Source organism: Amycolatopsis sp. lyj-108 (genome assembly GCF_046549005.1).
In the GTDB taxonomy this organism is placed as follows: Bacteria; Actinomycetota; Actinomycetes; order Mycobacteriales; family Pseudonocardiaceae; genus Amycolatopsis.
Genome location: NZ_JAJPWQ010000001.1, coordinates 1,183,813 through 1,277,631, shown reverse-complemented (window position 1 = coordinate 1,277,631; position 93,819 = coordinate 1,183,813). Strand labels below are relative to the sequence as shown.

Here is a 93,819-nt window from a genome sequence, read left to right as displayed (position 1 = left end):
GCGGCGCCGATGGGGTTCTTGGTGTGCCTCGCGGGTCAAGACGTGTTGCGAAAGTGGCTTTCGCAACCGCCTCCTGCACCGAAGACCCCCAGGCCGCAGTACATGAAGGACCCCTTCCTTGCGCCTAAGACCTGGTCTCAAAACTCGGCGTGTCGCTAGGTGGACCAACGGCCCGCCCCTGGCTCCGCACTGCCCGACTGTGGGCCCGGCCCGACGGACCGGAGGTCTGTCAGAGAGACTGGGGGCCAGTGCCCGCCCTCTCGACCTGGAGCCTTTTATGCCGCAAGGGACCGTCCGTTGGTTCGACGCCGAACGGGGTTTCGGCTTCCTCGCGCCCGAGGACGGCTCGCCGGACGTGTTCGTGCACGCCTCCGAGATCGTCGGGGACGGCGGCGCGAAAGTGCTCCGCGAGGGTCAGGCCGTCGTGTTCGAGGTCGGCGAGAACGACCGCGGGCCCGAGGCGCTGCGCGTTCGCGTCACCGCCGATGCGGCCACCGGCAGCGCCGTGGGCCTGCTCGGCACCGTCAACTGGTACGAGCCGGGCAAGGGGTACGGCTTCGCGTCGCCGGACGGCGGCGGCGCCGACATCTTCGTGCACAGCTCCGCCATCGTGACCGGCGGCGTGGTCACCGAGGGGCAGCGGGTGGCCTTCCTGATCGTCGAAGGCGAGCGCGGCCCGCAGGCCGAGCACGTGATCCCGCTGGGAGCAGGGGCAGGCTCACCCGCTGCGGCTGGTATCGCGGACGATGCCGACGGCACGGTGGCCTGGTACGACGAGGACAAGGGCTTCGGCTTCATCAACCCCGACTCCGGCGCCGGGGACGTCTTCGTTCACGCCCGGGCCCTGGCCGAGGGGCTGACATGGCTCGCGGAGGGCGACCGCGTCGCCTACGAGGTGGCTAGTGGAGACAAGGGCCCGCAGGCCCGCGACGTGCACCTGGTCCGGGGCACCGAGCCGCAGACGGCGCCGCAGCGGTCGGCACCTGCCGCGGCCGCGGGGCCGGCGGCGCGGGACGTGCCCGTACGAGGCGGCGAGGGCGTCGTCGCGCGCTACGACGACGACCGCGGCTTCGGCTTCATCACCCCGGACGCAGGCGGCGACGATCTCTTCGCCCACGTGTCCGTGATCATGGGGTCGGAGCCGCTGCAGAAGGGTGACCGGGTCCGGTACACGGTGCGTCAGAGCGACCGAGGCCCGCAGGCCGACCGCATCGAACGCCTCTGAAGAGGCGGCCCCACCGATGGCTGATCACTTCCCGACGAGAGTGCTCGTTCATCCCCGTCGATGGTGCCGTCAGCAACGCGGCTGCAGCCTCCTCCAGGAGATCGATCTCCCTCGTGGTGACGGGGCCCCGTGCCGCCCCGAGGACCTGCTCCGCGCTCAGAAGCTCACCAGTCACCCCCCACCCAACGACACAGAGCTACCGCCCTTGTCGGCGTGCAGCTTGTCCGGTCGGCATCGTGGCCGGCCCGCCCGGCCGTGGTGGCCGCGCACGGTCGGGTTCGTGTCCAGCAGCGGCTCGAACAGCATGCTGTCGTGGGTGTTTGCCGTCGACAACATGATGTGCAGCGGTAGCCCGTTCGCGTCGCACAGAACGTGGTACTTGGAGCCGGCTTTACCCCGGTCAGTGGGGCCGCGGCCGGTCAGCTCGCCCCCCTTTTCGACCGCACCGACACCGCGTCGATGCAGCCTCTGGTCCAGTCGAGCTCGTCGATGTTGGACAGCTCGTCGAGCACGAGCTGGTGCAGCCGGCCCCACACGCCGGCGTCCTGCCACTCACGTAACCGCCGCCACGCGGTGTGCCTGGACCCGCATCCGAGCTGCTCGGGTAGGTCTCGCCAGCGGCAGCCGGTGTCGAGCACGAACAAGATCCCCTCTAGCGCGGCACGGTCATCGATCCGGGCCGCCCACCCGGACCGCGCGGCGCTGGTCGGGACGGGATCAGGGGTTCGATCAGCTCCCAGAGCCGGTCTTCGACCCGCCGCTGCTGCGTCGTCTTCGCCACGACTCCCCACGATCGACGACCAGGACCGGCAGGTTACGCAGTCACACACCCTTAAGTTTTGAGACCAGGTCTAAGTACAGGAAGGGGTCCTTCACGGACCTGCGCAAGTAGGTGACTACTTGCGAAGAGGGCCTTCACGGCGGCGCCGATGGGGTTCTTGGTGTGCCTCGCGGGTCAAGACGTGTTGCGAAAGTGGCTTTCGCAACCGCCTCCTGCACCGAAGACCCCCAGGCCGCAGTACATGAAGGACCCCTTCCTTGCGCCTAGGTACAGGAAGGGGTCCTTCACGGACCTGCGCAAGTAGGTGACTACTTGCGAAGAAGACCGCAGGCCGTCAGGGCAGGGCGTTCAGGAACGGTTCGTGGGCGTTCTGGAACTCCCAGCCGTAGTACCGGTCCCAGTTGATCGACCACGTCATCAGCCCCCGCAACGCCGGCGAAGCGCCGCCGCGCAAGGAATACGACCCGCAGCCGGAGTTCTTCACCAGGCAGTTCAGCGCCGAATGCACCGCGGCGGGCGCGGTGTGCCCGTTGCCCGCGCTCACCGCGGCCGGCAGACCGAACGCGATCTGGTCCTCACGCAGCCCCGGGAACCGGAATCCGGTCGAGGACACGGTGAAGCCCGCCTTGATCATGTCGGTCATCGCGATGTGGAAGTCCGCGCCGCCCATGAAGTGGTACTGGTTGTCCAGGCCCATCACCGGTCCGGAGTTGTAGTCCTGGACGTGCAAGACGGTCAGCGCGTCCCGCATCGCGTGGATCACCGGCAGGTACGAACCGGTCCGGTTGTCGGCGCCGCCGAGGCCGCCGTAGTACTGGTAGCCGGTCTGCACGAAGAACGTTTCAGGCGCCATCGTGAGGACGAATCCCGCTCCATACTTGGCTTTCAGCGTCTTCAGCGCCGAAATGAGGTTGACGATCACCGGCGTGGTCGGGTTGCGGAAGTCGTTGTCACCGGAGTTGAGGTACAGCGAGTGGCCCTCGAAGTCGATGTCGAGTCCGTTCAACCCATACCGGTCGATGATCGCGGAGACCGAACTGACGAAAGCGTCACGCGCCGCGGTCGTGGTCAGCTGGACCTGGCCGTTCTGGCCACCGATGGAGATCAGCACCTTCTTGCCCTGCGCCTGCTTCGCGCGGATCGCGGCGATGAAGTCCGCGTCGCTTTCCACAGTCGGGCATTCCGCCACCGGGCACCGCGTGAAGCGGATGTCGCCGGAGGTCACCGAAGTCGGCTCGCCGAAGGCCAGGTTGATGATGTCCCACGCCGCCGGGACGTCGGCCATCCGCGTGTAGCCGGAGCCGTTGGCGAAGCTCGCGTGCAGGTAGCCGATCAGCGCGTGTTTCGGCAGGCCGGTGTCGACGCAGCCGGAAGTCGTGGCGCTCGCCTCCGTCGTCTTCGGCGATTCGCCCGTGCTGTTGTACGCGGCCACCGAGTAGTTGTGCGAGGAACAGGCCGTCAGCCCCGAGATCGTCGCCGAAGTCCCGGTCACCGTCGCGACCACGGTCCCGCCCTCGTACACGCGGTAGCCGGTCACCGTGCCCGCCGAGGCACCCCACGACAGCGCGATCGACGAGTTCGTCACCGCGCCCACGGCCGGATTTCCCGGCGTCGGGGGCGCGCCGGGGGTGCCACCGCCGGGCCCGTCGAGGCTGATGTCGTCCGCGTAGAAGGTGCCCGACCCGTACCAGCCGTGGACGTACACCTCCGCCGTCGTCTGCGTGGCCGACGTCGTGAACGAGAGCGACAGCTGCGTGTACGAGGTCGCCGCCGTCCAGGTCGACGGCCCGCCCGTGACCCCGAGGTACACCGGGTTCCCGTTCACCCATGCGGAAACCGCGTAGGTCGTGTTCGGCCGGACGGACACCGTCTGTGCGCATTTCCCGGTCGTCGAGCCGGGCGTGACCGAAACGGCGTAACCGCCCGAGCGGACCGGGGTGCTCACGGCCGCGCCCGCCGCGCAGGACCAGCCGGACGTCGAGCCCGCCTCGAAGCCGGGGTTGAGGAGCAGGTTGGCCGCGTTCGCGGTGCCGCCGCCCGTGATCAGGCCGGTGAAGGTGAGCACCAAAACGGCCAGAAAGGCCAAGGATCTGGAACGCCTCATCGCGATTCCTCCCTGAAAGGGCGGCCTGCCGCCGCGCTGGGCTAATTGTCTAGACCAATCTGGCGAAAGTCCATACCCCGAGGACACCAGGGCCTAAAGACCCGACTACTCCGGGCTGCTGTACCGGTGTGACGCGCGAGCGCGCTCCGTAACGTCGGCATGGCCAAAGAAGGCTGGGGGCTTTCGAGAGGTGGGGACGATGGGAACGCACAGGCATATGCCGAGAACGGCCCATCCGGCGTGATGACCGTGACAGCCGTGCGCCCGGCATATCAGCCCCGGCCGGGAGAGCCGGACGGCGAAATGATCCGCGCGGCGATCAGTGGTGACCAGCGTGCCGTGGGAAACCTGCTGACGCTTCTCCGGCCGATCGTGTTCCGGTACTGCGCGGGCAGGCTGGGCACGACACGTGGGGTCTCCAGCGCCGAGGACTGCGCGCAGGAGGTCCTCATGGCCGTCCTCGTCGCCTTGCCGCGCTACAACTACCAGGACAGCAGCTTCCTGCCGTACGTCTTCGGGATCGCCTCGCACAAGGTCGCCGACGTCCGCCGGAGTCTCGCCCGCGACCCGTCCGCGCCGGTGCCCGATCCGGAGCCCGAACAGGACGGCCCCTGGAACCCGACGTTCGAAGAGGTCGAGAAGGCGGATCGCGGCCGCCGGTTGTCGCGGCTGTTCAAGGTCCTTTCGGCGAAGCAGCGCGACGTGCTGGTGCTGCGCGTGATCCACGGGTTCAGCGCCGAGGAGACCGCCGTCGCGCTGGGCATGGCGAGCGCGGGCGCCGTCCGCGTCACCCAGCACAGGGCGCTCAACGAACTTCGCCGGGTGCTGCGCGATGATCCCGATTTCGCCGGCGAGTTCACGATCTTCTAGACGATGGGCTTGCGACGCTGAGAGGCGTAGACGGCCGCGGCGGTACGGCGTTCGAAACCGAGCTTGTGCAGCAAGGACGACACGTAGTTCTTGACCGTCTTCTCCGCCAGGTACAGCTTTTCCGCGATCTGGCGGTTGGTCAGCCCGTCGGCGATGTGGTCGAGCACCCGCCGCTCCTGCGGGCTCAGCTGTTCGTAACGCGGGTCCGGGGCGTCGCTCTCGCCACGCAGCCGGTTCATCACCGACGCGGTCAGCGTGCTGTCCAGGAGCGATCCTCCCGCGGCGACGGTGCGGACGGCCTTGACGAGCGCACTGCCGGAGACCTGTTTGAGCATGTACCCGGCCGCGCCTGCCATGATCGCGCCGAACAACGCGTCGTCGTCCGAATAGGACGTCAGCATCAGGCAGGCGGGCGGCGGATCGATGGACCCCCGGATCTCCCGGCAGACGCTGACCCCCTCACCGTCCGGAAGCCGGACGTCGAGCACCGCGACCTGCGGTTTGACCGCGGGGATCCGCACGTAGGCCTCGGCGGCCGTGGACGCCTCGCCGACCACCGTGAGATCTTCTTCCGCTTCGAAGACGGTCTTCAGCCCGGTGCGTACGAGTTCGTGATCGTCCAGCAGGAACACCGAAATCGTCATCCCACACTCCCCTGTCGGGTCGGCAGCTCCACCGACCAGCCGAGCCTCGTCCCGCCTTCCGGCCTCGCTTCGACGGCGAAGGCGCCGTTCCAGCGGGCCGCGCGTTCGGCGAGGTTCGCCACGCCGCTGCGATGGCCGGGTTCGGCGGGCATGCCGACGCCGTCGTCCACCACCGAAAGCTCCAGCCGCCGCCCGTCGCGATCGACAGAGACGTCGACCGACACCGCCGTCGCCGCCGCGTGTCTGACCACATTGGACAGTGCTTCCCGCAGGGTCGCGATGAGGTCCGAGCGGACCGTGTCCGGCACGGCCGAGTCGAGCGGCCCGGCGAAGCCGACCCTCGGCTCGGACGCGCAGCCCGCGTCGAGCGCGACGCGCAGCAACTCCGACCGGAGGCTGCCCTGCGCCTCGGCCGGTTCCTGCAGCGAAAAGATGCTGTTGCGGATCTCGCGGATCGTGCGGTCGATCTCGTGCGCGAAACCGGCCACGCGGTCGGAGACCGCGGACTCGCCCGTCAACTTGCTGAGCCCCTCCAGGCCGAGCCCGATCGCGAACAGCCGCTGGATCACCAGGTCGTGCAGGTCGCGGGCGATCCGGTCGCGGTCCTCGAAGACGGCGAGCCGCTGCCTGTCCTGCTGCGCGCGGGCGAATTCGACCGCGAGCGCGGCGTGCGCGGCGAAGGTCTCGGCGAGCTGCACGTCGTAGGCGGAGAACGGGGCCTTGTCGCGGAACTTCGCCACCAGCAGGACGCCGAGCTTCTCCTCCCCGACGATCAGCGGGACGGCGACCGTGGAATCCAGGTCCTTGATCATCGCGGGCATCGTGACGCCGCGGCCGCCCTGGTGCTCGATCACCTTGTCGCCGTACTCCCGGACCACGACGGGTTTACCGCTCGTGTACGCCAGCCCGGTCGCGGTGCCCTCGGTCGGCACGGTGACCCCGGCGATCCGGTCGGCGTCCGGCCCCGGCGGCTCGACGATCTCGAAGACCAGCATCCCGTCACCACGCGGACGGGCGACCGCGCCCGCGGTGCCACCTGCGACGACACGCGCGCGTTCGGCGATCAGGTGCAGGGTCGCGGTCAGATCCTGGTCGGTCAGGAGCGCGCCGGTGACGTGATAGGAGGCTTCGAGCCAGCGTTCGCGCCGCTGCACCTGCTCGAACAACGCGGCGTTCTCGATCACCACACCGGCCGCCGCGGTGAGCGCGACGAGAAGGTCCTCTTCGGATTCGGTGAACTCCTCGCCGTCCGGTTTGCGGGCGAGGTACAGCATCCCGAAGATGCGGCCGCGCATGCGGATCGGCACCACCCGGGACTCGTCCTCGGACGGCGGCCGCACCCAAGCGTCGCCGAAGCGGATGAACTCGTCCGAATCGAGCACGCTCAGCGCGCCGAACGGCGCACCGGTCAGCTCGCAGGCGGATTCGACCAGGCGCCGCAGGACGTCGGAGAGACTGAGATCGTGGGCGATCCCGGCCACCGCGTCCAGAATCCTGGGCGCCTTGGCGTCACTCGCCGCACTCACCCGCCGCACTGGCGTCACCGTCCCGGAGTAACTCCCCGGGCAGTGGGGGTCAGGAATGACAAACGCGCCCGGATCGCTCATCTGGTGCGTCGATCACGGACAGTGCTTCGTTACCGCGACCGCCGAGGATCCTCCGACCGGTGACCGACTCGACCGGGATGCGGAGATAGCGCGCGTCCGTCTGACCAGTCCAGCGGCACAGCGGCAAGGTCTCGAGCTCGGCGATCACGATCGGATCACGCACCTCGGCGGCGCGGCCGAGGACGGTCACGAACCAGCCCTTCCCGAGATCCGCGGAGAACTCGTCGACCGCGAACGCCACCACACTGTCGAGTATCCCGGCGAACAACGCGCTCTGTGACGGCGTCCGGACCACGATCGCGCCGTGGTGGAGCGCGAACCGCGCGGGCTGGATCGCCGGCAGGGCGCGGGAGGTGAACACCACCCGGCCCAGCCCGGCGCCCGCGAGCAGTGACAGGCACTGCTCGCGATCGAGCACCTCGAGACCCAAGGAGTCGGACATCGGCATCCCCGCGCTCTCGTCGTGTACTACGTCGAGATCCACGGTCCCCGGCTTACCGACTCGCCGGTAGGGCCGATGGACCCGGCCCGTGCGGGGGATGCCAGCCACTCACGACCCGCTGTACCGGACGCGCACTTACGCCTTGGGCGACAGCAGCACCACGGGGATCTCCCGTTCGGTCTTGGTCTGGTACTGCGCGTAGTTCTTGTAGTCCGCGGTGATCTTGGGCCACAGGCGGGCGCGCTGCTCGGTGTCGGCGACGCTCGCGACCATCGGCCGCGGGCTTTCGCCCTTAAGGGTGACCTGAACGTCCGGGTTGTCGCGGAGGTTGAGAAACCATGCCGGGTGCTGGTCGTCGCCACCGCGGGACGCCACGATGACGTACGCGTCGCCCTCCCGCAGCGGCGAGGTCAGCAGCACGGTGCGCGGCTGACCGGATTTGCGGCCGATGGTGGTCAGTTCCAGCACGGTCATCCCGGCGACCTGCCAGCCGGCGCGGCCGCCGCTGACCTTCTGGATGACGCGATGGACGGCGTTCATGGTCTTCAAGGCGAAATCACTGGGCATGCGGAGAAGGCTACTCCGCTTTCATCGCGACTTCGATTCCGTCCAGGAGAACGGCCAGCGAGAACTCGAAGGCCTCCCTCGCCTCCTGCTCCAGATAGGACACGGTCTCGTCCTCCATCCGGAACGCCTGCTCGCTCTCCATCCAGGTCAGCGTCGGGAACCGCTCGGCGAAGTCCGGCGAAACCTCCCGCAGTTGCGCGGACCGCGCGTACCACCACTCGTCGTCGGTCTGCCCTGTCACCTTTTCGGCCAGGCGCGACTCCGATGCCGTCCTGGCGGGCTCGCGCACGCACGAGTACAGCGCGCTGACCAGCCGTCGCAGCGCCGCCGGGCGCAATCCGGTCCGGCGCAGGATCTTCACCAGCGCCTCCAGTACGACATACTCGTTCGGCCCCAGCACCGGCCGCGCCTGCGAGACCTGGAGAACCCAGGGATGCCGCAGGTAGAAGTCCCACAGGTCCTCGGCCCAGCGCGCGGCGTCGGCCCGCCAGTCTTCCCCGTCGTAGGAACCCGTCAGCTCGGCGAGCGCCTTGTCGTACATGAGGTCGAGCAGCTCGCTCTTGCTGGGGACATAGGTGTACAGCGCCATGGCCGTGCGGCCGAGCCTGTCCCCGACGGCACGCATCGAAAGGCCCGCCATGCCTTCGGCGTCCGCGATGGCGATGGCGGTTTCGACGATCAGCTCCACCGAAAGCCCCGGTTTGGGGCCTGGCCGCTCGGCGTCCGGCGACTCGGTCCGCCACAGCAGTGCCATCGACCGCCAGGGGTCTCCTTGAGCCGCGTAGACGACCACTTGCAAACTCCTTACAGCATAAACCAACCTCTGCTACCCTCACTTTACAGGCTAAAGAGTTCCAACAAGGGGAGAGCCATGCCTTCGGCCGCCGACAGCCACGACATGATCCAGGTGCGCGGAGCCAGAGAGAACAACCTCGCCGACGTCTCGGTCGACATCCCCAAACGCCGCCTCACCGTCTTCACCGGTGTCTCGGGCTCGGGGAAGTCGTCCTTGGTGTTCGGCACCATCGCCGCGGAATCACAGCGGCTGATCAACGAGACCTACACCGCGTTCATCCAGTCCTTCATGGCCCCGGTCGGACGGCCGGACGTGGACGCGCTGCGGAACCTGAGCGCCGCGATCGTCGTCGACCAGGAGCGGATGGGCGCCAACTCGCGGTCCACGGTCGGCACCGCGACCGACGCGCACACGATGCTGCGGATCGTCTTCAGCAGGCTGGGACAGCCGCACATCGGGACTTCGGGGGCGTTCAGCTTCAACCTTCCCGAGGGGATGTGCCCCGAATGCGAGGGGCTGGGGAAGGTCTCCACCATCGACATCGACCAGCTCGTCGACAAGGAGCTTTCGCTCGACGAAGGGGCGATCACCGTCCCGAACTTCGCGCCCGGCAGCTGGTACTGGAAGGGGCTGGCGGAAGCCGGCTTCGTCGACCCGGCGGTGAAGCTGAAGGACTACACGCCGCAGCAGTGGGAAGACTTCATGCACAAACCCGCCACCAAGATGAAGCTCGGCGGGATGAACACCACCTACGAAGGCCTGCTGGTGAAGGTCCAGCGGCTGTTCCTGTCGAAGGACAAGGAGTCGATGCAGGCGCACGGCCGGGCTTTCGTGGACCGCGCGTTCACCTTCGAACTGTGCCCGGCGTGCGAAGGCGCCCGGCTGAACCAGGCGGCGCTGTCGTCGAAGATCGAGGGCCTGAACATCGCCGACTGCTCGTCGATGCAGATCAGCGATCTGGCCGATTTCGTCCGCAAGATCGACGATCCGTCGGTCGGCCCGCTGATGCAGACACTGCGCGGCACCCTCGAGTCGCTCGTGGAGATCGGCCTCGGCTACCTGAGTCTCGACCGTGAATCCGGGACGCTCTCGGGCGGGGAGGCGCAGCGCGTGAAGATGGTGCGGCACCTGGGTTCCAGCCTCACGGACGTCACCTATGTCTTCGACGAACCGACCGTCGGCCTGCACCCCCACGACATCCAGCGCATGAACGGCCTGCTGCTTCTCCTGAAGGACAAGGGGAACACGGTGCTCGTCGTCGAGCACAAGCCGGAGACCATCGAGATCGCCGACCACGTCGTCGACCTCGGTCCCGGCGCCGGGCCGAACGGCGGGCAGATCTGCTTCACCGGCGACGTCGCCGGGCTGCGCGCGTCCGGCACGCTGACCGGACGGCATCTGGACCACCGGGCGCGGCTGCGCACCGACGTCCGCGTGGCACGCGGGCAGATCCCGATCCGGAACGCGACCAGGCACAACCTGCGCGGTGTCGACGTCGACATCCCGCTGGGCGTGCTGACGGTGGTCACCGGGGTCGCCGGTTCGGGCAAGAGCTCACTCATCCACGGTTCACTGTCCACAAGGGACGACGTGGTGGTGCTCGACCAGTCGGCCATCCGCGGCTCGCGGCGGAGCAACCCGGCGACCTACACCGGCCTGCTCGACCCGATCCGCACCGCGTTCGCCAAGGCCAACGGCGTCAAGGCGGCCCTCTTCAGCGCGAACTCCGAAGGCGCCTGCCCGAAGTGCAAGGGCATCGGCCTGATCTACACCGACCTGGCGATGATGGCCGGGGTGGCGACGGTCTGCGAGGAATGCGAGGGCAAGCGGTTCACCGCGGAGGTGCTGACGTACACGTTGCGGGGCAAGAACATCAGCGAGGTCCTCGCGATGCCGGTCGCCGAGGCACGCGAGTTCTTCACCTCGGGTCAGGCGCGGACGATCCTGGACCGGCTCTCCGACGTCGGCCTCGGCTATCTCGGGCTCGGACAACCGCTCACGACGCTGTCCGGCGGCGAACGGCAGCGGATCAAACTGGCCATCCGGATGGCGGAGAAGTCCGCGACCTACGTCCTCGACGAGCCGACCACCGGCCTGCACCTCGCCGACGTCGACCAGTTGCTGGGGCTGCTCGACCGGCTCGTCGACGACGGGAACACGGTGGTCGTCATCGAGCATCACCAGGCGGTGATGGCGCACGCCGATTGGATCGTCGATCTCGGGCCGGGCGCCGGTTCGGACGGGGGTCAGGTGGTGTTCACGGGGACTCCGGCCGATCTGGTCGCCTCCGGTGACACGCTCACGGCGCAGCACCTTCGCGCTTACGTGGGCCAGTAGCGCGCTATGAAAGGTCCTTTCCTTGCAAATTTTGCAAGGAAAGGACCTTTCATAGCACCCGGGACCGACGCCGAACCGCTTCACGAGCAGCCACCGCACCGATACGCCCCAGCACCACCAAAGCAAGCCCCGAAGTCACCATCTCCACAGGCGAAGCCGCCAGCGGCGAAACCCCGGTCACCGACTCCAGCCCGACGACAGCGGTCAGCACGGCGTAGGCACCGATCGCGGCCCACACCAGCCGCACACGCCGCCGTTCCGTCCAGTCCGCGAACCGCAGCAGCCACGCGAGTCCCGGCAGGATGAGGATCGCGTGCATCGCCACCGCGTGGAGTGGCTTCAGCGCGCCGGCGGTGATGTACGCGGCCTGCGGGTTCCCGCCTCGCGCCTCGACGACGCCGCTCGCGATCATCGCCGCACCCGCGCCGAGCGCCACCAGCAGCGCGACGAGCCCGGATCGCACCGCGAGCCGCATGCTCGGCGTGGTCTCCCCTTCGCCGCGCATCGCCGCGGCGGTGAACGAGATCGCCGTCAGGATGATCACGCCGCCGCCCGCCGCGAGCGTGGTCGACACCGCGTTGTCGAAGCCGGTCTCGAAGTTGAAATGCGACGGCACCCCGCGCCACGCCTGCATGCTCACCAGCACCGTCTCGACGACGCTCGCCGCGGTGAACACGCCGAGCAGCACGTTCCGCACCCGCGGCCGCACCGCGACGTACGAAGTCGCCCAGGCGACGGTGACCAGGGTCAGCCCGAACGACAGGCCGAACGTGACCGCTTTCCGCATCGACAACGGCCCGGTCCACGGACCACCGGACACGATCAGCACTCCCGCGTGCACGAGTCCGCTGAGGAACAGGAGTGCCCCGACCACGTAGGCGACGCGTTCGATCGTCCGCGATTCCTTCATGCCGAAGAGTGTCTTCCGGCTCGCGGCGAAAAGCGTCAGCCGTGAAGCGACATCGCGCGTACGCCCGCCGACGTACCTGAGAGGCCCCTCAGCGATGACGGCGGTAGAGACCATTGGTCTGTTAGTCTGGCCGACATCATGCCCCGCATCCTTGTCCGCGTCGCCGCGCTGATCGCCGTTCTCGCCCTCCTGTTCGGTGTGCCGTGGTGGACGATCGTCGGCTCACCCGAACTCCCGGCCGCGCTCGAAGTCCTCGGCACGATCGTGTTCGCCGCCGCGGCGATCGCCGTGCCCGCATGCATGGTCCTCGGCCACGGCCCTTGGCAACGCGACCTCGCGGCGAAGATCGGCGACCTCTCCCTCGGGCTGATCTGGCTGCTGTTCTCCTTGTCGGTACTCGGAAACGTGCTGCGGCTCGTGCTCGCGGTGTCCGGAGTGGACAGTGCGGCGGGAATCGTGTCCGGGGTCGTCCTGGTGGCCTTCGCGGCGCTGGCGGCGTACGGGATGGCCGAAGCCCGGCGCGTGCCGAGGCTCAAGGAGCTCGACGTCGTACTCCCCCGGCTGGGCGCGGGCCTCGACGGTCTCCGTTTCGCGATCATCACCGACACCCATTTCGGCCCGCTGAACCGGACGAAATGGTCGGAGAAGGTCGTCGAGGTGGTGAACGAACTCGACGCCGACGTCGTCGCCCACGCGGGCGACCTCGCCGACGGTTCCGTCGCCAAACGCGCACAGCAGGTCGCGCCGCTCGGGAAGGTCCGGGCGAAACTCGGCAAGTTCTACATCACCGGCAATCACGAGTACTTCGGCGAGGCGCAGGCCTGGCTCGACCACATGCGCGACCTCGGCTGGGACACGCTGCACAACCGGCACGCGAAGGTCCACCAGGGCGGGGACACGCTCGTTTTCGCCGGGATCGACGACCCGACCGGCGCCGCCTCCGGCCTGCCCGGCCACGGCCCCGACCTCCCCGCCGCGCTCGACGGCGTCGCCGCGAGCACGCCGGTCGTCCTGCTCGCCCACCAGCCGAAGCAGGTCAAGCAGGCCGCCCAGGCGGGCATCGACCTCCAGATCTCCGGGCACACCCACGGCGGCCAGATCTGGCCGTTCCATCTCCTGGTCCGGCTCGATCAGCCCGTCCTGGCCGGGCTTTCGCGCCACGGCGAGCGCACGCAGCTCTACACGAGCCGGGGCACCGGCTTCTGGGGACCGCCACTGCGCGTCTTCGCGCCGAGCGAGATCACCCTCCTGACCTTGCGAAACAGCAAGTAGTCACCTGGTTGCGACACCTCCGGCGTCGCATCCGGCGCCACCGACAATTTTTTTTGTCTTGACAACCAAGACTTTCGGAGCGAGAGTTGTGCCCAACGAACTCCCGCCCCGAAAGGCCGAAACGATGACCATCGCCGCCACCCGGACCCATGTCGCACTCCCCGCCCGCGCCCTGCTCGCCTGCGGCGCGGTCTCGGGTCCCCTGTACTTCCTGACCACGCTCACCCAGGCCGCCGTCCGCGACGGTTTCGACGTGACGAAGCACCCGGCGAGCATGCTGAGCAACGGCGACGCCGGCTGGATCCAGGTGACGAACTTCCTGGTCACCGGCGTCCTGATGATCGCGGGCGCGATCGGCCTGAGCCGGACGCTCGAACCGGGCAGAGGCAGCACGTGGGGTCCACGACTGCTGGGCGTCTTCGGCGTCAGCCTGCTCTTCGCCGCGGTCTTCAAGGCCGACCCCGGCAACGGCTTCCCCGCGGGCAGCGGCCCGGGCACCATCAGCACCGCGGGTGTCCTGCACATGGCCGCCGGCTCGGTCGGCTTCCTCTCGCTGATCGTCGCGACCTTCGTGTTCGCGAGCCGCTTCTCCCGCGAGGGCCGCCGCGGCTGGGCCGTCTACTCCCGCGCCACCGGCATCGCGTTCTTCGCCTCCTTCGCCGGGATCAGCTCCGGCAACGCGAACGCCGTCGTGATGCTCGCCTTCTGGGCCACCGTGATGCTGGCCTGGGGCTGGGTCACCGCCGTCATCGTCCACACAAGCCGCTAGACAACCCTAGGAGAATTCCCGCCATGAGCACCGTGACCTCGCAAGACGGCACCACCATCGCCTACACCCGCACCGGCTCCGGCCCCGCCGTCATCCTGGTCGACGGCGCGATGTGCCACCGCGAGTTCGGCCCGGCCAAGCCGCTGGCCGCCGAACTGGCCGCGCACTTCACCGTCTACACCTACGACCGCCGCGGTCGCGGCGAAAGCGGCGACACCGCGCCGTTCTCCATCGCCCGCGAAGTCGAGGACATCGCGGCGCTGATCAAGGAAGCGGGCGGGACGGCGCACGTCTACGGCATCTCGTCCGGCGCCGCGCTCGCCCTCGAAGCCGCGAAAGCCGGGCTCCCGATCACGAAACTGGCGGTGTACGAATTCCCGCTGGTCGTCGACGACACCCGCCCGCCGGTGCCAGCCGACTACACCGAACGGCTCGAGAAGGCCATCGCCACTGGGCGGCCCGGCACCGCGATCAAGACCTTCATGCGTGAAGGTGTCCGCGTTCCGGCGCCGTTCGTGTTCATGATGCAGCTCATGCCCGCCTGGCCGAAGATGAAGACGGTCGCGCCGACCCTGCGCTACGACGCCGCGTTGTTCGACGGCCTGCACGACGGCACCCCGCTGCCCGAGGGCCGCTGGGCGGACGTTTCGGTGCCGACGCTGGTCATGGACGGCGGCAAGAGCCCCGCGTGGATCCGCAACGGCGTCGCCGCGCTGGCGAAGGCGGTGCCCGGCGCCGAGCACCGGACGATCGCAGGCCAGACGCATATGCTCAAGCCGAAGGCGGTGGCCCCGGTACTGATCGAGTACTTCAACGACTGACGGAGCGATCATGAAGATCGAACTGGTCGAAGGCGACATCACCGAACAGCAGGTCGACGTCGTGGTCAACGCCGCGAACTCGTCACTGCTCGGCGGAGGCGGGGTGGACGGCGCGATCCACCGCCGCGGCGGGCCGGAGATCCTCGCCGAATGCCGGGCACTGCGCGCGGGGCACTACGGCAAGGGACTGAAGACCGGAGAGGCGGTCGCCACCACGGCGGGCCGCCTTCCGGCGCGCTGGGTGGTGCACACCGTCGGGCCGGTGTGGTCCGATTCCGAAGACCGCTCGGCTCTACTGGCGGCGTGCCACCGCAACTCGCTGCACGTCGCCGCCGATCTCGGCGCGCACACCGTGGCCTTCCCCGCGATCTCGACCGGGATCTACCGGTGGCCGGTCGAATCCGCGGCGGAGATCGCCCTCGAGACCGTGCTGAGCACGCTTTCGGCCGGATCGTGTTCGGTGGAGCTGGTGCGGTTCGTGCTGTTCGGGAAGGCTGCGTACGACGTGTTCCTGGAGCAGGCGGAAGCGTTGGGCGTGGCTGGGTCGTGAGTGGCCCTCACTACCCTCCGGTGACCCCTTGAGCCCCAGGTGCAACACCAGTCACACTGGCGGCGCGTGAAGGACCCCATCCTTGCGCCTAGGTACAGGAAGGGGTCCTTCATGTACCTAGGAGAGGACCCACTACACACCCGCCGGCGACGCCCCCCGCTCCACCACCAGCCGGGCCGCCCCGTTCCCGTCCGCCGGAACCGCCCAGATCCCCGAGTCCAGCCCGTACGCGACGGTCCGGTCGTCGAGCCAGGCGGCCTGGTCGTCCACGCTCCGCGTCTCGGCCAGCAGGGTCTCCTGTCCGGAGGCCAGATCGAGGACCGCGAGCCGCCATGGCGCCGCGAGATCGGCGGAAACCCGTTTCTTGAAGGCGATCCGCTTCCCGTCCGGCGAAAGGGACGGGCATTCGACGTTCTCGCGGATCATCTTCGCGACGAGCTTCTCGTAGTCCGCCTCGACCAGGTACGTCTTCCCCTTCGTCCCCACGGTCGCGTAGAACCGCTTGCCGTCGGGAGTGAAGGTGATCCCCCAGTAGTTCACGTCGGACGAGTAGTACGGCTTGCCGTCGAGCAGGAGCCCCATCTCCTCGATGCTCTTCATCAGCTTCCCGGTCCTCAGGTCGAAGATCCCGGCCCTGGTCGAAAACCCGGTCTCCGCATAGGAATCGCCGTTGACGAACAGTGTCCAGTAGGCGAGTTTCCCGTCCGGCGAGACCCGGCCGCGGCTGGGGGTGCCGGGCAGTTCGATCCGGCGGATCTCGTTGAGGTCCTTGTCCAGCACGATGACGTCGGTCATCGGCGGCAGCACACCCGGCTGCGCGGACAGGCACAGCGCGGTCCCCGCCGAAGCGGCGAAGCGGTCACAGCTGAGCCCGGACACCTTCCGGGGTTCGCCCGGCCGGTCGACGGGGACGGTGGCGAGATGGCCGAAGTCGGGGCCTTCGGCGGTGTTGCGGAACAGCAGCTGTCCCTTGGCCTGCACCGAAACCGGCTGCCCGGTGACGACGGCGACCGAGTTCACCTCCGGCCCGCGGTCGCGAGAGTGGAGCCCGTAGCCGACAGCGGCGGCGATCAGGAGGACGACCGCCCCTGCCACACCCAGGATGCGCGCCCTCATGCGTGTGTCCTCAAAGGACGGATGACGGCGGCCGCGACGACCACCACGGCCAGCGCGCCGGCGGCGACCAGAACCGCGGCGTGCAGATCCCACGTGGTCCAGGCGAGTCCGAAAAGGACTGACGCGAGCATCCGCGTCGTCGCCTGCCCGGTCTGCACCAGCGCGAGTCCGCTCGCCCGCTGGTGCTCGGGCAGCAGCGGTCCGGCGGCGGCCATCAGGACCCCGTCGGTGGCGGCGTAGAAGACACCGTGCAACACCAGCGCCAATACGGCGAGGATGCCGCCGTCCACCGGTCCCAGCAGCGCCAGCAGCGCGACGACCAGCGCGACGTGTCCGCCGAGGAACACCTTCCAGCGGCCGATCCGGTCCGAAAGCCTGCCGAACGGCACGGCGAGCAGCAGGTACACGCCCGCGGTTCCCAGCGGCAGCAACGGAAAGAAGACCGCGCCGAGATCCCAGCGGCGCTGCAGTACGAGATAGAGGAACGAGTCGCTCAGGGTGACCAGGCCCAGCAACGCCGCCCACACGCAGATCCGGCGGAACGACGCCTGCCGGATCAGGCCGGCGGTCTCCCGCAGCGAGACCTTGGGCCGTACTGCGTTCGCTTTCGGCTGGTGGTCCTTGACCAGCACCAGCAGGATGATCACGCCGATCGCGGCGATGCAGAAGCTCGTGAAGAACACCGAGTCGTAGCTGCCGAGGCTGAGCCACAACACGGCCATCGCGACCAGCGGGCCGAGGAACGCGCCGAAGGTGTCCATCGCGCGGTGCACGCCGAACGCGCGGCCGAGATGTTCGGGTTCGCTGCTCAGCGTGATCAGCGCGTCCCGCGGCGCGGTCCGGACGCCTTTACCGGTGCGGTCGGCCGCGAGGACGGCGCCGATCGCGACGGTGGACGACCCCGCCAGCATCAGGCCGATCTTGCCCAGCGCCGAAAGCCCGTAACCGAAGCAGGCGACGGCTTTGAGCCGTTGCCACCGGTCCGCGAGATGCCCGCCGACGAGCCGGACCACGGCGGTGACGCCGGAGTAGAGGCCGTCGAGCACGCCGAACTGCAGCGGGCTCAGGCCGAGACCGAGAACGAGGTAGAGCGGGAGGACCGCGGTCACCATCTCCGACGAGATGTCGGTGACGAGACTGACCAGGCCGAGCGCGACGACGTTCCCGGTGACGGCCCGTTTCACCCCGCTCTTCGGGACGTCCGCCGCGGCGTCCGCTCCCCGACTGGTGGCTATGTACATGGGAGACCTCCTTCACGCGCACCGAACGACCGCAATCAGGTGCCAGGTTGCGATGGTCCGCGACGCGAACCATCGCAACCTGGTGCCGAAACGCGAGGATCAGTGGCAGGTGTAGGTGGGAGACGAGTCGATGGTCTTGCCGTCGAGACCGACGAACTGGGTCGAGAAGGCGTTGTCCGACATGTTCAGCTTGAGCACGCCGTAGGTCGAGATCGCCTTCGCCGTGGCCGGGTGTTCCGTCTTCACCGGGTACAGGCTCGCCCCGCCACCACCGCCGATGATCTGCACCGGACCGGCGGCGTCCTTGTCCCCGTCCGCGTTCTGCGGATAGAACCGTTCGTAGTGGTGGTCGTGCCCGTTGAGCACGAGGTCGACCTTGTTCTGGACCATGGTCTCCCAGAGGGTGGCCATCTTGCTGTTGTCGCCGTGGTCACCCGAGGTGTAGCGCGGGTGGTGGTAGTACGCGGCGACGCAGGGCTTGGTGTTGTTCTTCAGGTCCTGCTTGATCCAGTTCAGCTGCTCGTCGCTGATCCCGTTCGCGGCGAGGCCGGGCGAGAACTCCGTGCTGTCGATGGCGACGAAGTGCCAGTTGCCCATTTCCCAGCTGTAGTAGGTCTTCCCGTTCGGCGTCGCGATCTTGCCGAAGTACTGCTTGTAGGCGCCCAGCGGGGTGTGGTCGTAGGTCTCGTGGTTGCCGGGGACCGGGTGCATGATGTTCTTGTACTTGCCCCAGGTCTTGTCGAAGTACTTCGTGAAGTCCTCGATGTGGGCGTCGTCGTACTGGTTGTCGCCCATGGTGATCACCGCGGCCGGGTTCATCTGGCCGACCAGCGCGGCGCTCTTCGGGTGCACGCACGAAGACGAGGAAGCGGTGCACTGTTCGGCGATGTCACCGGAGGCGGCGATGACGAACGACGAACCGCCGGCCTGCGTGGTCGCCTGGATCTGGTTGCTGGCCGCCGAGGTGTTGCCGGCGGCGTCCTTCGCGCGGACGGTGTAGGTGTACGCGGTCGACGCGCCCAGCCCGCTGTCGGTGTAGGACGCGGTCTCGGTCGTGCCGACGACCTGGCCGTTGCGCAGCACCTCGTAGCCGGTGACGCCGACGTTGTCGGTCGAACCGGTCCACGTCAGGTCCACAGTGGACGCGGTGACCGAACCGGCCTTGAGGTTGGTCGGCGCGGTGGGCGCCTGCGTGTCACCGGAGGAGTCCGATGTCCCGTATACCTGCATCTCCCACAGGGAGTAGCCGTAGCTCGTGGCGCGTTTGGTCCCGACGAGGCGGAGGTACCGGCCGCGGGCGGACAGGCCGGTGAGGTCGTCGGTCCCGCCGTTGCCGTTGGTGACGGATTTGACCGGGGTCCACGCTGAGCCGTCGTTGGAGACCTCGAGTTTGTACGCGGTGGCGTACGCCGCTTCCCAGTTCAGCTTGACCCGGTTGATGGCGGATGGACCGCCGAGGTCGATGCGGATGAACTGCGGATCGACGCCTTCGGCGCTCGCCCACCGGGTGCCGGTCTTCCCGTCGACGGCCAGCGGGCCGCCGTAGGAGGAGGACTCCACCGACGAGACGAGGACGGATTTACCTTGGGACAAAAGGACATCAGCGGCTTGGGCGTTACCGCTGAGCAGCGTCGGCAACAGGATGGCGGCCGCGCCTAGAGGCAGTAGTCGGGTTCGGGCCTTCACATCGATCTCCCCGGGAATCCGTGGCGGCGGGTTGAGAGGGACGGGTGCGCGGCGTTGTTCGTTTGGTAAGTTTCCTAACGAATGCGTACCGTAATCCGTACCACTCAGTGAGTCAAGACGTAGACTCGTCCCATGACCGGCGCCTTGATCTTCGACTTCGACGGAACGCTGGTCGACACCGAGGCGGCCGTCCTCGTGGCCTGGCAGGAGACGTTCCGCGAACGCGGCGGCGAACTCCCCCTCGACGTCTGGCACACCGTGATCGGCACGCAGAACACCGCCGTCGCGATGTTCGAACTGCTCGAGAAGAACGACGAGAACCTCGACCGGATCGCGGTCCGCACCGGCGTCCGCGCCCGGGTCATCGAACTGCTGGAATCAGTGGGGCCTCGCCCGGGCGTCCAGCAGTATCTCGACGACGCGAAGGAACAGGGCCTGCGGCTGGCCATCGCGTCCAGTTCGACCGGCGACTGGGTCACCACGCATCTGCACCGGCTCGGCCTCGCGGACGCGTTCGAGGCCGTCCTCACCGGCGACCTCCACGAGGCGAAGCCGAGCCCGGACCTCTACCTCGCCGCGCTCGCCGCGCTGGACCTGCCCGCGGCCGAGGCGATCGCGTTCGAGGATTCGCCGCACGGCGTCACCGCGGCGAAGGCCGCCGGACTCCAGTGCGTGGCGGTGCCCAATCCGATCACCGCGGTGCTGAACTTCGACCACGCCGATCTCGTACTCGGCTCGCTGGCCGACAAACCGCTCGGCGAGTTGCTCAGCCGTTGAGCAGTTCGCCGAGGCGGGCCAGGAACGGACGCTGGCCTTTGAGCAGTTTCTCCTCCGCCTCGGCCAGCCCGAACCAGGCGACCCTGTCGACCTCCGGGAACTCCTGCGTCCGGCCGGACCGTGGCGGCCATTCCATTTCGAAGGTGCCCGGCACCACCTGAGCCGGATCGAGGTCGCCCTCGACCGCCCAGACCGTCACGACCTTGCCGCCGGACTGCTTCACGACGCCGAGCGGGAGGTACTCCCCCTCCGGCGCGGGCAGCCCCAGCTCCTCGGTGAACTCGCGCCGCGCCGCGGCCTCCGGCGCCTCGTCCGGCTCGTACTCGCCCTTGGGCACCGACCAGCCGCCCGCGTCCTTCTTCGCCCAGAACGGTCCGCCCATATGCCCGAGCAGTACCTCGGTCACCTCGCCCGACCTGCGGAAGAGCAGGATCCCGGCACTCGTCTTACCCGCCATGACGTCCAGTCTGGCCTTGCGCCGATCGGGTGACGTGACCGGCCCGCGAAAAAACTTTCCGCCCGGATGTCGATTCCCGTCGAGCCCGTCCGACGCGTTGTCAGAAGCCGCCCCACAGACACTCCCACCCGGAAGGACCGGAACCATGACGCAGACCATCACCCCCGCCGAGACCACCGCCACCACCACCCCGCGTGCCGCCAAGGCCCAGGGCGCGATCCAGTCGGCCGTCCGGATCGTCGTCTCGTTCCTCTTCCTCTGCCACGGTTTGCAGGGATTCGGATTCTTCGGTGGTGTCGACGGCGCCGGCGGCTCGGTGGAACTCGGCTCCTGGCCCGGCTGGTACGGCAGCGTGATCGAGGTCGTCGGCGCCGTGCTGGTGCTGGTGGGCCTGTTCACCCGGCCGGTCGCGGTACTCCTCTCCGGCGTGATGGCCTACGCCTACTTCACCGTCCACGCGCCGGAAGGCCTGCTGCCGCTGCAGAACATGGGCGAGCTGTCGACCCTCTACTGCTGGATCTTCCTGCTGATCGCCGCGATCGGCCCCGGCACCTTCGCCCTCGACACCCTGCGTCGCCGACACTGAGGGAGAATCGCGAGGCCCCTTTCCTGGAACGATTCCAGGAAAGGGGCCTTTAACGCGTTTCGGCGTTGTTAAATTCGGACATAACATCGAATTACCCCCCGAAAGAAAGTTCCCTACCGATGGGGGTATCCGGCATCCTCTATCACATCAATGGTTTAGACCACCTTGAGCCGGAAGGATGCGTCATGACCCAGACAGCCACCGCCACGACCACCGAGATCGGTCCGACCGCCCCCAAGTGGCAGGGACTGGCCCTCTCCGTCGTCCGCGTAGTGGTCGCGTTCCTGTTCCTCTGCCACGGCCTGCAGAAGCTGGGACTCTTCGACAAGCCCGCCGTGCCGTTCGCCACCTGGCCGGGCTGGTACGCCGGGGTCATCGAAACGGTCGGCTCGCTGCTGATCCTCGTCGGCCTGTTCACCCGCCCGGTCGCGGTGCTGCTTTCGGGCACGATGGCGTACGCGTATTTCGTGGTACACCAGCCCGACGCGTTGTTACCGCTGCAGAACAAGGGCGAGACGGCGGCCCTGTACTCCTGGATCTTCCTGCTGTTCGCGGTGGTCGGCCCGGGCACCTACGCGCTCGACACCCTGCTGCGCCGGCGCCGGAGGTCCTGAGCCGCTTGCCTGCACGCGCCACTGAAGGACGCTTTCATTGCAAATTTTGCAATGAAAGCGTCCTTCAGTGGCGCTTGAGAGAAGGGAACCGTCAGCGGCCCTGTGGCAGCCCGGCCGCCAAGTCGGACAACGCCAGCACGTGCTCCATCAGCACGGTCAGCACCTGCTTCGTCGACTCGCGTTCCCGCGCGTCGCACAGCAGCAGCGGGACGTCCATGCTGACGTCGAGCGCCTGCCGGACCTCCTCGGTGCCGTAGCGGTAGGCGTTGTCGAAGCAGTTCACGGCGACGACGAACGGCAGTCCGCGGCGCTCGAAGAAGTCGACGGCGGCGAAGCAGCTGTCGAGCCGCCGGGTGTCGGCCAGCACGACGGCGCCGAGCGCGCCTTCGGCCAGTTCGTCCCACATGAACCAGAACCGGTCCTGTCCCGGCGTGCCGAACAGGTACAGGATCAGTTCGGGGTTGATGGTGATGCGGCCGAAGTCGAGGGCGACCGTGGTGGTCGTCTTCTTCTCGACACCGGTGAGGTCGTCGACGCCCTCGGACGCCGCGGTGATGACCTCCTCGGTGCGCAGCGGGGGAACCTCGCTGACCGAACCGACCATCGTGGTCTTACCGACCCCGAACCCGCCGGCGATGAGGACCTTGACCGCGTTCGCGGTCAAGGATCGCCGGGGCTCAGAGTTTCCGGATGCCATCAAGAACCGCCTGGAGTACGTGTTTGTTGGGGGTGTCGGTGACCGGGGTCGCGGTGCGGAACAGCACGAGGTTCTGTTCGATGAGGTCGCTCAGCAGCACCTTCACCACCGGCAGCGGAAGGTCTATGCGCGCGGCGACCTCCGCGACGGAGGTCGGTCTCTGGCACAGGTTGAGGATCCGCCCGTACTCCGGCTCGAAGCCCGCCACCTCGTTCGCGCTGCGCATGGCGACCACCAGGGTGATCAGGTCGAGGCCGAGCGTGTCGGAGCGGGTGCGCCCGCCCGTGACGGCGTACGACCGGACCAGCGGCCCGGCCTCGTCCTCGAACCACGACTCGTGCCGCCCGCTCATGGCGAAGTGGGAGTCGCGGCGCGGGGCGCCGAAGTGAGCACCGCGCCGACCCGTTTGACCATCAGGTTCATTTCGTAGGCGACGAGACCCATGTCCGCGTCTTCCTTCGCCAGCAGCGCGAGGCACGCTCCGCGCCCGGCGGCGGTGACGAACAGGAAGGCGTGGTCCATCTCGACCATGGTCTGGCGGACGTTGCCGCCGCCGAAGTGCCGTCCCGTTCCCCGCGCGAGGCTCTGGAACGCCGACGCGACCGCGGACAGGTGCTCGCCGTCCTGCTCCGACAGGTTCCCGGACCGCCCGATGAGCAGGCCGTCGGAGGACAGGACCACCGCCCTGTCGGCACCGCTGACCCGCTTGACCAGGTCGTCCAGCAACCAGTCGAGTTCACTGACTCCCGCGTTGGCCATCTAGTCACGATCTCCGTACATGTCGAGGTCGGTGTAGTCGTCGGTGGGTTCGGTGTCCCGCGCGCGGCGCGTGCCCTGCTGGAACGCGGCGAGCCGGTTCCTCGCCAGCTCGGGGGTGTCCTCGCGGACCTCCTCGGGCTGGGCGGCGGGCCGGTCCTCCATGAGCTGGGGGACGAGGTTCGCCTGACGGCGGCGCTGCGGCAGCGGTGGCCTGCCGGGCGCCTCGGGGCCGGGCCGCCGGGTCTGCGGCGGGCGGCCGTCCTGGGGACGGGTGTCCTGAGGCCGGTTGTCGGCGGGCGGCCACGCCGGCGGCTGCATCGGCTGCGGACGGCCCTCGGCACGCACGGGCTCGGGGCGGATCGGCTCTGGCCGAGGCGTCTCCGGCCGGGGCACCCGCGGCGGACGCGGGGGCAGCGGCGGCAACGTGCCGCCGGGCTGCTCCGGACCCTGCTGCGCATGCGGCTGCGGCTGGGGTGCCACCGGCATCGGCACGGGCAGTTCGGGCCGTTCCGCGGGGAACTCGGTGCGGTGGCGGGCACGACGGCCCGGGAGCAGCGGCGCGGCTTCCGGCACCTCGGTGCTCTCGGGGTCCACCTCGTCCTCCGGCTGATCAGACGGGACCGGCGCGAGCAGGTCGGTGCGGACGAGCACGATGGCCCTGGTGCCGCCGTACGCCGACTCGCGCAGGTGCACGGAGATCCCGTGACGCGCGGCGAGGCGCGCGACCACGAACAGGCCCAGCCGTGGCTCGGCTGACAAGGCCATGATGCCGAAGTCCGGCGGATCGGCCAACATCGCGTTCAGCTCGGCGGCCTGTTCGGGCTCGATACCGAGGCCCTGGTCCTCGACCTCGATCACGACACCCTTGCCGACCACGTTGCCCCGCAGCTCGACGCGCGACTGCGGCGGCGAGAAGGCGGTCGCGTTGTCGATCAGCTCCGCGAGCAGGTGCACGAGGTCGCCGACGACCGGGCCCTGCACCGCCATCGCGGGCATCTTCGCCGTCTTCACCCTGGCGAAGTCCTCGGTCTCGGCCGAGGCACCGCGGGTCAGCTCGGCCAGCGTCACCGGCTTGCGCCACTGACGACCGGGCTGACCCCCACCGAGGATGATCAGGTTCTCCGCGTTGCGGCGGGCGCGCGTGGAGAGGTGGTCCAGCTGGAAGAGCGTCTCCAGCTGCTCCGGGTCCTCCTGTTTGCGCTCGGCCTGGTCGAGCACCTTGAGCTGGCGGTGCACGATGACCTGGCTGCGGTGCGCGATGTTGAGGAACACCGTCTTGGTGCCCTCACGGGTCCTCGCCTCTTCCACCGCGGCCGCGATGGCGGTCTGCTGCGCCTTGTTGAAGGCCTCGGCGACCTGGCCGATCTCGTCGTCGCCGTGGTCGAGGAAGTGACCCTTGTCGTCGAGGTCGACGGGTTCACCCGCCCGCACCCGGTCCACCAGTTCCGGCAGCCGGATCTCGGCGACGTCGAGGGTGTCCTCGCGCAGCCGCGCCAGCCTTCCGATGAGCCGGTTGGACAGCCGCAGGGCGATGATGAAGACGCCGATCGCCACCAGCAGCGCGATGGCCGCGGCGATGGCCGAGGTGATCAGCGTCCGGTCGGCGTCGTCGACCGCCTGTGTCGTGGCCGTGCCACTCTGCTCGACGAAGCCGCGCATCATCGCGTCGCTGACGCCGCGCGCGGCCTGAAGCCACGTCTGCTCGGGGATGGGGAGCGTGGCCTTGCTGTTCTGCAGGAACGTGTTCTCGACCGTGTTGACGGCCTTCCACGGATCGCTCGCGACGAGCTGGTCGAACTTCGCCTTGACGTCCGGCAGCATCCGCGAGACCGAAGACTCCAGCTGCGAGCGGTAGGAGCCGACCTCGGTGACGTAGGCGCGGTAGGTCTCGTCGGTGAAGCCGCCGCCCGCGACCGCCGCGGCGGCGAGGGCGTTCGCGCGCTGCATCTGGTCGATGGCGGTGAACAGCGGCACCGCGGTGATCCGCTGGTAGGCGTTCTCGGCGTTCGGCGCGTCCTGGGCCAGCCCGGTGAGACCTTCGACGAACTGGTCGAGGATCTGGTTGTAGAAGGTGAAGGCGTCCAGCAGCGGGAGCTGACCGGAGTCGGCCGACTGCCGCATCTGCGGCATCTTCTGGAAGAGCCCGTTCACCGTGGCGATGTTGCGCTGCACGCTGTCGGGCGAGTCGCCGATGAACTTCTGAAGGTGGGCGACGACGCCCTGGGTGGCGGCGTCGGTCTTCGCGCGCTGCTCGACGAGCGTGGCGTGCTGCGACCGGTCCCCGGCGAGTTCGCGCAGCGTCAGGCGCCGCTCTTCCTGCACCTGGACGAAGAAGGGGAGAGAGGGGGCTTCCGAGTCACGGATCCGCTGCGCGTAGTCACGGCCGTTGACCGCGTCGAAGATCAGGTACCCGCCGATCGCCAGACCGACCAGCATCAGCGCGATGCTCGGAATGAGCGCGATCGTCAGAACGCGCGAACGAATCGAAGAGCCGCGGCCTCGTGGAAGGGGAATTTGCTTCACCGTGGTCCGTTTTCCTTCCGGCAGTTTCAGGTGTCGGGTCGCCGGGGATCTCATACCCGCGGGATCCGATTGCCGGATCAACACAGCGTGGTCCGCTCCGCCCGCGAAGACGCTAGGAGACCCAAACGGGTGAGTCAAGTCCAGACGCGAAGGGTAGTCGCGTATGGCCGTGACCAGGTCACGAGAGGTCGGCGGACCTCGAAAGTCCACCACGTGGACCTGGGCGCCCCGACAAGTGACTCACCAGTAGGTCACCTGGCGGTTTACCGCAGGCAGCGGCTTGATCGACAGTCTTCGGACTCGATCAAGTCACAGCTCGCGGCGCTCACTTCGCAGTGAAAAAGCCGGCGAAAACTACTCGCCGTGACGTCGCTCACGCTTTCGGACCAGCGCTCCACATACCGTTCGGTTTGCGAACGACTTCGCCGCGGAGGAACGCCGTCGTAACGCCGTTCGCGCCACGGAATCGAGAATTACGGACACTAATCACCGCCGATTCGGCGAAATGATCTTCGTCGGCGCCGCCGAGCTCGTCGTCGAGGAGCGCGTCGACCTTCCCGGAGGCGTCCCGGAGCATCCGGACGCCCGCCCAGCACAGGGTCGCCACCCCGCAGATCAGGATCGCGACGAGCACGGTCTCGACCGGGTAGCGGGAGCCGAATTCGTTGAGCAGAAAACCGGAGGCGACACCGGACACGGCGACGGCGGTATAGGTGAACGACACGATCCCCTCCTTCTCCAGGCGCCGGGCCCGCGCCTCGCCGATAAGACGCGCGACGCGGGTTTCCCTTACGCCACAGGGGAAGGATCTACGTCACACTCGCGGCGAGAGCGAATATCGAGATTAACAGCGGATTCGCGAAAGATCGCGCGTTCTCCCCCGCGGGGGCGAGGGGATCACCTATTTGCCACCGATTCCCGAATGAGATTCATCGTTTCAGTGTCGGAGCTCCCGAAGTGTCGTAACGGCGCGGAGCACCTCGCCGTAGGTGGTGTAGAGCGGAGCCAGCCCGAACCTCAGCACGTTGGGCGGGCGGAAGTCGCCGATCACCCCGCGTTCGATCAGGGCCGCCATCGTCTTGGCCGCGTCTTCGTCGATGACCGAGATCTGATGCCCGCGGTCTTCGCCGCGCGGGGTCGCGATCGTCGCGCCGTCGAGGAGTTCGTCCGCGCACCGGAAGAAGAACTCGCCGAGCGCGAGCCCCTTCGCCCGCAGCAGCCCGCGATCCACGCCGTCCCAGACGTCGAGGGCCGCGTCGAGCGCGAGCAGCGAAAGGATGTCGGGAGTGCCCGCGCGGCCGCGCGCGATGCCGGCGTTCGCCTCATACGCGCCGCGCATCGCGAACGGGTCGCTGTCACCGGCCCAGCCCGCCAGCGGTTGCTCGAACTTGTCCAGCCATTTCGTTGCCACGTAAAGGAAAGCCGGTGCGCCGGGGCCGCCGTTGAGGAACTTGTACGTGCAGCCGACGGCGAGGTCCACGCCCGCCGCGTCCAATTCGACCGGGAGCGCGCCGACGCTGTGGCAGAGGTCCCAGAGCACCAGCGCGCCCGTGCGGTGCAGCGCCCCGGTCAGCGTGGCCATGTCGTGGGCGCGTCCGGTCACGTAGTCGACGTGGTTGATCAGCGCGACGGCCGTCCGCTCGCCCGCCTCGCGCGGCATGTCCTCGGCGACGACGCGGCGCACCGTGCGCCCGGTCAACCTGGCGACCTCGTCGGCGATGTAGCCGTCGGTCGGGAACGTGTCCGCGTCGACGAGGATCTCGTCGCGGCCCGGCCTGAGGCGGGTCGCGGCGACCAGCGCCTTGAACAGGTTCACGCTGGTCGAGTCCGCCACGACGAGCTGTCCCGGCGCGGCACCCACCAGCGGCGCGATCCGCTCGCCGACCCGTACCGGCGCCTCCCACCAGCCCTCCGACCAGGACCGGATGAGCCGTCCGCCCCATTGCTCGCGGACGACCGCGGCGACCCTGTCCGCCACGTGTTTCGGCGGGGCGCCCAGCGAGTTGCCGTCGAAATAGGCGACGCCGTCGTCGAGGTCGAATTCGTTCCGCTTGTGCGCCAAGGGATCGGCCGCGTCCAGTGCCGCGGCCTCCGCTACGAGATCAGTCACGGTGGTCATCGTCGGCGAGAGTGTTCCAGAAGTCCAGCTCGTACGCCTGGAACAACCGCGCGTGGGTTCGAGCGTCCTTTTCGGACAGTTCGCCGGCGTCGAGCGCGGCCTGCACGGCGCGTACGGCGAGCTCCTCGAGCTCCGGCGACGGCGCACCGAAGAAGTCGAAGAAGGCACATGCCTCGTCGTCGAAGCCGTAGCGCTCACGCATCGCGGCGGCGATCGCGGCGCAGTACCGGCCGAAGGCGGCGAAGTTGGCGACGATCGCCACGATGACGTCCGCGGGTTCGCCGTTGAGCGCCAGCCAGGCTACGAAAGCCGGGTACGCCTGACAGCCCGCGCGCGGCTCGAAGCCGGGCGATTCCTCGGCGAGCGCCGGCAGTTTGCCGAGCGCCAGCCCCTCACCGGAGGCCAAGGCCGCGAAGAACTCCCGCGCGTTCCGCTCCCGCGAACGGGACGCGAGATGCAGGAAACCACGCCAGTCGCTTCGGACGATCCGGTACTCCTCCGCGGCGATCGCGGCGAAGATCCCCCGTGCCGCCTCGCCCGCCGCGACCGACGGAACGAGCCGGTTTTCGTCGTCGCGGGGTACGAGTTCCGCCTGCACCGCGTCGATCAACTCGCGTGCCGAACCGGTCATCGTCGAAGCTCCTCCCGTTCGGTACTGACGCGGTGAAAACGGAAAAGGTGGACATTTCGCGAGCCGCGACCGTGGCCGCGATTCTCTATCCAGCACTGCCGACAGCCCTTACAGTGTGCCTGATCAGGCAGCATCGAGGAGGCCAGCGTTGACCACCCAGCCGACCGTCGCCGAGCAGATCGAAGGCCAGACCATCCCCGCCCTGCTTCACCGCAACGCCCAGGAGTTCGGTGAGCTGCCGGCGGTCACGTCACTCGACAAAGAGGGCAAGCCGACCCTGACCTGGGCCGGATTCCGCACCGCCATCGCGGAGGTGTCGCGCGGGCTCGCGGGCCTCGGGCTCGGCGTCCGCGACCGGATGCTGATCATGGCGCCGAGCAGCCCCGAACACCTGATCGCCGACCTCGCCGCGGCTCATCTCGGCGCGATCCCTTGCACCGCGTACGCGACGCTCAGTCCGGAGCAGATCGGGTTCGTCGCCCGGCACAGCGCCGCCGGTGTCGTCGTCCTCGCCGGTGCCGACGAACTCGGCCGCTGGTCGCAGGTGCTCGACGACCTGCCCGCGCTGCGGCACATCGTCCTGCTCGACGGGTCCGTGATCCCCCCGGACGACAAGCGTTTCCTGTCGTTCGCCGATCTGCGCGCGGCGGGCGCGGAGGCGCACGCGGCCGATCCTCAGGCGTTCGAGACGGCGTGGTCCTCGATCACCCCGGACGACCCGCTGTCGATGATCTACACCTCCGGCACCACCGGCGACCCCAAGGGTGTCGTGCTGTCGCACCGCAACGCGATCTACCAGGCCGTCGCCGTCCAGCGGATGCACGACTCCCCGATGCACGCGACGAACATCGCGTACCTGCCGCTCGCGCATATCGCCGAACGCGAACTGTCGATCTACATGCCGATCGTGTGGGCCGGGCACGTGCACACCGTCGGCGACCCGACCGGCGTCGTCGGCGCGCTGGGCCAAGTGCACCCGAAGAGCTTCTTCGGCGTCCCGCGAGTGTGGGAAAAGATGGTGGCAGGGCTGAAGAACCTGCTCGGCTCGCTGCCGGAGGAGAAGCGGAACGGCCTGCTCGGCGCGAACGAACTGCTGCAGCAGGGCTACAAACTGCGCAGCGACGGCAAGGAGGTGCCGCCGGAACTCGCGGAGAAGATCGCGCAGACCGACGCCGCCGCGCTCGCGCCGGTGCGGGCGATGCTGGGTCTCGACCAGATCGAGGTCGCCTCCAGCGGTGCCGCCGCGCTGCCGGTGGAGATCCTGTACTTCATCGCCGGGCTCGGCGTCGAGATCCAGGAGGTCTGGGGACTGTCCGAGACCACCGGCGCGGTCACCTCGAACACGCCGTCGGCGTTCAAGGCCGGTTCGGTCGGCCGCCCGCTGGAGGGCATCGAGGTGAAGGTCGCCGAAGACGGCGAACTCCTCGTCCGCGGCGCCATCGTCTTCCTCGGGTACCTGCAGGAAGACGGCACGATCAAGCCGGACGTCGACGCCGACGGCTGGCTCGCCACCGGGGACATCGGGACGATCGACGAACGCGGCTTCGTCACGATCACCGACCGCAAGAAGGAACTGATCATCACCTCGAGCGGCAAGAACATCGCCCCGACGAAGATCGAAGGGCTGCTCAAGGAACACCCGCTGATCGGACAGGCCGTCGCGATCGGCGAGAAACGGCCGTACGTCACCGCGCTGATCGTCATCGACGACGAGATCGCGCCGGGCTGGGCGACCGCGAACGGCATCCAGCTCGCCGAGGGCGAATCGCTCGCCGACAACGCGGAGGTCCGCGCGGAGATCGAGAAGGCCGTCGAGGCGGCGAACGCGCGGCTGGCCAGGATCGAGCAGATCAAGCGGTACCACGTGATCCCCAAGGCGTGGACGCCCGAAAGCGGCGAGGTGACCCCGACCTTGAAACTGAAGCGGCGGATCATCAACGACCGCTACGCACCCACGATCGCGGACCTGTACCCGGCCTCCGCTCCGGAACCCGCTCCCACCGCCGGTTCCTGACGCGCGTGAAGTCGTAAGACGCGTGATTGAAGGCGTATCTCGCGTGTCTGGAGCCGTAACTCGCGAGTTACGTCTCCAATCACGCGAATTACGTCTTCAATCACGCGAATTACGTCTCCGAGCACGGGACGAAAGGAGTCGCGACCGGGAAGCGACCGCTGCTAACTTGCCGCCGTGGATCTCTTCTCCCGCTCCTGGGCGGCGCTTCTCGCCGCCGTCGCCGAAACCCCCGACGAAGACTTCGCCAAACCGTCCGGCTGTGCCGGCTGGCTGGTGCGGGACCTGGTGTGTCACCTGGTGATCGACGCGCAGGACGTCCTGATCACCCTCGCGACTCCCGCCGAAACCGAACCCACGCGCGACGCGGTCTCCTACTGGGAGCTCGCCGACAAGCCGCCGACCGGCGAGGACGACCTCGACGCGCTGATCGTGCGGCTCGCCGCCGCCTACCGGGAACCCCGGCTGCTCAAGTTCCATCTCGACGACGTCGGTTCCGCCGCGGGCCGGGCCGCCGACCTCGCCGACCCGGGGATGCGGGTCGCCACCCGCGACATCGTCCTGTCCGCCGGTGACTTCCTGTCCGCGTACGTCCTGGAATGGACGCTGCACCACCTCGATCTGGTCGCGCATCTGCCGCAGGTCGACGGACCCGCCGCCGACAGTCTCGCCAGGACGCGGCAGATCCTGGAGTTGCGCACCGGCGAGACGTTCCCGGCGTCGTTCTCCGACACGGACGCGCTGCTGGTCGGCACCGGCCGCCGCGAGCCGACCGACGCGGAGAAGGCCGAACTCGGCGACCTGGCCGCGAAGCTGCCCTTCGTAGTGGGCTAAGCCGTCCGGGTCGACTCCGTCCACTTCCGCAGCCGGGGCGGGACACGCTTTTCGAGGCCGTAGTTCTCCAGGTGCGCGCTGAAGACCTCGTCGAAGGCGCGCTGCACGGTCTCGGTGTCCCACACCGGCCGCTCGAGGATGGGCTGCTTCAGGTACGGCTGCCCCATGACGTGCAGTTGCGGTCCGTTGCAGCGGATCATCTGCCCGGTGATGCCGTCGGACCCGGCGCCGAGCAGGAAGAGCACGATCGGCGCGATCCGCGACGGCGTCCGGTCCGGCGGGCAGGCCCGCAGCGACCGTTCGGATTTCCACACCATCCGGGTGTGCGCGAGCGGGCAGACCGCGTTCACCCGGATCCCGCTCTCCTCCAGGTCCAGCGCCCAGGAGTAGGTCAGCGAAGCGACGGCGCCCTTGCTGGCGGCGTACACGCCCAGCTTGCGCTGCCCGAGCGAGGCGCCGGACGAGATGTTGACGATCGACCCCGGCCTGCCGCTTTCGACCATCGCCTTGATCGCGGCGAGCCCGGTGTACATGACGCCGAGGACGTTCACCTCGACCAGCTCGCGCGCCTGCTCGACGTCGTCCTCCCACGGCAGCGCCTCGTAGTTCAGGCCCGCGTTGTTGACCAGCCCGTCGATCGCGCCGAACTCGGCGAGGCACAGGTCGACGATCTCCTGCGCCTGCTTCGGATCAGCGACGCTGTGCCCGCTGGCGACCGCCCTGCCGCCGAACCGGCGGATGTTCTCCGTCGTCCGTTCGGCCAGTTCGGCGTCGATGTCGTTGACCACGACGGCGCCGCCCGCCCTCGCCACGTGCACCGCGAACGCCTCACCGAGTCCCCGCCCCGCCCCGGTCACGACGACGGCCTTGTCGTCGAGCAAACCGTTCATCGCCTTCACCCCTTTGAACCCAGCCGGCCTCCACCTCCAGACCGGTCTCTACTCAGTGTTGGCCCATTCGGCCCAGCCGGGTCTCAGGCGGCGGCGAACGGCGGCCCGGCTGCGCCGAGCGAGGGCACGGCGATAGCCGCGCAGATACCCGCGGGCGAGTCAGGCCGACGTCACCCACCGGTCGGACGGCGTAGCCCGATCAGCTCAACAGGCGCGGGATTCACCGGTCTTCTGTTCGTCTCCCTGTAGCCGGAGGCATACTGAACGTTGTCCGGCGGGACATCGACTGTGACTCCCTCGTCGACCACGTAACACGGCAGGCAAGAATGCGAGGGAAGCAAGTTCACCCGATCGGGGGGAGGTGGTCACGCAGTGAAGACGAACGCGGCGCCGCGGATGACCGCCGCCCTGGCGAACCGCGAGTTCCGCGCACTCTGGCTCGCCGAGGTGCAGTCCCTCATCGGGGATCAGCTCACCATCGTCGCGCTGGCGATCCTCGTCTACGACCGGACAGGCTCCGCGTTGCTCTCCGCGGTGGTCTACTCCCTGACCTTCCTGCCCGCGCTGGCCGGCGGCCTCGGCCTCTCCCAGCTGGCCGACCGCTACCCGCGGCGCACCGTTCTCGTCGTCTCGTCCCTGATCCAGGGGCTGCTGATCGCGATCATGGCGATCCCCGGCACCCCGCTCGCCCTGTTGTGCGGGCTGGTGGTGCTGGCGCGGCTCGTGAACGCGCCGGGCAACGCGGCGCAGAACGCGCTGACGCGCGAGGTGTTCACCGACGACGACCTCTATCTCAAGAGCCAGGACATCCGCGGCATCTCGACCAACACCGCCATGCTGCTCGGTCTGGCGGGCGGCGGTCTGCTGGTTTCGCAGGTCGGGGTGAGCTGGGCGCTGGCGCTGGACGCCGCGACCTTCCTGTTGAGCGCGGCCGTGGTCCGCTTCTCCGTGTCCCGGCGGGCGGCCGCGTCCGACGGCAACGGCAGCTGGTTCGGCGCGGTCAAGCAGGTCTTCGGCAACCGTCACCTGCGGGTACTGGTCTGGTTCTCGTGGCTGGTTGGCCTCGCCGTCATCCCCGAGGGGCTCGCGGCACCGCTCGCCGCGGAGATGGGCGTCGGGAAACAGGCCGTCGGCTGGCTGCTGGCCGCCGATCCGCTGGGCTTCGTGATCGGGGCGTTCCTGCTGTCCCGGTTCGTCTCCGCGGAACAACGGCGGAGGCTGCTCGGCGTTCTGGCGGCACTACCGATGCTCGCCCTGATCGCCTTCGCGCTCAAACCGGGGCTGATCCCGGCGTTGCTGCTGCTGGCGGCGGCGGGTGCCGCGGGGGCGTACCTGATCACGGTGAGCGCCACGTTCATCACCTGGGTCCCGAACGAACTCCGGGGCGGTGCGGGTGGGGTGTACCGCACGGGGTTGCGGGTGGCTCAAGGAATAGGGGCGGGACTCGGCGGGCTCGCCGCCGATCGGCTCGGAGCGGCGACCTCGGCCATCGCGCTGGCAGGCGTGGTCGGCCTGCTGCTGGCCGTACTGGTCGCGCTCAGCTGGTGGCACATCAACGGAACCAGCCCGGAACCGTTGCTGTCATGACGAATCCACACTGGACGGCCCCTGGGGCGGCGGCTCGGCCGCCCGGTGGGTTCGTACTCGGAAATCTCGACGACGGAACACTGGCACAGGACCTTGGTCTTCGGCACGGGGACGAAAAGAAACGACTCTCGATCAGAAGTCACGGCTCGACATGGTCGGACACCTCCTGGGAACCTCGCAGCGAACTAATACCTTGTCCGGGCTCAGAAGTCACGACTGGACACTATCCGTCACCCCTTCCGCGTCGCGTCTCGAAAAACATTCAGTCACCAAGATCAGAAATCACGGGACACGATTGCCACCTCCGGTCCGTGTTCGCGGGCACCCTTGCCGCTGTCGGACAACTGATGCGATGGGATGATACCGGCCGTGGAATACGAACGGTGTATCAGTCGGTACCGGTGAGATTACTCAGCCGTGCCGTCCGCGCGGAAAAGAGGTAGCAATTGCCAGCCGAGACCGGTGACCGCCGCCAGCACGGTGACGGCACCGGCGACCTTGACGACACGGCACCGCCGTCCGCGGCGCGGAGCGAGGTACCGGTGACCGAACGCGGGCAGGTGAGCCCGGAAGGTGACCGGGCCGGACCGCGGGAGCGCCATCCCTACGATCCCAGGGCGTGGGCTCTCTGGCAGCGGCCGAAACGGTTCATCGCGTTCCTTTTCGCCATGGAGGCGATCGGAATCGCGATCATGGTCGTCGCGACGATGGATTCCACGAATCCAGGAAGAACGGACTGGGTTCGTTTCGCGATTCTCGCCGTCGGCGCCACCGCGCATATTCAGCTGACCCAGCGGCAAGAGGAAAGACGGCGTGATCGCAGTCGTACCGTACTCATCGACCTCACCGCGGTATGGACATTTCCGGCCGCGGTCATCCTGCCGCTTTCACTGACGCTTTCCATCATCGCGATCGTCCGGATCCAGCATTGGTTCATCGCCCGGCGGCCCGCGCACAACTTCGTGTTCTCTTCGGTCACGCACGGCGTTTCGGTGACGCTGGCGTCGCTCACCTTCGCCGCGTTCGGCCCACATGAATGGGGACGGATTTCCGGCTGGGACACCCTCGGCGAATTCGGGGTCCTGATCATCACCGGGATGGTCTTCGAAGCGGTGCAGATCGCCTACATCGGCGGCATCCTCACGATCGGCTCGCCGAAGCGGCCCTCGCTGTCGACCGTGCTCGGCAATACGGCCGACAACCTGCTGGAGGCCATCACGATCGGCCTCGGCGCGGTCACCGCGGTACTGCTGTTGATCATGCCACCGATGGTGATCGTGATGGCCGTGGTGACGGTGGTGTTCAATCGCCTCGCCGAGATCGACCAACTGCAAAACGACGCCAGGACGGACCCGAAAACCGGTGTTCTGAACATGCGCGGATGGTCGGAGTCGGCCGATCGGGCGCTCGGAAGGACTGCCCGATCGGACGACGGCCTTGCGCTTCTGATGATTGATCTCGACCACTTCAAGTGGATTAACGACACTTATGGACACCCGGCGGGTGACGACGTCCTCCGCGATGTGGCACGGAAATTGGACGAGGTCACCAGGCCCGCCGACGTCATCGGCCGGTTCGGCGGCGAGGAATTCCTCGTACTTTTGCCGGATATCGACGAAACCGCGGCGAAACTCGCCGCCGAGCGAGTGCGCAGTGCTATCGCGGAACTGCATATAGTGACTACCGACAAAAGGGGCAGCCGGGTGACGATCTCGGGCCGCACCGCCTCGATCGGGGCGGCACTGTTCCCTCGTCACGGTGAATCCCTGGAAGAACTCCTGCACGCCTCCGACGCCGCCGTCTACGTGGCCAAGGAGAACGGCCGGAACCAGGTGCGGTTCGCCCAGGACGTGGACCGGCCCGCTCCGCCGCCACCCACCGAAGAGGGCTGAAGGGGCCCTTCGCCGCATGCGACGCGATGAAAGGGCCCTTCACCTCGTCGCATGCGGGGAAAGCGTCCTTCAGCCCCTGGTCACCCATCCGGGCGGAACCCGGGGGTTATCCGGATGTCGGCCTTGATCGGCGGATGGCACCCTGGACGCCATGCCAGCGACAGCCCAAGCCGCCGCTCGTCCTACCCGGATCCGGCGGCCCTGGTCGACTTCGGGCTGGTTGTTGCTGGTCACGGTACTGGTGTTCGGTTTCGGCCTGATCGCGTCGCGGCCCGCGTCGCCGCCGGACCAGGGCCCACCGACGGGTGACCTCCTCGCCGCGCAGCACGCGGTCGACGCGCTGGTGCGGCCGGGTCCGGTCGAGAACGTGCTCGCCGAACTGCCAGCCGACTTCACCGCGGTCAGCGGGATCACCCCGAGCGTGATGACCGCACGCGACGGCACCGTGCGCGCCGTCCACACCGACGGGGGTTGCTCGGCGCCCTGGGGCGACGACAACACCAAATGGGACTACGCGGTCCCCTGCAAGGCCCACGACCTGGGCTACGACATCCTCCGCTACGCCGAACGCAAGGGGCACCCGCTCGGCCAGGAGGCCAGAGCCTCGCTGGACGACCGGCTCTCGGCGGACATGCACAACGCCTGCGTCGTCAACCCGATGGACTCGCGCGGCACTTGCGACGTCGTCGCCTCCCTCTATACCGCCGGTCTGGTGCTCAACTCCTGGCATCAGCGCTGGGGACCGCCGGTCGGTGACCCGCTCGGCCCGATGATCGTCGGCGTGCTGGTGATCGGCGCGCTGCTGGTGTTCCGCCTCCGCGGCTGGGCCCGCGCCCGCCGGACCGTCGTCACGCTTCCCCGCGAGCCGCGGCCGGTGGTCCCGGTCGGCCGGTGGGCGTTGCTCGGGGTCGCCGGTGTCGTGCTGATGCTGCTCGGTGAATCCGCCGTCGCGCTCGCGCATTGGGCGGGAGCACCCGAGCGGTCGTTGTGGCCGTTCACCTGGCTCGCCCAGCTCTGCCCGGTCATCTTCTTCGCGGTGGGCAGGATCAACGAAGCGGGCTGGCGGTCGATCCGCGCGACCGGCGGCCGCTACCCGCAGTACCTCGCCGACCGCGCGAGCCCGCTGCTGCGCCCGGCGCTGATCTTCGCCGTCGTCGCGCTGGTCGTCCCGCTCGCGCTGGAGGTGCTGGGCATCCCCACGGGGACGAACGCCACCGTCATGCGGATCGCGCTGCATCCGCTCTGGCTGCTCGGCGTCTTCCTCTTGACCGTCGTGCTCGCGCCGGCGCTGCTGACGCTGTATCGCCGGACGCGGACCGCCTCCGTCGCCGGGCTGCTGGCCTTGACCTTGGCGAGCGAGGCCGCCGCGCACTGGTCCGGCTCGGCCGTCCCGCGCTACGCGGAGACGTTGTTCCTCGCCCTGTTCGTCCAGCAGCTGGCGTTCGCCCACGCCGACGGCGTCCGCCTGCGGCGCGGCGCCCTCCTGGCGACGGCGTTCACCGGCGCCGCCGGGCTGGGCCTCGCGGTCGCCGTCCGCGGCGAAGGACCGATGCTGCTCGGCGGCCCCGGCGCCCCGGCCGCGTTGTCGGGCCCGCCGTGGGGAGTGCTCCTGCTCGGCCTGGTCCAGCTCGCGCTCCTCGGTCTGCTCGCGCGGCCGCTGGCCCGGCTCGGCGAACGTGCCGCGGTCGCCGCGACCGCCCGCCTCGTCCTCCGCGCCCCGATGAGCCTCTACCTCGGCTTCCTGGCCGCGATGCTGCTGCTCGTCGCGGTCGTCTACCTGCCGGGACCGTTCGTGGACGGGCTCAGCTGGCTGGCCCGCCCGCGGGTCCTGCTCGCGATGGCCCTGCTGGCCGTGCCCGCCGTGCTCGTCTTCTGGTGGTTCGAACGCCATGCGGGACCGCAACAGCGAGCGGTCGACGAGCCGGGGCTGCGCGCGGCGGTCTTCTGCCGGGCGGCGGCGACGGTCGGGATGGCGTACGCGATGCTCGGCGTGTTCGGCTTCGCGCTGACCCGCTTCGGGGGCGCGTCGGCCGACGCCGACCTCCTCGGGCTCCGGTTCGGCCCGGTCCAGAGCCTGGTCAACCTGTTGCTCGGGGTGTACCTGCTGCACACCGTGCGGAACGGCACCAGCCGGATGACCGGCACCTGGCTGGTCTGTGCGGTCGCGTGCGCGCCGCCGCTGATGAGCGCACTCGACGGCAAGCACGTGAGCGCCGCTTCGGTCGCGCTGCCGGTCGCGACGATCGTCGTCGCGATGCTCGCCGCGGCCGCCACGCTGGTCCCCGCCCGCGCCGCCCGGCGTGTCCTGCCCTGAGCCGGACAGCACTGACCAGGCGTTCTTCGTACCATGGTGAGGAAACCGGTGGTGCGTGCCACATCTTCGGGGGGATGTGTAATCCTGCGACAACCCTCAACAGGCACCATGCGTCCCTTGAGAAGACCGTCGACCGGTAGCGACCAGAAGGAGCAGACCGCGTGGAGTATCCGCCTCGGAATGGGTATGGGGATCGACGTCCCGCCCGGCCTAGGCAGGACGCGCCCGGACGCGTTCCTTCCCGCCCGGCCCCGCCCCGTGGAGACCGGCAGGCGCCCGCCCGCCAGGCCGCCGGTGGCCCGCCCCGGCGCCCGGCCACGCGACGACGGTCGTTCCGCGGCCCCAAGATCGCGCTGGGCCTGGTATCGCTGCTGGTGATGGGCCTGACCGGGTACGCGTGGGCCGCGATGGACGGCCTGACGTTCGCGAACGTCGGCATCGGCGCCGACGAGGGCGACAAACCCGCCGACGGCGCCCGCGACATCCTGCTCGTCGGCCTCGACAGCCGCACGGACGCGCAGGGCAACCCGCTGTCGAAGGAAGTCCTGGCCCAGCTGCGTGCCGGACAGGCCGACGGCGAGCTGAACACCGACTCGCTGATCTTCGTGCACATCCCCAACGACGGTTCCAAGGCCGTCGCGATCTCGCTGCCGCGCGACTCCTACGTCGACATTCCCGGCGGCTACGGCAAGCACAAGATCAACTCGGCGTACGCCCGTGCGATGCTCGACGAGCGCAAGAAGCAGCAGGAGAACGGCGTCTCCGACCCGAAGGAACTCGACCAGAAGGCCAACGAGGCCGGGGCGAAGACCCTGATCAAGACCGTCGAGCAGCTGACCGGCTCGACCATCGACAACTACGCCGCCATCAACCTGCTGGGCTTCAGCGAGATCACGCAGGCCATCGGCGGGGTCGACGTCTGCCTCAACGACGACGTCAACGACCAGTTCTCCGGCGCGAAGTTCACCAAGGGCCCGCACACCATCTCCGGGGTGGAGGCGCTCGGCTTCGTCCGGCAGCGCCACGGGCTGCCGCGCGGCGACCTCGACCGGGTCGTCCGGCAGCAGGTGTTCATGGCCGGGATGGCGCGGAAGGTGCTCTCGGCGGGCACGCTCGCGAACCCGGGCAAGCTCAACGACCTGATCACGGCCATCAAGAAGTCGGTCGTGCTCAACCAGAACTGGGACGTCTTCGGCTTCGCGCAGCAGATGAAGAGCCTGACCGGCGGTCAGCTCGAGTTCCGGACGATCCCGATCGTCAACATCGAGTACAAGACCCCGAACGACGGCGTCGCGATCCAGGTCGACCCGAAACAGGTCAAGAACTTCGTCCAGGGGCTCGCAGGCCCGCAGCCCGGCGAGCAGCAGCAGGCGCCGCCCGCCGAGTCGCCCAACAAGGCGACCACGGTCGACGTCCGCAACTCCACGAACCGGGACGGCCTCGCCTCGACGGTGCTGAAGCAGCTCGTCGACAAGGGCTTCACCGCCGGCGACACGGCCACCGCGAGCGCGCGCAAGAAGACGGTCGTCTGGGTCGCCAAGGGCCAGAAGGCGGCGGGACAGGCCGTCGCCGACGAACTCGGCGGCAACCCGACCGTCCAAGAGGACAAGAGTGTCGAAGCCGGGCACGTGATGGTCTTCCTCGGCTCGGACTTCAAGTCGCCGAGTGGCGCCGAAGGCTCCGGCTCCTCGCAGAACGCCGCCGGTTCGTCGGCCGCGGCACCCCCGCCCGAGCAGTCCGACGAGAAGCCGATCACGGCCGAAGGCGTGCCCTGCGTCAACTGACGCACCCTCCTTCTCCGCGCAGAGCTGGCGTTGCGAAAGCCACCGAAACGCACCCTCCGAGCCGGTTTTGTTCACCCATTCGGCCCAGCCGGCCAAAATCGGTAGGAAAAGCACCCCCGAAACCGCGTAAGAGCGGCGGCCCTGCCGACTTTCATACACGTGAGCGCGCTCGTCCCGGGTTTTGTCACACCGGCGGGCGGTGGAGAAGGTTGGCAAGGCAGGGGATGGGGAGTGCTGATCGACGCTGAGAGCTATCAGCGGATACTCGGAGACGAGCTCCGCAAGCTCCGCCGTAAACGTGGCTGGACACGCAAGGAACTGAACCAGCATCTGCAGAGCGAGATCTCGCTCCAGACGCTGGCCACCTACGAGCTGGGCACCCGGCACTGTTCCGTGGTGCGGCTGGTCGAACTGTGCGTCGCGATGGACGAGCTGCCACAGGATCTGCTGGCCAAGGTGCACCGCCGGGTGTTCGTGGACGAACCGGGCCGCGTCCGGGTCGATCTGCGCCTGGTGATCAAGGACGACCAGGAGGAACTGTTCCCACTGAGACGGTGGGCGGACGACCGGCTCAAACGGTCGGGTGACGCCGGAAGCGCCGAGGTCCACCTCGACTTCGCGGCGCTGGAACGGATGGCCGAGCTCTGCGGCATCCCCACCGTCGATCTCATCGGAAGGCTTCGCCGGCTCAACCCCTCATGAGCGCGGCGTTCCCCGGTCCGTGAAGGCCATGCCCCCCATCTTGGCTTTCACGGACCCTCCCCCTCTTCGCGAGGTCAGCCGAGGATTTCGTAGTCCTCGCGCCGCACCTTGCGGGTGTCGAGCCAGTACCGCCAGGTGAAGCCGGGCCAGATCGTGCGGTTGACGCCCTTCGCGTCCAGGTACCAGCTCTTGCAGCCGCCCTGGGTCCAGATGCCCTTGGCGAGTTTGCGCTGGATCTCGCCGTTGAACCGCTCCTGCGCCTCCGGCCGCGGGTCGAGCGCCTTGCCGCGCGCGAGCCGCAGCGCCTGCGCGACGTAGGAGATCTGCGCTTCGATCATGAACACCACGGAGTTGTGGCCCAGTCCGGTGTTCGGGCCGAGCAGGAAGAACAGGTTCGGGAACCCGGACACGGTGATGCCCTGATACGTCCGCATCCCCTCGGTCGCCCACTCCTTGCCGAGGTTGCGCCCGTCGCGGCCGATGATCTCCAGGTCGTCGAAGGCGTCGGTGACGTGGAATCCGGTGCCGTAGATGATCGCGTCGACCTCGTGCTCGACGCCGGCGCCGTCGACGACGCTGTGCTCGCGGACCTCTTTCACGCCCTCGGTGACGACGTCGACGTTGTCCCGCGCGAGCGCCGGGTAGTAGTCGTTGGAGACCAGGACGCGTTTGCAGCCCATGGTGTAGTCCGGCGTCAGCTTCCGGCGCAGTTCCGGGTCCTTGACGCTCTTGAAGATGTTGCGCTTCGCGATGCGCTGGCCGATCTTCATCACCCACGGCTGCCCGTTGAAGCCGATCGCGCGGGCCTCGAGCCCCCAGTAGAGGACGTCGCGGAAGGCACGCTGCAGCAGCGGAACCGAGCTGAACGCCTTCCGCAGCGCTTCGGGCATTTCGCGGTCCGGTTTCGGCATGATCCACGGCGGCGTGCGCTGGAAGAGGGTCAGTTCGGCGACGTCCTTCGCGATCTGCGGCACGAACTGGATCGCGCTCGCACCGGTGCCGACCACGGCGACCCGCTTGCCCTTGAGGTCGTAGTCGTGCTCCCACTGGGCGGAGTGGAACGCCCGGCCCTGGAAGCGCTCGATGCCGGGCAGCTTCGGGATCTGCGGGAGGTGCAGCGCGCCGACCCCGGCGACCAGCGCGGGCGCGACGAACTCGTCGCCCGACTTCGACGCGACGTGCCAGCGGTTCTCGTCGGCGTCCCAGCGGGCGCCGGTCATCTCCTGGCCGAAGCGGATGAAGCGGTGCAGGTCGTACTTCGCGGCGACGTCGCGCATGTACTGCCAGATCTCCGGCTGCGGCGAGTACGCGCGAGACCAGCCGGGGTTCTGTTCGAACGAGAACGAGTACATATGCGAGGGGATGTCGCAGGCGCAGCCGGGGTAGGTGTTGTCCCGCCACGTGCCGCCCACGTCGTCGGCCTTCTCCAGGATGACGAAGTCCTCGCGGCCCTCTTTCCGCAGCTGGATGGCCATGCCCAGCCCGGAGAAGCCGGTTCCGACGATGACGACCCCGGTCTCGGTGCGGTTGCCCATGCCCGGCCTCTCGTTCGAATTACCTGTTACCGGGAGTACACCTTACTCGAAGTAGGTTACCTTCGGTAGAGTGCTGTGGTGACGACGGCGAAGCGCAAACGCATGCCACGAGCAGAGCGAATGCGGCAGATGATCGAAATCGCGGAGGAAGTCTTCGCCGAACGCGGCTACAGCGCGGCGTCGATGGACGACATCGCGGAGCGCGTCGGGGTCTCCAAGCCGATGCTCTACGAGTACTTCAACTCGAAAGAGGGACTGCTGCTGGCCTGCATCCAGCAGTCGCGGACGGCGTTGCGCGAGGTCACCGAACGGGCGATCGTCGGCGCGACCTCCGCCGAGGACGCGCTGCGGCGCGGACTGCTGGCCTTCTTCGTCTTCATCCGGGAACGACGGCAGGCCTGGTCACTGCTGCGCCACGAGATGGCACTGATCGGGACCGGCGCCGCCGACGAGATCGAGCGGACCCGCCGCCAGCAGACCGACCTGATCGCCGCGCTGATGGGCGACTACTTCGACGCGGGCGACGACCTGCGTGCCGAGGCGTCCGCGGAGTTCGTCGTCGGCGCGTGCGAACGGCTCGCGATCTGGTGCGAGCGGCACGAGGACGTCAGTCCCGAAACGGCGACCGGATACGCGATGGACGTCCTCTGGTCGGGCCTGTCCGCGAGGGCGCGCTGAAGCGACTGTGAAGATGCGCGTGCATTAGGCCATTCGGTCGTCACTCAGAGCACATTGCCGCCAGTGTCTTGTGACACAGAGTTGTCCTACTGTATCGATGACACTGTAGAAACTCTGATGGACAGTCTCGGCCTCCGTCAGGAGGGGGCGCCACCACCCGAAAGTGGCGTCATGACGACGGCGTGGCGAAGTCCACTGAGTGACGCATGCTCGCGAGGAGAGGGGTGAGGCGGATGACCGAACCGATCACCGCGTCGTACGTCCAGGAGGACGACGACTGGAAGATCACGGTCAGCGGCTCCGGCAAGGAACTGACCGGTCGCGCACCGGGCATCATCGCGGCACGGGACCGGGCCGACCAGCTGGTGGAGAAACTGTCCCCGCCCGAACGGTCGACCGTGGTGCACCTGCTCAACGGCAGTGCGCTCGAGTTCACCGCCGCCTACATGACGGCGAGGCTCACGCTTCCGGAGATCGAGCCACTCGAGGTCCCTCCGCCGTCGAACGGCAAGGCCAAGGAGAAGACCGGCGGCAAGCCTCCGGTGCCCCAGGGCAAGGAGCTCCCGAAGGCCGTCGACGAGGCGAAGGCCCCGAAGAAGGCTGAGCCGGCCAAGACACCCGCCAAGGCGGCCCAGACCTCCTGAGACCTACTTCAGGAGTTTGCGGATCAGCAGCACGCCGATCAGCACAGCCCCGCCGATGAGCGGGTACTTCACCTTGGGCTCGTCCAGCTTCGCGCGCAGACCGGTCTTCGCGGAATCCACCAGCTTCGCGGGGTTCGCCTTCGTGCCCAGCTGGTCGAGTGTGGCGACCAGCGCGTTCCTGGCCTGTTCGATCTCACGCTCGATGGTCTCGGGATCGCGAGCCACGTGTCCTCCTCGCCGCGACGGACTTGCTGAACGCCCACGTTAGAGGACGCCACCCCCCACGGTGGCACCGGCCACGCCGAGAAACGCCGATCGTGTCGCACGCTACGATTTCGGGGCAGCACTGGGGCCCGTAGCCCAATTGGCAGAGGCACACGGTTTAGGTCCGTGCCAGTGAGAGTTCGAGTCTCTCCGGGCCCACCCCACCGGCCCGCGCGAGCATGGCGGCGTGCTCGCGCGGAAGCCGCCCGCCACGCCCCCGCGGCCGGTTCGCCGCCGACATTCGGAAAGCCGGTCCGATTCAGCGGATTCCGCCGATTCGACGAAGTCTTTCTCCTGTTGGACGGTCGGCGAATCGGCACCACCGAAAGAATTCGTAAAAGACCTTTCAGCCAATTGATCTCCACGCACGCGTTCTCGGCGGAGCCGGTTGAGCCGGACGCCGATCTGCGTATACTCGGCCTCAAGCGCCGATAGCAGTCATATCGCCGCGGCGCGATGGGGTTTCGCGGCATACCACACATTCCGGGGGGATACGTGTACCCGCTCGACGGTTGACACGTCGGCGCATTGTCCATTGTGGAATTCATGCGCCGGTTCGCCTGCACCTCTCCACTCAAGAGTTCACCGTGCTCACCAAATGCGCGCGCGGAATCGATCCTGCTCGCGTTTCGCTGCCCGTCGGCGCCTTTATAGGAGAGCCATGCCCAGAATTCGACTCACCTATTGGTGGGACGGCCACGCCCCCGGTGACGTGGTCGATGTCGACGACCAGGTCGCGGTCACGTTGGTCGGCCGGATCGCGGTGCGAGCCGAGGACGACGACGGCGAGCCCGCGGCCGAACGGTCCGAGACGAGCGAGGCGTGACCGCCCCGATCGTCTTCCCCGACGTCGAGCGGCTGGTCGTCGACTCGATCAAGAACCGCGCGGAACTCGCCGGGATCGTCGTGGACAACAAACCGCCGCCCGGCTTCAACGGCACCCAGAAGACCGTGCTGGTCTCGCGCGTGGGCGGGGCGTGGATCGACGACCAGTACCTCGACCAGCCGTTGATCGACCTGGAGTGCTACGGCCCCGACAAGACGGCCGCGCACGGCGTGTCGTTGCTCGCGAGGGCCGCGGTCCTCACGCTGCGCGAAATCGGCTACGGCGGCGCGCGGGTGGTCGACGTCGCCGAGATGGACGGCCCGCGCTGGCTGCCCGACTACCACCACGCGGCGGCCAGCCGCTACCTGGCCACGGTGCGGCTGCTCGTCCGGCCTGCCTGACCGTTCACGATTCCCCGAGCAAGGAGTAAGCGCTGATGGCTGGTTCCAACGCCAAGGAGATCCGGGTCGCCGGCAGCGGCCGCATCCTCGTCGCCCCGCTGGGCACCGCGGCACCCGCGGACACCACCGCGGCCTGGGGGGCCGACTGGAAGGACCTCGGCTACACCACGACCGACGGTGTCAAGGTCGCCAAGAAGGACAAGATCGACCCGATCGACACGTGGCAGAGCGTCAGCCCCGCCCGGTTCGTCTACTCCGACCGCGACCTGACCTTCAAGTTCCAGATGCTGCAGCTCAACGAGGACACGATGCCGTTCTTCTTCGGGGGCGGCGCGGTCGCGCAGGTCGGGACGTCCGGGGTCTACAAGTACGAGATGGCCGCCGAACCGAAGTTCGACGAGCGCATGCTCGGCGTGGAGTTCACCGACGGCAACGACGTGCGGTACCGCCTCGTCGTCGCGCGTGGACAGGTCACCGAGACCGAGGAGATGGCGCTGGTGCGCACCGCTCCGCTGAAGCTCGGCGTCACCTACACGGCACTGGCCGTCGACGAGAAGGCCCCGCTGGTCACCTTCCTGATGAAGGACCCGTCGTACGCCGCCGTCTGACCACCCCCCTGCCCGGCATCGAGAGGACATCGCCATGGGCCGTTTCAACGTCAACGCCGCTCGAGCCCAACGCCTCGAGGTGGACGGCACGGACTGGGAGTTCGAGCTGGACGACGAGGTCTTCCGGCTGCCCCGCGAGTTCCCGCGTGCCATGGCCAAGCAGCTGAGCCAGATCGACGACAACGACATCGACGGCCTGCTCGAGGTGCTGCTCGGTGAGGAGCAGTACGCGCGCTTCGACAAGCACACGGTGACCGTGCAGGACGTCGCCGCGCTGCTGGAGGCTTACGGCAAGGAGACAGGTCTGCCGCTGGGGGAAGGCTGAGCCTCGGCACGCTCGTCGAAGAGCATGCCGAGGCCCTCGAGGCCGACCTGCTGCGGTACTACAACGTGGATTTGCTCGACTGGTACCGGGAGAAGCTGTCGTCCCGGCGGTTGAAGGTGCTCATCGAACACCTGCCGCGGGATTCGTCGTTCGCGAAAGCGTTGCACGGCGAGGAAGCGGAATGGCACCTGAGCGACCACCTGCTGGCCGCGGTGGTGGATCACCTCGCGGTGTCGAACTGGATGTTCGCCACGGTCAACCGGGATGAGAACGCCGAGGAGATCCCGTACCCGCAAGCCATTCCCCGTCCAGGGCCCGAAGCGGTCGACGACGAAGCAACCAAGGCGGAACCCGAGAGCACGGACGCGAGCGAAATCCTCGCCTTCTTCCGCAGCGCTGGTTAGGAGACTGACGTGGTCGACTTGACTCCACCTGGGATGCTGATCCCCTCCGGCGGTGGCGCCCCTCCGATCACGCCGGAACAGGCCTTGGCGATGGGCAAACTGGTCAAGGAAGCGGTCACGACCGCTTTCAACACCGTCTACCCGCCCGAGACCCGCGAGGCCCTTAAGCGGGAGTTGACCGGAGTCAAGGCCGAGGTCAACGGCGTCGCGAGCGCGCTCAACCTGGTCAAGGTCGAGTGGACCGCGTTCAAGCTGGAGCCGCCGTCGATCTGGGAGATCATCCAGCAGCGCCGGGCCAAAGCGCGGGGCGAGGCGCCCGAACAGCTCAAGGATCTCGGGGACAGCGCGAAGAAGCGCGCCAACGACGCACATCGGCTTGCCCAAAGCGCCAACCAGAACGCCGGAACCGCGCTACGGAAAGCGAACCAGGTCGGCACCGGGGTACAGCAGGGCATCACCGCGCGACTCAACCCGATCTCTCAGAGCATCTCGACGTTGCGCGGCCAGGTCACCCGGCTCGACCGGCGCGCGGCGGCCATCGGCCGGGAGACAACGGCGGCCCTGCAAGGGGTTCGGCGGGTCGGCACCGGCCAGAACCAGCTCACCCGGCGTATCACCACGTTGGAGCGCAGGCAGCAGACCGGCCAAGGCGGCCGCGGCCAGGACGCCACCGCACTCAGGCGTGAGGGCGACCGGACCCGCCAGGCCGTACGCGAACTCACCGCCGCGATGCGCGGCGCGGGCCCCGGATCCCAGCAGTTCAAACGGCAGCTCGACGCGATCGAGCAGTCCCTCCGCTGATCCTCACCACGCAGACGAAGGAAGCCAGCCAGCATGAGAAATGCCTTGGTACAGGCCACGGGCGCGGTCGGCCGGTTCCGCGCGGCGCTGACGCAGGCCAGTGGGGCGGGCGGCCGGTTCCGGACGGCCACGAGCCAGAGCACCACGCAGGTCCGTCAGCTCAAGACCGCGGCCGACCAGGCGGCGAGGTCCGTGCAGCAGGCCGGGCGGCAGGCGGCGTCCGGCGGCGGGTTCTTCTCCCGGTTCAGCCAGGGGCTGCGCACCGCGACGACCGCCCAAAGAGGACTCAACACCGCGATGAAGGCCAACGTCCTCGGCTTCCTGCTCAGCCTGTTGCTGCCGCTGATCGCCAAGATCGTCGACATGGCCATGCAGTCGCAACGCGTGCGACAAGTCGTGTCCGCGGCCTTCCGGATCATCGGACAGGTCGTCGGCGCGGTGATGGACTTCGTCCGCAAGATCATCAGCGCGGTCTGGCCATGGATCGAAACCTACGTCCGGACGTACATCACCATCGTCATGACGGTGATCCGGACCGTCATGAATGTCATCCAGACGGTCATCTCCACCGTGTGGAACGTGATCTCCACGATCTTCCGCACGGCCATGAACGTGATCAGCACGGTGGTCTCCGGTGCCTGGAACGGCATCAAGAACGTGATCATGCCGGTCATCAACTGGATCGGCGAGGCGATCCCGGCCGTGTGGAACCGGGTGACCGGAGCGTTGCGCGCGGCGTGGGACGGGCTGGCGGGCTTCGCGCGCGCCGCGTTCGAAGCGGTGCTCGGCGCGGTCAAGGCCCCGATCAACGCCATCATCGGCCTGGTCAACATGGCGATCCGCGGCCTCAACGGCATCAGCGTCACCATCCCGGACTGGGTGCCGTTCGTCGGCGGCAAGACGTTCGGTCTCAACCTGCCGCAGATCCCGCAGCTGGCCTCGGGCGGTATCGCCACGCCGGTGCCGGGCGGGCGGCTGGTGAACGTCGCCGAGGCCGGGCACGCCGAGGCGATCATCCCGCTGTCGAAGCTGCCGCAACTGCTCGACCTGACGAACAAACGCCGCGACGTCAAACCGGTCACGGTGAACATCCACCCGAGGGCACGGCAGTCCGAGTACGAAATCGGCCGGATCGCCGCCCGCGAGCTGGCCTGGGCGGGGAAGCGATGACCGCGACGCGGCCCCCGGGAACCGTTCTGCAGCAACCGGTTTTCTCGGTCGACGGCTGGGCGGGCAACACCGTCGACGCCGAGGGCGTGGAGTGGTGGGTGACGAAGGAGGAAGGCTGGGCGTCCTCCCCCGCCGTCCGGCTCACGATGACCGACCGTCCGGAGCGGGACGGCGCGTTCGACGCGCCGTCCTACCGCTCGCCGAGGGTGATCACCTTGGAGGGCACCGCGATCGCGCCGGATCGGATCAGCAAGGAACGCGCCAAGGACGGCTTCGCCGCCGTGCTCAACGACGGCTCACAGCTGTTCCCGCTCGTGGTGACCGAGCCGCACGCGGTGCGCCGGGCGATGGTGCGGCTGTCCGGCGAGTCGAAGATCATGGACAAGAAGGCGGGCGCGTTCGAGTTCTCGGTGCAGGTCACCGCGCCGGACCCGTTGCGCTACTCCGCCGAACTGCGCGTCGCGACCTGCCCGCTCCCCAGTTCCGCCGGTGGGTTGAGCTTCCCGCTGGCCTTCCCCCTGGACTTCGGGACCGGCGCCACCGGCGGCAGGCTGTCGCTGGAGAACAACGGCACCGTGGCGGCCTGGCCGACGTGGAAGATCAGCGGCCCGTGCGCCGACCCGGTGCTCATCAACACCCAGACCGGCGAGGAGCTGGCCTTCCAGATCCAGCTGGCCGCCGGCGAGGTGCTCGTCGTGGACACCGACGCGAGAACCGTTCTGCTGCAAGGCCTCGCGTCGCGCCGCTCGGTGATGCTGCCCCATTCACGCTGGTTCCCGCTCGTCCGTGGCGGGATCGACGTCGCGTTCCGGGCAGGCGCCTACAACCCGGCCGCGCGGCTCACCGCCGAATGGCGTGACGCATGGAGCTGAACATCTCGAGACTAGGAGCCCGCTGATGCCCGAGCGCGATTCCGCCTGGCTGTCCGGTGGCGTCGTCGACGCCGAGGACGCCCGGCTCGCCACCGGATCTCTCGTGGCCGCCGGGAGCTCCCCGGTGCAGAGCCGGACCGGGCTGCGGCCGGCGGCGAGCGCCGGCCGGGTCGGGCCGACCAGTCCACCGTCCGGCAAGGTCCAGGTCGCCCCGTTCCAGGCGGTCATCCAGGGCACCCGTTCACCCAGCGCGGGCTCGTACCTGGTGACACTCGATCAGGCCAAGACCATCGACGTGCTCGGCGCCGTGCCCGCCCACGCGACCTTCGCCCGGTACGACCTCATCGTGGCGCGCCAGACCGACACCCAGTACGGCGACACGACGTCGGCGATGACGGTGAGCCTGGTCGCGGGAACGCCCGCGCAAACGCCGGTGGAACCCACGGTCTCCGGTGACGTCATCGTGCTGGCCCGGATCACGGTCCCCGCCAACGCGACCACGATCGGCTTGACGCAGCTTCAGGACCGGCGCGTCTTCACCAGCTCCATCGGCGGTGTCGTACCGGTCCACGGCGAAGTGAACCGGCCGGCCGTGCCGTACGCCGGTCAGCTGGTGTACCGACAGGACCTTCGGGTGCTCGAAGCCTACGAGGGCACGGCGTGGAAGCCCGCGGTCGCCAACTCGCTGGCCATCTACGGGCCCAACGACCCGGGCTGGCCGCTGGGCGGGGCCACCGTCGGCGGCGACCGCCGGGTGTTCAACCGGCTGACCGTGCCGGCCGTGTACTTCCCCCGCAGGCTGTTGATCACCGCGATCGCCTTCTACGACACGTCCGGGGCGGCCGACCGGTACGACATCACCCTGCAGGCCAACGGCACCACGGTCGGCCTGACCGTGGTGAACACCCCGATCGGTGCCGGGATGGCCACCGGCTCGGTGACCGGGATCGCCAGCCAGCCCGCCGACACGGTCGTCACCGTCGAACTGGGCATCCAGCGGTTCGCCGGCGACGGGACGGTCCAAGTCGGGTGGGGCCATCCCTACGACTCCATCAACGTTCTCGCGATCCCCAGCTAGGAGAAGAAAACCATGCCAGAACGCGACTCCGGCTGGGTCGGCGGCGCCGTGGTCGACGCCGAGGACGCCCGGCTGGCCACCGCTGCCCTCGCCGCGCCGGGCAGGTCCCCCGCCCAGTCCCGCACCGGCCTGCGGCCTGCTCCCGGCGACCCGGGACTGGTCCGCGCGACCCCCACGCCGTCGGGAAACGTGACCGTGCAACCGTTCCAGGCCGTCATTCAGGGCACACGGCACGCCGCCGCGGGCGCTTATCTGGCGACACTGGACGAGCAGAAAACGCTCGAAGTGCTGAAGGTGCCCGCCCACGGCTCGTACAACAGGCACGATCTCGTCGTCGCCAGGCAGACCGACGCGCAGTACGGCGACCCGGCCTCGAAGTTCACCGTCGAGGTCGTCGCGGGGACCGCCGCGTCGCAGCCGAGCGACCCGACGGTGACCGGCGACGTGCTCAAGCTCGCCCGGATCACGGTGCGCGCCAACACTTCGACCGTGACCGGGGGCGACATCACCGACCTGCGCCCGTACACCTGCGCGGTGGGCGGGATCCTGCCGGTGCGCACCGCGAGCGAGCGTCCCGTCGACGCCTACCCCGGCCTGTACGTGCATCGCGCCGACACCGGCAAGCTCGAATTCTGGAGCGGCAGCGCGTGGAAGTCGCTGGTGGTGGACGACGACACGGGCTGGCAGGTCGTACCCGTGGCCGCCGGCTGGACGGCGGGAAGGCCGAATGACACCGAGGAAGCGACCGTGGTCCACGTGCGCAGGATCGGCCCCGAGGTGTACGTGCGGGGCGCGGTCACCCGCCAGAACACCCCGGCTGGCCACGGCACGGTGATCCTGACGCTGCCGCAGGCCTATCACCCGCAGTTCGGGCACCACTGGGCCGGGAACACCTGGAGCGGCCAGGCCATCGGCTCGCATCAGTTCCTCGACCTCGGGATCCAGCGAAACGGTGTCCTGGCCATGTGGACCGACAACAACGTCGGTGTGCCCGTCGGCGAGACCATCCTGCTGAACACGTCCTACCTGCTGGGCTGACCGGACGATGACGAACCAGAACACCGCCCGCTACCGGTACATCGTGGCCGATCTGCGGACCGGGCAGGTACACGCGGAACTGCCGCTGCGCGACGTCTCGTTCAGCTCGGTGCTCAACGACGCGGGCGAATTCCAGGGCAGACTCGTGCTCGGTGATCCCCGCATCGCCGTGGGCGAACCCGAATTCGTGACGAGACCCGCGCACACTGCGCTGTACGTCGAACGCGACGGTGTGCTGGTGTGGGGCGGGATCGTCTGGACGAGCAAGTACTCGTCGGCGGGCCGCGCGATCGAGATCGGCGCGGCGGGCTTCCTGTCCTACTTCGACCATCGCCGGGTGCTGCCGAAGGACTTCGACCCCGCGAGCGGCACCCTGGCGGGGATCGCGGTCACGTACACGGGTGTCGACCAGACCGAGATCGCCCGCAACCTGGTCGCCACCGCGCAGGGGCATCCGCGCGGCAACATCCGGGTGCAGTCCGATCCGTCGGTGACGTCCGGGATCCGGCGCACGATCAGCTATCCGGGCCGTGAGCTCAAGTCCGTCGGCGACGCGCTGCGCGAGCTGTCCGATCTGGAGAACGGACCGGACTTCGCGTTCGACGTCGGCTACGGCGAGGGTGGCCACGCGGTGCGCAGGTTGCGGATCGGCACGCCGGAACTGGGCCAGCAGGGCACGCCGCATGTGTGGGAGTTCGGCGGCAACCTCATCGAATACTCGTGGCCACGCGACGGGTCGTCGATGGCGACCCGGGTGTTCGCCCTCGGCGACGAGAACGAAGCGGGCCAGCAGGTCGGCATCGCACAGGACAACTCGGCAGCCCGGCTGTTGCTGGAAACCGAGGTGTCGCTCGTGAACCTGAGTGATCCGGGGCTGCTTCGTTCGCAGGCACGCTCGGCGCTGGCCGCCGCGGTCGATCCGGTCGTGCTGCCCGAGTTGGTCGTCCGGGGTGATCTGGACCCGGTGCTCGGCTCGTACGCCGTCGGCGACCATGCGCTCATCGTGGTGCGCGACGACTTCTTCCCGCTCGGCACCCAGTTCCGGGTCCGGATCGTCGCGCTCGAAGTGACCCCGGGCGATGACGCGGGCGAGGAACAGGTGCAGCTCACCGTGTCACCGATCAGTGGAGGACCGTCATGACCCGCGTGAACCAGCCCGACTCGCTGCTCACCGAACTGCGCGACATCAAACGGCGGCTTCGTGCGCTGGAGACCAGGAGTGCCGCGCTCGCCCCGGCACCCGCGGCCGCCTCGGCTGCCGACGTGCCGGAGACCGAGGAGCCGCGCGCCGACAAAGCCGAGTAAGCGATCGTGACTACGTACTGCTGTGATCCGATGGACGACTCACGGCGGGACCCGGCCGCACGCGTGTCGTCCATCGGATCACGCGTGTCGTCCGTTCGGTGCAGGTGGTCGTGAGTGGCGTTTCGGGTCCTTGCCCGCCTGAGTACATGAAGGCCTTCACGGACCGAGCCTGGCACCAACCCGCAGCCGGAATCCCCGTAGATACCTAAGGCCCGAATCGTCACTCACCGCGCGCGGTCGTAAACGAGCGCCATCTCCCCCAGCTCCCCGACCTCCTGATACGCCAGTGTCCACTTCGACGCGGGCAGCCCGTCGACGAACAGGCGCTGCCCGCCGCCGGTGATCTCGGGGCAGATCATCAGGTACAGCCGGTCGATCAGGTCGTCCGCGAGCAGGTCCTTGATGACGCTGGCGCTGCTGTTGACCAGGATGTCGCCTTCGCCGCTCGCCTTCAGATCGGCGATGACGTCGGCGGCGGGGGCGTTCACGACGCGGGCGCGATCCCAGGGCGCCTCGGTCAGGGTTGCGGAGAAGACCACCTTTTCGGCGTCCATGAGCCACTTCGCGTACGCGCGGTCGCGGGGGTCGGCGTTCTCGTCTGCCGCGATGGTCGGCCAGAAGCCGAGGAAGCCCTCGGCGTTCAGTCTGCCGAGCACAGCGGTGGTCGCCTTTTCGTGGATGCGGGCAAGGTGGGCGCGGGCGACGTCGGTGGTGGCGTACGAGACGATCGCGCCCATGTCTCCGGGGCCGCCGGGGCCGCTGTAGTGGCCGTCGAGGGTGAGGCTGATGTTCGCGGTGACGCGGCGGCCGGTCGGGTTCGTCATGGTGTTCGGTCCTTTTCCTGGGTGATTCGAGCCGCGAGGTTGTCGAGCACCTGGCCCCAGCCGGTTTCGATGCCGGCGATGAAGGGGACGGCCTCGACGGTGGTTTCGGTGATGCGCAGGTCGAGGCGGAGCCGGGTTCCGCCCGGCGCCTCGGTGAACTTCAGGTCGTAGTGACCGGTGAAGAAGGTGTCCCCCTTGGCGTCCAGCACCGACAGGTCGAACTCGAGGTGTTCGGGTTCGGCCGCGGCGCGGACCTCGCCCGCGGAGCGGTATCGCCCTTCCGCGTCGCGGTAGTCGAGCACGGCTCGGCCGCCCGTCCACGGCTCGATGACGCAGTCGGTGACGGTCATCGAGGGCGGCGCCCACCAGGAGGCGAGCAGCGCGGGGTCGGTCCAGTGCCGCCAGACGTCGTCGCGCGGCGCGGCGAGCAGGCGGTCGAACGCGAACGCCCGTCCGTCCGCCCACCGGTCCCGGCTCGCGGCCGCGGTGTCCGCGGAGATCGCGGCCTGATAGCGCGTGAGGACATCGCGCTCGCCCTCGTTCGCTTCGATGGTCTCGATCAGCGCCCGCACCCGGCTTCCGAAGTCCTTCAGCGGGCCCGCTTCGACCGCGTAGACGCGACGCTGCCCGAGCGGGAAGACCGTCACGAGACCGACGCGGGCAAGGGTCTGCAGGTGCTTGGTGGTCTGCGGCTGCCGCAGGCCGGTCAGCTCGGCGAGCTCACCGACGGACCGGGGCCGCTCGGCGAGAAGCTCGACGATGCGCCACCTCGCTCCGTCTCCCAGTGCTGCTGCGATCTGCTCCATGCCGAGAAGTATTCACTTGGCAGAATATTCTTGTCAAGGAATATCTTCGCGATGGAACTCCAGCAGGCTGCGCTGCTCGGTCAGCGTGGAGAGGGAGTCGAAGACCAGGCCGTGTGCGGCGGCGAGTTCGCGAAGTTCGTCGAGGCGCCGCTCGCGGCCGCCGTAGAGGACGAGCATGACCAGGTCCCACTCGGTCTGCGCCCCGATCCCGCCGACCGCCTCGATGACGAGGACACGCCCACCCGGGCGGGCGGCCTCGGCGCAGCGGGCCAGGATGCGATGGGCGTGCTCGTCGTCCCAGTCGTGGAGGATGTCGGACAGCAGATAGGCGTCCGCTCCGGCCGGGAGCGGGTCGAAGAAGCTGCCCGCGGTCACCTCGGTCCGGTCTTCGAGCCCCTGCTCACGTAGTTCCTTTTCGGCGACGGCCGCGGTGGGCGCGAGGTCGACGAGATGGCCGCGTACCGAGGGGTTGGCCTTCAGGATCGCGGCCAGCAGGCTGCCATGACCTCCGCCGACGTCGACGATCGTGCCGAAGCGGGACCAGTCGAAACCGGCGACGAGCCCCGGCACCTGCGTCAGGAACCGCTGGGTCATCTGCCGGTCGAACGTCTCCCGCAGATGCGGATGCTCGGCGAGATCGGCCCAGAAGTCCTGGCCGTAGCGGCGGATGTAACCCGCCTGACCGGTGGCGACGCTGTGCGCGAGTTCGACGAACGCCAGTTCGCCCCGCCCGCCGGCGGCGTTCATGTCCAGGAGCCCGGCGAGACCGTTTCCCGCGTCGGCACGCAGGTTCGCCCCGTAGTCGGTGGTGCGATAACCGGTCGATGTCCGTTCGAGGACGCCGAGGGTGGTCAGGTGCCCTAGCAGCAGATCGAGCGCGAGCGGCACTTGGCCGAGTTCCGCCGCCAGGTCACCGGCGGTCGCGCCGTCGCCGGACAGCCGGTCCGGCAACCCGAGGGTGACCGCGACCCGCAGTGCCATCGGAGTCGCCAGCCCGGCCAGCCGGAGGAGATCGTTTCTGTCCTCGTGGTTCGTCACGAAGATCCACTGTGGCAGCGCGGTCAAGTCCGTTTACGGGGTCAGCGTCCGCCCGGTGAGGCCCGCGGTCTCGACCGCCTCGACGTAGCTCCGCGCGACTTCCGCCGCCGGGGTGCCGCCGTCCGGTTCGCCGAGCGCGGCGAGCGTTTCGCTCACCCAGCCGGGGCTGACCGCGTTGACGCGCAGCCCGCGTGGCAGTTCGCGGGCCGCGGCGGCGACGAACGCTTCGAGACCGGCGTTGGTCAGGACCCCGAAAGCGCTGCCGCGCAACGTCTCCGGGATCCGGCCCGCGGTCACCGTGACCGAACCGCCGTCCGGCAGATACGGGACGGCGTGCCGCAGCAGGAGCACCTGGCCGAGCAGTTTCCCTTGCAGGCCTTGGGCGAACTCTTCATCGGTGCCGCCGTCGACCGGCACCAGCGAGCCACTCCCCGCGCAGCACACGACGTGCTCGATCCCCGGCTCGGCGGCGAAGAGCGCGTCGAAGGTGGCGGGCTGCTCGACGTCCACCTTGACTTCGCCGGAGCGGGACGCGGCGAGCACGGTGTGCCCGCGTGCGGTGAGCGCTTCGGAGACCGCGGCCCCGATCGTCCCGGTGGCACCGACCACGAGGATCTTCATCGACGTCTTCCTTTCAAGGGCGAGTGAGAGGTTCCGTTTCATAGGCCCGGTGCAGCGTCGCGACGAACGACGGCGCTTCCGGCAACGGCGTCGCGCCGATCCGGCGCACCGCGACCCCGGGCGTCCACGAGTTCATGACCACCGCGCCGCCGAGCCCCGGCAGGCCGGCGAGCGTGACCTCCTGGACCCGTTGCGGCACACCGAGCCCCTCCAGCCGCCGCTGGACGATGCCCATCGTCGTTCCCCGCAGCAGACCGGCTTCGGGCCACACCACCGTATCGCGATCCCAAAAGGCGAGGTTCCAGATCGTCGCCTCGCTCAACCGGCCCTGCCGGTCGACGAACGCCGCGTCGTCGAACCCTTCATCGACGGCCTGACGCCGGAAGTACGTCTTCGCCATCTCGCCGGTGTGTTTGATGCCGGGGATGACGCGCTCGTGTTCGACGGCCGTCAGCTTCAGCGGACCCGCCGGGCCGGACGCCGGAGGCCGGGTGCGCACGAGGACTTCGAGTTCACCCGGCAGGTGGACGGTCACGGTCAGGGAGACGTCGGATGGGCCGGACTCGATCGCCTTGCGCAGGTACGAGCGGATCAGGTCGTCGGGCAGGGCGTCGCCGAACAGCTCCAGCGAGGCGGTCCGGAGCCGGTCCAGATGCAGATCGAGGCCGCGGACCAGGCCGTCGCGCACCTGCATGGCCGTGAAGTGGGCGAAGCCGGCGAAAGCGAGTGGCGCCAGGTCTTCGGCGGTCGCGGTCTCGCCGTTCCGCTGCGCGACATAGGAACTCATATCCGCACCGTAATCCGGTTGCGGCCGCGGTGCCCCGGCGGCAGGATCCCGCTGGTGTCCGCTTCGCGTTCTGAACTGCCGCGCTGGCAGTTCGACCTGACCTGGTCGTTGTTCGAGTACCACCTCGCCGCCCTCGAACCGGCGGACTTCCGTTGGGAGCCCTCGGCCCTCTGCTGGACGGTGCGCCCGGACGGCACTCCCGACTGGGCGGACACCGAACCCGATCCGATCCCGGTCCCCACGATCGCCTGGCTCACCTGGCATATCGGCTGGTGGTGGAGCGTCGCGCTGGACCACGCGAACGATCGGACTCCGCGCGAGCGCGAGGAAATCACCTGGCCCGGCGAAGAATCCGCCATCGAATGGCTGCGCGGACTTCGCGAGGAATGGCTGGCCGTCTTGGATCGCTTGACCGACGCCGACCTGGACGCGCCCTCCGCCTATCCGTGGGGCGAGGACGCCGGGCTGACCTTCGCCCACACCGTCGCCTGGGTGAACTCCGAACTGATGAAGAACGTGTCCGAGATCGGCCAGCTCAGGTTGCTGCGGCTCAGCGCGGCGTGATGCCGGGGATGGACTTCAGCTCGCCAAGGAGCATCGAACTGACGGCCACCGGATAGTCGTCGAGCGCGTACACCGTCCCGGCGAGCTCCACCCGGACCGGAGTCTTTCCTTGATGTGCCAGCAAAGCCTGCCTTAGTTCGAGAACGGCGTCCTCGGTCAGCCGCTCGGCGGTCGCGTGCAGGGTCAGTGGCGGCTCTCCGTCTTCCGCCGCCGAAAGATCGAGCGGCACGAGGCCGCCACCGAATACGGACATCTTGTCCTCCCGCCAGTTCACCCGGCCGCTGACGCGGACGGCGTTGTCCTCGGCGAGATCCGCCGCGAACAGCGCGTACGCCTTGGGAAAGAAGAGAACTTCGAGCGCCGCATCGAGATCCTCGATCGTGCAGATCGCCCACGGCTCGCCCTTCTTGTTCACCCGCCGCTCCAGCGACGTGATGAGCCCGGCGACGACGACCTCGCCCTCCCGCGGCGGATTGTCGAGGATCGCCGCGATCGGGCGGGGCGCGTGCCCGCGCAGGACGCGTTCCGCCCCGTCGAGCGGATGCGCGGACACGTACAACCCGAGCATTTCCCGTTCGTGGGCGAGCAGTTCCTTGCGCGGCCACTCTTCGACACCCAACTTGAGATGCGCGAGCGGTGAGGTGCCTTCTTCGCTCCCCTCGCCCGTGCCGAAGAGGTCGAACTGGCCCATCGCCTGCTTGCGTTTCAACGGCACCACGGCGTCCACCGCGTCCTCGTGCACCCGCAGGATCGACAGCCGTGTATGCCCGAGCGAGTCGAACGCGCCCGCTTTGGCCAAGGACTCGATGACCCGTTTGTTGCAGGCCACCAGCGCCGACTTGTCGAGGAAGTCGCCGAACGACGCGTATTTCCCCTTCTCCCGCCGTGTCGCGATGATCGATTCGACGACGTTCGCGCCGACGTTGCGCACCGCGCCCAGCCCGAACCGGATCGCGTCCCCTACCGCCGAGAACCGGAGCCCCGACTCGTTGACGTCCGGCGGCAGCACCTTGATCCCCAGCCGACGGCATTCCGAGAGGTAGACCGCCGACTTGTCCTTGTTGTCCCCCACCGAAGTCAGCAGGCCCGCCATGTACTCGGCGGGGTAATTCGCCTTCAGGTACGCGGTCCAATAGCCGACCAGGCCGTAGCCCGCGGCGTGGGACTTGTTGAACGCGTACCCGGCGAACGGCAGGATCGCGTCCCAGAGTGCCTGCACGGCCTCGAGCGAGAATCCGTTGGCGAGCATGCCGTCCCGGAAGCCCTCGAACTCCTTTTCCAGTACCTCTTTCTTCTTCTTGCCCATCGCCTTGCGCAATACGTCGGCGCGACCCATGGAATAGCCGGCGACGTCGCGCGCGATCCGCATGATCTGTTCCTGGTACACGATCAGGCCGTGCGTCTCGGCCAGGATCTCGCGCAGCGGTCCGGCCAGTTCGGGATGGATCGACTCGATCGGCTGCCTGCCGTTCTTGCGGTCCGCGTAGTTGTTGTGCGTGTTCATCGCGATGGGGCCGGGCCGGTACAACGCGTTCACCGCGATGATGTCGCCGAATCCGGTCGGCCTCAGGCGACGCAGCAGATCCCGCATCGCGCCGCCGTCGAGCTGGAAGACGCCGAGACTGTCACCGCGGGCGAGCAGTTCGTAGGTCGCCGGATCCTCGACACCGAGCGTGTCGAGGTCGATCTCCTCGCCGCGGTTGGCCTTGATGTTGTCGAGCGCGTCACCGATGACGGTGAGGTTGCGCAGGCCGAGGAAGTCCATCTTCAGCAGGCCGATGGCCTCGCACGACGGGTAGTCCCAGCCGGTGATGACCGCGCCGTCGTCCCGCCGCCACAACGGGATCGCGTCGAGCAGCGGTTCACTCGACATGATGACGGCGCAGGCGTGCACCCCCGCGTTGCGGATCAGTCCTTCGAGCCCGCGCGCGGTGTCGAAGATCTTGGCCGCCTCGCCGTCTCCCTCCAGCAACGCGCGGACCTCCGCCGCTTCGGCGTAACGCTCGTGCCCTGGCTCCACGATCCCCGCGAGCGGAATGTCCTTCGCCGCGACGGGTGGCGGGAGCGCCTTGGAGATCCGGTCCGCGATCGCGTAGCCGCTCTGTCCATAGTGGACGCGGGCGGAATCCTTGATGGCCGCCTTCGTCTTGATGGTGCCGAAGGTGATCACCTGAGCGACGTGCTCGGCGCCGTACTTGTCGGTGGCGTACCGGATCATCTCGCCGCGGCGCCGGTCGTCGAAGTCCATGTCGATGTCCGGCATGGAGACCCGCTCGGGATTGAGGAACCGTTCGAAGAGCAGGCCGAGGTCGATCGGGTCCAGATTGGTGATGCCGAGCGCGTACGCCACGAGCGAGCCCGCCGCCGAACCGCGGCCGGGCCCGACCCGGATGCCGACGCGGCGGGCGTGGTTCATCAGGTCCGCGGTGATCAGGAAGTACGCGGGGAAGCCCTTTTCGGCGATCACGCCGATCTCGAAGTCGGCACGGGCGAGGTACGCGCCGGGGACGCCGTCCGGCAGGCGGCGGCGGAGCCCGGCCGCGACCTCCTCACGCAGCCAGGATTCCTCGTCGTGTCCCTCGGGGACCTCGAAGACCGGCATGCGGTCGACGTGCCGGTAGACGTCGTCGTAAGGCTCGATCCGTTCGGCGATGAGCAGCGTGGAATCCGCCGCGCCCGGCACTTCCGTGTCCCAGTACCGGCGCATCTCCTCCGCGGACTTGAGGTAATAGCCGTCGCCGTCGAATTTGAACCGCCCGGGGTCGTCGAGGGTCTTGCCGGACTGGACGCACAGCAGCGCCGAATGCGCCGCAGCCTGATCCTGGGTGACGTAATGTGAATCGTTGGTGGCCAAGGGTTTCAAGCTGAGCCGCCGCCCGATGTCGAGGAGTCCGTCCCGCACGGACCGCTCGATCGGGAGGCCGTGGTCCATCAGTTCCAGGAAGAAGTCGTCCGCGCCGAAGATGTCGCGATAGTCCGAGGCCGCCTGGATCGCCTCCTCCGGCTGGCCGAGCCGGAGCCTGGTCTGCACCTCGCCGGACGGGCATCCGGTGGTGGCGATGATGCCTTCGTGGTGCCGCGAGAGGAGTTCGCGATCCATCCGGGGTTTGCGGTAGTAGCCCTCCAGGCTGGCCAGCGAGGACAGTTTGAACAGGTTCCGCAGCCCTGTCGCGTTCTCCGCGAGCATGGTCATATGCGTGTAGGCGCCGCCGCCGGAGACGTCACCGCCGCCGCCACGCCGCCCCCAGAACACCGGTTTCCTGTGGAAGCGGGACTCAGGCGCCAGGTAGGCCTCGATACCGATGACCGGTTTGAGCCCGGCCCGGACGGACTGCCGGTAGAACTCGTCGGCGCCGTACATGTTCCCGTGGTCGGTCATGCCCACCGCGGGCATGCCGAGCCGCTGGGCCTCCTCGAACAGCGGCGCGATCTTGGCCGCGCCGTCGAGCATCGAGTATTCGGTATGAACGTGCAGGTGCACGAAGGAGTCCACCGGCCACTCCCCATGGTTGTACGATTCCGATCCGACGCTGCGGATTGGACCCAAGGGGCACAGGCGTTGTCCAACAAGCGACACGCGGCGACCGACAACCAGAAGTTGTAGGGGGAGACAGTGGAGCTGGACCTGGGCGCGGTGCGCGCGTTCGTCGCGGTGGCGGAGGACCGGTACTTCGGCGAGGCGGCGATCCGGCTTGAGGTGAGCCAGCAGGCGATCTCGAAGCGCGTCGCGAAGCTCGAAGCCGATCTCGGCGTACGTCTGCTGTCGCGGACACGCGGCGGCGCCGAGCCGACCGAAGACGGCGAGGAGTTCCTCAAACACGCTCGCGCGCTGATCAACCTCGCGGACCAGGCCGTCGAGCGGCTTCACGGCAGACGCCGTCCCCTGCGCGTCGACGTCCTCGGCACGCGGCTGGCGACCATGGAGGTGATCCGGGCGTTCCACGCCGACCACGACGACGAACTGGAACTGGTCACGCCCGGGCTGGGCACGGTGCGCCGATCGATGCTGCCCGAGACGGTCGATGCCGCCTTCGCGCGCGTCAGCACCGCGCCGGAGCCGGGCATCGGCCGCACACCCGCCTACCTGGAGCCGGCGAACCTGCTGGTCGGGCGGCGGCATCCGCTCGCGCGGCGGCGGCGGGTCGCGATGGCGGAACTCGACGGCATGACGGCGTGGATGCCCTACAACGCGCGGGCCAGCGAATGGGCGGAGTTCTGGCAGGAGCTGTGCCCAGAGTTCGGCATCCTGGTCGACACCGACGGCCCGAACTTCGGGCTCGAACACCACATCGAGGTGCTCGGCACGTCGAAGGACCGGCTCGGTTTCGTCGGCGCGAAGATGCACGTGCCCTGGCATCCGGACGTCGTCCAGATCCCGCTCGTCGACCCGACGCCGGTGTACCCGTTCTCCCTGCTGTGGCGGCACGAGAACCGGCATCCCACGCTGCCGCTGCTGATCGAACACGTCCGGTCCGGGTATCGGCCGTTCGACCCGGAGCGGCAATGGCTCCCGGTGTCGGACCGGGAGGCGATGAGCTCGGGTCAGTGAGGACGTTCCGCGCCAAGTGTCCTTTGTGGCCGGACAGGGCACCGTCTTGACGGGCCACGGATCGGGATCTACTCTTCTCCCTTCAGACAGGCACAGACGAAGAGCCACTGTCAGCGGTCTTCGTCGTGTCTGTTTTTTTGTGTCGGATCGCTGACAGCCAGCGCAGAAAGTTGGCGGTCCATGAGTTCATCGACGCTCAGCCCGACAGGCTCGATCTCGAACGTTTCCCAGGTAGCCGCGCTGATCAACAGTCTTTCGAAGTTGCCGCGCAAGGCGAATCTGCTGTGGTATCTCGTGCTGGGCGGCCTTTTCCTGGACGCCTATTCCAACGCCGCGCTCGGCGCGGGCCTGTCGCCGATGATCAAGGAACTCGGCCTCAGCTCCACCCAGGTCGGCGTGCTCACCGCGACCGCGCCCGCGGTCGCCATCCTGTTCAACCCGATCGGCGGCTGGCTGGCCGCGCGGATCGGGCGGGTCAAACCGCTCATCGCCGCCAAGGCGATCGCGGCGATCGGCGCCGTGCTGACGGCGACGGCGGGCGGCTTCGGCGAGGTGTGGTTCGGCCGCGGCCTGGTCGGCGTCGCATACGGCATCGACTTCGCGGTGGCGATGGCCATGCTGGCCGAGTACACCCCCGCGAAACTGCGCGGACGGCTCAACCTCTGGCAGTCCGTCTGGTACGTCGCCACCACCGTGAATCTGGGGCTGACGCTGGTGTTCTTCCACCTCGACGCCGGGGTGGGGATCTGGCGCTGGTCCGTCGGTTCGGCGGGCGTCTTCGCCATCGCGCTGCTGGTGTTGCAGCTGATGTTCCTCGTCGAGAGCCCGTCGTGGCTCGCGGCCAAGGGAAAGCTCGCCGAGGCCGCGGTCAGCCTCCGCCGGATTTACGGTTTCCAGGTGACCCCGGGGACCAGGAGCGGGCCGGATCCCGCCACGGAGCAGAAGATCGGGTTCCGGCACGCGGGTGTGCTGTTCCGCAAGCCGTATCTGCCGCGGACCTTCCTGTCCACGGCGATCTCGCTGACCCAGTCGATGCAGTACTTCGCCGTCGGGTGGTACCTGCCGGTGATCAGCCTGGCGATCTTCGGCCAGGCGTTCCAGACCGCGACCCTCGGTTCGATGGTCTTCAACATCGCCGGGATCATCGGCGGCGCGCTCTCGGCGTACGTCGGCAGGAAGATCGGGCTTCGGACGAGTTCCGCCATCGGCTACGCGTTCGCGTTCGCCATCCTGCTGGTGATGGGGCTGGGCTTCGGGAAACTGCCGATCGCCGTCGGTTTCCTGCTCCCGTTCCTGTTCATCTTCTTCCACTCGGCCGGACCGGGCGCGAACGGCAAGTCGATCGCGGCGCTGTCCTACCGCAGCGACATCCGCACGCTCGGCACCGGGGTGACCGGGATGCTCGGCAGCTTCGGCAGTGTGATCGGGCTGTACGTGTTCCCGCAGATCAAGGAGGCGATGGGGCTGGGGCCGACGATCGCCCTGCTCGCGGTGGTGCCGTTCCTCGGTCTGGTCTCGTGCCTGATCGTCCGCTGGGACCCGACCCGCAGCGGAATCGATCCCGACGACGAGACGATCGACCTCGAACTCGGGCGCGCCTGATGCGGCGCGGGATCCTGGCGGTCGACGAGGGTTCCACCGGCACCAGGGCGGCGGTCGTCGGCGAGGACGGCCGGTGCGGGCCCTCCTTCTACACCTCCATCGACGTGAGCCACCCCGAACCGGCGCAGGTCGAACAAGACGCCATGCAGCTCCTGGACCGGACCGTCGACGTCGCCCGGCAAGCGGTGGCGTGGGCCGCCGAGAACGGCGTGGAGATCGCGGGGATGTCGATCTGCACCCAGCGCGCGACGGCCGTCCTGTGGGACCGGGAGACCGGCCGCCCGCTGGCCCCCGCCGTGGTGTGGCAGGACAGCCGCTACGCCGCGGAACTGGCGCAGCTCGCTCCGGAGTGGGACCGGCACTTGTGGCAGGCGACCGGCCGTCCGGTGGGGACTCGTGCCCCGTTCCTGTGGGCGGCACGGCAACTCGAACGGCTCGACGTCCCGGCGGAGCGGGTGCTGTTCGGTTCCGTCGACACCTGGCTGGTGTGGCATCTCAGCGGTCGCGAGCGCTTCACGATCTCGGCGACCAACGCCGTCGCGTTCGGCGGATATCGGTTGCGTGAGCACGCGTGGGACGCGGAGTGGCTGGCAGCACTGGGTTTTCCCGTCGAGCTGGCGCCGTCGCCGCAGGACGACGACGGCGATTACGGTTACACGGACCCGGAACTGCTCGGCATCCGTGTGCCGATCGCGGCGGTCATGGGCGATCAGCACGCGTCACTGATCGCGCTGGGCGCGCTTTCGCCCGGCCAGGGCACCTGCGTCCACGGCACCGGCACCTTCGTCGGCGCGCTGGCCGGCGACGAGCCACCCGAGGCGGTGGGCGGGCTCGACGGCGTGCTGTGCCTGGTCGCCTGGCGCGGCGGCGGCCACAGCCGGTTCAGCCTTGAGGCCTACACCTCGACCACCGGCTCCGCCCTGCGCTGGCTCACCGAAGATCTCGGACTGTTCGCCTCGGCGGCCGAGATCAGCGCGCTGGCCGCGACACAGCCTAGCGGCGAGGCGACCTGGTTCGTGCCGACGCTCGCCGGGCTGCGCACGCCGGTACTGCGGCCCGAAGCGCGTGGTCTGATCGCCGGGCTGAACCTGGCGACCACGCGGGAAGTCCTTGCCCGCGCGGTGATCGACGGCATCGCCCACGCGGTGAGTGACACGGTCGACGCCTTGCGGACGACCATGGACCGGCCCATGACACATCTGCGGGTGGGCGGCGGTCTGGCGGCGAGCGACGCGTTGCTCCAGAGCCAGGCCGATTTCACCGGTCTCGCCATCGAGCGGGTGGCGGATTCGGCGACCGCCAGCCTGCGCGGCGCCGCCTATCTCGCCGGCACGCGGCTCGGGCTGTGGCCGTCGCTGGCCGACGCGGTGGCCCACCGCCCACCGGACCGGATCTTCGAACCCGGCCTCGCCGAAACCGACCGGCTGAAGCTGCGGGCGCGCTGGCAAGACGTGCTCGCCGTCTCGCTGTCGTGAATCCCTTGTTCTGATCGGAAAGGCTCCTCAATGTTCACACTGCCGTCCCGGCGGCCGAACGCCGTCGCCGCGGGAGCGACCCTTTCGGCCCCCTTGCGGCTGGACCGTCGCACCGCGCTGACCGGACTCGAAACCGATGAATTCGACCTGCTCGTGATCGGAGGCGGGATCACCGGCGCCTATACCGCGCTGGACGCCGTCTCCCGCGGCCTTTCGGTCGCGCTGGTCGAACGGGACGACTTCGCCTCGGGGACGTCGTCCAAATCGTCCAAGATGGTGCACGGCGGCCTGCGCTACATCGAGCAGGGCAACCTGGACCTGGTCCGGCATTCCCTGCTGGAGCGTCAGCGGTTCCGCCGCAACGCCCCGCATCTGGTGCAGCGCCTGCCCTTCCTGTTCCCGATCCTGGCGAAGGACGGCGTTTTCGACGCCAGGATCGCCCGTGCCTTCGAGAGTCTCTTGTGGACATACGATCTCGCGGGCGGCTGGCGGATCGGCAAGCTGCACCAGCGGCTCACGGTCGACGAGGTGCTGACGCACGCCCCCACGCTGCGCGCGGACCATCTGCGCGGCGGCCTGATGTACTACGACAGCCGCGCCGACGACGCCCGGCTGACCCTCGCGATCGTGCGCAGCGCGGCCCGGCTCGGCGCGGTCGTCGTCAACGGCGCCGAGGTGACCGGCCTCCGCACCACAGGCGGACGCGTGACCGGCGCGACGGTCGAAGCCGACGGCGAGCGGATCGACGTCCGGGCACGCGTGGTCGTCAACGCGACCGGGGTGTGGGCCGACAACGTCGACGGCATGGCGTCCGCGGGACACCGCCCCCAGGTGCGCCCGGCGAAGGGCGTCCACATCGTGCTGCCGTGGTCGAAGATCCGCAACGACTGCACGGTGACGGTGCCGATCCCGGGCCGGGCGAGGCGGGCGACGTGCACCCGCTGGGGTGACGTGGTCGTCGTCGGCACCACCGACACCGACTACGACGGCCCGACCGACGACGTGCACTGCACGCGCGACGAGATGGAGTTCCTGCTCGAAGGCGCCACGATCGCCTTCGACACCAAGCTCGGCCCCGAGGACGTGCTGGGCAGCTACGCGGGTCTGCGGCCGCTCGTCGGCGGCTCCGAGGGGACCACGCTCGACATGCGGCGCGATCACCACATCACCGTCGCCTCGGGCATGGTCACCGTGACCGGCGGCAAACTCACCACCAGCAGGCATATGGGCGAGCTCGTCGTGGACAAGGCGCTCGGCCTGCTGGGGCGCAAAGCCCGCTGCCGCACCAAGAGCCTGCCCCTGCTCGGCGGCGCCGGATACGACGCCGAGGCCACCGCCGCGACCGGCGGGATCGCCGCGCACCTCGGCGGCCGCTACGGCACCGAAGCCCGTTTCGTGAGCGCGCTCGTCGACGAGGATCCGACGCTCGGCGAGCCGCTCATTCCCGGCCAGCCGCATCTCAAGGCCGAGGTCGTGTTCGCGGCCAGGTCGGAGATGGCGCGTTCGGTGGACGACGTGCTGTCCCGGCGCACGCGGCTGAGGTTGTTCGCCAGGGACGCCTCCGCCGAGGCGGCTCCGCTCGTCGGCGAACTGCTCGGCGCCGAACTCGGGCTGTCGCCGGACACCGTGGCCGCGCAAGTGGAGGACTATCGGGCGGAAGTCGCCCGGGAGAAGTCGATTCTGTTGGGAGACAACGCATGATCAGCAGTCAGGCCATCGCCCACCCGTTCAACCGGGGCAAGTACGTGGTCGGCGCGCCGACGCCGCCGCGCTGGGGCGACCGCACCCCGCCCGGCCAGGGCGCGGCATCGTTGCAGACGGCCACCGTCGCCGTGCCCGCCGCGCTGACCGAGTCGCTGCGGGGCGTCGCGGACGCGGTGCACACCGACCACGACGAGGTCGTGCTGCGCACCCGTGACTGGTGGGCCGGTTCGATGATCGGTGAGACCGCGGGAAACCCGGCGACCCCGGACGCGGTGATCGCCGAAGTGAGCACGGTCGAGCAGGTACAGGCCGTGGTCCGGCTGTGCGGTGAGCACGGGGTGCCGCTGACCGTGTCCGCCGGGCGCAGCAACGTCACCGGTGCCGCGCTGCCGGTGTTCGGCGGGGTGGTGCTGGACGTCTGCGGGTTGAACCGGATCCTGTCCTTCGACGCGGACTCCCAGGTCGTCGACGTCCAGGCAGGCATGTTCGGCGATCTGTTCGAAACCGAACTGCAGAAGACGCACGGCGCCACCACGGGGCATTGGCCGTCCGCCTTCGCACTGTCCACTGTGGGCGGTTGGGTGGCCTGCCGCGGCGCTGGTCAGCTCTCCACCCGCTACGGGAAGATCGAGGACATGGTGGTCGGCCTCGACGTCGTGCTGGCCGACGGCACGCTCGCCCGTTTCGGCGATTACCCGCGGGCGGCCACCGGTCCTGACCTGCGCCAGTTGTTCGTCGGCTCGGAAGGCACGCTCGGCGTGATCACCTCCGTGCGGCTGCGCACCCATCCGCTGCCCGAATACGCCAAAGCTGTCGCCTACGGTTTCGAAACCTTCGCCGAAGGGCTGGAGGCGTGCCGTCTGATCATGCAGCGCGGCGCGACCCCGGCCGCGATGCGGCTCTACGACAAGCTGGAGAGCGGAACGCACTTCGGCCTGCCCGACACCAACCTGCTGCTGATCGCCGACGAAGGCGACCCGGTGCTGGTCGACGCGATGCTCCGGGTCAGCTCCGAGGTCTGCGCGGCGACCGGGTCCGAACTGGACGGTCCGGCCTTCTTCGAGCGTTGGCTGGACGAGCGGATGCTGGTCGGCAAGTCCGCCCACGGGTTCACGCCCGGCCCGGGTTTCGTCGCCGACACCCTCGAAATGGCCGGGGCGTGGTCGGCGCTGCCCGCGATCTACGACGAGGTCGTGGCCGCGATCCAGGCCGTTCCGGGCACCGTGGCCGCCTCCGCGCACCAGTCGCACGCCTACACCGACGGCGCGTGCCTGTACTTCTCGCTACGCGGCGACGTCGAGCCGGAGAAGCGGCGGCACTGGTACCGCTCGGCGTGGGACGCGGCCAACGCCGTACTCGTGCGCCACGGCGCCGCGCTGAGCCACCACCACGGTTCCGGTCTGCTTCGCGGGCCGTACCTCGCGGACACGCTCGGCACCGGCTTCGCCACCTTCGTCGCCGTGAAGCGGACCCTCGATCCGCAGGGCCTGCTCAACCCGGGCAAGCTCGGGCTGCCCAGTGACTTCGGGCCGAACCCTCTTGACTCCACGAGCTGATCGACCACTGTGGACCGTATGAACGAGAGGATCACGGCGGCGTTCGCGGACGTCCCGGTCTGCGCGTCGGTGGTCGGCACCGCCAAGGTGGGCGACTTCGCGAACTCGGCGTCCCGCGTCGGCATCCTCGCGGCGGTCCCGGTCGGGCAGCTGGCCAAGATCGTGCCGGTGCTGACGGGACTGGAGAAGGTCCTTTTCGTCAACATCGACTCCTGTCCCGGCCTCGCCACCGATCGCGGCGGCGTGGACTTCCTCCAGGAGATCGGGGCGACCGGGGTGGTCAGCACCAGGGTCGCCCCGATCGAACGGGCACGCACGTTGTCGATGCTGACGATGCACAAGGTGTTCGTCACCGACCGGTCGAATCTGAACCGCAGCCTGGAAGCGGTGAAACGCAGCCGCCCCGACCTGGTGGAGCTCATGCCCGCGCCGATCATCCCCTGGATGTCGTCGCAGGCCCGCGAAACCATGTCGCCGTTCGTGGCGGCCGGTTTCGTCACCGACCGGTCCGGGGTGGCCCATTCCCTCGCGATGGGCGCACTGGGCGCCGCGTCGTCCGATTCGGGACTTTGGTCGCTGACCAGGTCCCAGCTGAGCGCAGGAGAAAAATGAGCTTCGTCGTGGTGGCCCGGTACGTGACCGCGGACCGGGACCGCGTCCTCGAACTGCTGGAGCCGATGGCCGCCGCCTCACGGCGTGAGCCCGGCTGTCTCCGGTACACCGTCCACTCCGGAACCGAGGACGGAGTGGTGGTGATCGTCGAGGAGTACGAGTCCGAACAGGACTTCACCGGCCACTGCGAATCGGAGCACTTCCGGCGGATCGTGCTCGGCGAGGTGGTCCCGTTGTTGTCCGAACGCCAGGTCACCACCTGCGTCCCGGCCGGGAGCGCGCGATGATGCGGGTCCGGGGCGCGGTCCTCCGCGAAGTCGGCCGCCCGCTGGAGATCGAGACGATGACGCTGGAACCGCCCGGGCCGGGTGAGCTGCTCATCCGGGTGCGGGCCGCCGGGCTGTGCCACTCGGATCTGTCGGTGATCGAGGGCACCCGGCCCCGGCCACTGCCGATGGTCCTGGGACACGAGGCCGCGGGCGAGGTGGTCGATGCGGGGCAGGGCACCGGCTTCACGGCGGGTCAGCATGTCGTGCTGTCGTTCGTGCCCTCCTGCGGCGACTGCCGCCCCTGCCTCACCGGGCGGCCCGCCCTGTGCGCCCCGGCGGCCGAGTCGAACCGGAACGGCACCCTGCTCGGCGGCGGCACCCGCTGGTCCTCCCCCGACGGCCGCCCAGGACACCACCTGGGCGTATCCGCGTTCGCCGAACACATCGTCGTCTCGGCACGCTCGGTGGTCGCCGTCGACGACGCCCTGCCGTTCGACGTCGCGGCCCTGTTCGGCTGCGCGGTGCTCACCGGCGCCGGCGCCGTCTTCAACGCGACCGACGTACGACCGGGAGACAGCGTCGCCGTCTTCGGCCTCGGCGGCGTCGGCCTCGCCGCACTCCTCGCCGCGAAAGCCGCCGGCGCGGCCACACTGGTGGCCGTCGACCTCGTCGCCGAAAAGCGCGAGCTGGCACTGTCCCTCGGCGCGACCCACGCACTCGAGGGCGACGTCGACGCGATCAAGGACCTCACCGACGGTGGTGCCGACCACGCCGTCGACACCACCGGCGTGGTCGCCGCCCTGCACCAGGCGTACCGGGCGACCCGGCCGGGCGGCACCACCGTCACCGTCGGCCTTCCCGACCCGTCGGCCGAGCTCGCGCTGCCCGCGCAAAGCCTGGTGGCCGAGGAGAAGACGCTGCGCGGCAGCTACCTCGGCTCGTGCGTCCCCCGACGCGACATTCCCCGGTTCATCGCTCTTTACCGGGCCGGGCTGCTGCCCGTGGAGGCGTTGCTGACGCACCGGATCGGGCTGGAGGAGATCAACACGGGCTTCGACCGGCTGCGGCGGGGCGCCGCGGTGCGGCAGGTCGTCACCTTCTCTTGAGGTGGGGAGGGGCGCGCCATCGTCAACCGTCGCGCGAACCATCACTCCTCGCCGACGTGCCTCCGCAACTCCTTGGCGGCTCGCGCCGGGAGGGCGAGCAGCACCCCTTCGAGCATTTCCCTCGCTTGCCGGGGATCACCGCAACACTCCCAGACACCACAGCCCTCGGTGTCGACCCGAAGCCGTCGGTACGGGTCCACGGTGAACTCTCGCCAGAGGCGGAGCGCGGTCCGGGTCGCACCGGGGCCGAGATAGTTCCGGGAACGTTCGAGCCGGGCGATCCCGGCGGCGAGCGCGGGCGAAAAATCCCACGGGTCACGGAGTTCGGCCGGTCGCCGAAGTCGAAGCCCTCGCCGGACTCGTGCGGGGGCTCTACGCGGCATTGCCCTTTCGGAAATCCATCACCCGATCATCGTGCCACACCCCGAAGTCCGTGAGGGCCTCCTTCCCTACCTTGAGAGTAGGGAAGGAGGCCCTCACGGACTTCCAGGCTCAGCCGACGATGTCGATCTCGAAGTCCACGTTCGAGCTGTACTCGAAGTCGGCCCACACCGCGCCCGGCAGGTGGTACCGCCGGTGCGAAACCGTCTTCGGGTTGAATCCGGGCGTCTGCATGGGATTCCCGCCGACACCCACCTTGTCGCTGCCCCAGGCGTAGATGTTGCCCTGCCATACGGGCGCGTCGGTGATGCCGTCCCCGTCGACACGAGGGCGGACGATGATCGCGGACGTCTCGCTGCCGGAGAGGAACAGCCGCACGGACGTGACGGACGGGCTGGCCGGAATGGTCCTGCGTTCCATGAGTTCTGTCGTCGCCTTCCGCTTCGGGGCGGCGCCGCCGCCGGTCAAGTGGGCGTTCGTGTAGGACTCGTTGAGGTCGACACTGCTCGCGCGGATGCCGGGCACCTGGCCGGCGTCGGAGTACTGGTGCACGTCGTAGTGGCCCGCGGCGGCATCGGGTTTGGCGCCGTAGCGCGCGATCCAGATGACGAGGTCCGGCACGCCGAATCGGTCCGGGCGCAGCATCTTGGCGAGCGAGTTGTTCAGGTAGATGCCCGGCCGGAACCCGTGTCCGGCCACGCGGTTGCAGAACCTGATCGAGAAGTCGCGCTTGCGCGCGTCGGGGATGTTCGGCGTCCCCGAACCGGGCGGGTTGTCCTCGAGGTCGAGCATCGGGACACATCCGGTCGCCCCGAGCCGCCGGACCTCCGCGATGAACACGTCGGCCTGCGCCTCCGGCGACGGACTCGCCTGAGCGAAGTGGTAGCCGCCCACCGGAATTTTCACGGATCTGGCTCCGGCCACCAAGGCATCGCCGGTGTTGCGGCCGCCGTTCGGCAATCCACCACCGTCGGTGAGCTTGACGAAGACGAACGTCACGCCATGATCCTTGACGGCCTGCCAATTGGTAACGGACTGAAAGCGGCTGTAGACATCTATTCCCAGCGCCATCGTTACAGCCTGGCGGGTGAACCGGTTGGACAAAAGGGCCTAGTGGGCGATAACTAGTACGTCCGATTCGCCCTTTTGGGCGGCCACTCCTCGGCTGACGCGGCTCACCCATACCCGTACTGTGACGACATGGCGTCTCGAAGCCCCTTTCGCTGGATGAGCCGGTGGGCGGACTGGTTCGAAGAGCGCGGCGTCTACGTCCCCGGCGAGGAGAGCCGAGCGGTCGATCCGATGCGCGATTTCGGCTGGCTGATCGTGGCCTGGGTGTCCGGTCTGGCGATCTTCATCCTGTTCTTCGCCTTCGCCGTCTGATCGTCGCCGGTGTGCCACCGAGGTGACGACTGTCACTAGCCGTACCCTTCCGATCACGGATCGGCCACGGCTGTACACCAGGTGCGCCTCAACCCGGCCATGCCGCTCCTCTCGGCTGCGGAAGACCGTCACTCTGGACTCTTCGGCACTAATACCTACCTCGAACGGCCCACTCGCACCTCCGACTGGAGTAACCGCACATGGCGCCCCCGCGCACCCCGAAGCTCTTGATCGCCGCCTGCTCCCTGATGCTGGCGGCCGCCTGCGGGGTTCCGGCACCGGAAAAAGGGGCCGCCGCGCTCGGCGCGGACGCCCCGAAGCAGGGAGTGGCCGCCACCCACACGGAAGGCGACCTCGCGTTCGGCGCCCCGCACCGGTTCGCCACCGGGGTCACGATCTCCGTGTCCGCGCCGAATTCGTTCCGCCCCAGCGCGTCGGCGTACCCGCAGAGCCCCCGCGCGGTGGCCTTCGGCATCGACGTGACGAACGCGGGCGACGGCACGTACCGGCTCTCCGGCCTGTCCGTCGCGGGCGAGATCGACGGGGAAACCGCGGCGGTCAAACAGGTCGTCGACCCGGTGCAGGGCTACAACGGCGTCGCGGACGCCGGCAAGGACGTGGCGCCGGGCCGGTCGGTCCGGCTGAATCTGGCGTTCGCCGTTCCGGACAAGCCGGTGAGGCTGCGCCTCCAGGTGCGGCCGAGCCCCTCGGAGCCCGTCGCCGCGAAGTACTGCGGGAGGGTCTGACGCCGCCGGTTCGCTACCGTGTGCGTCATGACCGAGCAGCGACTCTCCCCCGGCGACAAAGCGCCCGACTTCACCCTCCCCGACAGTGAGGGCAACGACGTCAAGCTCAGCGACTTCCGCGGCGAATCGGTCGTCGTGTACTTCTACCCGAGCGCCGGCACGCCGGGCTGCACGAAGCAGGCGTGCGACTTCCGGGACAGCCTCGCGCAGCTCAACGACGCCGGTTACCGCGTGCTCGGCATCTCGCCGGACAAGCCCGCGAAGCTCGCGAAGTTCGTCGAGGCGGAAGGGCTGACCTTCCCGCTGCTGTCCGACACGGAGAAGACCGTCCTCAAGGCGTACAGCGCCTTCGGCGAGAAGAAGAACTACGGCAAGGTTTACGAAGGCGTCATCCGCTCGACGTTCGTCGTCGACCCCGAGGGCAAGATCGCCGTGGCGCAGTACAACGTGCGCGCGACGGGGCACGTCGCGAAGCTGTTGCGGGATCTCTCTCTGGCGTAATCTCCTTGGGATGACGGGGCTGGAGGGGCCCGCTCTCAAACTGGGCGGCAGTATCGCCACGCACGCGGCAAAATCGTGGCTGCAACGACGACGGAAGAAGACCGAGCGCGAGTCGAGCCTCGCCGAACTGGCGACCGACGAACTCAAAGGGCCGCTGGAGAAACGCAAGCTCGAGAACCTGGTGGAGACGATCGGCCTGCAGGTGGCCGAGGAGCTGAAGCCGGTTCTCGCCGCACGGTTCTCGGCGCTGCCCGAGAACGAGATCACCGCGGCGTTCCTCGCTGTCGAGGACACGCTCGGCAAGGTCGATCTCTCCGATGAAGCCCTGCTGGCGGACGATGCCGACGCGGAGCAACTGGCCAGGCGCGTCCGCGAACAGTTCCCCGCCCGCTCGGCGATGCTCGCCGAGCGGGCGGCGGATCTGTACGAACTGGCGCTGGATCAGGCGTGCCGCCACCTCGTGGTGGTGGTGAGGCATCTGCCGTCGTTCCAGCCCACGACGCTCGCCGAAGTGCTCAAACGACTGAGCCAGCAATCAGCTCAGTTCGTAGAAATTCTCACCAGGATCCCCAAGACCAGCCTCGCCGCTCCGACCGGCACCGACCACGACGTCGAGTTCCAGGCGGAGTACCTGCGACTGATCGCCCGCAAGCTGGACAAACTCGAACTACTCGGGCTGACCATGGACGACCAGCCGACTCTGCCGCTGACAGTCGCCTACCTCAGTCTTTCCGTGTCGTCGGAGCGCACCCGCAAAAGCGACCACCATCCGACAGAGTGGTTCGAGAAACATCCCGGCCACCGCACGGGAGCGACCATGCGGGTCGAAGACGCGATCGGCGACTCTCTCCGGACACTCGTCCGCGGCGAGGCCGGTTCGGGAAAGACCACCCTTCTCAACTGGCTCGCGGTCAAAGCCGCGACGGGCGGTTTCAGCGGGAAACTCTCCCAATGGAACGGATTCGTGCCGTTCGTGATCCGGCTCCGGAGATTCACGACCGGCGACCTACCGAACGCCGACCAATTCGTCCAGTGCACGACACCCACCTTGGCCGGACGCGCACCGGCCAACTGGGCGGACCGCGTACTGCTCACCGGCAAGACGATCGTCCTCGTGGACGGCGTCGACGAGGTCGACGCGGCGCGCCGCCGGAAAGTCAAAGAGTGGCTGCAGGAACTCGGACTGACCTACCCCAACGCGCGTTTCGTCGTCACCTCACGAGCGGCCGCGGCCGACCAGGGCTGGCTCTCACAAGAAGAGTTCGGTTCGGTGCTCTTGGAGTCGATGAGCGCCGACGACATCCATGCGCTGGTGGGTCGCTGGCACAATGCGGCGGCTTCGGTTCGCCCGGACGAGGATCTCGACGCCGCGCAGCGGCGGCTGCTGAATCAGTTCACGAACAGGCCGCAACTACGGACATTGGCCTCCAACCCTTTGCTGTGCGCGATGCTCTGCGCTCTCAATCTGGCGCACCGATCGGAACTACCGCGCGACCGGATGGACCTGTATCGCAAGGCCCTGTCGATGCTGCTGCACATGCGTGACGCCGAACGTGGCATCACTGTGTTGCTGAACGAGCAGCAAAAACAGATTCTGCTCGGCCATCTCGCGTGGCGGCTCACCTCGGGCGGCAAAGTCGAACTGCCGAAAGACGAAGTGCTCGAGCACATCGCCTACCGTTTGAAGTGGATCCCGCACGTTGACCACAGTCCGCAGGAAGTGCTGAACCACCTCCTCGAACGCAGCGGAGTGCTGCGAGAGCCGGTGAACGGCCGGATCGATTTCGTCCACCGCACGTTCCAAGAGTTCCTCGCGGCCTATGAGGCCACCGACGCGAGCTACCTCGACATGTTGGTCGCCCAGGCACATCGTGACACTTGGCGGGAAACCATCGTCATGGCGTGTGGCCACGCCAAGCGTCATCAGACCAACAAGTTGCTGAACGGCATCCTCGTTCGCGCCGACGCGGAACCGCGGTACAGCCGGCGATTGCGGCTGCTCGCGGCGGCATGCCTGGAGACCGTCAGCAACGTCGATCCCAAGGTCATCACCCGGGTCGAACGGGTCATCCGGGAGCACCTCGTGCCGCCACGAGACCTCCGTGAGACCCGTTCTCTCGCTTCGGTCGGAGTCCGGCTCCTGCGCTATCTTCCCGAAACCCTTGACGGATTGAGTAATTCCGCCGCCTCCGCGACCGTTCGAGCGACCGCCCTCACGGCGGGGAACGACGCACTGCCACTGCTGCGAAACTACGCACAGGACAGCCGGTGGAAGGTTCAGGAACAGCTCTGCGAGGCTTGGCAATACTTCGATCCGGAACGCTTCGCCAAAGAGGTTCTCGCCGATTCGCCTCTTCGCGATGGAAGACTTGAAGTTCACGCGAGCAGGCTGATCCCGCAGGCCAGATTACTTCGCAATCTTACCGAATTCCGGATCGATCTACCTCTCTCGGAAAGGCACGTGGACCTGACACTGCTCTCCGGTGCGCGCTGTTTACGGGAAGCGGAGATCTGTTTCGACAATGACGCGGTCGTGGATCTGACTCACCTGGCCGACCATCCGGATCTGGAAAAGGTCGGCCTTCTCTTCGCCAAGCGTTACACCGGTCTCAAAGCATTGAGGACTCTTGAAAAACTCGTGAACTTGACGATTTTCCGATACACGCCATGGCGAGGTCTCGACGCGATCAGCCGCCTGGATCAGGTGGCTCACCTGTCGCTCGATCGACTGCAGTCGATCGACAACCTCAACGCCCTCGCGTCGTTGTCGTCCTTGGAAAGCTTGAGCATTTGGGAATGCCCCTCGCGGACCCTGAAGGCGACACGGCCGATTCCCGACGTCGGCCGTCTGTCCTGTCACAGCGAGGAAGCGATGGAGGTTTCGACACGAAACCTCGCCAAAACCTTTCCTGGCATCAAACACCTCACGGTCTCATCTGTTGACATGACAGATCTCAAGCCATTGGTGGATCTACCACTGACGTCCCTTAACCTGTCGTTCTGCAAACTGGATGATCTCGGCGCACTCGCTTCGCACCCTACCCTGGAAATGCTCTGGATAAGCGGCACACAGAAGCCCGTGGACGTCAGCCCTTTGGCGGATCTGGAGATCACCTTGACTCTGGGCCGCTCGTGCCAAGTGACAGGACTCGAGACTCTCGGACCCGGCGTGAAAGTGAGCGACCCGTCGGGCCAGTCGTGAGTGGCGTTTCGGGTTCCAACCCGAAACGCCACTCACGACCACCTCAGCCAGCCAGCTTCCGCAGCTCCCCCACCAACGCCCGCAACGCCTTCCCCCGATGCGACAAACCGTCCTTTTCGGACGGTTCCAGCTCCGCCGAAGTCCGCGTCTCACCCTCGGGCACGAAGATCGGGTCGTAGCCGAATCCGTTGGCGCCACGGCGTTCCCGGATCAGCGAGCCTCGCCATTCCCCGCGCACCACGGTTTCGTCGCCACCGGGGACGACGAGCGCGGCTGCACAGACGAAAGCGGCGCCCATGCGCTCGTCGGGTGTGTCGGACAGCTGCGCCAGCACGAGATCCAGGTTCGCCTCGTCGTCACCGTGTTTGCCCGACCAGCGGGCCGAGAGCACGCCCGGCATGCCGTTGAGCGCGTCCACGGAGATGCCGGAGTCGTCGGCGATGGCCGGGAGACCGGTCGCGGCGGCCGCGTCCTGCGCCTTCGCGAGCGCGTTGCCTTCGAAGTCTGGAGCGGTTTCGGGCGCTTCCGGGAATTCGGGGACGTCGGCGAGTCCGATGACCTCGATGCCCTCGATCCCCTCCGCCACCAGGATGCGCCGGAGTTCGCCGAGCTTCTTCGCGTTGCGGGTGGCGAGAAGCAGCCTGGTCACTTCGCGCCCTTCTTCTTGTCCGGGCGCGGCTCGGGAAGCTCGCCGGGATACGGCAACGCGAGGGCTTCGGTCTGGAGGCGGGTCAGCTCTTCGCAGCCCGCGAGCGCCATGTCCAGCATCGTGTCCAAAGTGGACCGCGCGAAGGTGGCGCCCTCACCGGTGCCCTGCACCTCGATCATGGTGCCCGCGTCGGTGGCGACGACGTTCATGTCGACCTCCGCGCGCGAGTCCTCTTCGTACGGCAGGTCGAGACGCACGCGGCCGTCGACGACGCCCACGCTCACCGCCGCGACCGAAGCCGAAAGCGGCTGCGGGTCGGCGAGGCGGCCAGCAGCGCCGAGCCAGGTGACGGCGTCGGCGAGCGCGACGTAGCCGCCGGTCACCGCGGCCGTGCGGGTGCCGCCGTCGGCCTGGATGACGTCGCAGTCGATGACGATCGTGTTCTCCCCCAGTGCCGCCAGGTCGATGCAGGCGCGCAGGGACCGGCCGATCAGCCGGGAGATCTCGTGCGTGCGGCCGCCGACGCGGCCCTTGATGGATTCGCGATCGCTGCGGGTGTTGGTCGCCGACGGCAGCATCGCGTACTCGGCGGTGACCCAGCCGAGGCCGGAGCCTGCCCGCCAGCGCGGGACGCCTTCGGTGACGCTCGCCGCGCACAGCACCCGGGTGTCGCCGAACTCGATCATCACCGAGCCCGCGGGCCACCGCTGGAAGCCGCGGGTGATCTTGATGTCGCGAAGCTGGTCGTCGTTCCTGCCGTCTTTTCTCGCCACGGCCGCCACTCTAGAACCCCGTGTCAGAGGTCGTAGACGGCGCCCTGCTCGACCAGCTCGGCCGTGGGGAACGCGACGGCCGCCTCGGCGAGGACGGCGTCGCGGTCGGTCCAGGGCGCGACGTGGGTGAGCAGCAGCCGCCCCACCCCCGCCTTGCGGCCCAGCTCTCCCGCTTCCTTGCCGGACAGGTGGACGCCGGGAGGCCGGTCGGGCGAGTCGGTCCAAGATGCTTCGGACAGCAGGACGTCGGCGCCGCCGGCGAGGTCGGTCAGGGTGTCGCAGACGCCGGTGTCACCGGTGTAGGCGAGGGTTCTGCCGCCGTGCGAAACGCGCAGGCCGAACGCCGGGGTCGGGTGGTCGACCGGGACCGCGGTGACCTCGAACGGCCCGATCTCCATGGTGTCTTCCCTCAGGATGTCGAAGGCGAAGACGTCGGAGAGATCGGTGGTCGCCCGCTCCGCCTCGTTCGCCGCGTAGGCGTGGGCGAGCCGCTCGTGCACGTCCGAGGGCCCGTACACCGGCAGCCGTCGCGGCCTCGCCGGATACGGCAGCTCAGGGTGGTAGCGCCGCAGCACGGTGAGCGCGCTGACGTCGGCGCAGTGATCGGGGTGAAGGTGCGAAAGGATCAGCGCGTCCAGGTCGAACGGGTCGCGCAGGGCCTGCAACCTGGCGAGCGTCCCGTTGCCGAGTTCGAGCCCCAGGACGAACCCGTCCGCCTCGATCAGATAGCCGGACGCGGCGGCGTTGGGCCCGGGGATGCTGCCGGAGCAGCCGAGGATCGTGAGACGCACTGTGACACCTTAAGCACGGAATCGGCGTTTTTATGCGCTGGTGGGAGCCAGCACACCCGGAGCGAAACCCATGAACCGCTGAGCGAGCCTCGTGAACGGCTCGGCGGATCCGGTGGCAACGAACTCGTGCCGCGGCGGGGTGTCGCGCTCGGCCAGGAGGTCGGCCTCGGTGAGGACTCGCACGAGGTCACGCGCGGTCTCCTCGGCGCTGGACACCAGCGTGACTTCCTGGCCCATGACGATCTGCAGCACCCCGGACAGCAACGGGTAGTGCGTGCAGCCCATGACCAGTGTGTCGACCTGCGCGTCCAGCAGTGGTTCCAGATAGCCCTGCGCGAGCCCCAGCACCTGGCGCCCGGTGGTGATCCCGCGTTCGACGAAGTCCACGAACCGCGGGCACGCGACGCTGGTGATCTCGACGTCCTGTGCGGCGTTGAAGGCGTCGTCGTAGGCGCGGGACCGGACGGTGCCCTCGGTCCCGATCACGCCGATGCGGCCGGAGCGCGTGGCGGAAACGGCCCGCCGCGCGGCCGGGAGGACGACCTCGATCACGGGGACGTCGTAGCGCTCCCTCGCGTCGCGAAGGCAGGCGGCGGAGGCCGTGTTGCAGGCGATGACCAGCGCCTTCACCCCGCCGTCGACGATGTCGTCCAGCGCTTCCAGCGCGTACTGGCGAGCCGTCGCGATGGGAAGCGGACCGTACGGGTTGCGGGCGGTGTCGCCGACGTAGCGCAACTGCTCACCGGGCAGCTGCTCCAGGATCGCCCTGGCGACGGTGAGCCCGCCCACTCCGGAATCGAAGACGCCGATCGGGGCGTCGGCGCTCGGCTTGGTCACCCGGCGAGGCTACCGGGACCGGTCGCCTTCCTGGCTTGGGACCTGTCCATCCGCGCCATCACCCAGGCCGCGAAGACCCCGGACAGTGCGCCGAACAGGTGGCCCTGCCAGGAGACGTTCGGCGTACCCGGAAGGAGGCCCCAGAGCATCCCGCTCCAGATACCCAGCAGCACCACGGCCACCAGGACCTGCCCGACAGCACGATTGAAAATGCCCCGGACCAGCAGGAACGCGAGCCAGCCGAAGGCGACGCCCGAGGCGCCGACGGTCACCGTGCCACTCGGCGCGATCAGCCAGACGCCGACGCCGGAGAGCACCCAGATGATCGCGGTGACCAGCACCCACCGGCCGATGCCCGCAGACATCGCGAGGAAGGCGAACACCAGCACCGGGACGGTGTTGGAGAACAGATGCCCCCAGCCCGCGTGCAGCAACGGCGCCCAGATCACGCCGTCGAGATCGGAGACCTCACGGGCGACGATGCCGCCGCTCTGGTCGAGGTCTGCGGGCAGCACGACGTCGACCAGTTCGACCAGGTAGAGGAGCGCGGTGAAGGCCAGCGCGACGATCGCGGCGGCCTTCGGGTTCGGCGGCAGGACGCGTTTGGCCGGGTCCGTACCGGGCTCGCTCGCCGGGACCGGCTGGGGAGGCAAAGGGGTCACCTCCCCAGGCTACGACGGCGACCGGCGGGATCGCCTCCGTGAGAACCCTGAATTGTCGGTGGGGGCCGCTACCGTCGATCACATGGGGACTTCTTCTTCCGAGCACGTCGACGTGCCCGCCTACCTCACGCGACTCGGCCTCGAGCACGAGCCGCCGAGCCTCGACGCGCTTTTCCGGCTCCACGCGGCGCATGTGGAGCGGGTGCCGTACGAGGATTTCGAGGTCCAGCTCGGCCGGGTGACCTCGCTGGATCCCGCGGTGTCGTTCAGCCGGATCGTCGCCGGTCGAGGCGGCTACTGCTATCACCTCAACGGCGCGTTCTCGGCGCTGCTGCGGGCGCTCGGTTACCAGGTCACCCGGCATCCGAGCGGCGCGCAGCTCCCTGGCGATCCCGCCGGGATCCACCTCAACCACCTGGCCCTGACGGTGACCGGGCTGCCGGAGACTCCCGAGGTCGGCTGGCTGGTCGACGTGGGGCTCGGGGACGGCATCCACGAGCCGCTCCCGCTGCGTGAGGGCGAGTACAAACAGGGCTCGCTGGTGTTCCGCATACGGGCTTCGGACGTCACGCCCGGCGGCTGGCGCTTCGACCACGATCCGCAGGGCAGTTTCGTCGGGATGGATTTCGCGCCGGAGGCGGCCGTGATGGCGGACTTCGCCGAAAAGCACGTCGAGCTGTCCACGTCCGCGGAGTCCGGCTTCGTCCGCACGCTGGTGCTGCAGCGGCGCGACGCCGAGGGCGTGGATTCGCTGCGTGCGCTGACTTTGAGCGGTCTGCCGGGCGGCAAGACGGTGCTGGAGTCACCGGCCGAGTGGTGGACGGCCATCGAGGACGTCTTCGGCGTGCCTCGCGCCGGTTTCACCGGTGAAGAACAGGACAGGCTGTGGCGGCAGGCCGTCTCCCAGCACCAGCGTCACACCGCGGGAGGGAGTGAGGCCTTGCCCAGCGCGTAATCCACGGCCGCTTCGGCGTGCAGCCTCGTGGTCGGGAAGGTGGGCACCGGGCTGTCTTCCGGGCCGACGAGCAGCTCGATCTCGGTGCACCCGTAGATGACGCCTTCCGCACCCGCCTCGACGAGCCTCGCGATGACCTCGCGGTACCGCTCGCGGGAGCCCTCGGTGACGACGCCGTGGACGAGTTCGTCGTAGATGACCCGGTGTACCGTCTCGCGGTCTTTCTCGTCCGGGACGAGCACGTCGAGGCCGTGCGCGGCGAGACGTTCGCGGTAGAACGGCTGGGCCATGGTGAAACCGGTGCCCAGGAGCCCGGCCCTTTTGATGTCGCCTGCCTTGATCGCGGCGGCCGTGGTGTCGGCGAGGTGCAGGAGTGGGATACCCAGGCCGTCCGTGAGCCGGTCGGCGACCTTGTGCATCGTGTTGGTGCAGAGGACGACGAAGTCCGCTCCGGCGGCTTCGAGGCCGCGCGCGGCCGTGTTCAGTTCCCGTCCGGCGTCGTCCCAGCGGCCTTCGGCCTGCATCGCTTCGATCTCGGCGAAGTCCACGGAGTACAGCACGGTGCGCGCGGAGTGGTAGCCGCCGCGCAGCTCACGGACGCGCTCGTTGACCAGCCGGTAGTACTCGGCCGACGATTCCCAGCTCATCCCGCCCAGCAGCCCGATGACCTTCATGCCCGCCATCGTGCCAGCGCCCCGCGCGCTGGGTCCCATGCCGACTCCGTACCTGCGCCCCTTGCTCGCGTGAAGTACATGAAGGACCCCTTCCTTGCGCCTAGGTACAGGAAGGGGGCCTTCATGTACTCAGCCGCCGTGACAGCTGGTACTTGTGGGACGAACGGGGCGATCGTTGCGTCCGTGCGTCAGGCCCAGAGCTGCCCGTCGAGCCTTTCGGCCGCTTCATCGAGCGAGCCGGCGTACGCGCCCGTCGAGAGGTACTTCCATCCCGCATCAGCGACCACGAAGGCCACGTCGGCGGGCTTCCCCGAAGCGGCGGCCTTCTCGGCGACGGCCAGCGCCGCGTGCAGGACGGCGCCGGTCGAGATCCCCGCGAAGATGCCTTCGTGCTCCAGCAGCTCGCGCGTCCGGCGAAGCGCGTCGTACGCGCCGACGGAGAACCGGCCATTGAGCACGCTCGCGTCGTAGAGCTCAGGGACGAAGCCCTCGTCGAGGTTCCGCAGGCCGTAAACCAGCTCGCCGTAGCGCGGTTCGGCGGCGATGATCTGCACGTCCGGCTTCGCCTCGTGGAGGTAACGCCCCACGCCGACCAGGGTGCCGGTGGTGCCGAGGCCGCCGACGAAATGCGTCAGCGTCGGCAGGTCCTTGAGCAGTTCGGGCCCGGTGCCGCGGTAGTGCGCGTCGGCGTTGGCCGGGTTGCCGTACTGGTAGAGCATGACCCATTCCGGGTTCGCCTCGGCGAGTTCCTTCGCGCGGCGCACGGCCTCGTTGGACCCGCCGGCGGCCGGGGAGAAGACGATCCGCGCGCCGTACGCCTGCAGCAGCTGCTTGCGTTCGGTGGAGGTGTTCTCCGGCATCACGCACACCAGGCCGTAGCCCTTGAGCTTCGCGGCCATGGCGAGCGAGATCCCGGTGTTGCCGGAGGTCGGCTCCAGGATCGTGGAGCCGCGCCGGAGGATGCCTTCACGCTCGGCGGCCTCGATCATCGCCAGTGCGGGGCGATCCTTGATCGAGCCGGTCGGGTTGCGGTCCTCCAGTTTCGCCCACAACCGCACGTCGTGGGTGGGCGAAAGCCGGGGAAGACCGACCAGCGGGGTGCCGCCGAGCGTGTCGAGCAGCGACTCGTAGCGAGCCATCGATCAGCCACCGGCCACGGCGGGCAGGATGGTCAGGGTGTCGCCGTCCTTGACCTCGGCCTCGAGACCGCCGGAGAAACGGACGTCCTCGTCGTTGACGTAGACGTTGACGAAGCGGTGCAGCTTCTCTTCCTTGACCAGGCGGGCCTTGAGGCCGCCGTGGCGGGACTCGATGTCGTCGATCACCTCGAGCACGGTCTTGCCGGTCGCCTCGACGGACTTCTCGCCGCCGGTGTGCGTACGCAGGATGGTCGGGATGGACACGGTCACGGCCATGGTTTTCTACCTCCGGTGGGTTCTCTGCTACGCAGACGTTCGGTCCGGGCCGGGTTATTCCCGGGGCCGGGTTCAGCCGATGATCTCGACGGGCTCCTCGGTGATCTCCCCGTCCACGATCCGGTACGACCGGAACTGGTGCGAATCGGGGTCCTTGGTGGAAACGAGCACGTAGTGCGCGTCGGGTTCCGAGGCGTACGAGACATCGGTGCGGGACGGGTAGGCGTCGGTCGCGGTGTGCGAGTGGTAGATGACCACCGGCACCTCGTCGTTGGCGTCCATCTCGCGGTAGAGCTTGAGCAGATCACCCGAGTCGAACTCGTAGAACGTGGGCGAGCGCGCCGCGTTCAGCATCGGGATGTACCGCTCGGGGCTGTCCGATCCCTCGGGACCGGCGATCACCCCGCACGCCTCATCGGGATGGTCACGACGGGCATGGGCGACGATCTCGTCGACGAGTTCACGGCGGATCCGGAGCACGTCGCCCATCTTAGGTGCTGGACGGGGCGGGTCCATACTCTGAGATTGCCGCCACTCGGACCACGCCCGGTCAGGAGAAGGCTTCGGGCCAGACGTCGCGGTACGCGCGCATATCCCCGGCGGAAGTGGCGTTGAGCACGCCGTGCACCATCGCCCGCCCGAACACCCGGGCGGCCGCCGAGCAGAGCGTGTCCAGCACCATCGCGCGCCGGGTCGCCGCGACGGGCCCGGCGCCACCGGGCAGCTCCCGGTCACCGGTCGCCAGCGCGAACACCGTGTCGCCGTCGAACATCGTGTGCGCCGGGCGGACAGCCCTGGCGAGACCGTCTTGCGCGGCCACCGCGAGCCGCCGCGCCTCCGCCTTGGACAGCGCCGCGTCGACCGCGACCACGCCGATGGTCGTGTTGAGCCCCGACGCCTTCGCCTCGACGTCGCCGGGCCGGTCGGGCCAGCGGACGCCGAATTCGCCGTCGACCTCGTGATCCGCCGCGAACGCGCGGCCGGTCGAGAGGTCGACGGCCTCGCCGGCGGCGTTCACGGCGGCGACGACGCCGACGGTGAACTCCCCGACCTTCTCCGAGGCGGTCCCGATCCCACCCTTGAGTGATCCCGCCTTCGCCCCGGCGCCCGCACCGACGGTCCCCAGCCCGACTGGGCCGGCGACAGCCGCTTCACAGGCCGCATAACCGAAAGAGGCGTCCGGCCGGTTTCCCCAGTCACCGCGGGGCAGGTCGAACAGGACCGCGGCGGGCACGATCGGCACCACCTCGTGCGGTTCGGTCCCGACCGGGATGCCCAGGTTCCGCTCGGCGAGCCAGCGCATGACGCCGTCCGCCGCGGCCAGGCCGTACGCGCTCCCGCCGGACAGGCAGATCGCGTTGACGTGCTGGACCAGGTTCTCCGGCTCCAGCAGGTTGGTCTCGCGGGTGCCGGGCGCGCCGCCGCGCTGGTCGACGGCTCCGACGGCGCCGCCGGGCACCAGCACGACCGTCGTCCCGGTCGCCCAGCCGTCGCCGACCCGCTCGTGATGCCCGACCAGCACCCCCGGCACGTCGGTGATCATGACGTCAGCGACTGGATGAGGGTCTCCTGCACCCAGGTCAGCCAGTGGTAGACGCCCAGATGCGGCGCACGCGGATCGTCCTCGGGCAGCTCGTCGGGCATGTCGTCGGTGACGTCGAGCGCCGTGCCCAGCGCGAGCCGGACATCGTTGAGCGCGCCGAGCCAAGCGTCGGCCTGCTCGAAGGTCAGCCGCACGTTCCCGCCGTCACGCGGCAGCGTGTCCAGCACGATCTTGGCGACGCCGACCTTCTTGTCCAGCAGTTCGGGCTCGTGGATCGACCGCATCGCGGCGGCCGAGTCGATGTCCTCGCGGGTCGGGTTGTCCGGGTCGAGCTTGTGGAAGTCCGGCAGCAACCGGGAAAGCACCGGATCGTCCGGCGATTCGGTCGGGCCCATCCGGATGCCGGTCAGCTCGGCCAGCTCGTCCTGCGGCGCCTCCTCGGCACGCGCGGTGAGCATGTCCTCCAGCTGGCTGACCAGACCGCGCAGAACCGCGGCCTCCTGCTGCTCGAACCCGGCGACGATGGTCTCGCCCTTACGGCGCCATCCGTTCATGAAGGCTGCTCCATCGTCGCCCAGAGACCGGCGGCGTGGAGTTTCGCGACGTCGGTCTCCACCTTCTCCTTGGAACCGGAGGACACGATCGCCTTGCCCTTCTGGTGTACGTCGAGCATCAGCTTCGTCGCGTGGTCCCGGCTGTAACCGAACAGCTTCTGGAACACGTACGTCACGTACGACATGAGGTTCACCGGATCGTTCCAGACGACCGTCCGCCAGGGTTTGTCCTCAGAGACGACCTCTACTCCCTGTGGATCAACCTGCGTCTGCTCGGATGCGACAGGCGTGGACATGCACTCCATGGTGTCACGGGCCCGTTCCGGTATGGGCTGGCAGGTCCGGCCATGTGGGTGAATAGGCTGGTGCCATGGGTTTCCCCGAGGCGGCCACTGGCGCCAGCACCGCGCTGCTCACCGACCACTACGAGCTGACCATGCTGGCCAGCGCCCTGTCCGACGGGACCGCGGACCGGCCGTGCGTCTTCGAGGTCTTCGCACGTCGTCTGCCGGACGGTCGCCGCTACGGCGTCGTCGCGGGCACCGGGCGGGTCCTCGACTCGATCGCGGACTTCCGGTTCACCGATGCCGAGCTGAGTCAGCTGGAAGCGACGGCCGTCGTCGACGACGCCACACTTTCGTGGCTAGCGGACTACTCCTTCTCGGGGAACATCACCGGTTACCCCGAGGGCGAGCTCTACTTCCCCGGCTCCCCGATCCTGACCGTCACCGGCTCCTTCGGCGAGGCCGTCGTGCTGGAGACGCTGATCCTCTCGATCCTCAACCACGACAGCGCGATCGCGTCCGCGGCGGCACGGATGTCGGGTGCCGCGCACGGCAGGCCGATCATCGAGATGGGCGGGCGCCGCACGCACGAGTACGCCGCCGTCGCCGCCGCGCGGGCCTCGTACCTCGCCGGCTTCGCCACGACCTCCAACCTCGAAGCGGGCCGCCGTTACGGCATCCCGACCCGGGGCACCGTCGCGCACGCGTTCATGTTGCTGCACGACAGCGAAGAGGCGGCGTTCCGCGCGCAGGTGGACAAGATGGGCGCCGACACCACCCTCCTGGTGGACACCTACGACATCACCAAGGGCATCGAAACGGCCGTCCGGGTGGCCGGGACCGAACTGGGCGCGATCCGCATCGACTCCGGCGACGTGGGCCCGCTGGCGCGCAAGGCCCGCGAGCAACTGGACGCCCTCGGCGCCAAGGACACCCGCATCGTCGTGTCCGGCGACCTCGACGAACACGCCATCGCGGCGCTCCGCGCGGAACCCGTCGACGCGTACGGCGTCGGGACCTCGGTCGTCACCGGTTCCGGCGCGCCGACCGCCGGGATGGTCTACAAGCTCGTCGAGGTCGACGGCAGGCCGGTCGCCAAGCGCAGCGCGCACAAGGAGTCGCGCGGCGGCAGGAAATCCGCGCTGCGACGGCACCGCGAAACCGGCACCGCCGTCGAAGAGGTGATCTGGACAGCCGCCTCGGCGATACCAGAACGGGGACCGAACGACCACGAATTGCAGATTCCGCTGGTCCGGGACGGCCGGACGGTGGATGATCTGCCCACGCTGGACGACGCGCGCCAGCGGCTTCGGCGGGCGTTGGTGAGCCTTCCGTGGGAAGGCCTCAAGCTCTCGCACGGGGAGCCCGCCATCCCGACCGTATTCGTCTAAAGAGAACTCAGGAGCATCACATGGGGACCGCCTTGATCGTGGTCGACGTGCAGAACGACTTCTGCGAAGGCGGGTCGCTCGGCCTGCCGGGTGGCGCCGCCGCCGCCGAAGCGATCTCCAAGCAGGCAGCGGAAGGCGGCTACGCGCACGTCGTCGCCACCCGCGACTACCACATCGATCCGGGCGACCACTTCAGCGAGACGCCGGACTTCAAGGACAGCTGGCCGCGTCACTGCGTCGCCGGCACCTCCGGCGCGTCGTTCCACCCCGCGCTCGACGTGGTCCCGATCCGCGAGGTCTTCTCCAAGGGCGAGTACACCGCCGCGTACTCCGGTTTCGAGGGCAACGCGCGCGACGGCAAGACGCTCGACGCGTGGCTGAAGGAGCACGACGTCACCGAGGTCGACGTCGTCGGCATCGCGACCGACTTCTGTGTCCGCGCGACGGCGCTCGACGCGGCGAAGGCGGGCTTCAAGGTCCGGGTGCTGCTGGACCTCACGGTCGGCGGCTCGCAGCCGACCGTCGACGCCGCGCTCAAGGACTTCGACGAGGCGGGCGTGACCTACACCGGGAAGGCGCCGGTCCCCGCCGCATGATCCAGCACGACCTCCAGGACACCCTGATCGAAAACCGGCTCGTCGCGATCCTGCGGGCCGCGGACGCGAGCCGGTTCGCCGACGCCGCCACGGTGCTGCACGCCGCCGGGGTGCGAGTGCTCGAAGCGGCGTTGACCACGCCGGGTGCCACCGACGCCATCAAGACCATCCGCAAGAAGCTCGGCGACGACGCGTACATCGGCGCCGGGAGCGTGCGCGAGGTGTCCGATGTGGACAAGTCGGCGGACGCGGGCGCGACCTTCCTGGTCACGCCCACGGTGAATCCGCTGGTCATGGAGCGCGCGCACGAACGCGGGCTGCCCGTGATCTGCGGCGCGCTGACGCCGACCGAGATCGACCAGGCGTGGCGTCTCGGCGCGGCGGCGGTGAAGGTGTTCCCGATCGCGGCCGTCGGCGGGATCGCCTACCTGCGGGCGATCCGGGCGCCGATGCCGGACATCCCGCTGGTGCCGACCGGTGGCGTCCACCTCGCCGACGTCGGGAAGTACCTCGATGCGGGTTCGATCGCCGTCGCCGCCGCGACGCCGCTTCTCGGTGACGCGCTCACCTCGAGCGGGTCACTGACGGACCTGGCCACCCGGGCGAGTGAGTTCGTGGCCGCGGCCGCGAAGTACGTCTCACGCCTCTAACCCACGCTTCCGCCCACGCTCCCACCCGTCCGCAATTCGTCACCTACTTGCGATCTCGATCTCCGCAAGTAGGTGACGAATTGCGGGGGGTCAGGGCTTCTTCTTGCCGTACGGGTCGCAGCGCGCGGTCCCGAGGTAGATGTCGCCCTTCGCCGGGCCGCCACCCTGCGGGAACAGCTTGATGTGCAGCATGTGCGTCACGAGGCTCCCGTCGGGCGGCGTCGGCGTGACGGTCTCGTTGACCGTCAGCGACGCCAGCGCCGTCCCGCCCTTGCCGCCGGCGATGGTCAGCCGGTAGTTCTGCGGGATGTTCTCCGGCAGCGTGAACCCGGAGACGTCGCCGAACTCGATGTAGCCAAGGCTGCCGTCCTTGGTGGTGCTGCACTTCGCCATGAACGTGCGGACCTTGATCACCGGGCCACCGAACCGTTTGAGCAGCGTGGTCTCGAATCGCCGCCCGGCCGCCTCGCCGATGGCCACCGCACCGTTCCGCCCGCAGCGCGACTCCCCGCCGCCGAACCGGGCGAAGTCGCCGGTGGCGCCGCCCTTGGTCGTCGCGGTCAAGGGACCGTCGACGTCGCACGGCGCCAGCTCGCCGGTGACCACGTGCTCGTCGCCGATCTCCACGTCGAGCGAACCGACCGACGCGGCCGCCGTCGCGGGCGCGGGCTCGGCCGACGCGATCGCCGGTCCTCCCGTCACCAGCGCCCCGGTCAGCAGCGTCACCGACAACAGCCTCGAAACGGGTTTCTTCATGTCCGGCAGCCTCCACCAACTGCCTTTCCCGTGCAGGGTCATGCCACCCGGTCGAGTGGATCGTGAGGTGCCCGACATTCGGTCCGCCGCCCGCCGTCTGGCGTTAACCTCGGTTCACATTCGTGTACTCATAGGAGGTCTGAGTGTCTTCGCTGTCCGTGGCCGGCCCCCGTCCGGTCCTCGCCGACCTCGTTCCCGGCGCCCTCGTCCGCGACGCGGTCCTGGTCGCCGGTGGTGCCGCCCTGACCGGCGCGGCCGCGCAGATCCTGCTCCCGGTGCCCGGCTCGCCGGTGCCGATGACCGGCCAGACGTTCGCCGCCCTGCTGGTCGGTGCCGCGCTCGGCTGGAAGCGCGGTGCGCTGTCGATGGCGCTGTACCTGGCCGTCGGCGCGGCCGGCTTCGGCTGGTTCCAGAACGGTTCTTCGGGCCTGTTCGGCGCCAGCGCCGGCTACATCGTCGGGTTCGTCTTCGCCGGCGCCCTGGTGGGCGCGCTCGCCGGCCGCGGCGGCGACCGCACGCCGCTGCGCATGGCCGGGACGATGGTGCTGGGCAACCTCGCCATCTACTCGGTCGGGGTGCCGTGGCTGATGGCGTCGACGGGCTTCAGCCTGTCGACCGCGCTCGAAAAGGGTGTCGTGCCGTTCCTGATCGGTGACGCGCTGAAGATCGCCGTCGCGGCCGCGCTGCTTCCGGGCACCTGGGCGTTGGTCTCGCGCTTCCGTAAGGAGTCGTGACCGGTCCTTTCACGGCCCCACGAGCTGCCATGAAAGGTCCTTTCCTTGCAAATTTTGCCAGGAAAGGACCTTTCATTGCACGGGGCGGACGATCTTGACGGTGCCCCCGGCTATCGTCTTGTCCCGTGCCTTCCCGTGCTGACTTCCCCGGTGTCCTCGAACTCCTGACCCACGCGGTCGAGTCCGTGGGCGGTGCCGAGCGCGAGGGCCAGGTGCAGATGGCGGACGCCGTCGGCCGGGCCATCCGCACCGGCGAGCACCTGGCCGTCCAGGCGGGCACGGGCACCGGGAAGTCGTTGGCCTACCTCGTTCCCGCGATCCGGCACGCGGTCGAGAAGGAGGCCACGGTCGTGGTTTCCACGGCCACCATCGCCCTGCAGCGCCAGCTGGTCGACCGAGACCTCCCCCGGCTGGCGAAGGCGCTGAAGAAGCCCCTCGGCCGCGAGCCCACCTTCGCGATCCTCAAGGGCCGCCGTAACTACCTCTGCCTCCACCGGCTCGATTCCGGCGCCCCGGACGAGCCGGAAGACCAGCAGTTGTTCGACCCGTTCGCCGTGTCCCGGCTCGGCAAGGAGGTCACGCGGCTGCGGGAATGGTCGTCCGACACCGAAACCGGCGACCGCGACGAGCTGGTCCCCGGCGTGTCGGATCAGGCGTGGCGGCAAGTGTCCGTCACGGCCAAGGAATGTTTGGGCGCCTCGCGCTGCCCCATCGGCACGGACTGCTTCGCGGAACGGTCCCGCGCCGAGGCGGGCAAGGCGGATGTCGTGGTCACCAACCACGCGCTGCTGGCGATCGACGCGCTGCAGGGCTACCAGGTGCTCCCCGAACACGATCTCGTGATCATCGACGAGGCGCACGACCTCGTGGACCGCGTGACGTCCGTGGCGACCGGCGAGCTGACCAGTGGCATGGTCTCCGCCGCCGCCCGGCGCTGCGGGAAACTGGTCGACGACGAAGTGGCCGACCAGTTGCTGGAGGCGAGCGACGGGCTGGCCCTGATCCTCGACGACCTGCCGTCGGGCCGCATGGACTCGCTGCCCCAGGCCCTCACCGGCGCGATCCCCGCGGTCCGCGACGCCGCGCACCGCTGTCTCACCGCGCTCGGCAAGGACCGGAAAGAGGACGTCGACGAGGCCACGGCCCGCAAACTGGCGCGGTCGCTGCTCGAAGAGGTCCACGACACCGCGGTCCGGCTGCTCGAGGCCTTCGACGACGACAAGGCGCATCAGCGTGACGTCGTCTGGCTGACCGGGGACCGCTTCTCCACGAACCCGCGTCCGCCCGCGCTGAAGGTCGCTCCGCTCGGTGTCGCCGGTCTGTTGCGGGAGCGTGTCTTCAACCAGCACACGACCGTCCTCACGTCGGCGACGCTGACCTTGGGCGGCACGTTCGACACCATGGCCCGCCAGTGGGGCCTCCCGCCCGGTGGCGCGAGGGTGGAGAAGGCGCCTGGCGCGGCGACGGACAAAGCCGCTCCCGCGGACAGTGACGACACCGATGGCCCGAAGTGGACCGGCCTCGACGTCGGCTCCCCGTTCGACCACAAACGCAACGGCATCCTCTACCTGGCCAAGCATCTTCCGCCGCCGGGACGGGACGGATTGCAGCCCTCGACCATGGACGAGCTGGCCGAGCTGATCGAAGCCGCGGGCGGGCGCACGCTCGGCCTGTTCTCCTCGATGCGCGCGGCGAAGCAGGCCACCGAGGAGATGCGGGAGCGGCTCGACCTGCCGATCCTCTGCCAGGGCGACGATTCCACCGGTCTGCTGGTGCAGAAGTTCTCCGAGGACGCGCGCACCTGCCTGTTCGGCACGCTGTCGTTGTGGCAGGGCGTCGACGTGCCCGGTCCGTCGCTCCAGCTCGTGGTGGTCGACAGGATCCCGTTCCCCCGCCCCGACGATCCGGTCTCGTCGGCGCGGCAGCGAGCTGTGGAAGCCAGGGGCGGCAACGGTTTCCTCACCGTCGCGGCCACGCACGCCGCGCTGCTGCTCGCACAGGGCACCGGACGGCTGCACCGTTCGGTCACCGATCGCGGCGTCGTGGCGATCCTGGACTCGCGGCTGGCCACCGCCCGCTACGGCGGATTCCTGCGTGCCTCGCTGCCGCCGTTCTGGCCGACCATGGATCCGAAGGTCGCCCGCGATGCGCTGCGCCGCCTCGACGCCGCCGCCCCGGGCTGAGTGGCCTGGAACACGGCCGAGTACCGTTAACGGAACGCCGAAGACAGGGAGAGCCGGTTGTCCCACGAGTCGCCCAACGCACAATCCCGGACCGTCAGCGTCGATGACACCGGAGTGCGGCGCCAGCTCGCGGACGGAAGCGAGGAAGCCGTCACGTGGTCCGAGCTGTCCGCGGTGGTGGTCAGAGTGATCCCTGAAGGCCCGTGGAAAGAGGACGTCTTCTTCATGCTCGCGGGCGCCGACGGGAAGGGCACCGCGATCCCCAGCGGCGACCCGGCCGCCGACGCCTTGATCGAGCGGCTCCAGACGCTGCCCGGCTTCGACAACGAGAAGTTCATCGAGGCCATGACCACCGACGCCGACGAGGCGTACGTGGTCTGGAGCGCCGAAGGTCACGCCGCCAAACACTGAGCCCAAGCGCTATGAAAGGTCCTTTCCTTGCAAATTTTGCAAGGAAAGGACCTTTCATAGCATCCGGACGACCTACTCGACCGGGAAGCTCTCCGTGACCGGGACGCCCTTCTTCAATGTCCGGCTCACCGTGCACAGCCGCTCGATGGCCCGGTCCACCGCCGCCGCGAGCGCCTCGCGCTCCGAAGCGGGCAGAGAAGACACGTCGACGTCGAAAGCCACATGGACCGCGTCGAGCTCCGAAGCGCCTTCGCGCCTGTCCGCGGTCACGCCGACCCGGAACTTCGAGTCCTCGCCGATCCGGCGCGTGATGAGGTTCTCGGCGGTGACGGCCGAGCAGCCCGCCGCCGCGATCTGCAGCAGTTCGGCGGGCGAGAAGGCGCCCTCGGCGCCCTTGCGGCCGATCACGACCTCAGCGCCGCGTTCGTTGCGGCCGATGAAGCGGTGCTCGCCGTCGCGCTGGACTTCCAAGGACACGGTTTTCCCTTTCAGAGTGGCGGCAGCCTGGGGGCGATCTCGCCGGCGAGCCGTTCCGCGGCCGGGCACATCTCCTGCGGCTTCTTGACCTTGTCCGCGACGTAGATCTCCACCGTCTCGATCATGGCACGACCGTTGCCGGTGAAGGTCCGGTGCGGGATCTCGGCCTGGCAAGCCTTCCATTCGGTCGAGATCTCGACGAAGGCCTCCCGCGATCCGAGAGCGACGCGTCTGCCGTCGTCTTCGAACGGCGCCCGCTCCCGCTCGAACCGGATCGTCACCTCCGTCTCGCGATGGTTCCAGTAGCACTCCCAGTTGCCGAAGACAGGATCCGGCTTGGCCGGGCCGCCGACGATCGCCTGCGGCAGGGTCCCGCCCAGCGCGCAGGCGTCGAGGGTCCCGAGCGAACCCGCGGGGAAGGGGGCCGGACGACGTTCGAGCGGTCCGCGGTTCAGTACCCCGGCGGCGTGCGAGGCGACCGCGTCGGCGTAGTCGCAAAGGTGCGCGTGCCAGTTCTGGATATGCCGGGAATGAACCCAGATCTGGTTGCCGTCCGGCAGTTCGATGGCCCGCTGGCACTTCTCTTCGGTGTCGCTCGGCCATTCACGCACGCGCAGTTGCCCTGGCGGGGGCTTCTCCAGCATCGGCGACCCCGGGATGGTCAATTCGAGCCGGACCTCGACGATGTCCTCTTCGTCCGGGCTCAGCCTCAGCAGGACACCGCAGGCGTTGAAATTGCCGTTGGCGGTGTCGAGCCGTGGAGTCCCGAGGTCCTTCAGCACGGACGGGTCCACCAGTGCGCAGGGGTCGGCCGTGCGCGGATCGCCGACCGAGTCCATCGGGGTGGGCCCGGCCGCGATCGACGCGGGCTCCTTCGTGGCGTAGAGCAGGCCA

General features: G+C 68.7%; 95 protein-coding genes, 1 tRNA gene and 2 pseudogenes (1 of these 98 only partly in view). 53 read left to right on the top strand and 45 right to left on the bottom strand.

The window, feature by feature from the left end; all coding sequences use genetic code 11:
- Positions 1-277 precede the first annotated feature (277 nt).
- Positions 278-475: pseudogene (locus ACLJO0_RS06285) on the top strand (cold-shock protein); the annotation flags it as partial.
- A gap of 30 nt (positions 476-505) precedes the next feature.
- Positions 506-1,225, top strand: coding sequence for a cold-shock protein (locus tag ACLJO0_RS06280; RefSeq protein ID WP_410576984.1), 720 nt, complete (start codon positions 506-508; stop codon positions 1,223-1,225).
- A 201-nt stretch (positions 1,226-1,426) separates the two neighbouring features.
- Here ACLJO0_RS06280 and ACLJO0_RS06275 read toward each other — a convergent pair.
- Both ACLJO0_RS06275 and ACLJO0_RS06270 read right to left on the bottom strand, forming a co-directional pair.
- A pseudogene (locus ACLJO0_RS06275) lies at positions 1,427-2,006 on the bottom strand (IS5 family transposase); the annotation flags it as partial.
- 334 nt (positions 2,007-2,340) lie between these two features.
- Complete coding sequence (locus tag ACLJO0_RS06270) at positions 2,341-4,110, bottom strand: chitinase (RefSeq protein ID WP_410576927.1); 1,770 nt, start codon at positions 4,108-4,110, stop codon at positions 2,341-2,343.
- 243 nt (positions 4,111-4,353) lie between these two features.
- Here ACLJO0_RS06270 and ACLJO0_RS06265 point away from each other — a divergent pair, with 243 nt between their 5' ends.
- Positions 4,354-4,980, top strand: a complete 627-nt coding sequence (locus tag ACLJO0_RS06265; protein WP_410576926.1) for a sigma-70 family RNA polymerase sigma factor — start codon at positions 4,354-4,356, stop codon at positions 4,978-4,980.
- On the opposite strand, the gene ACLJO0_RS06260 is transcribed toward ACLJO0_RS06265, so the two are convergent.
- The 5 genes from ACLJO0_RS06260 to ACLJO0_RS06240 form a co-directional block, all read right to left on the bottom strand.
- Entirely contained in the window at positions 4,977-5,624 is a 648-nt protein-coding gene (locus tag ACLJO0_RS06260) for a response regulator (RefSeq protein WP_410576925.1), read from the bottom strand. The two genes, ACLJO0_RS06265 and ACLJO0_RS06260, sit on opposite strands and share 4 nt — an antisense overlap.
- On the bottom strand, positions 5,621-7,168 hold the full coding sequence (locus ACLJO0_RS06255; protein ID WP_410576924.1) for a GAF domain-containing protein: 1,548 nt from the start codon (positions 7,166-7,168) through the stop codon (positions 5,621-5,623). The genes ACLJO0_RS06260 and ACLJO0_RS06255 overlap by 4 nt, the downstream gene beginning before the upstream one ends.
- Before the next feature lie 31 nt (positions 7,169-7,199).
- Positions 7,200-7,679 (bottom strand): pyridoxamine 5'-phosphate oxidase family protein, encoded by a 480-nt coding sequence (locus tag ACLJO0_RS06250; protein WP_410576983.1) that lies wholly within the window; start codon positions 7,677-7,679, stop codon positions 7,200-7,202.
- A 129-nt stretch (positions 7,680-7,808) separates the two neighbouring features.
- Entirely contained in the window at positions 7,809-8,240 is a 432-nt protein-coding gene (locus tag ACLJO0_RS06245) for a nitroreductase family deazaflavin-dependent oxidoreductase (RefSeq protein WP_410576923.1), read from the bottom strand.
- A 10-nt stretch (positions 8,241-8,250) separates the two neighbouring features.
- Positions 8,251-9,033 (bottom strand): TetR/AcrR family transcriptional regulator C-terminal domain-containing protein, encoded by a 783-nt coding sequence (locus ACLJO0_RS06240; RefSeq protein ID WP_410576922.1) that lies wholly within the window; start codon positions 9,031-9,033, stop codon positions 8,251-8,253.
- A 78-nt stretch (positions 9,034-9,111) separates the two neighbouring features.
- On the opposite strand from ACLJO0_RS06240, the gene ACLJO0_RS06235 reads away from it, so the two are divergent.
- Positions 9,112-11,373 (top strand): ATP-binding cassette domain-containing protein, encoded by a 2,262-nt coding sequence (locus ACLJO0_RS06235; protein ID WP_410576921.1) that lies wholly within the window; start codon positions 9,112-9,114, stop codon positions 11,371-11,373.
- Between the two features lie 49 nt (positions 11,374-11,422).
- On the opposite strand, the gene ACLJO0_RS06230 is transcribed toward ACLJO0_RS06235, so the two are convergent.
- Positions 11,423-12,283: a hypothetical protein gene (locus ACLJO0_RS06230; protein ID WP_410576920.1), complete on the bottom strand. Its 861-nt coding sequence runs from the start codon at positions 12,281-12,283 to the stop codon at positions 11,423-11,425.
- 138 nt (positions 12,284-12,421) lie between these two features.
- On the opposite strand from ACLJO0_RS06230, the gene ACLJO0_RS06225 reads away from it, so the two are divergent.
- From ACLJO0_RS06225 to ACLJO0_RS06210, 4 genes are all read left to right on the top strand, one after another.
- Entirely contained in the window at positions 12,422-13,555 is a 1,134-nt protein-coding gene (locus ACLJO0_RS06225) for a metallophosphoesterase (protein WP_410576919.1), read from the top strand.
- 124 nt (positions 13,556-13,679) lie between these two features.
- Positions 13,680-14,324, top strand: a complete 645-nt coding sequence (locus ACLJO0_RS06220; RefSeq protein WP_410576918.1) for a DUF998 domain-containing protein — start codon at positions 13,680-13,682, stop codon at positions 14,322-14,324.
- A 23-nt stretch (positions 14,325-14,347) separates the two neighbouring features.
- The gene (locus ACLJO0_RS06215; protein ID WP_410576917.1) at positions 14,348-15,145 is read left to right on the top strand and encodes an alpha/beta fold hydrolase; all 798 of its coding nucleotides are present in this window, start codon (positions 14,348-14,350) and stop codon (positions 15,143-15,145) included.
- 10 nt (positions 15,146-15,155) lie between these two features.
- Positions 15,156-15,695 (top strand): O-acetyl-ADP-ribose deacetylase, encoded by a 540-nt coding sequence (locus ACLJO0_RS06210; RefSeq protein WP_410576916.1) that lies wholly within the window; start codon positions 15,156-15,158, stop codon positions 15,693-15,695.
- A 132-nt stretch (positions 15,696-15,827) separates the two neighbouring features.
- Here the strand turns inward: ACLJO0_RS06210 and ACLJO0_RS06205 are convergent, their stop codons facing one another.
- The 3 genes from ACLJO0_RS06205 to ACLJO0_RS06195 form a co-directional block, all read right to left on the bottom strand.
- A complete protein-coding gene (locus ACLJO0_RS06205; protein ID WP_410576915.1) occupies positions 15,828-16,811 on the bottom strand; it encodes a hypothetical protein in 984 nt (327 codons plus the stop codon).
- Complete coding sequence (locus ACLJO0_RS06200; protein ID WP_410576914.1) at positions 16,808-18,052, bottom strand: MFS transporter; 1,245 nt, start codon at positions 18,050-18,052, stop codon at positions 16,808-16,810. The genes ACLJO0_RS06205 and ACLJO0_RS06200 overlap by 4 nt, the downstream gene beginning before the upstream one ends.
- A 99-nt stretch (positions 18,053-18,151) precedes the next feature.
- A complete protein-coding gene (locus ACLJO0_RS06195) occupies positions 18,152-19,738 on the bottom strand; it encodes a discoidin domain-containing protein (RefSeq protein WP_410576913.1) in 1,587 nt (528 codons plus the stop codon).
- 132 nt (positions 19,739-19,870) lie between these two features.
- On the opposite strand from ACLJO0_RS06195, the gene ACLJO0_RS06190 reads away from it, so the two are divergent.
- The gene (locus ACLJO0_RS06190) at positions 19,871-20,515 is read left to right on the top strand and encodes an HAD family hydrolase (RefSeq protein WP_410576912.1); all 645 of its coding nucleotides are present in this window, start codon (positions 19,871-19,873) and stop codon (positions 20,513-20,515) included.
- Here ACLJO0_RS06190 and ACLJO0_RS06185 read toward each other — a convergent pair.
- Positions 20,505-20,972: an NUDIX domain-containing protein gene (locus ACLJO0_RS06185; RefSeq protein WP_410576911.1), complete on the bottom strand. Its 468-nt coding sequence runs from the start codon at positions 20,970-20,972 to the stop codon at positions 20,505-20,507. The genes ACLJO0_RS06190 and ACLJO0_RS06185 overlap by 11 nt on opposite strands.
- A gap of 145 nt (positions 20,973-21,117) precedes the next feature.
- Between ACLJO0_RS06185 and ACLJO0_RS06180 the strand changes: the two genes are divergently transcribed.
- Together ACLJO0_RS06180 and ACLJO0_RS06175 are read left to right on the top strand one after the other, a co-directional pair.
- Complete coding sequence (locus tag ACLJO0_RS06180) at positions 21,118-21,558, top strand: DoxX family protein (RefSeq protein WP_410576910.1); 441 nt, start codon at positions 21,118-21,120, stop codon at positions 21,556-21,558.
- 185 nt (positions 21,559-21,743) lie between these two features.
- Positions 21,744-22,172, top strand: a complete 429-nt coding sequence (locus ACLJO0_RS06175) for a DoxX family protein (RefSeq protein WP_125785032.1) — start codon at positions 21,744-21,746, stop codon at positions 22,170-22,172.
- Positions 22,173-22,263: 91 nt separating this feature from the next.
- Here ACLJO0_RS06175 and ACLJO0_RS06170 read toward each other — a convergent pair whose 3' ends face one another.
- The 7 genes from ACLJO0_RS06170 to ACLJO0_RS06140 all read right to left on the bottom strand — a co-directional run bounded on the left by ACLJO0_RS06170 (position 22,264) and on the right by ACLJO0_RS06140 (position 28,901).
- The gene (locus ACLJO0_RS06170; protein WP_125785033.1) at positions 22,264-22,869 is read right to left on the bottom strand and encodes a GTP-binding protein; all 606 of its coding nucleotides are present in this window, start codon (positions 22,867-22,869) and stop codon (positions 22,264-22,266) included.
- Positions 22,850-23,221: a DUF742 domain-containing protein gene (locus ACLJO0_RS06165; protein ID WP_125785034.1), complete on the bottom strand. Its 372-nt coding sequence runs from the start codon at positions 23,219-23,221 to the stop codon at positions 22,850-22,852. Before ACLJO0_RS06165 ends, ACLJO0_RS06170 begins: the two co-directional genes overlap by 20 nt.
- Positions 23,218-23,628, bottom strand: coding sequence for a roadblock/LC7 domain-containing protein (locus ACLJO0_RS06160; RefSeq protein ID WP_037341577.1), 411 nt, complete (start codon positions 23,626-23,628; stop codon positions 23,218-23,220). The genes ACLJO0_RS06165 and ACLJO0_RS06160 overlap by 4 nt, the downstream gene beginning before the upstream one ends.
- Positions 23,629-26,151, bottom strand: coding sequence for a nitrate- and nitrite sensing domain-containing protein (locus ACLJO0_RS06155; RefSeq protein WP_410576909.1), 2,523 nt, complete (start codon positions 26,149-26,151; stop codon positions 23,629-23,631).
- 373 nt (positions 26,152-26,524) lie between these two features.
- A complete protein-coding gene (locus ACLJO0_RS06150) occupies positions 26,525-26,875 on the bottom strand; it encodes a hypothetical protein (protein WP_410576908.1) in 351 nt (116 codons plus the stop codon).
- A 213-nt stretch (positions 26,876-27,088) separates the two neighbouring features.
- Positions 27,089-28,270 (bottom strand): kynureninase, encoded by a 1,182-nt coding sequence (locus ACLJO0_RS06145; protein WP_410576907.1) that lies wholly within the window; start codon positions 28,268-28,270, stop codon positions 27,089-27,091.
- Positions 28,254-28,901, bottom strand: a complete 648-nt coding sequence (locus tag ACLJO0_RS06140; protein WP_410576906.1) for a transcriptional regulator — start codon at positions 28,899-28,901, stop codon at positions 28,254-28,256. The genes ACLJO0_RS06145 and ACLJO0_RS06140 overlap by 17 nt, the downstream gene beginning before the upstream one ends.
- 148 nt (positions 28,902-29,049) lie before the next feature.
- Here ACLJO0_RS06140 and ACLJO0_RS06135 point away from each other — a divergent pair, with 148 nt between their 5' ends.
- Together ACLJO0_RS06135 and ACLJO0_RS06130 are read left to right on the top strand one after the other, a co-directional pair.
- Complete coding sequence (locus ACLJO0_RS06135; protein ID WP_410576905.1) at positions 29,050-30,915, top strand: AMP-dependent synthetase/ligase; 1,866 nt, start codon at positions 29,050-29,052, stop codon at positions 30,913-30,915.
- Between the two features lie 174 nt (positions 30,916-31,089).
- The gene (locus ACLJO0_RS06130) at positions 31,090-31,746 is read left to right on the top strand and encodes a maleylpyruvate isomerase N-terminal domain-containing protein (RefSeq protein ID WP_410576904.1); all 657 of its coding nucleotides are present in this window, start codon (positions 31,090-31,092) and stop codon (positions 31,744-31,746) included.
- Here the strand turns inward: ACLJO0_RS06130 and ACLJO0_RS06125 are convergent.
- Positions 31,743-32,636 (bottom strand): SDR family NAD(P)-dependent oxidoreductase, encoded by an 894-nt coding sequence (locus ACLJO0_RS06125; RefSeq protein WP_125792279.1) that lies wholly within the window; start codon positions 32,634-32,636, stop codon positions 31,743-31,745. The genes ACLJO0_RS06130 and ACLJO0_RS06125 overlap by 4 nt on opposite strands.
- Before the next feature lie 372 nt (positions 32,637-33,008).
- Between ACLJO0_RS06125 and ACLJO0_RS06120 the strand changes: the two genes are divergently transcribed.
- From ACLJO0_RS06120 to ACLJO0_RS06100, 5 genes are all read left to right on the top strand, one after another.
- The gene (locus ACLJO0_RS06120) at positions 33,009-34,223 is read left to right on the top strand and encodes an MFS transporter (protein WP_410576903.1); all 1,215 of its coding nucleotides are present in this window, start codon (positions 33,009-33,011) and stop codon (positions 34,221-34,223) included.
- 446 nt (positions 34,224-34,669) lie between these two features.
- Positions 34,670-36,115 carry a GGDEF domain-containing protein gene (locus ACLJO0_RS06115; RefSeq protein ID WP_410576902.1) on the top strand — a complete coding sequence of 482 codons (1,446 nt, stop codon included), beginning with the start codon at positions 34,670-34,672 and terminating at the stop codon, positions 36,113-36,115.
- Between the two features lie 151 nt (positions 36,116-36,266).
- On the top strand, positions 36,267-38,429 hold the full coding sequence (locus ACLJO0_RS06110; RefSeq protein WP_410576901.1) for a phospholipase A2: 2,163 nt from the start codon (positions 36,267-36,269) through the stop codon (positions 38,427-38,429).
- 377 nt (positions 38,430-38,806) lie between these two features.
- On the top strand, positions 38,807-40,213 hold the full coding sequence (locus tag ACLJO0_RS06105) for an LCP family protein (protein ID WP_410576982.1): 1,407 nt from the start codon (positions 38,807-38,809) through the stop codon (positions 40,211-40,213).
- Positions 40,214-40,444: 231 nt separating this feature from the next.
- A complete protein-coding gene (locus tag ACLJO0_RS06100; protein WP_125785047.1) occupies positions 40,445-40,915 on the top strand; it encodes a helix-turn-helix transcriptional regulator in 471 nt (156 codons plus the stop codon).
- A 74-nt stretch (positions 40,916-40,989) separates the two neighbouring features.
- Here the strand turns inward: ACLJO0_RS06100 and ACLJO0_RS06095 are convergent, their stop codons facing one another.
- Positions 40,990-42,450: a flavin-containing monooxygenase gene (locus tag ACLJO0_RS06095; RefSeq protein WP_410576900.1), complete on the bottom strand. Its 1,461-nt coding sequence runs from the start codon at positions 42,448-42,450 to the stop codon at positions 40,990-40,992.
- 120 nt (positions 42,451-42,570) lie between these two features.
- Here ACLJO0_RS06095 and ACLJO0_RS06090 point away from each other — a divergent pair, with 120 nt between their 5' ends.
- Positions 42,571-43,128 carry a TetR/AcrR family transcriptional regulator gene (locus ACLJO0_RS06090; RefSeq protein WP_410576899.1) on the top strand — a complete coding sequence of 186 codons (558 nt, stop codon included), beginning with the start codon at positions 42,571-42,573 and terminating at the stop codon, positions 43,126-43,128.
- A 233-nt stretch (positions 43,129-43,361) separates the two neighbouring features.
- The gene (locus ACLJO0_RS06085; protein WP_410576898.1) at positions 43,362-43,772 is read left to right on the top strand and encodes a hypothetical protein; all 411 of its coding nucleotides are present in this window, start codon (positions 43,362-43,364) and stop codon (positions 43,770-43,772) included.
- A gap of 3 nt (positions 43,773-43,775) precedes the next feature.
- Here the strand turns inward: ACLJO0_RS06085 and ACLJO0_RS06080 are convergent, their stop codons facing one another.
- Positions 43,776-43,997: a DUF3618 domain-containing protein gene (locus ACLJO0_RS06080; RefSeq protein WP_005165704.1), complete on the bottom strand. Its 222-nt coding sequence runs from the start codon at positions 43,995-43,997 to the stop codon at positions 43,776-43,778.
- Positions 43,998-44,121: 124 nt separating this feature from the next.
- Here ACLJO0_RS06080 and ACLJO0_RS06075 point away from each other — a divergent pair.
- The 13 genes from ACLJO0_RS06075 to ACLJO0_RS06015 all read left to right on the top strand — a co-directional run bounded on the left by ACLJO0_RS06075 (position 44,122) and on the right by ACLJO0_RS06015 (position 52,864).
- A tRNA-Leu gene (locus tag ACLJO0_RS06075) sits at positions 44,122-44,195 on the top strand.
- 502 nt (positions 44,196-44,697) lie between these two features.
- Positions 44,698-44,862 carry a hypothetical protein gene (locus tag ACLJO0_RS06070; protein ID WP_410576897.1) on the top strand — a complete coding sequence of 55 codons (165 nt, stop codon included), beginning with the start codon at positions 44,698-44,700 and terminating at the stop codon, positions 44,860-44,862.
- Positions 44,859-45,263: a hypothetical protein gene (locus tag ACLJO0_RS06065; protein WP_410576896.1), complete on the top strand. Its 405-nt coding sequence runs from the start codon at positions 44,859-44,861 to the stop codon at positions 45,261-45,263. Before ACLJO0_RS06070 ends, ACLJO0_RS06065 begins: the two co-directional genes overlap by 4 nt.
- A 35-nt stretch (positions 45,264-45,298) precedes the next feature.
- On the top strand, positions 45,299-45,871 hold the full coding sequence (locus ACLJO0_RS06060; RefSeq protein WP_125792258.1) for a phage tail protein: 573 nt from the start codon (positions 45,299-45,301) through the stop codon (positions 45,869-45,871).
- A gap of 34 nt (positions 45,872-45,905) precedes the next feature.
- A complete protein-coding gene (locus tag ACLJO0_RS06055) occupies positions 45,906-46,196 on the top strand; it encodes a hypothetical protein (RefSeq protein WP_125792257.1) in 291 nt (96 codons plus the stop codon).
- A gap of 65 nt (positions 46,197-46,261) precedes the next feature.
- Positions 46,262-46,600 carry a hypothetical protein gene (locus tag ACLJO0_RS06050; RefSeq protein WP_410576895.1) on the top strand — a complete coding sequence of 113 codons (339 nt, stop codon included), beginning with the start codon at positions 46,262-46,264 and terminating at the stop codon, positions 46,598-46,600.
- A gap of 9 nt (positions 46,601-46,609) precedes the next feature.
- The gene (locus tag ACLJO0_RS06045; protein WP_410576894.1) at positions 46,610-47,401 is read left to right on the top strand and encodes a hypothetical protein; all 792 of its coding nucleotides are present in this window, start codon (positions 46,610-46,612) and stop codon (positions 47,399-47,401) included.
- A gap of 33 nt (positions 47,402-47,434) precedes the next feature.
- On the top strand, positions 47,435-48,571 hold the full coding sequence (locus ACLJO0_RS06040) for a hypothetical protein (protein ID WP_410576893.1): 1,137 nt from the start codon (positions 47,435-47,437) through the stop codon (positions 48,569-48,571).
- Positions 48,568-49,443 carry a phage distal tail protein gene (locus tag ACLJO0_RS06035; RefSeq protein ID WP_410576892.1) on the top strand — a complete coding sequence of 292 codons (876 nt, stop codon included), beginning with the start codon at positions 48,568-48,570 and terminating at the stop codon, positions 49,441-49,443. Before ACLJO0_RS06040 ends, ACLJO0_RS06035 begins: the two co-directional genes overlap by 4 nt.
- A gap of 25 nt (positions 49,444-49,468) precedes the next feature.
- A complete protein-coding gene (locus ACLJO0_RS06030) occupies positions 49,469-50,521 on the top strand; it encodes a hypothetical protein (RefSeq protein WP_410576891.1) in 1,053 nt (350 codons plus the stop codon).
- Positions 50,522-50,533: 12 nt separating this feature from the next.
- Positions 50,534-51,559: a hypothetical protein gene (locus ACLJO0_RS06025; protein ID WP_410576890.1), complete on the top strand. Its 1,026-nt coding sequence runs from the start codon at positions 50,534-50,536 to the stop codon at positions 51,557-51,559.
- Between the two features lie 7 nt (positions 51,560-51,566).
- Positions 51,567-52,700 carry a hypothetical protein gene (locus tag ACLJO0_RS06020; RefSeq protein WP_410576889.1) on the top strand — a complete coding sequence of 378 codons (1,134 nt, stop codon included), beginning with the start codon at positions 51,567-51,569 and terminating at the stop codon, positions 52,698-52,700.
- Positions 52,697-52,864 carry a hypothetical protein gene (locus ACLJO0_RS06015; RefSeq protein WP_158633076.1) on the top strand — a complete coding sequence of 56 codons (168 nt, stop codon included), beginning with the start codon at positions 52,697-52,699 and terminating at the stop codon, positions 52,862-52,864. The genes ACLJO0_RS06020 and ACLJO0_RS06015 overlap by 4 nt, the downstream gene beginning before the upstream one ends.
- Before the next feature lie 224 nt (positions 52,865-53,088).
- Here the strand turns inward: ACLJO0_RS06015 and ACLJO0_RS06010 are convergent, their stop codons facing one another.
- Genes ACLJO0_RS06010 through ACLJO0_RS05990 form a run of 5 tightly spaced genes read right to left on the bottom strand, consistent with a single transcriptional unit; the run spans position 53,089 to position 56,940 of the window.
- Positions 53,089-53,688, bottom strand: a complete 600-nt coding sequence (locus tag ACLJO0_RS06010; protein WP_410576888.1) for a dihydrofolate reductase family protein — start codon at positions 53,686-53,688, stop codon at positions 53,089-53,091.
- Positions 53,685-54,494 carry a metalloregulator ArsR/SmtB family transcription factor gene (locus tag ACLJO0_RS06005; protein WP_410576887.1) on the bottom strand — a complete coding sequence of 270 codons (810 nt, stop codon included), beginning with the start codon at positions 54,492-54,494 and terminating at the stop codon, positions 53,685-53,687. The genes ACLJO0_RS06010 and ACLJO0_RS06005 overlap by 4 nt, the downstream gene beginning before the upstream one ends.
- A 33-nt stretch (positions 54,495-54,527) precedes the next feature.
- Positions 54,528-55,532, bottom strand: a complete 1,005-nt coding sequence (locus ACLJO0_RS06000) for a methyltransferase (protein WP_410576886.1) — start codon at positions 55,530-55,532, stop codon at positions 54,528-54,530.
- Between the two features lie 33 nt (positions 55,533-55,565).
- Positions 55,566-56,153, bottom strand: coding sequence for a short chain dehydrogenase (locus ACLJO0_RS05995; RefSeq protein ID WP_410576885.1), 588 nt, complete (start codon positions 56,151-56,153; stop codon positions 55,566-55,568).
- A gap of 13 nt (positions 56,154-56,166) precedes the next feature.
- A complete protein-coding gene (locus ACLJO0_RS05990; protein WP_410576884.1) occupies positions 56,167-56,940 on the bottom strand; it encodes an aminotransferase class IV family protein in 774 nt (257 codons plus the stop codon).
- 54 nt (positions 56,941-56,994) lie between these two features.
- On the opposite strand from ACLJO0_RS05990, the gene ACLJO0_RS05985 reads away from it, so the two are divergent.
- Positions 56,995-57,504 (top strand): DinB family protein, encoded by a 510-nt coding sequence (locus ACLJO0_RS05985; RefSeq protein WP_410576883.1) that lies wholly within the window; start codon positions 56,995-56,997, stop codon positions 57,502-57,504.
- Here ACLJO0_RS05985 and dnaE read toward each other — a convergent pair.
- A complete protein-coding gene (gene dnaE / locus ACLJO0_RS05980) occupies positions 57,491-60,997 on the bottom strand; it encodes a DNA polymerase III subunit alpha (RefSeq protein WP_410576882.1) in 3,507 nt (1,168 codons plus the stop codon). The two genes, ACLJO0_RS05985 and dnaE, sit on opposite strands and share 14 nt — an antisense overlap.
- A 120-nt stretch (positions 60,998-61,117) precedes the next feature.
- Between dnaE and ACLJO0_RS05975 the strand changes: the two genes are divergently transcribed.
- The 8 genes from ACLJO0_RS05975 (at position 61,118) to ACLJO0_RS05940 (ending at position 70,377) form a co-directional block, all read left to right on the top strand.
- On the top strand, positions 61,118-62,053 hold the full coding sequence (locus ACLJO0_RS05975) for a LysR family transcriptional regulator (protein ID WP_410576881.1): 936 nt from the start codon (positions 61,118-61,120) through the stop codon (positions 62,051-62,053).
- A gap of 180 nt (positions 62,054-62,233) precedes the next feature.
- On the top strand, positions 62,234-63,655 hold the full coding sequence (locus tag ACLJO0_RS05970) for an MFS transporter (RefSeq protein WP_410576880.1): 1,422 nt from the start codon (positions 62,234-62,236) through the stop codon (positions 63,653-63,655).
- Complete coding sequence (locus tag ACLJO0_RS05965) at positions 63,655-65,130, top strand: FGGY family carbohydrate kinase (RefSeq protein WP_410576879.1); 1,476 nt, start codon at positions 63,655-63,657, stop codon at positions 65,128-65,130. Before ACLJO0_RS05970 ends, ACLJO0_RS05965 begins: the two co-directional genes overlap by 1 nt.
- Positions 65,131-65,160: 30 nt before the next feature.
- Entirely contained in the window at positions 65,161-66,831 is a 1,671-nt protein-coding gene (locus tag ACLJO0_RS05960) for an FAD-dependent oxidoreductase (RefSeq protein ID WP_410576878.1), read from the top strand.
- Positions 66,828-68,390 (top strand): FAD-binding oxidoreductase, encoded by a 1,563-nt coding sequence (locus ACLJO0_RS05955; protein WP_410576877.1) that lies wholly within the window; start codon positions 66,828-66,830, stop codon positions 68,388-68,390. Before ACLJO0_RS05960 ends, ACLJO0_RS05955 begins: the two co-directional genes overlap by 4 nt.
- 18 nt (positions 68,391-68,408) lie before the next feature.
- Entirely contained in the window at positions 68,409-69,002 is a 594-nt protein-coding gene (locus ACLJO0_RS05950) for a glycerol-3-phosphate responsive antiterminator (protein ID WP_410576876.1), read from the top strand.
- Positions 68,999-69,289, top strand: coding sequence for a putative quinol monooxygenase (locus ACLJO0_RS05945; protein WP_410576875.1), 291 nt, complete (start codon positions 68,999-69,001; stop codon positions 69,287-69,289). The genes ACLJO0_RS05950 and ACLJO0_RS05945 overlap by 4 nt, the downstream gene beginning before the upstream one ends.
- Positions 69,286-70,377, top strand: a complete 1,092-nt coding sequence (locus tag ACLJO0_RS05940) for a zinc-binding dehydrogenase (RefSeq protein WP_410576874.1) — start codon at positions 69,286-69,288, stop codon at positions 70,375-70,377. The genes ACLJO0_RS05945 and ACLJO0_RS05940 overlap by 4 nt, the downstream gene beginning before the upstream one ends.
- 41 nt (positions 70,378-70,418) lie before the next feature.
- On the opposite strand, the gene ACLJO0_RS05935 is transcribed toward ACLJO0_RS05940, so the two are convergent.
- Together ACLJO0_RS05935 and ACLJO0_RS05930 are read right to left on the bottom strand one after the other, a co-directional pair.
- Positions 70,419-70,760, bottom strand: a complete 342-nt coding sequence (locus ACLJO0_RS05935; RefSeq protein ID WP_410576873.1) for a hypothetical protein — start codon at positions 70,758-70,760, stop codon at positions 70,419-70,421.
- A gap of 109 nt (positions 70,761-70,869) precedes the next feature.
- Positions 70,870-71,829, bottom strand: coding sequence for a glycoside hydrolase family 25 protein (locus ACLJO0_RS05930; protein ID WP_410576872.1), 960 nt, complete (start codon positions 71,827-71,829; stop codon positions 70,870-70,872).
- Positions 71,830-71,958: 129 nt separating this feature from the next.
- Here ACLJO0_RS05930 and ACLJO0_RS05925 point away from each other — a divergent pair, with 129 nt between their 5' ends.
- The 4 genes from ACLJO0_RS05925 to ACLJO0_RS05910 all read left to right on the top strand — a co-directional run bounded on the left by ACLJO0_RS05925 (position 71,959) and on the right by ACLJO0_RS05910 (position 76,590).
- Positions 71,959-72,141 carry a hypothetical protein gene (locus ACLJO0_RS05925; protein ID WP_410576871.1) on the top strand — a complete coding sequence of 61 codons (183 nt, stop codon included), beginning with the start codon at positions 71,959-71,961 and terminating at the stop codon, positions 72,139-72,141.
- A gap of 200 nt (positions 72,142-72,341) precedes the next feature.
- Positions 72,342-72,887, top strand: coding sequence for a hypothetical protein (locus ACLJO0_RS05920; protein WP_410576870.1), 546 nt, complete (start codon positions 72,342-72,344; stop codon positions 72,885-72,887).
- Positions 72,888-72,914: 27 nt separating this feature from the next.
- Positions 72,915-73,388: a thioredoxin-dependent thiol peroxidase gene (gene bcp / locus ACLJO0_RS05915; protein WP_410576869.1), complete on the top strand. Its 474-nt coding sequence runs from the start codon at positions 72,915-72,917 to the stop codon at positions 73,386-73,388.
- A 10-nt stretch (positions 73,389-73,398) separates the two neighbouring features.
- Complete coding sequence (locus ACLJO0_RS05910; RefSeq protein WP_410576868.1) at positions 73,399-76,590, top strand: NACHT domain-containing protein; 3,192 nt, start codon at positions 73,399-73,401, stop codon at positions 76,588-76,590.
- 43 nt (positions 76,591-76,633) lie between these two features.
- Here the strand turns inward: ACLJO0_RS05910 and rdgB are convergent, their stop codons facing one another.
- The 5 genes from rdgB to ACLJO0_RS05885 are packed head-to-tail and all read right to left on the bottom strand — an operon-like array spanning position 76,634 to position 80,293.
- A complete protein-coding gene (gene rdgB / locus ACLJO0_RS05905) occupies positions 76,634-77,239 on the bottom strand; it encodes an RdgB/HAM1 family non-canonical purine NTP pyrophosphatase (protein ID WP_410576867.1) in 606 nt (201 codons plus the stop codon).
- Positions 77,236-78,012: a ribonuclease PH gene (gene rph / locus ACLJO0_RS05900; protein ID WP_125785069.1), complete on the bottom strand. Its 777-nt coding sequence runs from the start codon at positions 78,010-78,012 to the stop codon at positions 77,236-77,238. Before rph ends, rdgB begins: the two co-directional genes overlap by 4 nt.
- A 23-nt stretch (positions 78,013-78,035) precedes the next feature.
- Positions 78,036-78,803, bottom strand: coding sequence for an MBL fold metallo-hydrolase (locus ACLJO0_RS05895; protein WP_410576866.1), 768 nt, complete (start codon positions 78,801-78,803; stop codon positions 78,036-78,038).
- Between the two features lie 30 nt (positions 78,804-78,833).
- Positions 78,834-79,640, bottom strand: coding sequence for a glutamate racemase (murI, locus tag ACLJO0_RS05890; protein WP_410576865.1), 807 nt, complete (start codon positions 79,638-79,640; stop codon positions 78,834-78,836).
- Positions 79,637-80,293: a rhomboid family intramembrane serine protease gene (locus ACLJO0_RS05885; RefSeq protein WP_410576981.1), complete on the bottom strand. Its 657-nt coding sequence runs from the start codon at positions 80,291-80,293 to the stop codon at positions 79,637-79,639. The genes murI and ACLJO0_RS05885 overlap by 4 nt, the downstream gene beginning before the upstream one ends.
- Positions 80,294-80,384: 91 nt before the next feature.
- On the opposite strand from ACLJO0_RS05885, the gene ACLJO0_RS05880 reads away from it, so the two are divergent.
- Positions 80,385-81,257: an arylamine N-acetyltransferase family protein gene (locus tag ACLJO0_RS05880; protein ID WP_410576864.1), complete on the top strand. Its 873-nt coding sequence runs from the start codon at positions 80,385-80,387 to the stop codon at positions 81,255-81,257.
- Here ACLJO0_RS05880 and ACLJO0_RS05875 read toward each other — a convergent pair.
- From ACLJO0_RS05875 to clpS, 7 genes are all read right to left on the bottom strand, one after another.
- Complete coding sequence (locus ACLJO0_RS05875) at positions 81,218-81,931, bottom strand: aspartate/glutamate racemase family protein (RefSeq protein WP_410576980.1); 714 nt, start codon at positions 81,929-81,931, stop codon at positions 81,218-81,220. The two genes, ACLJO0_RS05880 and ACLJO0_RS05875, sit on opposite strands and share 40 nt — an antisense overlap.
- A 188-nt stretch (positions 81,932-82,119) precedes the next feature.
- A complete protein-coding gene (locus tag ACLJO0_RS05870; protein WP_125792229.1) occupies positions 82,120-83,070 on the bottom strand; it encodes a PLP-dependent cysteine synthase family protein in 951 nt (316 codons plus the stop codon).
- 3 nt (positions 83,071-83,073) lie between these two features.
- Positions 83,074-83,346: a MoaD/ThiS family protein gene (locus tag ACLJO0_RS05865; protein ID WP_005165659.1), complete on the bottom strand. Its 273-nt coding sequence runs from the start codon at positions 83,344-83,346 to the stop codon at positions 83,074-83,076.
- A 72-nt stretch (positions 83,347-83,418) separates the two neighbouring features.
- Positions 83,419-83,835, bottom strand: a complete 417-nt coding sequence (locus ACLJO0_RS05860; RefSeq protein WP_016336788.1) for a Mov34/MPN/PAD-1 family protein — start codon at positions 83,833-83,835, stop codon at positions 83,419-83,421.
- Between the two features lie 61 nt (positions 83,836-83,896).
- On the bottom strand, positions 83,897-84,889 hold the full coding sequence (locus ACLJO0_RS05855; protein ID WP_410576863.1) for a P1 family peptidase: 993 nt from the start codon (positions 84,887-84,889) through the stop codon (positions 83,897-83,899).
- The gene (locus ACLJO0_RS05850; protein ID WP_125799613.1) at positions 84,886-85,443 is read right to left on the bottom strand and encodes a DUF2017 domain-containing protein; all 558 of its coding nucleotides are present in this window, start codon (positions 85,441-85,443) and stop codon (positions 84,886-84,888) included. Before ACLJO0_RS05850 ends, ACLJO0_RS05855 begins: the two co-directional genes overlap by 4 nt.
- The gene (gene clpS, locus ACLJO0_RS05845; RefSeq protein WP_005165655.1) at positions 85,440-85,739 is read right to left on the bottom strand and encodes an ATP-dependent Clp protease adapter ClpS; all 300 of its coding nucleotides are present in this window, start codon (positions 85,737-85,739) and stop codon (positions 85,440-85,442) included. Before clpS ends, ACLJO0_RS05850 begins: the two co-directional genes overlap by 4 nt.
- 74 nt (positions 85,740-85,813) lie before the next feature.
- Here clpS and ACLJO0_RS05840 point away from each other — a divergent pair, with 74 nt between their 5' ends.
- From ACLJO0_RS05840 to ACLJO0_RS05830, 3 genes are read left to right on the top strand one after another with little or no spacing between them, the layout of a single operon-like run.
- Positions 85,814-87,118 (top strand): nicotinate phosphoribosyltransferase, encoded by a 1,305-nt coding sequence (locus ACLJO0_RS05840; protein WP_410576862.1) that lies wholly within the window; start codon positions 85,814-85,816, stop codon positions 87,116-87,118.
- A 20-nt stretch (positions 87,119-87,138) separates the two neighbouring features.
- Complete coding sequence (locus ACLJO0_RS05835) at positions 87,139-87,714, top strand: nicotinamidase (RefSeq protein ID WP_125673754.1); 576 nt, start codon at positions 87,139-87,141, stop codon at positions 87,712-87,714.
- Entirely contained in the window at positions 87,711-88,364 is a 654-nt protein-coding gene (locus ACLJO0_RS05830; RefSeq protein WP_410576861.1) for a bifunctional 4-hydroxy-2-oxoglutarate aldolase/2-dehydro-3-deoxy-phosphogluconate aldolase, read from the top strand. The genes ACLJO0_RS05835 and ACLJO0_RS05830 overlap by 4 nt, the downstream gene beginning before the upstream one ends.
- Before the next feature lie 90 nt (positions 88,365-88,454).
- Here ACLJO0_RS05830 and ACLJO0_RS05825 read toward each other — a convergent pair whose 3' ends face one another.
- Complete coding sequence (locus ACLJO0_RS05825) at positions 88,455-89,120, bottom strand: choice-of-anchor P family protein (protein ID WP_410576860.1); 666 nt, start codon at positions 89,118-89,120, stop codon at positions 88,455-88,457.
- A gap of 143 nt (positions 89,121-89,263) precedes the next feature.
- Between ACLJO0_RS05825 and ACLJO0_RS05820 the strand changes: the two genes are divergently transcribed.
- From ACLJO0_RS05820 to ACLJO0_RS05810, 3 genes are all read left to right on the top strand, one after another.
- Positions 89,264-89,854, top strand: coding sequence for a biotin transporter BioY (locus ACLJO0_RS05820; protein WP_410576859.1), 591 nt, complete (start codon positions 89,264-89,266; stop codon positions 89,852-89,854).
- Between the two features lie 125 nt (positions 89,855-89,979).
- Positions 89,980-92,037 carry an ATP-dependent DNA helicase gene (locus ACLJO0_RS05815; protein WP_410576858.1) on the top strand — a complete coding sequence of 686 codons (2,058 nt, stop codon included), beginning with the start codon at positions 89,980-89,982 and terminating at the stop codon, positions 92,035-92,037.
- A 57-nt stretch (positions 92,038-92,094) separates the two neighbouring features.
- The gene (locus ACLJO0_RS05810) at positions 92,095-92,448 is read left to right on the top strand and encodes a hypothetical protein (protein WP_007028272.1); all 354 of its coding nucleotides are present in this window, start codon (positions 92,095-92,097) and stop codon (positions 92,446-92,448) included.
- Between the two features lie 72 nt (positions 92,449-92,520).
- Here ACLJO0_RS05810 and ACLJO0_RS05805 read toward each other — a convergent pair whose 3' ends face one another.
- On the bottom strand, positions 92,521-92,925 hold the full coding sequence (locus tag ACLJO0_RS05805; RefSeq protein ID WP_125792220.1) for an OsmC family protein: 405 nt from the start codon (positions 92,923-92,925) through the stop codon (positions 92,521-92,523).
- Between the two features lie 11 nt (positions 92,926-92,936).
- On the bottom strand, positions 92,937-93,819 hold the 3' portion of the coding sequence (locus tag ACLJO0_RS05800; protein ID WP_410576857.1) for a serine/threonine-protein kinase. Its footprint extends 869 nt past the window's final position; 883 of the gene's 1,752 nt are visible here — the last part of the coding sequence; its start codon lies off the right edge, out of view; the stop codon is at positions 92,937-92,939.

Bases quoted from the DNA above. Each gene is read 5' to 3' on its own strand.
- ACLJO0_RS06225 (WP_410576919.1), top strand. From the start codon at position 12,422: ATGCCCCGCATCCTTGTCCGCGTCGCCGCGCTGATCGCCGTTCTCGCC.
- ACLJO0_RS06095 (WP_410576900.1), bottom strand. From the start codon at position 42,450: ATGGGCAACCGCACCGAGACCGGGGTCGTCATCGTCGGAACCGGCTTC.
- ACLJO0_RS05825 (WP_410576860.1), bottom strand. From the start codon at position 89,120: ATGAAGAAACCCGTTTCGAGGCTGTTGTCGGTGACGCTGCTGACCGGG.
- ACLJO0_RS06020 (WP_410576889.1), top strand. From the start codon at position 51,567: ATGACGAACCAGAACACCGCCCGCTACCGGTACATCGTGGCCGATCTG.
- ACLJO0_RS05960 (WP_410576878.1), top strand. From the start codon at position 65,161: ATGTTCACACTGCCGTCCCGGCGGCCGAACGCCGTCGCCGCGGGAGCG.
- ACLJO0_RS06085 (WP_410576898.1), top strand. From the start codon at position 43,362: ATGACCGAACCGATCACCGCGTCGTACGTCCAGGAGGACGACGACTGG.
- ACLJO0_RS05935 (WP_410576873.1), bottom strand. From the start codon at position 70,760: ATGCCGCGTAGAGCCCCCGCACGAGTCCGGCGAGGGCTTCGACTTCGG.
- ACLJO0_RS06145 (WP_410576907.1), bottom strand. From the start codon at position 28,270: ATGACCACCGTGACTGATCTCGTAGCGGAGGCCGCGGCACTGGACGCG.
- ACLJO0_RS06260 (WP_410576925.1), bottom strand. From the start codon at position 5,624: ATGACGATTTCGGTGTTCCTGCTGGACGATCACGAACTCGTACGCACC.
- ACLJO0_RS06205 (WP_410576915.1), bottom strand. From the start codon at position 16,811: ATGAGGGCGCGCATCCTGGGTGTGGCAGGGGCGGTCGTCCTCCTGATC.
- ACLJO0_RS05995 (WP_410576885.1), bottom strand. From the start codon at position 56,153: ATGAAGATCCTCGTGGTCGGTGCCACCGGGACGATCGGGGCCGCGGTC.
- ACLJO0_RS05925 (WP_410576871.1), top strand. From the start codon at position 71,959: ATGGCGTCTCGAAGCCCCTTTCGCTGGATGAGCCGGTGGGCGGACTGG.
- ACLJO0_RS05850 (WP_125799613.1), bottom strand. From the start codon at position 85,443: ATGAACGGATGGCGCCGTAAGGGCGAGACCATCGTCGCCGGGTTCGAG.
- ACLJO0_RS05855 (WP_410576863.1), bottom strand. From the start codon at position 84,889: ATGATCACCGACGTGCCGGGGGTGCTGGTCGGGCATCACGAGCGGGTC.
- ACLJO0_RS06070 (WP_410576897.1), top strand. From the start codon at position 44,698: ATGCCCAGAATTCGACTCACCTATTGGTGGGACGGCCACGCCCCCGGT.
- ACLJO0_RS06040 (WP_410576893.1), top strand. From the start codon at position 47,435: ATGAGAAATGCCTTGGTACAGGCCACGGGCGCGGTCGGCCGGTTCCGC.
- ACLJO0_RS05860 (WP_016336788.1), bottom strand. From the start codon at position 83,835: ATGGGCGACGTGCTCCGGATCCGCCGTGAACTCGTCGACGAGATCGTC.
- ACLJO0_RS05955 (WP_410576877.1), top strand. From the start codon at position 66,828: ATGATCAGCAGTCAGGCCATCGCCCACCCGTTCAACCGGGGCAAGTAC.
- ACLJO0_RS06235 (WP_410576921.1), top strand. From the start codon at position 9,112: ATGCCTTCGGCCGCCGACAGCCACGACATGATCCAGGTGCGCGGAGCC.
- ACLJO0_RS05965 (WP_410576879.1), top strand. From the start codon at position 63,655: ATGCGGCGCGGGATCCTGGCGGTCGACGAGGGTTCCACCGGCACCAGG.
- ACLJO0_RS06015 (WP_158633076.1), top strand. From the start codon at position 52,697: ATGACCCGCGTGAACCAGCCCGACTCGCTGCTCACCGAACTGCGCGAC.
- ACLJO0_RS05930 (WP_410576872.1), bottom strand. From the start codon at position 71,829: ATGGCGCTGGGAATAGATGTCTACAGCCGCTTTCAGTCCGTTACCAAT.
- ACLJO0_RS05950 (WP_410576876.1), top strand. From the start codon at position 68,409: ATGAACGAGAGGATCACGGCGGCGTTCGCGGACGTCCCGGTCTGCGCG.
- ACLJO0_RS06270 (WP_410576927.1), bottom strand. From the start codon at position 4,110: ATGAGGCGTTCCAGATCCTTGGCCTTTCTGGCCGTTTTGGTGCTCACC.
- ACLJO0_RS06175 (WP_125785032.1), top strand. From the start codon at position 21,744: ATGACCCAGACAGCCACCGCCACGACCACCGAGATCGGTCCGACCGCC.
- ACLJO0_RS05880 (WP_410576864.1), top strand. From the start codon at position 80,385: ATGGGGACTTCTTCTTCCGAGCACGTCGACGTGCCCGCCTACCTCACG.
- ACLJO0_RS06185 (WP_410576911.1), bottom strand. From the start codon at position 20,972: ATGGCGGGTAAGACGAGTGCCGGGATCCTGCTCTTCCGCAGGTCGGGC.
- ACLJO0_RS06005 (WP_410576887.1), bottom strand. From the start codon at position 54,494: ATGGAGCAGATCGCAGCAGCACTGGGAGACGGAGCGAGGTGGCGCATC.
- ACLJO0_RS06105 (WP_410576982.1), top strand. From the start codon at position 38,807: ATGGGCCTGACCGGGTACGCGTGGGCCGCGATGGACGGCCTGACGTTC.
- ACLJO0_RS05910 (WP_410576868.1), top strand. From the start codon at position 73,399: ATGACGGGGCTGGAGGGGCCCGCTCTCAAACTGGGCGGCAGTATCGCC.
- ACLJO0_RS06190 (WP_410576912.1), top strand. From the start codon at position 19,871: ATGACCGGCGCCTTGATCTTCGACTTCGACGGAACGCTGGTCGACACC.
- ACLJO0_RS06110 (WP_410576901.1), top strand. From the start codon at position 36,267: ATGCCAGCGACAGCCCAAGCCGCCGCTCGTCCTACCCGGATCCGGCGG.
- ACLJO0_RS05945 (WP_410576875.1), top strand. From the start codon at position 68,999: ATGAGCTTCGTCGTGGTGGCCCGGTACGTGACCGCGGACCGGGACCGC.
- ACLJO0_RS06035 (WP_410576892.1), top strand. From the start codon at position 48,568: ATGACCGCGACGCGGCCCCCGGGAACCGTTCTGCAGCAACCGGTTTTC.
- ACLJO0_RS06055 (WP_125792257.1), top strand. From the start codon at position 45,906: ATGGGCCGTTTCAACGTCAACGCCGCTCGAGCCCAACGCCTCGAGGTG.
- ACLJO0_RS06140 (WP_410576906.1), bottom strand. From the start codon at position 28,901: ATGACCGGTTCGGCACGCGAGTTGATCGACGCGGTGCAGGCGGAACTC.
- ACLJO0_RS06165 (WP_125785034.1), bottom strand. From the start codon at position 23,221: ATGAGCGGGCGGCACGAGTCGTGGTTCGAGGACGAGGCCGGGCCGCTG.
- clpS (WP_005165655.1), bottom strand. From the start codon at position 85,739: ATGTCCACGCCTGTCGCATCCGAGCAGACGCAGGTTGATCCACAGGGA.
- ACLJO0_RS05875 (WP_410576980.1), bottom strand. From the start codon at position 81,931: ATGAAGGTCATCGGGCTGCTGGGCGGGATGAGCTGGGAATCGTCGGCC.
- ACLJO0_RS06160 (WP_037341577.1), bottom strand. From the start codon at position 23,628: ATGGCCAACGCGGGAGTCAGTGAACTCGACTGGTTGCTGGACGACCTG.
- ACLJO0_RS05970 (WP_410576880.1), top strand. From the start codon at position 62,234: ATGAGTTCATCGACGCTCAGCCCGACAGGCTCGATCTCGAACGTTTCC.
- ACLJO0_RS06245 (WP_410576923.1), bottom strand. From the start codon at position 8,240: ATGCCCAGTGATTTCGCCTTGAAGACCATGAACGCCGTCCATCGCGTC.
- ACLJO0_RS05920 (WP_410576870.1), top strand. From the start codon at position 72,342: ATGGCGCCCCCGCGCACCCCGAAGCTCTTGATCGCCGCCTGCTCCCTG.
- ACLJO0_RS05870 (WP_125792229.1), bottom strand. From the start codon at position 83,070: ATGGCTCGCTACGAGTCGCTGCTCGACACGCTCGGCGGCACCCCGCTG.
- ACLJO0_RS06250 (WP_410576983.1), bottom strand. From the start codon at position 7,679: ATGCCGATGTCCGACTCCTTGGGTCTCGAGGTGCTCGATCGCGAGCAG.
- ACLJO0_RS05830 (WP_410576861.1), top strand. From the start codon at position 87,711: ATGATCCAGCACGACCTCCAGGACACCCTGATCGAAAACCGGCTCGTC.
- ACLJO0_RS06220 (WP_410576918.1), top strand. From the start codon at position 13,680: ATGACCATCGCCGCCACCCGGACCCATGTCGCACTCCCCGCCCGCGCC.
- bcp (WP_410576869.1), top strand. From the start codon at position 72,915: ATGACCGAGCAGCGACTCTCCCCCGGCGACAAAGCGCCCGACTTCACC.
- ACLJO0_RS06230 (WP_410576920.1), bottom strand. From the start codon at position 12,283: ATGAAGGAATCGCGGACGATCGAACGCGTCGCCTACGTGGTCGGGGCA.
- ACLJO0_RS06200 (WP_410576914.1), bottom strand. From the start codon at position 18,052: ATGTACATAGCCACCAGTCGGGGAGCGGACGCCGCGGCGGACGTCCCG.
- ACLJO0_RS05840 (WP_410576862.1), top strand. From the start codon at position 85,814: ATGGGTTTCCCCGAGGCGGCCACTGGCGCCAGCACCGCGCTGCTCACC.
- ACLJO0_RS06025 (WP_410576890.1), top strand. From the start codon at position 50,534: ATGCCAGAACGCGACTCCGGCTGGGTCGGCGGCGCCGTGGTCGACGCC.
- ACLJO0_RS06265 (WP_410576926.1), top strand. From the start codon at position 4,354: ATGACCGTGACAGCCGTGCGCCCGGCATATCAGCCCCGGCCGGGAGAG.
- ACLJO0_RS06215 (WP_410576917.1), top strand. From the start codon at position 14,348: ATGAGCACCGTGACCTCGCAAGACGGCACCACCATCGCCTACACCCGC.
- ACLJO0_RS06210 (WP_410576916.1), top strand. From the start codon at position 15,156: ATGAAGATCGAACTGGTCGAAGGCGACATCACCGAACAGCAGGTCGAC.
- ACLJO0_RS06180 (WP_410576910.1), top strand. From the start codon at position 21,118: ATGACGCAGACCATCACCCCCGCCGAGACCACCGCCACCACCACCCCG.
- ACLJO0_RS06010 (WP_410576888.1), bottom strand. From the start codon at position 53,688: ATGACGAACCCGACCGGCCGCCGCGTCACCGCGAACATCAGCCTCACC.
- ACLJO0_RS06090 (WP_410576899.1), top strand. From the start codon at position 42,571: ATGCGGCAGATGATCGAAATCGCGGAGGAAGTCTTCGCCGAACGCGGC.
- ACLJO0_RS06030 (WP_410576891.1), top strand. From the start codon at position 49,469: ATGCCCGAGCGCGATTCCGCCTGGCTGTCCGGTGGCGTCGTCGACGCC.
- ACLJO0_RS06060 (WP_125792258.1), top strand. From the start codon at position 45,299: ATGGCTGGTTCCAACGCCAAGGAGATCCGGGTCGCCGGCAGCGGCCGC.
- ACLJO0_RS06170 (WP_125785033.1), bottom strand. From the start codon at position 22,869: ATGGCATCCGGAAACTCTGAGCCCCGGCGATCCTTGACCGCGAACGCG.
- ACLJO0_RS05865 (WP_005165659.1), bottom strand. From the start codon at position 83,346: ATGGCCGTGACCGTGTCCATCCCGACCATCCTGCGTACGCACACCGGC.
- ACLJO0_RS06125 (WP_125792279.1), bottom strand. From the start codon at position 32,636: ATGAACGGTTTGCTCGACGACAAGGCCGTCGTCGTGACCGGGGCGGGG.
- ACLJO0_RS05835 (WP_125673754.1), top strand. From the start codon at position 87,139: ATGGGGACCGCCTTGATCGTGGTCGACGTGCAGAACGACTTCTGCGAA.
- ACLJO0_RS05990 (WP_410576884.1), bottom strand. From the start codon at position 56,940: ATGAGTTCCTATGTCGCGCAGCGGAACGGCGAGACCGCGACCGCCGAA.
- ACLJO0_RS05940 (WP_410576874.1), top strand. From the start codon at position 69,286: ATGATGCGGGTCCGGGGCGCGGTCCTCCGCGAAGTCGGCCGCCCGCTG.